Source organism: Cellulomonas fulva (genome assembly GCF_018531375.1).
GTDB classification, from domain to species: Bacteria; Actinomycetota; Actinomycetes; order Actinomycetales; family Cellulomonadaceae; genus Cellulomonas; species Cellulomonas fulva.
In genome coordinates this window covers 519,045-634,387 of sequence record NZ_JAHBOH010000002.1, presented here as the reverse complement: position 1 = coordinate 634,387, position 115,343 = coordinate 519,045, and the positions used below count along the sequence as shown (strand labels likewise).

96 protein-coding genes (2 of these 96 cut by a window edge) are annotated in these 115,343 nt (G+C 75.2%); 27 read left to right on the top strand and 69 right to left on the bottom strand.

The features are described 5' to 3' along the window. The 4 genes from KIN34_RS16350 to hisD all read right to left on the bottom strand — a co-directional run. A protein-coding gene (locus KIN34_RS16350; RefSeq protein WP_307858300.1) for an NAD-dependent epimerase/dehydratase family protein crosses the window boundary here: on the bottom strand, nucleotides 1–793 show its 5' portion. The gene continues 227 nt to the left of window position 1, outside the view; the window shows 793 of its 1,020 coding nt (coding positions 1–793); the start codon lies at nucleotides 791–793; the stop codon falls past the left edge of the window. Next, nucleotides 790–3,483 carry an alpha/beta fold hydrolase gene (locus tag KIN34_RS16345; RefSeq protein ID WP_307858299.1) on the bottom strand — a complete coding sequence of 898 codons (2,694 nt, stop codon included), beginning with the start codon at nucleotides 3,481–3,483 and terminating at the stop codon, nucleotides 790–792. The genes KIN34_RS16350 and KIN34_RS16345 overlap by 4 nt, the downstream gene beginning before the upstream one ends. Next, entirely contained in the window at nucleotides 3,480–4,463 is a 984-nt protein-coding gene (locus KIN34_RS16340; RefSeq protein WP_237690069.1) for a 3-oxoacyl-ACP synthase III, read from the bottom strand. Before KIN34_RS16340 ends, KIN34_RS16345 begins: the two co-directional genes overlap by 4 nt. 203 nt (nucleotides 4,464–4,666) lie before the next feature. Continuing rightward, entirely contained in the window at nucleotides 4,667–5,989 is a 1,323-nt protein-coding gene (gene hisD, locus KIN34_RS16335) for a histidinol dehydrogenase (protein WP_214353028.1), read from the bottom strand. Between the two features lie 166 nt (nucleotides 5,990–6,155). On the opposite strand from hisD, the gene KIN34_RS16330 reads away from it, so the two are divergent. Further along, nucleotides 6,156–6,401 carry an RNA-binding S4 domain-containing protein gene (locus KIN34_RS16330; protein WP_214353027.1) on the top strand — a complete coding sequence of 82 codons (246 nt, stop codon included), beginning with the start codon at nucleotides 6,156–6,158 and terminating at the stop codon, nucleotides 6,399–6,401. Between the two features lie 14 nt (nucleotides 6,402–6,415). Here the strand turns inward: KIN34_RS16330 and KIN34_RS16325 are convergent, their stop codons facing one another. The 22 genes from KIN34_RS16325 to mraZ form a co-directional block, all read right to left on the bottom strand. Further along, entirely contained in the window at nucleotides 6,416–6,916 is a 501-nt protein-coding gene (locus KIN34_RS16325) for an SRPBCC family protein (RefSeq protein ID WP_214353026.1), read from the bottom strand. Then, the gene (locus tag KIN34_RS16320) at nucleotides 6,913–7,275 is read right to left on the bottom strand and encodes an ArsR/SmtB family transcription factor (RefSeq protein ID WP_307858298.1); all 363 of its coding nucleotides are present in this window, start codon (nucleotides 7,273–7,275) and stop codon (nucleotides 6,913–6,915) included. Before KIN34_RS16320 ends, KIN34_RS16325 begins: the two co-directional genes overlap by 4 nt. Before the next feature lie 46 nt (nucleotides 7,276–7,321). Beyond that, nucleotides 7,322–10,885 carry a DNA polymerase III subunit alpha gene (gene dnaE, locus KIN34_RS16315; protein WP_214353025.1) on the bottom strand — a complete coding sequence of 1,188 codons (3,564 nt, stop codon included), beginning with the start codon at nucleotides 10,883–10,885 and terminating at the stop codon, nucleotides 7,322–7,324. Between the two features lie 51 nt (nucleotides 10,886–10,936). Then, complete coding sequence (locus KIN34_RS16310; RefSeq protein ID WP_214353024.1) at nucleotides 10,937–11,872, bottom strand: RluA family pseudouridine synthase; 936 nt, start codon at nucleotides 11,870–11,872, stop codon at nucleotides 10,937–10,939. Next, nucleotides 11,865–12,677 carry a signal peptidase II gene (locus tag KIN34_RS16305; protein ID WP_307858297.1) on the bottom strand — a complete coding sequence of 271 codons (813 nt, stop codon included), beginning with the start codon at nucleotides 12,675–12,677 and terminating at the stop codon, nucleotides 11,865–11,867. The genes KIN34_RS16310 and KIN34_RS16305 overlap by 8 nt, the downstream gene beginning before the upstream one ends. A 20-nt stretch (nucleotides 12,678–12,697) precedes the next feature. Next, nucleotides 12,698–13,159, bottom strand: coding sequence for a TraR/DksA family transcriptional regulator (locus KIN34_RS16300; RefSeq protein WP_214353023.1), 462 nt, complete (start codon nucleotides 13,157–13,159; stop codon nucleotides 12,698–12,700). Nucleotides 13,160–13,343: 184 nt separating this feature from the next. Continuing rightward, nucleotides 13,344–14,033, bottom strand: coding sequence for a DivIVA domain-containing protein (locus KIN34_RS16295; protein WP_214353022.1), 690 nt, complete (start codon nucleotides 14,031–14,033; stop codon nucleotides 13,344–13,346). A 131-nt stretch (nucleotides 14,034–14,164) separates the two neighbouring features. Then, complete coding sequence (locus KIN34_RS16290) at nucleotides 14,165–14,461, bottom strand: YggT family protein (protein WP_214353021.1); 297 nt, start codon at nucleotides 14,459–14,461, stop codon at nucleotides 14,165–14,167. Between the two features lie 3 nt (nucleotides 14,462–14,464). Continuing rightward, on the bottom strand, nucleotides 14,465–14,941 hold the full coding sequence (locus KIN34_RS16285; protein ID WP_214353019.1) for a cell division protein SepF: 477 nt from the start codon (nucleotides 14,939–14,941) through the stop codon (nucleotides 14,465–14,467). A 155-nt stretch (nucleotides 14,942–15,096) separates the two neighbouring features. Continuing rightward, nucleotides 15,097–15,903 carry a peptidoglycan editing factor PgeF gene (pgeF, locus tag KIN34_RS16280; RefSeq protein WP_214353017.1) on the bottom strand — a complete coding sequence of 269 codons (807 nt, stop codon included), beginning with the start codon at nucleotides 15,901–15,903 and terminating at the stop codon, nucleotides 15,097–15,099. Then, nucleotides 15,900–17,222, bottom strand: a complete 1,323-nt coding sequence (ftsZ, locus tag KIN34_RS16275) for a cell division protein FtsZ (RefSeq protein WP_214353015.1) — start codon at nucleotides 17,220–17,222, stop codon at nucleotides 15,900–15,902. Before ftsZ ends, pgeF begins: the two co-directional genes overlap by 4 nt. 288 nt (nucleotides 17,223–17,510) lie before the next feature. Next, nucleotides 17,511–18,359 (bottom strand): cell division protein FtsQ/DivIB, encoded by an 849-nt coding sequence (locus KIN34_RS16270; protein WP_214353014.1) that lies wholly within the window; start codon nucleotides 18,357–18,359, stop codon nucleotides 17,511–17,513. A 188-nt stretch (nucleotides 18,360–18,547) separates the two neighbouring features. Next, the gene (gene murC / locus KIN34_RS17455) at nucleotides 18,548–21,214 is read right to left on the bottom strand and encodes a UDP-N-acetylmuramate--L-alanine ligase (RefSeq protein WP_307858296.1); all 2,667 of its coding nucleotides are present in this window, start codon (nucleotides 21,212–21,214) and stop codon (nucleotides 18,548–18,550) included. After that, nucleotides 21,207–22,514: a putative lipid II flippase FtsW gene (gene ftsW / locus KIN34_RS16260; protein ID WP_214353013.1), complete on the bottom strand. Its 1,308-nt coding sequence runs from the start codon at nucleotides 22,512–22,514 to the stop codon at nucleotides 21,207–21,209. The genes murC and ftsW overlap by 8 nt, the downstream gene beginning before the upstream one ends. 22 nt (nucleotides 22,515–22,536) lie before the next feature. Then, nucleotides 22,537–24,018 carry a UDP-N-acetylmuramoyl-L-alanine--D-glutamate ligase gene (gene murD / locus KIN34_RS16255; protein ID WP_307858295.1) on the bottom strand — a complete coding sequence of 494 codons (1,482 nt, stop codon included), beginning with the start codon at nucleotides 24,016–24,018 and terminating at the stop codon, nucleotides 22,537–22,539. Beyond that, nucleotides 24,019–25,107, bottom strand: coding sequence for a phospho-N-acetylmuramoyl-pentapeptide-transferase (mraY, locus tag KIN34_RS16250; protein WP_214353012.1), 1,089 nt, complete (start codon nucleotides 25,105–25,107; stop codon nucleotides 24,019–24,021). After that, entirely contained in the window at nucleotides 25,104–26,585 is a 1,482-nt protein-coding gene (locus tag KIN34_RS16245) for a UDP-N-acetylmuramoyl-tripeptide--D-alanyl-D-alanine ligase (protein ID WP_214353011.1), read from the bottom strand. Before KIN34_RS16245 ends, mraY begins: the two co-directional genes overlap by 4 nt. Beyond that, the gene (locus tag KIN34_RS16240) at nucleotides 26,582–28,249 is read right to left on the bottom strand and encodes a UDP-N-acetylmuramoyl-L-alanyl-D-glutamate--2,6-diaminopimelate ligase (protein WP_214353010.1); all 1,668 of its coding nucleotides are present in this window, start codon (nucleotides 28,247–28,249) and stop codon (nucleotides 26,582–26,584) included. Before KIN34_RS16240 ends, KIN34_RS16245 begins: the two co-directional genes overlap by 4 nt. Nucleotides 28,250–28,389: 140 nt before the next feature. Then, nucleotides 28,390–30,264 (bottom strand): peptidoglycan D,D-transpeptidase FtsI family protein, encoded by a 1,875-nt coding sequence (locus tag KIN34_RS16235; RefSeq protein WP_307858294.1) that lies wholly within the window; start codon nucleotides 30,262–30,264, stop codon nucleotides 28,390–28,392. A gap of 65 nt (nucleotides 30,265–30,329) precedes the next feature. Beyond that, entirely contained in the window at nucleotides 30,330–30,602 is a 273-nt protein-coding gene (gene ftsL, locus KIN34_RS16955; protein ID WP_237689900.1) for a cell division protein FtsL, read from the bottom strand. 152 nt (nucleotides 30,603–30,754) lie between these two features. Further along, nucleotides 30,755–31,789, bottom strand: coding sequence for a 16S rRNA (cytosine(1402)-N(4))-methyltransferase RsmH (gene rsmH, locus KIN34_RS16225; protein WP_214353006.1), 1,035 nt, complete (start codon nucleotides 31,787–31,789; stop codon nucleotides 30,755–30,757). Nucleotides 31,790–32,084: 295 nt separating this feature from the next. Further along, entirely contained in the window at nucleotides 32,085–32,543 is a 459-nt protein-coding gene (mraZ, locus tag KIN34_RS16220; protein WP_214353166.1) for a division/cell wall cluster transcriptional repressor MraZ, read from the bottom strand. Nucleotides 32,544–33,100: 557 nt separating this feature from the next. On the opposite strand from mraZ, the gene KIN34_RS16215 reads away from it, so the two are divergent. Genes KIN34_RS16215 through KIN34_RS16205 form a run of 3 tightly spaced genes read left to right on the top strand, consistent with a single transcriptional unit; the run spans nucleotide 33,101 to nucleotide 37,691 of the window. Continuing rightward, nucleotides 33,101–34,102 carry an AAA family ATPase gene (locus tag KIN34_RS16215; protein WP_214353004.1) on the top strand — a complete coding sequence of 334 codons (1,002 nt, stop codon included), beginning with the start codon at nucleotides 33,101–33,103 and terminating at the stop codon, nucleotides 34,100–34,102. Next, entirely contained in the window at nucleotides 34,102–35,352 is a 1,251-nt protein-coding gene (locus KIN34_RS16210; protein WP_214353002.1) for a DUF58 domain-containing protein, read from the top strand. The genes KIN34_RS16215 and KIN34_RS16210 overlap by 1 nt, the downstream gene beginning before the upstream one ends. Then, on the top strand, nucleotides 35,349–37,691 hold the full coding sequence (locus KIN34_RS16205; RefSeq protein ID WP_214353000.1) for a transglutaminase TgpA family protein: 2,343 nt from the start codon (nucleotides 35,349–35,351) through the stop codon (nucleotides 37,689–37,691). The genes KIN34_RS16210 and KIN34_RS16205 overlap by 4 nt, the downstream gene beginning before the upstream one ends. 170 nt (nucleotides 37,692–37,861) lie before the next feature. On the opposite strand, the gene KIN34_RS16200 is transcribed toward KIN34_RS16205, so the two are convergent. From KIN34_RS16200 to KIN34_RS16190, 3 genes are read right to left on the bottom strand one after another with little or no spacing between them, the layout of a single operon-like run. Continuing rightward, nucleotides 37,862–38,266: an SCO2097 family morphological protein gene (locus tag KIN34_RS16200; protein WP_214352998.1), complete on the bottom strand. Its 405-nt coding sequence runs from the start codon at nucleotides 38,264–38,266 to the stop codon at nucleotides 37,862–37,864. A 38-nt stretch (nucleotides 38,267–38,304) separates the two neighbouring features. Beyond that, the gene (dinB, locus tag KIN34_RS16195) at nucleotides 38,305–39,633 is read right to left on the bottom strand and encodes a DNA polymerase IV (RefSeq protein WP_214352996.1); all 1,329 of its coding nucleotides are present in this window, start codon (nucleotides 39,631–39,633) and stop codon (nucleotides 38,305–38,307) included. Continuing rightward, nucleotides 39,630–40,082 carry an SAV_6107 family HEPN domain-containing protein gene (locus KIN34_RS16190; RefSeq protein WP_214352994.1) on the bottom strand — a complete coding sequence of 151 codons (453 nt, stop codon included), beginning with the start codon at nucleotides 40,080–40,082 and terminating at the stop codon, nucleotides 39,630–39,632. Before KIN34_RS16190 ends, dinB begins: the two co-directional genes overlap by 4 nt. Before the next feature lie 159 nt (nucleotides 40,083–40,241). Between KIN34_RS16190 and KIN34_RS16185 the strand changes: the two genes are divergently transcribed. After that, nucleotides 40,242–41,189, top strand: a complete 948-nt coding sequence (locus tag KIN34_RS16185; RefSeq protein ID WP_214352993.1) for a spermidine synthase — start codon at nucleotides 40,242–40,244, stop codon at nucleotides 41,187–41,189. 54 nt (nucleotides 41,190–41,243) lie between these two features. Here the strand turns inward: KIN34_RS16185 and KIN34_RS16180 are convergent, their stop codons facing one another. From KIN34_RS16180 to KIN34_RS16160, 5 genes are all read right to left on the bottom strand, one after another. Then, nucleotides 41,244–41,447, bottom strand: coding sequence for a cold-shock protein (locus tag KIN34_RS16180; RefSeq protein WP_214352992.1), 204 nt, complete (start codon nucleotides 41,445–41,447; stop codon nucleotides 41,244–41,246). A 291-nt stretch (nucleotides 41,448–41,738) separates the two neighbouring features. Further along, nucleotides 41,739–42,671, bottom strand: a complete 933-nt coding sequence (locus tag KIN34_RS16175; protein ID WP_214352991.1) for a proteasome assembly chaperone family protein — start codon at nucleotides 42,669–42,671, stop codon at nucleotides 41,739–41,741. Between the two features lie 96 nt (nucleotides 42,672–42,767). Next, on the bottom strand, nucleotides 42,768–43,208 hold the full coding sequence (locus tag KIN34_RS16170; protein WP_214352990.1) for a response regulator: 441 nt from the start codon (nucleotides 43,206–43,208) through the stop codon (nucleotides 42,768–42,770). Beyond that, nucleotides 43,205–44,902 (bottom strand): sensor histidine kinase, encoded by a 1,698-nt coding sequence (locus KIN34_RS16165; RefSeq protein ID WP_214352989.1) that lies wholly within the window; start codon nucleotides 44,900–44,902, stop codon nucleotides 43,205–43,207. Before KIN34_RS16165 ends, KIN34_RS16170 begins: the two co-directional genes overlap by 4 nt. Continuing rightward, complete coding sequence (locus KIN34_RS16160; protein WP_307858293.1) at nucleotides 44,899–46,131, bottom strand: PP2C family protein-serine/threonine phosphatase; 1,233 nt, start codon at nucleotides 46,129–46,131, stop codon at nucleotides 44,899–44,901. The genes KIN34_RS16165 and KIN34_RS16160 overlap by 4 nt, the downstream gene beginning before the upstream one ends. Before the next feature lie 273 nt (nucleotides 46,132–46,404). Between KIN34_RS16160 and KIN34_RS16155 the strand changes: the two genes are divergently transcribed. Both KIN34_RS16155 and serA read left to right on the top strand, forming a co-directional pair. Further along, on the top strand, nucleotides 46,405–48,633 hold the full coding sequence (locus KIN34_RS16155) for a HelD family protein (protein WP_307858292.1): 2,229 nt from the start codon (nucleotides 46,405–46,407) through the stop codon (nucleotides 48,631–48,633). Nucleotides 48,634–48,715: 82 nt separating this feature from the next. Next, on the top strand, nucleotides 48,716–49,915 hold the full coding sequence (serA, locus tag KIN34_RS16150; protein WP_214352985.1) for a phosphoglycerate dehydrogenase: 1,200 nt from the start codon (nucleotides 48,716–48,718) through the stop codon (nucleotides 49,913–49,915). Between the two features lie 124 nt (nucleotides 49,916–50,039). On the opposite strand, the gene KIN34_RS16145 is transcribed toward serA, so the two are convergent. The 4 genes from KIN34_RS16145 to KIN34_RS16130 form a co-directional block, all read right to left on the bottom strand. Then, entirely contained in the window at nucleotides 50,040–50,231 is a 192-nt protein-coding gene (locus KIN34_RS16145) for a DUF5302 domain-containing protein (RefSeq protein ID WP_214352983.1), read from the bottom strand. A gap of 114 nt (nucleotides 50,232–50,345) precedes the next feature. After that, entirely contained in the window at nucleotides 50,346–52,433 is a 2,088-nt protein-coding gene (locus KIN34_RS16140; protein WP_214352981.1) for a S9 family peptidase, read from the bottom strand. A gap of 33 nt (nucleotides 52,434–52,466) precedes the next feature. After that, nucleotides 52,467–52,976, bottom strand: a complete 510-nt coding sequence (gene nrdR, locus KIN34_RS16135; RefSeq protein WP_214352979.1) for a transcriptional regulator NrdR — start codon at nucleotides 52,974–52,976, stop codon at nucleotides 52,467–52,469. A 336-nt stretch (nucleotides 52,977–53,312) separates the two neighbouring features. Continuing rightward, the gene (locus KIN34_RS16130; RefSeq protein ID WP_214352977.1) at nucleotides 53,313–53,723 is read right to left on the bottom strand and encodes a LysM peptidoglycan-binding domain-containing protein; all 411 of its coding nucleotides are present in this window, start codon (nucleotides 53,721–53,723) and stop codon (nucleotides 53,313–53,315) included. Between the two features lie 440 nt (nucleotides 53,724–54,163). Between KIN34_RS16130 and lexA the strand changes: the two genes are divergently transcribed. Beyond that, nucleotides 54,164–54,892 carry a transcriptional repressor LexA gene (gene lexA / locus KIN34_RS16125; RefSeq protein ID WP_214353163.1) on the top strand — a complete coding sequence of 243 codons (729 nt, stop codon included), beginning with the start codon at nucleotides 54,164–54,166 and terminating at the stop codon, nucleotides 54,890–54,892. A 230-nt stretch (nucleotides 54,893–55,122) separates the two neighbouring features. On the opposite strand, the gene KIN34_RS16120 is transcribed toward lexA, so the two are convergent. The 3 genes from KIN34_RS16120 to hflX form a co-directional block, all read right to left on the bottom strand. Beyond that, a complete protein-coding gene (locus tag KIN34_RS16120) occupies nucleotides 55,123–56,097 on the bottom strand; it encodes an L-lactate dehydrogenase (protein WP_214353162.1) in 975 nt (324 codons plus the stop codon). 91 nt (nucleotides 56,098–56,188) lie between these two features. Continuing rightward, a complete protein-coding gene (locus tag KIN34_RS16115) occupies nucleotides 56,189–58,345 on the bottom strand; it encodes an ATP-dependent DNA helicase (RefSeq protein WP_214352975.1) in 2,157 nt (718 codons plus the stop codon). Between the two features lie 35 nt (nucleotides 58,346–58,380). Next, complete coding sequence (gene hflX, locus KIN34_RS16110) at nucleotides 58,381–59,904, bottom strand: GTPase HflX (RefSeq protein ID WP_214352973.1); 1,524 nt, start codon at nucleotides 59,902–59,904, stop codon at nucleotides 58,381–58,383. A gap of 131 nt (nucleotides 59,905–60,035) precedes the next feature. Between hflX and KIN34_RS16105 the strand changes: the two genes are divergently transcribed. Further along, nucleotides 60,036–60,671: a class I SAM-dependent methyltransferase gene (locus KIN34_RS16105; protein ID WP_214352972.1), complete on the top strand. Its 636-nt coding sequence runs from the start codon at nucleotides 60,036–60,038 to the stop codon at nucleotides 60,669–60,671. 104 nt (nucleotides 60,672–60,775) lie between these two features. After that, a complete protein-coding gene (locus KIN34_RS16100; protein ID WP_307858291.1) occupies nucleotides 60,776–62,293 on the top strand; it encodes an MFS transporter in 1,518 nt (505 codons plus the stop codon). Here the strand turns inward: KIN34_RS16100 and KIN34_RS16095 are convergent. The 7 genes from KIN34_RS16095 to KIN34_RS16065 all read right to left on the bottom strand — a co-directional run bounded on the left by KIN34_RS16095 (nucleotide 62,257) and on the right by KIN34_RS16065 (nucleotide 70,077). Further along, nucleotides 62,257–62,601, bottom strand: coding sequence for a thioredoxin family protein (locus KIN34_RS16095; RefSeq protein ID WP_214352971.1), 345 nt, complete (start codon nucleotides 62,599–62,601; stop codon nucleotides 62,257–62,259). The two genes, KIN34_RS16100 and KIN34_RS16095, sit on opposite strands and share 37 nt — an antisense overlap. 11 nt (nucleotides 62,602–62,612) lie before the next feature. Further along, on the bottom strand, nucleotides 62,613–63,602 hold the full coding sequence (gene dapF, locus KIN34_RS16090; RefSeq protein WP_214352970.1) for a diaminopimelate epimerase: 990 nt from the start codon (nucleotides 63,600–63,602) through the stop codon (nucleotides 62,613–62,615). Then, nucleotides 63,599–64,576, bottom strand: coding sequence for a tRNA (adenosine(37)-N6)-dimethylallyltransferase MiaA (gene miaA, locus KIN34_RS16085; protein ID WP_214352969.1), 978 nt, complete (start codon nucleotides 64,574–64,576; stop codon nucleotides 63,599–63,601). The genes dapF and miaA overlap by 4 nt, the downstream gene beginning before the upstream one ends. Beyond that, nucleotides 64,573–65,436 (bottom strand): class III extradiol ring-cleavage dioxygenase family protein, encoded by an 864-nt coding sequence (locus KIN34_RS16080; RefSeq protein ID WP_214352968.1) that lies wholly within the window; start codon nucleotides 65,434–65,436, stop codon nucleotides 64,573–64,575. Before KIN34_RS16080 ends, miaA begins: the two co-directional genes overlap by 4 nt. 95 nt (nucleotides 65,437–65,531) lie before the next feature. Further along, nucleotides 65,532–67,490 carry a hypothetical protein gene (locus tag KIN34_RS16075; RefSeq protein ID WP_214352967.1) on the bottom strand — a complete coding sequence of 653 codons (1,959 nt, stop codon included), beginning with the start codon at nucleotides 67,488–67,490 and terminating at the stop codon, nucleotides 65,532–65,534. After that, complete coding sequence (locus tag KIN34_RS16070) at nucleotides 67,487–69,574, bottom strand: HSP90 family protein (RefSeq protein WP_214352965.1); 2,088 nt, start codon at nucleotides 69,572–69,574, stop codon at nucleotides 67,487–67,489. Before KIN34_RS16070 ends, KIN34_RS16075 begins: the two co-directional genes overlap by 4 nt. Then, nucleotides 69,571–70,077: a YbjN domain-containing protein gene (locus KIN34_RS16065; protein ID WP_214352963.1), complete on the bottom strand. Its 507-nt coding sequence runs from the start codon at nucleotides 70,075–70,077 to the stop codon at nucleotides 69,571–69,573. The genes KIN34_RS16070 and KIN34_RS16065 overlap by 4 nt, the downstream gene beginning before the upstream one ends. A 192-nt stretch (nucleotides 70,078–70,269) precedes the next feature. Here KIN34_RS16065 and KIN34_RS16060 point away from each other — a divergent pair, with 192 nt between their 5' ends. Together KIN34_RS16060 and KIN34_RS16055 are read left to right on the top strand one after the other, a co-directional pair. Beyond that, nucleotides 70,270–70,869 carry a type III secretion system chaperone family protein gene (locus tag KIN34_RS16060; protein WP_214352961.1) on the top strand — a complete coding sequence of 200 codons (600 nt, stop codon included), beginning with the start codon at nucleotides 70,270–70,272 and terminating at the stop codon, nucleotides 70,867–70,869. Continuing rightward, the gene (locus KIN34_RS16055; protein WP_214352959.1) at nucleotides 70,866–71,393 is read left to right on the top strand and encodes a type III secretion system chaperone family protein; all 528 of its coding nucleotides are present in this window, start codon (nucleotides 70,866–70,868) and stop codon (nucleotides 71,391–71,393) included. The genes KIN34_RS16060 and KIN34_RS16055 overlap by 4 nt, the downstream gene beginning before the upstream one ends. A 34-nt stretch (nucleotides 71,394–71,427) precedes the next feature. Here KIN34_RS16055 and KIN34_RS16050 read toward each other — a convergent pair whose 3' ends face one another. Beyond that, nucleotides 71,428–74,208, bottom strand: a complete 2,781-nt coding sequence (locus tag KIN34_RS16050; protein ID WP_214352957.1) for an alpha/beta hydrolase — start codon at nucleotides 74,206–74,208, stop codon at nucleotides 71,428–71,430. Nucleotides 74,209–74,350: 142 nt separating this feature from the next. Beyond that, a complete protein-coding gene (gene miaB / locus KIN34_RS16045; protein WP_214352955.1) occupies nucleotides 74,351–75,982 on the bottom strand; it encodes a tRNA (N6-isopentenyl adenosine(37)-C2)-methylthiotransferase MiaB in 1,632 nt (543 codons plus the stop codon). Between the two features lie 123 nt (nucleotides 75,983–76,105). Between miaB and KIN34_RS16040 the strand changes: the two genes are divergently transcribed. The 4 genes from KIN34_RS16040 to KIN34_RS16025 all read left to right on the top strand — a co-directional run bounded on the left by KIN34_RS16040 (nucleotide 76,106) and on the right by KIN34_RS16025 (nucleotide 79,456). Continuing rightward, on the top strand, nucleotides 76,106–76,888 hold the full coding sequence (locus tag KIN34_RS16040; RefSeq protein ID WP_214352953.1) for an amino acid ABC transporter ATP-binding protein: 783 nt from the start codon (nucleotides 76,106–76,108) through the stop codon (nucleotides 76,886–76,888). An 80-nt stretch (nucleotides 76,889–76,968) separates the two neighbouring features. Continuing rightward, nucleotides 76,969–77,820 carry a glutamate ABC transporter substrate-binding protein gene (locus tag KIN34_RS16035; protein ID WP_214352951.1) on the top strand — a complete coding sequence of 284 codons (852 nt, stop codon included), beginning with the start codon at nucleotides 76,969–76,971 and terminating at the stop codon, nucleotides 77,818–77,820. A 98-nt stretch (nucleotides 77,821–77,918) separates the two neighbouring features. Then, nucleotides 77,919–78,593, top strand: coding sequence for an amino acid ABC transporter permease (locus KIN34_RS16030; RefSeq protein ID WP_214352949.1), 675 nt, complete (start codon nucleotides 77,919–77,921; stop codon nucleotides 78,591–78,593). Then, nucleotides 78,590–79,456, top strand: a complete 867-nt coding sequence (locus KIN34_RS16025) for an amino acid ABC transporter permease (RefSeq protein ID WP_214352947.1) — start codon at nucleotides 78,590–78,592, stop codon at nucleotides 79,454–79,456. The genes KIN34_RS16030 and KIN34_RS16025 overlap by 4 nt, the downstream gene beginning before the upstream one ends. A gap of 37 nt (nucleotides 79,457–79,493) precedes the next feature. On the opposite strand, the gene rny is transcribed toward KIN34_RS16025, so the two are convergent. The 6 genes from rny to KIN34_RS15995 all read right to left on the bottom strand — a co-directional run bounded on the left by rny (nucleotide 79,494) and on the right by KIN34_RS15995 (nucleotide 86,466). Further along, nucleotides 79,494–81,026, bottom strand: coding sequence for a ribonuclease Y (rny, locus tag KIN34_RS16020; protein ID WP_214352946.1), 1,533 nt, complete (start codon nucleotides 81,024–81,026; stop codon nucleotides 79,494–79,496). A gap of 191 nt (nucleotides 81,027–81,217) precedes the next feature. After that, nucleotides 81,218–81,814 (bottom strand): regulatory protein RecX, encoded by a 597-nt coding sequence (locus KIN34_RS16015; protein ID WP_214352945.1) that lies wholly within the window; start codon nucleotides 81,812–81,814, stop codon nucleotides 81,218–81,220. Between the two features lie 5 nt (nucleotides 81,815–81,819). Further along, complete coding sequence (gene recA / locus KIN34_RS16010; RefSeq protein ID WP_214352944.1) at nucleotides 81,820–82,860, bottom strand: recombinase RecA; 1,041 nt, start codon at nucleotides 82,858–82,860, stop codon at nucleotides 81,820–81,822. A 254-nt stretch (nucleotides 82,861–83,114) separates the two neighbouring features. Beyond that, nucleotides 83,115–83,939 carry an MBL fold metallo-hydrolase gene (locus tag KIN34_RS16005; protein ID WP_214352943.1) on the bottom strand — a complete coding sequence of 275 codons (825 nt, stop codon included), beginning with the start codon at nucleotides 83,937–83,939 and terminating at the stop codon, nucleotides 83,115–83,117. After that, nucleotides 83,936–86,236, bottom strand: coding sequence for an alkaline phosphatase family protein (locus KIN34_RS16000; RefSeq protein ID WP_214352942.1), 2,301 nt, complete (start codon nucleotides 86,234–86,236; stop codon nucleotides 83,936–83,938). The genes KIN34_RS16005 and KIN34_RS16000 overlap by 4 nt, the downstream gene beginning before the upstream one ends. Then, nucleotides 86,233–86,466: a DUF3046 domain-containing protein gene (locus KIN34_RS15995; protein ID WP_214352941.1), complete on the bottom strand. Its 234-nt coding sequence runs from the start codon at nucleotides 86,464–86,466 to the stop codon at nucleotides 86,233–86,235. Before KIN34_RS15995 ends, KIN34_RS16000 begins: the two co-directional genes overlap by 4 nt. 86 nt (nucleotides 86,467–86,552) lie before the next feature. Between KIN34_RS15995 and KIN34_RS15990 the strand changes: the two genes are divergently transcribed. Continuing rightward, the gene (locus tag KIN34_RS15990) at nucleotides 86,553–91,652 is read left to right on the top strand and encodes an Lhr family ATP-dependent helicase (RefSeq protein ID WP_214352939.1); all 5,100 of its coding nucleotides are present in this window, start codon (nucleotides 86,553–86,555) and stop codon (nucleotides 91,650–91,652) included. Between the two features lie 75 nt (nucleotides 91,653–91,727). Beyond that, nucleotides 91,728–92,483 carry an Fpg/Nei family DNA glycosylase gene (locus KIN34_RS15985; RefSeq protein ID WP_214352937.1) on the top strand — a complete coding sequence of 252 codons (756 nt, stop codon included), beginning with the start codon at nucleotides 91,728–91,730 and terminating at the stop codon, nucleotides 92,481–92,483. Nucleotides 92,484–92,528: 45 nt separating this feature from the next. Here the strand turns inward: KIN34_RS15985 and KIN34_RS15980 are convergent, their stop codons facing one another. From KIN34_RS15980 to pgsA, 3 genes are all read right to left on the bottom strand, one after another. Beyond that, complete coding sequence (locus tag KIN34_RS15980; protein ID WP_214352935.1) at nucleotides 92,529–92,870, bottom strand: helix-turn-helix domain-containing protein; 342 nt, start codon at nucleotides 92,868–92,870, stop codon at nucleotides 92,529–92,531. A 226-nt stretch (nucleotides 92,871–93,096) separates the two neighbouring features. Then, the gene (locus KIN34_RS15975) at nucleotides 93,097–93,600 is read right to left on the bottom strand and encodes a CinA family protein (RefSeq protein WP_214352934.1); all 504 of its coding nucleotides are present in this window, start codon (nucleotides 93,598–93,600) and stop codon (nucleotides 93,097–93,099) included. A gap of 14 nt (nucleotides 93,601–93,614) precedes the next feature. Then, a complete protein-coding gene (gene pgsA, locus KIN34_RS15970) occupies nucleotides 93,615–94,205 on the bottom strand; it encodes a CDP-diacylglycerol--glycerol-3-phosphate 3-phosphatidyltransferase (RefSeq protein WP_214352933.1) in 591 nt (196 codons plus the stop codon). Between the two features lie 157 nt (nucleotides 94,206–94,362). Here pgsA and KIN34_RS15965 point away from each other — a divergent pair, with 157 nt between their 5' ends. Next, nucleotides 94,363–95,685 (top strand): CapA family protein, encoded by a 1,323-nt coding sequence (locus KIN34_RS15965; protein ID WP_214352932.1) that lies wholly within the window; start codon nucleotides 94,363–94,365, stop codon nucleotides 95,683–95,685. A gap of 24 nt (nucleotides 95,686–95,709) precedes the next feature. Here the strand turns inward: KIN34_RS15965 and KIN34_RS15960 are convergent, their stop codons facing one another. Further along, a complete protein-coding gene (locus KIN34_RS15960) occupies nucleotides 95,710–98,088 on the bottom strand; it encodes an EAL domain-containing protein (RefSeq protein WP_307858290.1) in 2,379 nt (792 codons plus the stop codon). Beyond that, nucleotides 98,085–100,835, bottom strand: coding sequence for an FtsK/SpoIIIE family DNA translocase (locus KIN34_RS15955; RefSeq protein ID WP_372449564.1), 2,751 nt, complete (start codon nucleotides 100,833–100,835; stop codon nucleotides 98,085–98,087). The genes KIN34_RS15960 and KIN34_RS15955 overlap by 4 nt, the downstream gene beginning before the upstream one ends. A gap of 129 nt (nucleotides 100,836–100,964) precedes the next feature. Between KIN34_RS15955 and KIN34_RS15950 the strand changes: the two genes are divergently transcribed. Together KIN34_RS15950 and KIN34_RS17450 are read left to right on the top strand one after the other, a co-directional pair. Then, a complete protein-coding gene (locus KIN34_RS15950; protein ID WP_214352931.1) occupies nucleotides 100,965–102,206 on the top strand; it encodes a DNA glycosylase AlkZ-like family protein in 1,242 nt (413 codons plus the stop codon). Then, on the top strand, nucleotides 102,203–103,051 hold the full coding sequence (locus tag KIN34_RS17450) for a 4'-phosphopantetheinyl transferase family protein (RefSeq protein ID WP_214352930.1): 849 nt from the start codon (nucleotides 102,203–102,205) through the stop codon (nucleotides 103,049–103,051). Before KIN34_RS15950 ends, KIN34_RS17450 begins: the two co-directional genes overlap by 4 nt. Here KIN34_RS17450 and KIN34_RS15940 read toward each other — a convergent pair. The 5 genes from KIN34_RS15940 to KIN34_RS15920 all read right to left on the bottom strand — a co-directional run bounded on the left by KIN34_RS15940 (nucleotide 103,018) and on the right by KIN34_RS15920 (nucleotide 107,379). Then, complete coding sequence (locus KIN34_RS15940; RefSeq protein WP_214353191.1) at nucleotides 103,018–103,206, bottom strand: hypothetical protein; 189 nt, start codon at nucleotides 103,204–103,206, stop codon at nucleotides 103,018–103,020. The genes KIN34_RS17450 and KIN34_RS15940 overlap by 34 nt on opposite strands. Before the next feature lie 88 nt (nucleotides 103,207–103,294). Further along, the gene (locus tag KIN34_RS15935) at nucleotides 103,295–104,980 is read right to left on the bottom strand and encodes a ribonuclease J (protein ID WP_214352929.1); all 1,686 of its coding nucleotides are present in this window, start codon (nucleotides 104,978–104,980) and stop codon (nucleotides 103,295–103,297) included. A gap of 52 nt (nucleotides 104,981–105,032) precedes the next feature. Further along, nucleotides 105,033–105,950 (bottom strand): 4-hydroxy-tetrahydrodipicolinate synthase, encoded by a 918-nt coding sequence (gene dapA / locus KIN34_RS15930; protein WP_214352927.1) that lies wholly within the window; start codon nucleotides 105,948–105,950, stop codon nucleotides 105,033–105,035. Between the two features lie 47 nt (nucleotides 105,951–105,997). After that, the gene (locus tag KIN34_RS15925; protein WP_214352925.1) at nucleotides 105,998–106,549 is read right to left on the bottom strand and encodes a dihydrofolate reductase; all 552 of its coding nucleotides are present in this window, start codon (nucleotides 106,547–106,549) and stop codon (nucleotides 105,998–106,000) included. Next, a complete protein-coding gene (locus tag KIN34_RS15920) occupies nucleotides 106,546–107,379 on the bottom strand; it encodes a thymidylate synthase (protein ID WP_214352923.1) in 834 nt (277 codons plus the stop codon). The genes KIN34_RS15925 and KIN34_RS15920 overlap by 4 nt, the downstream gene beginning before the upstream one ends. Before the next feature lie 411 nt (nucleotides 107,380–107,790). Here KIN34_RS15920 and KIN34_RS15915 point away from each other — a divergent pair, with 411 nt between their 5' ends. The 5 genes from KIN34_RS15915 (at nucleotide 107,791) to KIN34_RS15895 (ending at nucleotide 111,593) form a co-directional block, all read left to right on the top strand. Further along, on the top strand, nucleotides 107,791–108,534 hold the full coding sequence (locus KIN34_RS15915) for an AzlC family ABC transporter permease (RefSeq protein ID WP_214353156.1): 744 nt from the start codon (nucleotides 107,791–107,793) through the stop codon (nucleotides 108,532–108,534). Next, on the top strand, nucleotides 108,531–108,851 hold the full coding sequence (locus KIN34_RS15910) for an AzlD domain-containing protein (protein WP_214352920.1): 321 nt from the start codon (nucleotides 108,531–108,533) through the stop codon (nucleotides 108,849–108,851). Before KIN34_RS15915 ends, KIN34_RS15910 begins: the two co-directional genes overlap by 4 nt. A gap of 137 nt (nucleotides 108,852–108,988) precedes the next feature. Further along, nucleotides 108,989–109,621, top strand: a complete 633-nt coding sequence (locus KIN34_RS15905; RefSeq protein ID WP_214352918.1) for a TIGR00645 family protein — start codon at nucleotides 108,989–108,991, stop codon at nucleotides 109,619–109,621. After that, nucleotides 109,621–110,175, top strand: a complete 555-nt coding sequence (locus KIN34_RS15900; protein WP_214352916.1) for a GNAT family N-acetyltransferase — start codon at nucleotides 109,621–109,623, stop codon at nucleotides 110,173–110,175. The genes KIN34_RS15905 and KIN34_RS15900 overlap by 1 nt, the downstream gene beginning before the upstream one ends. Nucleotides 110,176–110,228: 53 nt before the next feature. Next, on the top strand, nucleotides 110,229–111,593 hold the full coding sequence (locus KIN34_RS15895) for an APC family permease (protein ID WP_214352914.1): 1,365 nt from the start codon (nucleotides 110,229–110,231) through the stop codon (nucleotides 111,591–111,593). Between the two features lie 7 nt (nucleotides 111,594–111,600). On the opposite strand, the gene KIN34_RS15890 is transcribed toward KIN34_RS15895, so the two are convergent. Genes KIN34_RS15890 through KIN34_RS15880 form a run of 3 tightly spaced genes read right to left on the bottom strand, consistent with a single transcriptional unit; the run spans nucleotide 111,601 to nucleotide 113,753 of the window. Beyond that, nucleotides 111,601–112,062, bottom strand: coding sequence for a hypothetical protein (locus KIN34_RS15890; RefSeq protein ID WP_214352912.1), 462 nt, complete (start codon nucleotides 112,060–112,062; stop codon nucleotides 111,601–111,603). Between the two features lie 5 nt (nucleotides 112,063–112,067). Further along, nucleotides 112,068–112,823: a 4-hydroxy-tetrahydrodipicolinate reductase gene (gene dapB, locus KIN34_RS15885; RefSeq protein ID WP_214352910.1), complete on the bottom strand. Its 756-nt coding sequence runs from the start codon at nucleotides 112,821–112,823 to the stop codon at nucleotides 112,068–112,070. Between the two features lie 60 nt (nucleotides 112,824–112,883). Beyond that, a complete protein-coding gene (locus KIN34_RS15880; protein ID WP_214352909.1) occupies nucleotides 112,884–113,753 on the bottom strand; it encodes a hypothetical protein in 870 nt (289 codons plus the stop codon). Between the two features lie 226 nt (nucleotides 113,754–113,979). Here KIN34_RS15880 and KIN34_RS15875 point away from each other — a divergent pair, with 226 nt between their 5' ends. Beyond that, on the top strand, nucleotides 113,980–115,343 hold the start of the coding sequence (locus KIN34_RS15875) for a S8 family serine peptidase (protein WP_214352908.1). 1,786 nt of this gene lie beyond the right edge of the window; only the first 1,364 of its 3,150 coding nucleotides appear in the window; its start codon is at nucleotides 113,980–113,982; its stop codon lies off the right edge, out of view.

Below are 115,343 nucleotides of genomic sequence, written 5' to 3'. Positions count from 1 at the left end.
CGTGGCGGCGGGGCACCGGGACGCCGCTCGCCGCGCAGATGGCGGCGATCAGCTCGCCCACGGGACGCGGCTCGCCGTTGGTGACGACGTAGGCCTGCCCGTACGACGCCTCGGGCGCGACGAGCGCGGCGACCAGGGCGTCGACCGCGTTGTCCACGTACGTCGTGTCGATCAGCGGCGCACCCGTGCCGAGCACGGGCAGCCGGCCGGCGCGAGCACGCTCGACGACGCGTCCGACGAGCTGGGTGTCCCCCGGTCCCCACACCACGTGCGGCCGCACCGCGACCACGCGGAAGCCCGGCTGGTCGGCCGCGAGCGCGAGCCGCTCGGCCGCCGCCTTGGTCCGCGCGTAGGGGCCGCGCGCGGACCCGGGCTCGGCAGGCCCGGCACCGGCGCCCACGAGCGAGTCCCCCGTGTGCGCCACCGAGGGAGAGGAGACGAGCACCGTCCGGGTGACGCCCGCGGTCCGGGCCGCGTCGAGCACCGTGCGGGTGCCGTCGACGTTCACCGCGACGTACTCCGCCTCCGGTCCGACGATGTCCACCTTCGCCGCGAGGTGCACCAGCGCGGCGACGCCGTCCACCGCGCGGGCGACCGTCTCGGGATCGGTCACCGAGCCGCGCACGTCGAGCGCGCCCTCCACGCCGGACGCGCGGCGCTGCAGGGTGCGCACCGTCCAGCCGTCGTCGACGAGGCGCTGCGCGACCGCCCGTCCCAGCATGCCGCTCGCCCCCGTGACGAGCACCGTCCCCCCGCTCGTCCGCGCCGCCGCGTGCGCGCCCCCGGCGTTCACCGGCGCCCGCGCTTGCCGGCCAGCACGTCCGTGGCCCAGGCCGCGAGCTCCGTGCGGTCGATCTTGGAGTTGTGGCGCAGGTCCGTGGGCAGGCTCGGCACGACGAGCACGGCGGCGACCCGCAGGCCGCGCGGCTCCAGCGCGCCCCGGACCCGGGCCGCCAGGTCCGGCTCGGCGAGCACCGCCGTGGCGCCGCCGCCGTCAGGCTCGACCACGACGACGAGCTGCTGCGTGCCGCGCGGTCCCACGCCGACGACCGCCGAGCGCGCGACCCCCGCGAGGGCGTCGACGGCGCGCTCCGGGGCCACGGGCGTCACGACGCCGGAGTCCGTGACGACGACGTGCGCGAGCCGACCCTCGACCCACAGCCGGCCCTGGTCGTCGAGCCGCCCCACGTCGCCCGTGCGGTGCCAGCCCGCGTCCCGCGCGGAGTCCGCCTGCGTGAACCAGAGCCGGTCGTACCGCGCCTTGAGGTGCGGGCCGGCGACCAAGACCTCGCCGAGCACGCCGGGCGTCACGTCGGGCGACCCGCTCGCGACGCCCTCGTCGTCCAGCGCGCTGACCGCGACGCGCGCCCCCGCGACCGGCCGGCCGACGCACACGCCGGGTCCGTCCCCCGCCGCGAGGATCTGCGTGAGCTCGATGTCGGTCACGGGCAGCATCTCGGTCATGCCGTAGGGCGTGCGCAGGCTCGCGGCCGGCATGAGCTCCCGCACCGCCAGGAGCAGCTCCGCGGGCACGGGTGCCCCCGCGGACAGCAGCGTGCCGACGCGGGCGAGCGCGGCGCGGTCCTCGTCGGACGCCTCGTGCTGCGTGCCCAGGACGCCGACGAGCGCCGCGGGCGAGGCGAACACGACGACGCCGGCGGGGTCGGCGTCCGGACGGCTCGCCGGACCGCCGGCGGGCTGCAGGGAGCGCACCGCCGCCGCGAGCGCGGTCGCCGTGAGCGTCCGTGGCGCGGTGACGTCCATGTCCGGGCTCACGCTCGTGGCGCCCAGGGCCGGTCCCAGCAGCGCGAACGGCGCGAACGCGGCGACGAACGGGCGCGACGGGGAGATCGCGTAGGTCGCCGCGACCGCGTCGCGCATGCCCGCCAGCCCGCGGTGGGTGTACACGACGCCCTTGGCGGGCCCGGTCGAGCCGGACGTGAACAGCACGGCGGCCTCGTCATCGGGTGCGGGCCACGGCAGGTCGACGTCGCCGTCCTCGGGGCCGTCGGCGCGCGGTCCGGCAGCCGCGGCGCCGAGCTCGGCCAGCTCGGCCAGCGTCGCGCGCACGCCGAGCGCCCGCGCCACCCGGCGGTGGACGGGACCGGCGGCGACGAGGGTCGGCGCCCAGCGCAGCGTCCGTGCGGCGACCAGGGCGCGCTCGACCCCGATCACGGCCACGGGCTCCGCCGCCGTCACGGCCCGCGAGAGCGCCCGCAGCCCGAGGCCCGCGTCGGCGACCACGACGACGGCACCGATCCGCAGGCACGCGTAGAGCACCGCGGTGAGGTCCGCCCCGGGCGGGACGAGCACCGCCACGCGGTCGCCGCGGCCGATCCCGATCGCCACCAGCCCGCGGGCGACCTGCTCGGTGCGTCGGGCGAGCGCGCGCCACGACACGGTGCGCGCGCCGGCGGCCCGCAGCTCGACGAGCGCGGGACCGTCGTCGGCGGCGCGCTCGACCAGCGTCGCGCCGAGGAGGCGCACGGTCTCGTCGTCCCCCGCCCGGACGGGCGCGGGCGCGTCCCCGGACGGCGCGTCCTCGGACGGTGCGTCCTCCCCGGTCGCCACCCGGGTGTCGAGCCACCGCAGCACGCCGTCCGCGACGTCCTCGTCCTCCGCGACCAGGTGCCCCGCGGCGGGGTACCGGTGCACGTCGGCGTGGGGCAGGCGGTCGCGCAGGTCCCGCAGGAAGCGGTCGGAGAACACGGGGTCCCGCGCGCCCCACGCGAGGAGCGCAGGCACGTCGAGCTCGCGGACGCCCGCCGCGATGCGGTCCAGCTCCGGCCTGCTGGGGTGCTCGGCGGTCGCCGGGATGTCCGCGACGAAGTCGCCCACGGCCTCGCGGCGCGCGGCGCCGCGGTACGGCGCGCGGAACGCGTCGCGGACGGGGCCCGGCAGGCGCGGGTGCGCGAGCGCGAGCGTGGTGTCGAGGAAGGCCGTCGTCGTGACCGTGGCCGCTCGCCGCACGCCGGGCACCATCGCGGGCCGCAGCGCCGCGGGCGCCCGCTCGTCGAGCGGCTGGTGGACCGCCGTGTTGAGCAGCACCACGCCGGCGAGGAGGTCGGGGTGGTCGACGGCCCAGCCCAGGCTGATGGACCCGCCCCAGTCGTGCCCCGCGGTCACCACCGGGCCGGTGAGGCCGAGCGCGTCGGTGAGCTCGCCCAGCTCCCGCACCCGGTCGGCCAGCAGGTGCACCCGACCGGTGCGCTCGGAGAAGCCCATGCCGAGCTGGTCGACGGCCACGACGCGCCAGGGCCGCGGTGCCCGCGCACCCGCCGCGACGAACGAGCGCCACAGGTAGGACCACGTCGGGTTGCCGTGGACGCACAGCAGCGTGCCCACGGGCTCCGCGGTGAGCGTGGAGGCGTTGTCGAGCAGGTGCCAGGTGCCCGAGGCGGTCGTCACGAGGCGCGACCACGCAGGGTCGAGGCCCGGCAGCCCGCTCGGCGCGAGCGTGGCCACCGTGTCCGGGGCGTTCACCAGACGATCTCCGTCATCGCCGTGTTCAGCCCGGAGCCCACGCCCATGCAGACCACCCGGTCCCCGACGCTCAGGGAGTCGGCCTCCGCGGCCAGTGTCATCGGCAGCGAGGCCGGGCCGACGTTGCCCCAGTGCGGGAACGTCGTCGGCACGCGCCGCCGGTCGAGTCCCAGCGCGTCGACGATCGACGTGGTGTGCACGCTCGAGACCTGGTGCGTGATGAACCGGTCCGCCGCGCTCCAGCCCCAGCGCGGCTCGGCCTCGTTCCACGCCTCGACGACGAGGTCCAGCCCGCCGTCGAGCAGCCCCTGCGGGTCCGTGGACATGCCGTCCGGCCCGCCGACGCAGAGCGTGTGGTGCTGCGTCGCGGCGCGGGAGACCCCGCCGAGCACGCGGTGCGCGCCCGGGTGCAGGCTCGCGGGGCCCAGCACCGCGGCCGCCGCACCGGCGCCGAGCGTCAGGGTCGCGAACTCGCGCAGGAAGTCCTCGCGCGTCGAGTCGCCCTGGGAGATCCGCCGGATGGTGGCCTCCTGCGTCGGACGGGGGTCCTCGCCGTCGACGATCACGGCGTAGCGGATCTGCCCGGCGTCGATGAGCTGCGCCGCGAGCGTGAGCCCGTTGACGAAGCCCAGGCAGGCGTTGGTGATGTCGAAGTTCAGCGCGCTCGTCGGCAGCGCGAGCCCGTCGTGGATCCGGGAGGCGACCGAGGGCTCGAGGTGCGTGCGGGTCACGGAGGTGTTGATGAGCAGCCCGACCTCGCCGGGGTTCACCCCGGACTCCGCCAGCGCCTTGGCGGCGGCCTGCGTCGCGGCGTCGTCGAACGCGGTCCCCTCGTCCCACCACCGGCGCTCGGTGACCCCCGCGACCCGCCGGAGCAGGCCCTTCGGCAGCCGCAGCCGCCTCAGGGTGGCGGCGAGCTGCTCGTCGAACCGCTGCGACGGCACCACGACGGGCGCCTCCACGGCCGTCACCGCCAGCAGGGCGACGTCGCGGTGCTCGAACGTCGCGTTCCCGGTGCTCTCCCCGGTCGCACTGCCGGTCGCTGTGCTGGTCGGGCTGCCGGTCGCTGCGCTGCTCACTGCCTGCTCACTGTCTGCGGCCTCTTCCTTCGCGCTCCACGCGCGCGGCTCGTCGTGCCCTACTGTGCTCCCCCGACGATGACGCAGGCCACCGCCCGGCGCCATCAGAAGCGTGCGCGCACGGCGTCGCCGTGCGCCGGGAGACCCTCCGCGTCCGCGAGCGCGACGATCCGGCCCGCCACCGTCGCGAGGGCGTCGGCGTCGTACTCGATCACCTGCACCGCCCGCAGGAACGAGTGCACGCCCAGGCCGCTCGTGAAGTGCGCGCAGCCGCCCGTCGGCAGCACGTGGTTCGAGCCGGCCATGTAGTCGCCCAGCGAGACGGGCGAGTACGGGCCGACGAAGACCGCGCCGGCGCTCGTCACCCGCTCGGCGACCCGCGCCGCGTCGGCGGTCTGGATCTCGAGGTGCTCGGCGCCGTAGGCGTTGACGACCTCGAGGCCCGCCTCGACGTCGTCGACGAGCACGATCGCCGACTGCGTCCCGCCCAGCGACGTCGTCACGCGGGTGCGGTGGAACGTCGTGTCGACGAGGTCGACGAGCTTGGACTCGACCGCGCCCGCGAGCTCGACGCTCGGCGTCACCAGCACCGACGCCGCGAGCGGGTCGTGCTCCGCCTGGCTGATCAGGTCCGCCGCGACGTGCACGGGGTTCGCGCCGCCGTCCGCGAGGATCGCGATCTCGGTCGGGCCGGCCTCCGCGTCGATCCCGACGACGCCGCGCACCAGTCGCTTGGCGGCGGCGACGTAGACGTTGCCCGGACCGGTCACGACGTCCACGGGCTCGCACAGCGTCGCCCCGTCCTCGTCGGTCTCGCCCGCCGCGCCGTACGCGAACATCCCGACGGCCTGCGCGCCGCCCACGGCGTACACCTCGTCGACCCCGAGGAGCGCGCACGTCGCCATGACGACCGCGTCGGGCAGGCCGTCGCGGTCCTTCTGGGGCGGGCTCGCGACGGCGAGCGCACCCACGCCGGCCTCCTGCGCGGCCACGACGTTCATCACGACCGACGACGGGTAGACCGCGAGCCCACCGGGGACGTACAGGCCGACCCGGCGGACCGGGATCCAGCGCTGGCGCACCTGCGCTCCGGGAGCCACCTCGACCGTGAAGTCGGCGGGCCGCTGCGCGGCGTGCACCCGGCGGACGCGCGCGATCGTCTCCTCGAGCGCCGCGCGGACGTCCGGGTCGAGGTCCGCCACCGCCCGGCTCAGGGTCTCGCCCGGCACCCGCAGTGCCGCCGGCCGCACACCGTCGAACCGCTCGGCCAGGTCCCGCAGGGCCGCCGCACCGCGCGCACGCACGTCCTCGATGATCGGGGCGACCGTCGCGCCCGCGTGCTCCACGTCGACCTCCGCGCGCGGCAGCTCCTCGAGGAGCTCACGGCGGGACAGCGTGCGACCACGCAGGTCGATGCGGGAGATCATGGGCCGAGTCTAGGTCGCCCGCGCTCGACCGCCCGCGGGCGTTCCCGCCATGCGGGCAGCGTCCGGGCAGCTCCCAGGCAGGTCGCAGCAGTTCCGCGGGGGGAACCCGGGCACGGCGGCCGGGCCCGCGGCGGTGCCGGCAGTCCGGGCGCGGCAGACTGTGCGCATGCCGTCGCCCCAGAACCCGCCTCCCGCACCCGAGGTCCCCATCCGCGACGAGGTCATCCGGCTGGGCCAGTTCCTCAAGCTCGCCGGCCTCGCCGAGTCCGGCGCGGACGCGCGCGCTCTCGTCGAGGACGGCGCCGTCACGGTCAACGACGAGCCGGAGACGCGCCGGGGCCGTCAGCTCGTGCGCGGCGACCGGGTGTCGGTCTCGCTCCCGGGGGGCGTCGAGTCGGCCGTCGTGGCCTGACGTCCCGGCCTGGGTCACGGCAGCGGGTATGCGTCCTGCACCGCGGCGTACAGCACGTCCCAGGGCCGGATCGCGCGGCCCGCCACATGGTCGTCGAGCTGGTCCAGGCACGCGTGCCAGCCGCCGCCGTACCCGCGCGCGGCCTCGTCCGCGAGGCCGGTGTGCACCAGCTCCAGCACGCTGAGCGCGCCGTCGGGCCGGACCCGCACCTCCACGCGCGTCTCGCGCTCACTCGGGAACACCCACGTGACGACGAGCCGGTGCGGTGGCTCGCACTCGAGGACCTCGCCCCGCGCGTTCTGGTCGGAGTCCGCGACGTCGTCGCCCATCCGCAGCTCGTACCGCCCGCCCACGCGCAGGTCGCCGTACAGCGGACCCAGCCAGCGGCGCACGCGCTCCGGCTCGGTCACGGCCGCCCAGAGGTCCTCCGCGGTCGTCGGGTAGCTGCGGCGGAACACGACGCGCACGCCGTCGGCGTCGCGCGTCAGCAGCCCGTGCAGGTCGGTGCCGGTCATGTCGTCTCCCTCGTCGTGCGGGCGTCGTCCGTGACGTCCCGTCGTCCCCGCGCCACCTCGGTGCCCAGTGCGTCCAGCGCCTGGCCCCACCGCGCCCGGACGTCGTGCACCCAGCCGTCGACGGCGTCGAGCGCACCCGGGACCACGGTGTAGAGCCGGACCGGGCCGCGCGCCTCGCTGGCCACCAGCCCCGCCTCGCGCAGGATCCGCAGGTGGCGGGAGGTGGCCGGCTGACTGATGCCGAACTCGTCGCCGACCGCGCGCGCGAGCTCGCCCGCGGGCCGTCCCCCGGCGGCCACCAGCTCGACGAGCCGGCGCCGGACGGGATCGCCGAGAGCGTCCATCACGTGGGAGGTCACCGCCACCACGTTTCCACCCGTCGTTATATAACGCAAGTGTGAAATGTCAGCCGGCCAGGCAGCTCGGTCCCAGGAGGGCCTTGAGGTCGCCGAACAGCGACGGGTTGCGGGTCACGCGGAGGGCGTCGTCGAGCCGCATCACCGTCGCGCGGCCGGGCTGGACCAGGCGCAGGTGCACCTCCGTGGTGCCCGGGTGGGTGGAGAGCACCTCCTTCAGCCGCTCGACGACGGGTGTCGTGCACCGCGCCACGGGCAGCGTGACGACCACGGGTGAGTCCGCCGTGACGTTCACGTCCGGCAGGGTCACCTCCATGGCCTGCAGCTGCATCGTCTCGTCACGACGACGCACCCGGCCCTTCACCACGACGACCGCGTCCTCGGCGAGGACGGTCGAGTACGCGACGTACGTCTCGCCGAAGAACAGGATCTCGACCGAGCCCTCCATGTCCTCGAGCGTCACGGACGCCCAGGCGTTGCCCTGCTTCGACATCTTGCGCTGCAGGCCGGTCACCAGGCCGGCCACGACCACCGTCGAGCCGTCGGGGCGCTGCTCGTCGGCGTTCAGCGTGGCGATCGACACGTCCGCCGCCGCCGAGAGCACGTGCTCGAGCCCGGAGAGCGGGTGGTCGGAGACGTACAGGCCGAGCATCTCCCGCTCGAACGCGAGCCGCTGCTTCTTGTCCCAGTCCGGCAGGTCGGGGATCGTGATCGCGAAGCCCGGGTCGTCGTCGCCGCCGAACACGTCGGCGAACAGGTCGAACTGCCCCTCGGCCTCCTTGCGCTTGACGCCGATCACGGCGTCCACCGCCTGCTCGTGCACCAGGAGCAGCGCCTTGCGCGGGTGGCCGAGCGAGTCGAACGCACCCGCCTTGATGAGCGACTCGATCGTGCGCTTGTTGCACACGACCGCGGGGACCTTGTCCAGGAAGTCCGTGAACGAGGTGAAGTCGCCCTTCTCCTCCCGCGTCCGCACGATCGCGTCGACGACGTTCGCGCCCACGTTGCGCACGGCCGTGAGGCCGAACCGGATGTCGACGCCCACCGCCGTGAAGTTCGCCGACGACGAGTTCACGTCCGGCGGGAGCACCGTGATGCCCATGCGCCGGCACTCGCCGAGGTACAGCGCGGACTTGTCCTTGTCGTCGCGCACGCTCGTGAGCAGCGCGGCCATGTACTCGCCCGGGTAGTGCGCCTTGAGGTACGCGGTCCAGTACGAGACCAGGCCGTACGCGGCCGTGTGCGCCTTGTTGAACGCGTAGTCGGCGAACGACTCGAGCACGTTCCACAGCGCGAGCTGCGCGTCCTTCGAGAAGCCGCGCTCGGTCATGCCGCCGAAGAAGTCCGCCTGCTGCTTGTCGAGCTCGGACTTCTTCTTCTTGCCCATCGCACGGCGCAGCACGTCGGCCTGGCCCAGCGTGAAGCCCGCCACCTTCTGCGCGGTGGCCATGACCTGCTCCTGGTACACGATCAGGCCGTACGTCGTGTCCAGGATGTCCGCGAGCGGCTCGGCCAGCTCCGGGTGGATCGGCGTGATCTCCTGCTGGCCGTTCTTGCGCAGCGCGTAGTTGGTGTGCGAGTTCACGCCCATCGGTCCGGGCCGGTACAGCGCGAGCACGGCGGAGATGTCCTCGAAGTTGTCCGGCTTCATGAGCCGCAGCAGGGAGCGCATCGGTCCGCCGTCGAGCTGGAACACGCCGAGCGTGTCACCGCGGGACAGCAGCTGGTAGCTCGCCACGTCGTCGAGCTCGAGGTCCTCCAGGACCAGCGGGTCCTTGCCGTTCATGACGATGTTCTCGAGCGCGTCGTCGAGGATCGTCAGGTTCCGCAGCCCCAGGAAGTCCATCTTGATCAGGCCGAGGCCCTCGGACGTCGGGTAGTCGAACTGCGTGATGACCGCGCCGTCCTGCGGCCGGCGCATGATCGGGATGATGTCGATCAGCGGCTCGCTCGACATGATGACGCCCGCCGCGTGCACGCCCCACTGCCGCTTCAGGCCCTCGATGCCCTTGGCCAGCTCGACGACGCGCTGGGCGTCCGGGTCCGCCGCGTGGACCTGACGGAACTCCTCCGCCTCGTGGTAGCGCTTGTCCTGCGGGTCGAAGATGCCCGTCAGGGAGATGTCCTTGCCCATGATCGCGGGCGGCATCGCCTTGGTGAGCTTCTCCCCCATCGCGAACGGGAAGCCCAGCAGGCGCGAGGAGTCCTTCAGCGCCTGCTTGGCCTTGATGGTGCCGTAGGTGACGATCTGCGCGACGCGGTCCTCGCCGTACTTCTCGGTCACGTACCGGATCACCTCGCCGCGACGACGCTCGTCGAAGTCGACGTCGAAGTCGGGCATCGAGACACGGTCCGGGTTGAGGAACCGCTCGAAGATCAGGCCGTGCCGCAGCGGGTCGAGGTCCGTGATGCGCATCGCGTACGCCGCCATGGAGCCCGCGCCGGAGCCACGGCCCGGGCCCACCCGGATGCCGTTGTCCTTGGCCCAGTTGATGAAGTCGGCGACCACCAGGAAGTAGCCCGGGAAGCCCATCTGCGTGATGACGCCGGTCTCGTAGTCCGCCTGCCGCCGCACGTCGTCCGGGATCCCGGCCGGGTAGCGCTCGCGCAGCCCCTTCTCGACCTCCTTGACGAACCAGCTCGTCTCGTCCTCGCCGGGCGGGCACGGGTAGTTCGGCATGTAGTTGGCGTGGGTGTTGAACGACACCTCGCACTGCTCGGCGATCCGCAGCGTGTTGTCGCACGCCTCCGGCAGCTCGGCCCAGATCCGGCGCATCTCCTGCGCCGACTTCACGTAGTAGCCCGAGCCCTCGAACGCGAACCGGTTGCCGCCCTGCTCGTAGGTGGGCTCGGTGAGCGCCGACCCGGAGTTGATCGCGAGCAGCGCCTCCTGCGACGACGCGTCCTCCTGGGTCACGTAGTGCAGGTCGTTGGTCGCGACGACGGGGGCGCCGATGGTCTCCGCGAGGCGCAGGAGGTCCTTGAGCACCCGGGTCTCGATGTCCAGCCCGTGGTCCATGAGCTCGACGTAGTAGTAGTCCTTGCCGAACAGGTCCTGCAGCTCGCCGGCGACGCGCACCGCCTCGTCCCACTGGCCCAGCCGCAACCGCGTCTGCACCTCGCCCGAGGGGCAGCCGGTGGTCGCGATCAGGCCCTTGCCGTACGTCTCGAGGAGGTCGCGGTCCATGCGCGGCCACTTGCCCATCTGGCCCTCGAGCGAGGCGAGCGAGCTCGCCCGGAAGAGGTTCATCAGACCCTCGTTGTTCCGCGCCAGCAGCGTCATGTGCGTGTAGGAGCCGCGGGCCGAGACGTCGTCGGACTCCTGGCCCTGCTGGCCGAACCGCACACGGGTCTGGTCGAACCGGCTGGTGCCCGGCGTGACGTACGCCTCGACGCCGATGATGGGCTTGATCCCGGCCGCCGTGGCCTTGGACCAGAAGTCGAACGCGCCGAACAGGTAGCCGTGGTCCGTCGTCGCGATCGCCGTCTGACCCTGCCGCTGCACCTCGGCGAACAGGTCCGGCAGCCGTGCCGCACCGTCCAGCATCGAGTACTCGGTGTGCACGTGGAGGTGGACGAACGACGAGTCCTGCACTGCTGCTCCGGCTGTCACGGGGCGAGTCTAGGTCGCGCCGGGGACATCCCCCGCGACCCCGGCGACGCGTCAGCGGTAGCCGGCGGACACGACGTCGAGCGCGTGCTGCAGGTCCTGCGGGTACGCGCTCGTCACCTCGAGCCACTGCCCCGTGCCGGGGTGCTCGAAGCCCAGGCGCACGGCGTGCAGCCACTGCCGCGTCAACCCGACGCGCTTGGCGAGCGCGGGGTCCGCGCCGTACGTGAGGTCCCCCACGCAGGGGTGCCGCAGCGCGGAGAAGTGCACGCGGATCTGGTGGGTGCGCCCGGTCTCGAGGTGCACCTCGACCAGCGACGCCGCCGGGAACGCCTCGAGCAGCTCGTAGTGCGTGACCGACGGCTTGCCGTCGGCGACCACGGCGAACTTCCAGTCCGACGAGGGGTGGCGGCCGATCGGTGCGTCGATCGTGCCCGTCGTCGGCTCCGGGTGCCCCTGCACCAGCGCGTGGTAGACCTTGTCGACCGTCCGCTCCTTGAAGGCGCGCTTGAGCACCGTGTAGGCGTGCTCGCTCTTGGCGACGACCATGAGGCCGCTGGTGCCGACGTCGAGCCGGTGCACCACGCCCTGGCGCTCCGCCGAGCCCGACGTCGAGATCCGGTAGCCCGCGGCGGCGAGCGCACCCACCACGGTGGGGCCCGTCCAGCCCGGCGACGGGTGGGCAGCCACCCCGACGGGCTTGTCCACCACGACCACGTCGTCGTCGTCGTGCACGATGCCCATGCCGGGCACCGGCTCCGGCACGACCTCGGTGGCGGCCGGACGCGCGTCTGGGATCTCCACCTCGAGCCACGCGCCGCCGACGAGCCGGTCCGACTTGCCGACCACACGTCCGTCCACGCTCACGCCGCCCGCCTCGGCGATCTCGGCCGCGCGCGTCCGCGACAGCCCGAGCAGCCGCGAGAGCCCGGCGTCCACGCGGTCTCCCGCGAGTCCGTCCGGCACCGGCAGGCTGCGCCGCTCAGGCACCGGCCGGCCCGTCCGCGCGCCGGGCGGGCACCGCGGTGCCGTCGGCGTCGTCGTCCGCGGTCTCATCGGCGGTCTCGTCCGCAGGGTCGTCGCCGACACCCTCGTCGTGCGCCTCGTCGTGCGTCTCGCGGGTGCCGTCGACGCCCACGCCGCGGGCGACGGCGATCACGATCAGCCCCGCTGCGACGACGATCGCGATGTCCGCGACGTTCCCGACGAACCAGTCGGCGTAGGCGATGAAGTCGATGACGTGACCGCGGGCGAACCCGGGCTCGCGGAACAGCCGGTCCATGAGGTTGCCAAGGGCGCCGCCGAGCAGCAGCCCGAGCGCGAGCGCCCAGAGCGTCGAGCCGAGGCGGCGGGCGATGCGCACCACGACGACCACGACGCCGATGGCCACCAACGTCAGGACCCAGGTCATGCCGGTCGCGATGGACAGCGCGGCGCCCGGGTTGAACACGAGCTGCAGCCCCAGCCAGTCGCCCAGGACCTCCTGCCGGGTCGCGTCGAGGGACCGCAGCGCCCACGCCTTGCTCAGCTGGTCCGCGACCAGCACCACGAGGGTGACCGCGACGAGCAGCAGGACCAGCCCCCGCCGCCGCGGGGCGCGCGTGGCGACGTTCGAGTCCTCGACGTCCGGCTGGCCGTCAGCGGCGACGTCGAGCGGTGCCGTGCCGGCCGCGACGTCCGTGGGCCTGTGCGTGCCCAGGGCCCCGCCCGCGGGCTCGTCCGACGGCGCGCCGGAGGACTCGTTCGGCGGCTCGGTCAGGGCAGGCTCGTCGGACCTGTCGGGCGTGGTGGGCACCGCAGGAGTCTACGGGTGCGTCAGCGACGCTCCTCGCGCTGCTTGCACTCGACGCACAGCGTCGCGCGCGGGAACGCCTGGAGACGCGCCTTGCCGATCGCCTGGCCACACGCCTCGCAGGCCGCGAACGTGCCGGCGCTGATGCGGGCGAGCGCGTGCTGCGTCTGACCGAGCATGTCGCGCGTGTTGTTGACCAGCGTGAGCTCCTGCTCACGCTCGAGCGCGGACGAGCCGGAGTCCGCCTGGTCGTCCCCGGCGCCGTCGCCGGAGTTGCGCAGGAGGTCGGAGAGCTCCGCGTCCGCGCTGGCGAGCTCGCCCGTGAGGCGGTCGATGTCGGCGACGAGCTCGTCGGCCACGGCGCGCACCTCGCGCCCCGTCCAGGGCTCCTCACCGTCGCGGACCGGGAAGAGCTTCGCGAGGCGCGCGAGCTCCTTCGAGTCCGGAGTCACTGCGATCGTCGTGCTGAGCGAGTCGTTGGCCACGGCCGAGCCCCCTGTCTGTGAGGTGACGAGAATGTAGACGGGTGTCCGCCCGTGCACAACACGACACGCCGGACGCTGCCGGCGTGTCGTGGTGCTGACCTGCCCGGACGTCGCCGCGGTACCCCGCCGTGGCGATGCCCGGTGAGGAGGACGGCCGACCCGCGGCCGCCCTCCCGACGGACTGCTAGATGGTGTGGCCGTCGCCGACCGGCTGCGCCTGCGCGGACCGCGGCGGCAGCGCGCTGCCGCGGTTGTCCAGGTCGCCCAGGAGGTTCTCGAGGTAGCTCTTGAGGCGCGTGCGGTAGTCCCGCTCGAACACGCGGAGCTCGTCGATCTTGCGCTCGAGGAGCGAGCGCTCCTGCTCGAGCTGGCCCAGCGTGCGCTGCGACGTCTCCTCGGCCTCGCGGACGATGCGGGTCGCCTGGCCCTTGGCCTCCGAGACGAGGCGCTCCGACTCCTCCTGGCCGCTGCGGACGTAGTCGTCGTGCAGCTTCTGCGCCAGCTGGAGCATGCCCGTGGCCGACTCCGGCTCGTTGGTGCGGCCCGAGGTCACCGGCGCGCTCACCTGCGGCGCGGGCGCGGGCGCCGCGACGACGGGGGCCGGCGCGGGAGCGGGCTCGGGCGTGGGCTCCGGCTTGGGCGCGGGAGCCGGCGCGGCGACGGACTGCTGCGCGCCGGCACGGCTCAGCTCGGCGATACGACGCTCGGCGGCGGCCAGCTTGGTCTTGAGGTCCTCGTTCTCGCCCTGGAGGTCACGCAGGGTGTTGACGACCTCGTCCAGGAAGTCGTCGACCTCGTCCTGGTCGTAGCCCTCACGGAACTTGGTCGCCTGGAACTTCTTGTTCAGGACGTCATCTGCAGTGAGCAGTGCCATCGTCGTCACCTCTGTCGGTAGAGCGGGGTAGGTCGAGCTGGCGGAACCGGTGGTGCGAGGCAGTCACCCGACCACCTCGACTCACCGTAGCGGACAACGAGCCCGCGACGCGGCTCCGAGGAGGGCGGCGCCTACAGACGGGCCGCGATGCTGGGCAGCACCGACAGCAGCACGCTGCACAGCAGGAACAGCACCAGGAACGCGAGGTCGAGCCGGATGCTGCCGATCGTGAGCGGCGGCAGGATCCGGCGCAGCGCCTTGAGCGGCGGGTCGGTCACCGAGTAGGTGCTCTCCGCCACCACGAGGGCGATCCCCCGCGGGCGCCACTCACGCGCGAAGAACATGACCCAGTCGAGGACCAGGCGCACGAGCAGGAACAGGAAGAAGACGAAGACGACGAACGTCGCCAGCTGCAGCAGGACGCGCACGCGTCAGCTCTGGTTGTAGAACCCGGCGCGGCTGGGCGCACCCAGCGGGGGCTCTCCCGAGACCTCGACGTGGGCCGGCGACAGCAGGAAGACCTTGTTGGTCACCCGCTCGATGGCGCCGTGCAGGCCGAAGATCAGGCCGGCCGAGAAGTCGACCAGCCGCTTGGCGTCCGCGTCGTCCATGTCCGTCAGGTTCATGATCACCGGCGTGCCCTCGCGGAACGCCTCACCGATCTTGCGCGCGTCGTTGTACGAGCGCGGGTGGATCGTCGTGATGCGGCGCAGGTCCTGCGCGGCGGGCTGCTCGACGGCGCTCACGCGGGTCGGCCGGAAGGGCGTCACCTGGGCCTCGTGCTGCTCCTCGGCATCCATCGGCATGTCGACCCCCTCGTCGTCCAGGTACTCCCCGTGCTCCGGGTGCGTGGCGTGGTCGTCGGCCAGGCCGAGGTACAGCATCGTCTTGCGCAGCGCTCCGGCCATGGCCCCCGCTCCTCCCCCGGACGTCGTCCGGACCTTGCTCGTCTGACCTGCTCGTCTGACCTGCTCGTCGGACCCGCTCCTGCGTGCCGGTCGGCGTGCGCCTCGCGGTCCGAAGGTCCGTCCGCTGGTCACGCTAGCAACGCGCGCGGGACGCCTCAGGTCGCGACACGCCGCGCGAGGGGACGGATCACACCTGCCGCGCGTCCCGTCCGACCGTCGCGCCGGAACGAGAACAGGTCGGCGTCCGCCCACGTGTCCCGCCGCGACCGCAGCACCTCGCCCACGCCGCAGCGCAGCAGCACCGCCTCGGCCCCGCGCGGCAGGTCGAGCGCCGGCGTGCCCGCGCGCGTCGTGGCGCGCGCCTCCGGGACCAGCACCGCGACCTCGTCGCGCATCGCCTCCGGGACCTCGTACGACGAGCCCGCGATGGCCGGCCCGACGGCGGCCCGGACCCGCTCGGGGCGGGCGCCCAGGGCGACCATCGCCTCGACCACGGACGGCAGGACGCCGTCCACGAGGCCGCGTCGGCCCGCGTGCGCCGCGCCCACGACGCCGGCGTCGTCGTCCGCCAGCAGGACCGGGACGCAGTCGGCCACGAGCACGGCGAGCGCGACGCCCGGGTCCGCCGTGACGAGCGCGTCGCCCGCGCCGACGGCACGCAGCGCGTCGGCCGGGACCGCGGACGGCGTCGCGACGACGAGCGTCGTCGCTCCGTGCACCTGGTCCGCGAACGCGACCGGGCACCCGGCCCACGCCGCGAGGCGCGCCCGGTTCTCGCGGACCGCGGCCTCGTCGTCGCCGACGTGGGCACCCAGGTCGAGCGCGTCGTACGGCGGCCGGCTGACACCGCCCCGCCGGTCGGTGAAGCCGGCCCGCACGCCCGGCCCCAGGTCGACCTCGTCGAGCGTGAGCCCGCCGGGGCGCCGGTCGGTCGACCGGCGCGCCGACGGGCCGTCGCTCACTTGAGGAAGTCGGGGACGTCGAGGTCGTCGCGCTCGCGCCGCGGCTCGTCCTCCGAGAAGATCCGCGGCACCTCGAGCGACGTGGTCGACGGTGCGGGCTCGGCCTCCGTGGAGAGGAACGCCGGCACCTCCTGGGGCGACGAGGTCGGGAGCGGCTGACCACCGGGGACGGCGACCGGGCGGTCGGCCGCCGCGAAGGCGGGCACCTCCTGCGGGGCGTCCGTGCGCGGCGCGGGGACGGACGGCACCTGACGCACCTGACCCGGGCCGTGGCCGGTCGTGTGCGCGCCCTGCGCCGCCTGGCCGGCCCCCTGACCGCCCTGCTGACCGCTGACCTGGCCGAGCGCCCGGGCGTCACGACGCACCTGCGGCGACCCGCCGTCGAACCCGGCCGCGATCACGGTCACCCGGACCTCGTCGCCCAGCGCGTCGTCGATGACCGCACCGAAGATGATGTTGGCCTCCGGGTGCGCGGCCTCCTGCACCAGACGCGCGGCCTCGTTGATCTCGAACAGGCCGAGGTCGGAACCACCCTGGATGGACAGCAGCACGCCGTGCGCGCCGTCGATGCTGGCCTCGAGCAGCGGCGAGCTGATCGCCATCTCCGCGGCCTGCACCGCGCGGTCGTCGCCGCGCGCGTAGCCGATGCCCATGAGCGCGGACCCGGCACCCTGCATGACCGACTTCACGTCCGCGAAGTCGAGGTTGATGAGCCCCGGCGTCGTGATCAGGTCCGTGATGCCCTGGACACCGGAGAGCAGCACCTGGTCCGCGGAGTGGAAGGCGTCGAGCACCGAGACCGAGCGGTCGGAGATCTGCAGCAGGCGGTCGTTCGGGATGACGATGAGCGTGTCGACCTCGGCCCGCAGGGCGTCGATGCCGGCGTCCGCCTGGACCGAGCGGCGCCGGCCCTCGAAGGTGAACGGACGGGTCACGACACCGATCGTGAGCGCACCGAGCGACCGCGCGATCCGGGCCACGACCGGCGCACCGCCCGTGCCGGTGCCGCCGCCCTCGCCCGCCGTGACGAAGACCATGTCCGCGCCGCGCAGGACGTCCTCGATCTCCTCGGCATGGTCCTCGGCCGCCTTCTTGCCGACCTCGGGGTCCGCGCCCGCGCCGAGGCCGCGCGTGAGCTCGCGGCCGACGTCGAGCTTGACGTCGGCGTCGGACATGAGCAGGGCCTGGGCGTCGGTGTTGACGGCGATGAACTCGACACCCTTGAGGCCGACCTCGATCATGCGGTTCACGGCGTTGACGCCGCCACCGCCGATGCCGACGACCTTGATGACCGCCAGATAGTTCTGCGGAGCTGCCACGGTGGGTGCCTCTCGTTCAGTGCGGCTGGTGCTGCTGTGGTGGGCTGCCTGCATTCGCGACACGCGGCGTGCGGAGCAACCTTCACCCTCTACTTGAGGGTTATAGTTATGTCAGATGTCCTGTCACGGCGTGACGCTAGGTCGCGCCCCGGCGCCGATCAACGACCGCGCGCGCGTGTCGCGTCACGGGTTCGGCCGGCCGTCTCCCGCGTGCGTCGAACCACCCGGCGCGGCCCTCGGCGACCGGGCTCACGCACCCGCACCGCTCACTGGCCACTCACTGGCCGCTCACTGGGTGATCGGCATGCGCGGCGCGGAGACGTCGATCACGTCCGCCTTCTTGCCCGCGTTCGTGGCCAGCAGCGTCGTCAGCACCGCGACCTTGAGTGGCGTCTCCGCCGCGCTCCCCCAGTCGACCCGCGCGGCACCGCGCAGTTGCATCGAGACCGTGTCCTGGGTCCGCGCGGAGACCGAGCCGACGTCCGCCAGCAGCTCGGCTGGGAGCTGCTCGATGACCGAGAGCACCGCCCGGAGCGTGCGCTTGTCGCCGACCGGGACGTCCACCACCGGCAGCGCGGCCGGCGCCTTGCCGACGTGCCCCACCTGGACGCCGTCCTGGTCCAGCAGCGAGTACCCGGCGCGCCCCTGCGCGGGCACGGCCGCGACGGGCTCGCGCGAGACGAGCGTCACCGTCAGGCCGTGCGGCCAGCTCCGCGTCACGGTCGCCTCACGCACGCCGGGCACGTCGAGCACGTCGGCCTGCAGGCCGCCCGTGTCGAGCCGTGGCAGCGGCGTGCCGCCGAGCTCGTCGACGACCGCGCGCACCTGGTCGACCGCGACCACCGTGCCCGCCCCGCGCACCTCGACGGTGGCGGCGTGCAGCGCGAGGACGGGCGAGAAGAACAGCAGGTACACCAGCCCGATCGCCACGGCCGCCGCGACCGCGAGCGAGACGACCTGGCGGCGGGCGATCGAGCGGCGCAGGCGCGCACGCTCGGCGAACCGGGCGGCGGACGTCGGCGAGACGACGGGCGGCGTACGGATCGCGACCCCGACGGCAGCCGTCGGCGCGGTGCCCGGGCCGACGACCTGGCGCGGCGGCGGCGGGACGTCCGTGCGCTGCGAGGGCGTCGGCACGTCGGCGCGCGGGGCCGAGGACGCCGTCCGCGGCGGCGCCGGAGGTGGCGAGGCGACCGCGGGCGACCGGGTGCCCGACGCGCCCGATCCGTTCGGCCGGCGCGGCGCGGACGCACCGGCGGGCACCGAGCGGGGTGACGGGCCGGATGCCGACCGGGTGCCCGGCGGGCGGGGCGGGCGCGTCGGGCTCACGGCCGGCCGCCGAGCGCCGCGAGCACCACGTCGGCCAGCAGCGTGACGTCGCCCGCGCCGACCGTCAGCAGCAGGTCACCGGGGCGCGCGGCGGCGGCGACCGCGAGCGCCGCCTCGTGCCGGTCGGCCACGTACGTCGCGCGTCCGCTCGTCGGGACCTGCTCGACCACGGTCGCGCCGGAGACGGTCGGGTCGGGGTCCTCGCGCGCGGCGTAGACGTCGGTCACGACGACGACGTCGGCCAGGTCCAGCGCGGCGCCGAACTCGGCGGCGAAGGTCCGCGTGCGCGAGTACAGGTGCGGCTGGAAGAGCACGAGGACGCGCCCCTCGCCCGCCACCGAGCGGGCGGCCCGGAGCAGCGCCGTGACCTCGGTCGGGTGGTGCGCGTAGTCGTCGACCACGCGCACGCCGCCCGCGGTGCCCCGGTCCTCGAAGCGCCGGCCCGTCCCCCGGAACTGCGCCAGCCCCGCGGCGGCGGCGGTCCCGGCCACACCGAGCGCGGCACAGGCGGCCCAGGCCCCGGCGGCGTTCAGGGCCACGTGCTCGCCCGGCATCGACAGCGTGATGGTCGCGGCGGCGTCGCCGGACCCGACCTCGAAGGTCCAGCCCGCGGCGGTCCGGGCCAGCTCGCCGACGCGGACGTCGGCGTCCTCGGCGCGGCCGTAGGTGACCACCGCGACGCCGCGGTCGGCGAGGTCGGTCCGCACACGCGCGACCAGCGCTCGGGCGCCCTCGTCGTCGGCGCACGCCACGAGCGTCCCGCCGTCGCGCACCCGCTCGGCGAACGCGACGAACGCCCCCTCGAAGGCCTCGCGCGACCCGTAGTGGTCCAGGTGGTCCGGCTCCACGTTCGTGACGAGGGCGACCAGCGGGCGGTAGGCGAGGAACGAGCCGTCGGACTCGTCGGCCTCCGCGACGAACGCGGCGCCGGAGCCGTCGCGTGCGCCACCGAGCGCACCGTCGGCCGTCAGGACGGTCCCGCCGATGGCGAACGACGGGTCCGCGCCCGCGGCGGCCAGCGCCGTCGCAACCATCGCGGACGTGGTCGTCTTCCCGTGCGCGCCAGCGACCGCGACCGCGTCCCGGTCCGCCATGAGCGCGGCGAGCGCCTCGCTGCGGTGCAGCACGCGGGTGCCGGCCGCGCGCGCGGCGCTCAGCTCCGGGTTGCTCTCCCGCACGGCGGAGGAGACGACGAGCGTGTCGACGCCGGTGACCAGCGCGGCGTCGTGGCCGACGGTCACGGCGACGCCCGCGGCGCGCAGGGCCGGCAGCGCGGGCCCGTCGGCCGCGTCGGAGCCGGACACGCGCAGCCCGCGCGCCGCCAGCAGCAGCGCGATCGCGGACATGCCGGCCCCGCCCACCCCGACGAGGTGCACGCGGCCCAGGTCGGCCACCACGAGCTGGTCCCCGGCCGTGGCGACCGACGTGCCGACCGACGCGCCGACCGATGCGCCGACGGACCGTGCCGCCGCGGCCGGTGCCGCCGCGTCAGCACGCGTCGGTCCGCCGGCCGGGCGCAGCGCGTCGACCAGGTCCGCGACCCGGCCGGAGGCGTCGGGGAACCCCGCACCCGCGGCCGCCGCGCCCATCCGCGCCCGCTCGTCGGCCGCGCGGCTGCCGACCAGCAGCGGCACGACGTGCCGGACCACCCACGCGGGGTCCAGCGCGGCGTCGTCGACCAGCAGCGCCCCGCCGGCGGCGACCACGCCCGCGGCGTTGCGCCGCTGCTCGCCGTTGCCCACCGGGAGCGGCACGTAGACGGCCGGCAGGCCGAGCGCGGCCACCTCGCACACCGTGCCTGCACCGGCCCGGCCCACGACCAGGTCGGCGCACGCGAGCGCGAGGTGCATGTCGTCGAGGTACTCGCGCACGTGGTACCGCTCGATGACCTGCTCGGGCAGACCCAGCTCTCCGAGCACGGCGTGCACGGGCGCGGACTTGTCCCGGCCCGTGAGGTGCAGCACCTGGACGCCGGCGCCCAGCAGCTCGCCCGCCGCCCCCGCGACGGCGGCGTTCACGCTCGCGGCGCCCAGCGACCCGCCCGTCACCACGAGCGTCGGCAGGTCCGGGTCGAGCCCGAGCTCCGCGGCAGCGGCGCGCCGCGCGGCCGCGGCGTCCACCGCGCGCGCCGCGACCAGGTCCGCCACCGGGCGACGCAGGGGCAGGCCGGTCACCCGCGCCCCGCGCAGCTCCGTGCCGGGGAAGGTCACGGCCACCGCCTGCGCCCACCGCGCCCCCAGCCGGTTCGCCAGCCCGGGCCGGGCGTTCTGCTCGTGCACGACGATCGGCACGCCGCGCCGCCGCGCGGCCAGGTACGCGGGCGTGGCGACGTAGCCACCGAATCCCACCACGACCTGCGCGCCGGACTCGTCGATCGCGCGTCCCGCCGCGGCCACGGCGGCACGGAGCCGGCCCGGGAGCCGCAGCAGGTCGAGCGAGGGTCGTCGCGGCAGCGGCACGCGCGGGACGATCGCGAGCGGGTAGCCGTGGGCCGGGACGAGCCGGGCCTCGAGCCCCTCGGCCGTGCCCAGCACCGTGACCTGCGCCGCGGGGTGGCGGCGCACGATCTCGTCGGCGACCGCGAGCAGCGGGTTGACGTGCCCTGCCGTCCCGCCGCCGGCCAGCAGGACCGACACCTCCGCCGGTGTCGAGCCGTCAGCCACGCGTGCTCCCTCGGGTCGATGGGGTCCTCGACGAGCCGCGGGCCGACGAGGGCCGCGCGACCCGGCTCACGCCGACGACGGCGAGCGAGCGGCGCACCACGCCGGGCCGGGCCGCGAGCGCCTCGGCGGCGCCCGGCTCGTCGCGGGCGAACGCGATCACCACGCCCAGCGCCGCGAGCGTCATGATGAGCGCGGAGCCGCCCGCGGACACGAGCGGCAGCGGCACGCCGATGACGGGCGCGAGGCCGATGACGACCGCGATGTTGACCAGCGCCTGGCCCGCGATCCAGGCCAGGATCCCGCCGGTCGCGATCTTGACGAACGGGTCCGGGTGCCGCCGGATCACCCGGATCATCGCGAAGGCGAGCAGGCCGAACAGGCCCAGGACGACGAGCGTCCCGACGAGCCCGAGCTCCTCGCCCAGGATCGCGAAGATGAAGTCGTTGTGGGCCGCCGGCAGGTAGGACCACTTCTCGCGGCTCTGCCCTAGGCCGAGGCCGCCGATCCCGCCGCTGGCCAGGCCCCAGCTGCCGTGGAGCGTCTGGTAGCAGGCCGCGGACGTGGAGCACTCGTCGCCGCCGAGCCAGGAGGTGATGCGCCCGATGCGGTTGGGGCTGAGCACCACCAGGACGGCGACCGCCCCGGCCGCCAGCATCCCCGCGACCGCGAACATGCGCAGCGGCACCCCGGCGACGAACATCGCCCCCGCGACGAGCACGAACAGCACCATCGCCGTGCCGAGGTCGTGCCCGAGCAGCACCGCCCCGATTGCGAGCCCGGCGACCGGCACGGCGGGGACGAACACGTGCTTCCACTGCTCGAGGTAGGGCTGCTTGCGGGCGAGCACCACGGCGAGCCACAGGGCGAGGGCGAGCTTGATCGTCTCCGACGGCTGGGCGGTGATGCCGCCCGGCAGGCAGACCCAGTTGGTGTTGCCGCCCGCGCCGCAGCCGAGGCCGACGAAGATGAGCGACTGGAAGACGACCGCGGCGCCGAGGACCGGCCAGGCGATCGCCTTGAAGAACCGCACCGGCAGGCGCGCCAGCCCGATCGCCACGGGGACGCCGATGAGGGCGAACTTCGCCTGGTCGAGGAAGACCGCGTACGCGTTCCCGCTCTCGTCGAGCGACTCCACGCTCGAGCTGGAGAGCACCATGACCAGCCCGACGACGAGCAGCAGCGCGGTGGCGCCGACCAGCACGTAGTAGCTCGTCACCACGCTGTTCCACTGGCCCAGCACCGACCGGCGCCCGTGCCGGTCCTCGGCCGCTCCCCCCGCCGCGGGGTCCAGCGCCGTCATCGTCGGACCTCCCGGCCGGCCGTCACGCGGGACCGCCCGGATCGCCTCCCGCGCGAGCACCCGGGAGCCGGCCCACGGCGGCGACGAACGCGTCGCCGCGCGCCGCGTAGGACGCGAACTGGTCCATCGAGGCGCACGCCGGCGCCAGCAGGACGGTCACGGGGCCCGGGCGCGCGCCGGCGTCGAGCGCGAGCGCGCGCGCGGCAGCGACAGCCGAGGTCATCACGTCCTCAGTCTCACCGGGCTCGATCTCGACGACGGGGACATCCGGGGCGTGTCGGGCGAGCGCGTCGCGCAGCGGCTCGCGGTCCGCGCCGATGAGGACGACGCCGCGCAGGCGGTCCCGCCGGCCCACGACGAGCTCGTCGAACCGCGCGCCCTTCGCGAGCCCGCCCGCGACCCACACCACCGAGCCCGGCTCGAACGACCCGAGCGACGCGGCCGCGGCGTGCGCGTTGGTGGCCTTGGAGTCGTCGACGTACGCGACGCCGTCGACGCGCGCGACCGTCTCGATGCGGTGCCGACCGGGTCCGTACGCCCGCAGGCCGTCGCGCACGTGCGCCGGGTCGACGCCGTGCGCGAGCGCGAGCGCGGCGGCCGCGAGCGCGTCCGCGACGACGTGCCGCGGCACGGTCCCGTCCGGCCCGGCGAGCGCGGAGAGGTCCTCGAGCGTGCCGAGCTCAGCGGCGTGGGTGTGCCGCAGCCGCGAGAAGCCGCGGTCGACGAGCACGTCCTCGACCAGCCCGACCTGCCCGACCCCGGGCGTGCCGGTGGTGAAGCCCACCGCGACGGCGCCGTCGACCACGTCCGCGTCGCGCACCATCTGCTCGGTGCGCGGGTCCGCGACGTTGTACACGCAGGCGCGCTGGGCGCGCTCGTAGATGCGGGCCTTGGCCGCGGCGTACGCGTCGAGCGAGCCGTGCCAGTCGAGGTGGTCGGGTGCGACGTTGAGCACGGCGGCCGCCTGCGCCGACATCGAGTGCGTGAGGTGCAGCTGGAAGCTCGAGAGCTCGACCGCCAGCACCTCGAGCGTGGGGTCGGTGGCCGCCAGCACGATCGGCGTCCCCACGTTGCCCACCGCGGCCGTCACGCGCCCGGCGGCGGTGAGCACCGACTCGAGCATGCCGACCGTGGTGGTCTTGCCGTTGGTCCCGGTCAGCGCGAGCCAGGGCGCGGGCTCGCCCGCCGGCCCCGCGACGCGCACGCGCCACGCCAGCTCGACCTCGCTCCACAGCGGCAGCCACCGCTCCGCGGCGGCGGCGAGCAGCGGGTGGTGCGGCGCGAGCCCGGGCGACGCGACGACGAGGTCCGCCCGCGCGAGGCCGTCGGCAGCGAGGTACTCGGCCGAGTGCACGCCCTCGTCGGAGGCGTCGTCGACGGGCACGACCCGCGCGCCGCGCGCGGCGAGCACCTCGAGCGCCGCGCGCCCGGACACGCCCATCCCGGCGACGACGACGCGCGCTCCGTCCAGGTCGAGCGGCCTCGTCGGATCCGTCCCGGCCACCTAGCCGGCCACCCACTCGGCGTAGAAGACGCCCACCCCCAGCGCGACGAACAGCCCCGCGATGATCCAGAACCGGATCACGATCGTCACCTCGCCCCAGCGGTTGTCGCCGAGCTCGAAGTGGTGGTGCAGCGGCGCCATCCGGAACACGCGTCTGCGGGTCAGCTTGAAGAAGCCGATCTGGATGACGTCGGACAGCACCTCGAGCACGAACAGGCCGCCGATGATGGCCGCGAGGATCTCGGTCCGGGTCAGGATGGAGAGCCCCGCGAGCGCGCCACCGAGCGCGAGCGAGCCCGTGTCGCCCATGAAGATCTTGGCGGGGCTGGCGTTCCACCACAGGAAGCCGAAGCACGCGCCGGTGATCGCCGCGGCGACCACGGCCAGCGCGAGCGGGTCGCGCGTCTCGTAGCAGCGCGGACCCGCCGAGGACAGGATCTGGCAGGACTGGTTGAACTGCCACACGCACACGACGACGTACGCGCCGAAGACGATGAGCGAGACGCCGGTCGCGAGCCCGTCCAGGCCGTCGGTCAGGTTCACCGCGTTCGACCACGCGGTGATGAGGAAGTTGGCCCAGATCACGAACAGGATCAGGCCGACCGTCGCGCCCGCGAACGCGAGGTCCAGGTTGGTGTCGCGGATGAAGGAGATGTTCGTGGAGGCCGGCGTCCGGAACTGCGCGTTCGGGAACTGCAGCGCCGCCACCGCGAACACCACGCCGACCAGGCCCTGCCCCACGATCTTCCAGCGCGCCTTGAGGCCCAGGCTGCGTTGCCGGCTGATCTTGATGAAGTCGTCGAGGAAGCCGACGAGCCCCAGGCCGGTCATGAGGAACAGCACCAGCACCGCGGAGACCGACGGCGTGGTGCCCGTGAGCAGGAGCGCCGCCGCCCAGCCGAGGAGCGTGGCGGCGAGGATCACGACGCCGCCCATGGTCGGCGTGCCGCGCTTGGTGAAGTGCGCGGTCGGGCCGTCCTGGCGGACGAACTGGCCGTACTGCTTGCGGACCAGGTAGCGGATGAACAGCGGCGTGCCCAGCAGCGCGACGAGCATCGCCACGCCGCCGGAGATCAGGACGGCCTTCACGGAGCGGTCACCCCGCCGTCGGCGGCCGGCGCCCCGGGGGCGTCGGTCAGCAGGTCGCCCAGCCGCCACAGGCCGGAGCCGTACGACGACTTCACGAGCACGACGTCGCCCGCGCGCAGCTCCTCGGCGAGGAAGGCGGCCGCCGCGTCGACGTCGTCCGCGAGCACGACCTCGTCGCCCCAGCTGCCCTCGTGGTTCGCGCCGTCGCGGATCGCGCGCGCGCCCTCGCCGACCACGACGGTGAGGCCGACGTTCAGCCGCACGACGAGCCGGCCGATCGCGTCGTGCGCCTCGCGCGAGCCCTCGCCGAGCTCGAGCATCTCGCCCAGCACGGCGATCGAGCGGCGGTCGCGGCCCGCGAGGACCGCGAGGGCCTTGAGCGCGGCGCGCATCGAGTCGGGGTTGGCGTTGTAGGAGTCGTCGACCACCGTGACGCCGTCGGGACGGTCGACGACGTGCATCCGGTGCGGCGACAGCGCGTCCGCGCCCGTCAGGCCGGTCGCGACCTCGTCGAGCGTGAGGCCCACCGCGAGCGCCGCCGCGGCGGCCGCGAGCGCGTTGTGCACGTGGTGCTCGCCGACGAGCCGCAGCTCCACCCGGGCGGAGGCCTCGTCGGCCGTGCCCTCGCCGACCAGCAGCGTGAACCGGGCACGACCGGCCCGGTCGAGCTCGACGTCGGTCGCGCGCACGCCGGCGCCGCGCGCCGCGCCGAACGTGACCACGTCACCCGGGGCGAGCGCGGCCATCGCGATCACGCGCTGGTCGTCGGCGTTGAGCACCGCGACGCCGTCGGGCAGCAGGCCCTGGACGATCTCGGACTTCGCGGTCGCCACCGCGTCGATGCCGCCGCCGAACCCGCCGAGGTGCGCCTGGCCGACGACGAGCACCACCGCCACGTCCGGCGGCGCGATGCGGGTGAGGTAGGTGAGGTGACCCGGGCCGGACGCGCCCATCTCGAGCACGAGGAACCGCGTGGACTCGTCCGCGCGCAGCACCGTGAGCGGCAGGCCGATCTCGTTGTTGAAGGACCGCACGGGGGCGATCGTCGGGCCGACCGCGCCGCAGAGCTGCGCGAGCAGGTCCTTCGTCGTGGTCTTGCCGACCGAGCCCGTCACGCCGACGACGCGCAGGCCGCTGCCCCCGGGCGCGACCGCGGCGAGCCGCAGCCGGGCCAGCACCTCGCGGGCGAGCTCGCCGAGGGCGACCTCGACGTCCGGCACGACGACGCACGGCAGCGCCGCACCGTCCGGTCCGACGAGCGGGCGCGCGGCGAGCACCGCGGCCGCACCGGCCGCGACGGCGGTCGCGGCGAAGTCGTGCCCGTCGACGTGCTCGCCCGGGAGCGCGACGAACAGCCCGCCGGGCTCGACGTCGCGCGAGTCGGTCACCACGGCGCCCGCGACGAGCGCGTGCGCGGCGACGCCGTGCAGCGCCCCGCCCGTGGCCTCCGCGATCTCGGTGGCGGACAGCGCGATCACTCGTCGCCCCCGTCACCCGGGCGCGACGCCCGCCCCGCGCCGTCGGGCGTCGGGTCGGGCAGTCGGCCGGGGAGCCTGTCGGGCGCTGCGTCGGCGGGCGCTGCGTCGGCGAGCCCCTCGGCCTGCGCGGCCAGCAGCACGTCACGGTCGTTGTACCGGTGGAACACTCCGGCGATCTCCTGAGTCGGTTCGTGGCCCTTGCCCGTCACGATGACGGTGTCCCCCTCGCCCGCCAGGGCGACGCCGTGCCGCACCGCCTGGGCGCGCGGCTCGACCTCGTGGACGTCGGTCAGGCCGGGCCGGACCTCCCGCACGCCGTCCAGGATGGCGGCGCGGATGCTGCTCGGCTCCTCCGAGCGCGGGTTCTCGTCGGTGACGACGACCACGTCGGCCAGCCGCGCGGCGATCTGCCCCATGATCGGGCGCTTGCCGCGGTCGCGGTCCCCGTCCGAGCCGAGCACGATCACGAGCCGGCCGGGCGTGATGGGCCGCACGGCCCCGAGCGCCAGGACCAGCGCGTCGGGCGTGTGGGCGTAGTCGACGATCCCCAGCGGCCGGCCGGGGGCACGCTCGATCACGCGCTCCATCCGGCCGGGGATCGCGTGGGCGGTGCCGACCGCGGCGATCGCGACGTCCAGCGCCACCCCGGCCGCGTGGGCCAGCACGATCGCCAGCGCCGCGTTGGAGACGTTGACGAGCCCGGGCAGGGGGCTCGAGGCGACGTGCTCGCGTCCGTCGGGACCGCGCAGCGTGAAGGAGGAGCCGACCCCGTCCAGGCCCACGTCCGCCGTGACGACCGCCCAGTCGGCGTCCGCCGCGGCCGGGTCGTCGACGTGCGTGGCGACCGACTCCACCGGGATCTGGGCCTGCGCGGCGAGCCGGCGGCCCCACTCGTCGTCGACCACCACGACCCCGCGACGCGCCTGGCCCGGAGCGAACAGGCGCGCCTTGTCCCGGAAGTAGCCCTCCATGTCCCCGTGGAAGTCGAGGTGGTCGCGCTGCAGGTTGGTGAAGCCGACGACGTCGAACACGGTGCCCGCGACGCGGTGCAGCGCCAGCGCGTGCGAGGAGACCTCCATCGCGACGGCCGTCGCGCCGCGCTCCAGCGCCAGCGCCAGCACGTTCTGGAGCACCGGTGCCTCCACGGTGGTCCGCGGGGACTCGATCGCGTCCGCGCCGATCCGGAGCTCGACCGTGCCGAGCACCGCGGTGGTCGCGTGCGCGGCCCGCAGCGCGGCGTCGACGAAGTACGTGGTGGTGGTCTTGCCGTTGGTGCCGGTCACGCCCACCGTGCGCAGGCGCCGTGCCGGGTGGTCCAGCACGTGCGCGGCGAGGAGGCCGGCGACCGCCCGGGGCTCGTCCGTGAGCAGCACCGGCACGCGCCCGGCCAGGTCGCCCAGGACGTCGCGGCCCGCCGCGTCGGTCACCACGGCCACGGCGCCGGCCTCGACGGCCGCCCGCGCGTGCGCCGCCCCGTGCGTGCGCGCACCGGGGACGGCGACGAACAGCTCGCCCGGCAGCACGTCGTCGGAGGCGACGCTGACGCCCTGCACCACGGTGCTCGCGGGGTCGACGCCCACGCTGACCAGGGAGAACACGTCGACCAGGTCGCTGAGCCGACAGTCGGCGGGACGCGCGGGTCGCATCCGGGCCGTCGAGGTCATGGGGAGGAATCTACCGCCCAGGGCACCCCGCGCCCGTCCGTGCGGCGCGCCGTCAGCGCCGTCGGGGCCCGGTGCGACGATCGTCACAGCCGCACCTCCGCCGACCCGCGCGGTGCCCGACTCGTCCAGCGACCTCCGGTTCACCACTCGGTCGGGAAGAGCGTCGGCTTGGTGCCCGAGGGAGCGACGCCGAGCTCGCTGAGCGTGTAGGCGGCCACCTCCTTGAACACGGGCGCGGCCACGGTGCCGCCGTAGATCGAGGTCTTCGGCTCGTGCAGGAACACGCTGACCGCGATCTGCGGGTCGTCCGCGGGCACGACGCCGATGAACGACGCCGTGATGCCCTGCTTGCCGTGGAGCCAGTTCTGCGCGGTGCCCGTCTTGCCGGCCACGCGGTAGCCGGGGATCGACGCGTTGGCGCCCGTGCCGTCGTCGACCACGCTCTCCATCATCGACAGGACGGTGTCCGCGGTCTCCTGCGAGACGATGCGCGTGCGCGGGGCGGGGTCCGCCTCGGTGTACTCGCCGTCGGGGTCCGTCCAGCCCGCGATGACGTGCGGCTCGACGCGCACGCCGTCGTTCGCGATCGTCGCGAACACCTGCGTGGCCTGCAGCGCGGTCACCGCGACGCCCTGGCCGAACAGGACGTTCCACTTGGTGCGGCCGTCCCAGTCCTCCCAGTCGTGCAGGATGCCGCGCGACTCCCCCGGCAGCTCGACCCCGGTGGTCGAGCCGAAGCCGAACCGGGTGAGCCACTGGTAGCGCTTCTCCTCCGAGAGGCCTGCGCCCACCTGCACCGTGCCGGTGTTGGAGGACTCGGCGAGCACGCCCGTCGTGGTCAGGTGCAGCGTGCCGTGCTCGTGGGAGTCGTGGATCTGCTGGCCGTTGTCGGTCGTGAACACGTACGGCACCGTCCACCGGTCCGTCGGCCCGACGAGCCCCTCCTCGATGACCGCGGCCATCGTGATGACCTTGCCCGTGGAGCCCGGCTCGAAGACGTTCGACACCGACGCGGCCAGCGAGCCCTCCTCGGCGTCGCCCGGGTTGTTCGGGTCGGTCGAGCCCGAGTCGGCGAGCGCGAGGATCTCGCCCGTGCGCACGTTCGTCACCACGACGGTGCCGCCGTCGGACTTGGTTGCGGCGACCTGGGCGTCGAGCAGGCTCTGGGCCTTCCACTGGATGTCGGCGTCGAGCGTCAGCCGCACCGAGTCACCCGTGCGCGCGGGTGTGCCCTCCGAGAGCCCGCCCGGGACGGCCTGGCCCTTGGCCCCGCGCTCGTAGGTCTCGACGCCCGGCGTGCCCTTGAGCTGGTCGTCCAGCGACGCCTCGAGTCCCGCGAGCCCCTGGCCGTTCGAGTTCGTGTACCCGATGACGTTGCCCGCGAGGTTGCCGTTCGGGTAGGTGCGGGCCGCGGCCTTGTCGACGTTGATCCCGGGCAGCCGGAGCGCGAAGATCTCGCGCGCGACCTCGGGCAGCACGCCCTTGAGGAGGTAGACGAACTGCCGCTCGCCGACCAGGCGCCCGCCGAGCTCGGCGACGTCCTCGTCCAGCAGAGGGGCGAGCCGCTTCGCGACGCCCAGCGCACCGTCCGGGTCCGCCTCCGTGCCGTCGCCCCGGTAGGAGCCGACGAGCAGCTGGTTCACCGAGACGTCGTAGCGCTCGACCGACGTGGCCAGCGCGACGCCGTCCCGGTCGGTGATCTGACCGCGGGTCCCGATGAGGCTGTAGCTCGTCAGGCGCTTCTCGCGCGCCTCCTGCGCGACCGACGGACCGCGCACGACCTGCACGTACACGAGCCGGCCGGCGAACAGCGCGAGCACCACGACCAGGGCGACCGTGAGGAAGAGCATGCGCCGGCGCTCCCCCGCGCGCGCCGTGCGCGGACCGCGCCACCCGCCCCGGGGCGGACCGGCCGGCGAGGTCGGCCCGCCCCGGGAGGGGCGGTGCTTCGGGTCGCTGGGCGCACCCTCGACGACGCGCGGCTCGCGCGCGGGTCGCGGGGTCGTCGTGGTCACGGACCCACTGTGCCCCGGCGACCCGTGTCTGCCCGGACGGACGCGCGGCGGGTCGACGAGATCCGTCATCGACCGTCGGAGGCGGCGGGCGCGCCCTGCACCTTGCCGTCGGACAGGCGGATCCAGCCGGTGCCCTCCGAGGGCACCATGCCGAGCTCGCCCGCGGACCTCGCGAGCTCCGCCGGCGACGACTTCTGGTCCAGCTGCGCGACCAGGTCCTTCGCGTCCTGGTCGAGGCGGCCGAGCTCGTTCGACAGGTCGTACCGCTCGTACGCGTTCGACGCCATCTGCGTGTTGAGCAGCAGCGCGGACAGCAGCGCACCAGCGAGCACCGCCATGCAGACGAGGACGAACGGGACCCGGGTGCGCGCGTGCGCGGGGGCCCGGACCACCCGCAGCCGCGACGGGGACGGTGACGGTGACGGCGCCGTCGCGCGGGACGGACGGCCGGGTGCGGGCAGTGCGGCGTGAGCCCGTGCAGCGATGGCGCTCATGCGGCCCTCCGGGTGGTGCGCAGGTGGTCAGGGGTGGGACGCAGCCGCTCGGCGGCGCGCAGGCGGACGGACTGGGAACGGGGGTTGCGGGCGAGCTCGGCGGCGTCGGCCTCCTCGGCCCCGCGGGTCACCAGCCGCAGGTACGGCTGGTGGGTCTCCGGGACGACCGGCAGGTCGGGCGGGGCGCTGACGCTCGCGCCCTGCGCGAACGCCTGCTTGACCATGCGGTCCTCGAGCGACTGGTAGGCCTCGACGACGATGCGGCCGCCGACGGCCAGGGCCTCGATCGCCTCCGGGAGCGCGTTCTCCAGCGCCTCGAGCTCCCGGTTGACCTCGATCCGCAGCGCCTGGAACGTGCGCTTGGCGGGGTGCCCTCCGGTCTGGCGCGCCGCCGCGGGGATGCTGCGGCGGACCAGGTCGACGAGCTCCCCCGTGCGGCTGAGCGGGCTCGTCGCCCGCTCCCGGACGATCGCGCGGGCGATCCGCGGGGCGAACCGCTCCTCGCCGTAGGTCCGGAGCACGCGCGCGAGCTCGCGCTCGTCGTACGTCGCGAGGACGTCCGCCGCCGTGGGACCGGACGTCGTGTCCATGCGCATGTCGAGCGGCGCGTCCTTGGCGTAGGAGAACCCGCGCTCGACCTCGTCGAGCTGCAGGCTCGAGACGCCCAGGTCCATGAGCACGCCCTGCGCCGCCGGGACGCCGAGCTCGGCCAGCACGTCGCGGATCTCGTCGTACACGGCGTGCACGCCCGTGAACCGGTCGCCGAACGGCGCCAGCCGCTCGCCCGCCAGCTCCAGCGCCTGCGTGTCGCGGTCGAGGCCGATGACGCGGACCGCCGGGAAGCGGCGCAGGACGGCCTCGGTGTGGCCGCCCATGCCGAGCGTGCAGTCCACCATCACGGCGCCGTCGGCGGACAGCGCGGGGGCGAGGAGCTCGAGGCAACGGTCGAGCAGCACCGGCACGTGCCGGTCGGCCGCGCCGGGTGCCGCCGGTGCCCCCTCGGGGACCTGCGACGCGTCGCGCTCCGTCATCCTGCTCACCCCCTTCCCGCCGTGCTCTCCGCCGCGCCGTCGTGCTCCTGAGCGGTCCTGCCGTGCTGTCCTGCCGTGCTGTCCTGCCGTGCCGTCCTGCTGAGCGGTTCTGCTGTGCTGTCCTGCTGAGCTGCCGTGCTGAGCTGCCGGCTGCGTCTCCTGCTGTGCTTCCTCGTGGCTGGTGGTCGGGCAGCCCCTCCGCCGTCCGACCAGATCCCCCACCGGCCCTCTGCCGCGGGGAAGTGCGGCAGAGCGGTCGGGAGGAGGTCTCGTCGGGCGGGAGCCGAGCGGCGCGTCACCAGCGGCCCTGCGGGAAGACCTCCTCCGTCGCGTCGGCGTAGCCGGACTCCTGCTCGGCCAGGTAGGTCTCCCAGGCGGCCAGGTCCCAGATCTCGACGCGCGTGCCGGCGCCGATCACGGCGACGTCGCGGTCGAGCCCGGCGTACTGCCGCAGCACGGGCGGGATCGAGATCCGCCCCTGCTTGTCCGGCAGCTCGTCGCTGGCACCCGAGAGGAAGACGCGCAGGTAGTCACGCGCCTGCTTGCTGGTGACGGGCGCCTGGCGGAGCTGGTCGTGGTAGCGACGGAACTCCTCCAGCGGCAGCAGGAAGAGGCAGCGCTCCTGGCCGCGCGTCATGACCAGGCCCTGGGCGAGCTGGGGGCGGAACTTGGCCGGGAGGATGAGCCGGCCCTTGTCGTCCAGGCGCGGGGTGTAGGTGCCGAGGAAGGGCAGGCCGGAGCCGAGGACGCCCATGGACTCATGCGACACCGCCCCTCCCTCCCGCTGCTCGGACCCGTGGCCGGCGGCGTCACCGCTGCACCTCTGCGCTGCGCGGTTCCGCGGCCGGCCCGTGGTTGGCCGTGGCGGGCGGCTCGTCGGACCTCGCAGCCCGCTCCCCGCCTCACCACGTGCCTCCACGGTACTCCACTTCCCTCCACCGAGCCCGGTGAGAATGCTGGTTTTCACCCGATCGGCACGCGTCTTCGCAGGTCAGCGCCCGTGGGGAGAAGTGGAGGAGATCGCGTTCCGCGCGGCGCAGCCGGGCCCCGCCTGCCGCAGGGGCTGGCGGCGGTCCTCCCGGTGCGACCGGGGCGGATCCGCATGATCACGCGGCACGCGGGCGTCAGCGCTCGGCGCGGGCCGCTCCCGGGGCCCGGGCGGCGCGCCGTGGTGGAGCGAAGTGGAGGACCTCGGGGCCGGCCGGGGCGGACGGGTGATCTCTCGCCGCCCAGCGCCCCGTCCGCCGCGAGCGCGCCCCGGACGTGCAGGACGGGCCGTAGGCTCGTCCCAGACCGCCGAAGGAGTCGCTCATGCAGCAGGCCGTACCCACGCGTGACGAGATCGAGCAGCTCGTCGCCGTGACCGACCGGATGCGTGCCGGGATCGAGCACGTCGTCACCGGCCGGACCGAGCTCGTCCGCACCACGCTCGCCGTCCTGCTCGCGGAGGGGCACCTGCTCCTCGAGGACGTCCCCGGCGTCGGGAAGACGACGCTGGCGAAGGCGCTCGCGCGCACCATCGACTGCAGCGTCGGGCGCGTCCAGTTCACCCCGGACCTGCTCCCGAGCGACCTGACGGGCGTCAACATCTACCGCGCCCAGACCAACGAGTTCGAGTTCCGGCCCGGCCCGGTCTTCGCGCACGTGGTGATCGGCGACGAGATCAACCGCGCCTCCCCCAAGACGCAGTCCGCGCTGCTCGAGTGCATGCAGGAGGCGCAGGCCACGATCGACGGCCGCACCTACCGCCTGCCCCGCCCCTTCCTCGTCGTCGCGACGCAGAACCCCGTCGAGATGGAGGGCACCTACCCGCTGCCCGAGGCCCAGCGCGACCGCTTCATGGCTCGCCTGACGGTGGGCTACCCGAGCGTCGAGTCCGAGCTCGACATGCTGGACCTGCAGGAGACCGCCGACCCGCTCGCCGAGCTGCGCGCGGTGACCGACGCCGCGCAGGTGGGGGCCATGATCGACGTCACCCGGCGCCTCTTCGCCTCGCCCGCGGTCAAGCGGTACGTCGTCGACCTGGTCGGCGCCACGCGCGCCGAGAGCGGCCTGCGGCTGGGCGCGTCGCCGCGCGCCGCGATCCAGCTCCTGCGCGCGGCGAAGGGTCTCGCCGCGCTCGACGGCCGTGACCACGTGCTGCCGGACGACGTCCAGAAGCTCGCGCCGGCCGTCCTGGCGCACCGGCTCCTGCCGAGCACCGAGTCCCGGCTCTCGGGCCGGTCGACCGAGTCGATCGTCGCGGACCTGGTCGCCGCGGTGCCCGTCCCGGCCACGGCCGGTGCGGTCCGCGAGCGGCGAGCCTTCGGCTGATGCGCCTACGACCGACGCTGCGCGGCTGGGCCCTGGCGGCGGTCGGCCTGGCGATCGTCCTCCTCGCCGTCGCGATGGGCTCGGTCGACCTGGCACGCCTCGGCGCGGTCGGGCTGCTTGTCGTCGGCGCCAGCGCCGGCGTGGTCGCCTGGATCGACACCGGTCACCACCGCCGGCCGCTGGCCGTGCACCGCGCGGTCGTCCCCAACCCCGTGCACGCGGGCGAGCGCGTCGCCGTGGAGGTCCGCATCACGTCGGCCGACCCCGCCACGCGCGCGCGGCTGGCCGGCCTCCGGTTCGCCGAGCAGGCCGCCACCGAGCTCTCGGCCGGCCGGCCGCTGCGGGCGCGGGTCCAGCGCTCCCCCGGGCTCGTCGTCGTGTCCTACGGCGTCCAGACGGCGCGACGAGGGCGCTGGCCGCTCGGACCGCTCGTCGTGACCCGCAACGACCTGTTCGGCACCGTCGCCAGCACGTCGACGCTCGGCGAGCAGGCCGAGGTCACGGTGTGGCCCGCCGTCACCGCGCTGCCGGCGCCGAGCGACGTCCTGGTCGGCGAGCCCGACCGCGTCGCGATCGGTGCGCGCTCGCCGTCCACCGACGACTCGTCGCTGCGCGACTACCGCGAGGGCGACGACCTGCGCCGCGTGCACTGGCGCAGCAGCGCGCGGCGCGGCGAGCTCGTCGTGCGGTCCGACGAGCGCGCCGGGATGCGGCCGGTCTCGGTGCTGCTGGACCTGCCGACCCGGCCCGCGCACGTCGAGTGGTCGATCTCGCTCGCGGCCTCGGTCGCCCTCGCGATGCTGGACGCGGGACACCCCGTCCGGCTCCTCGACGGCACCCGCGCCCACACCGGCGTGACCGGCGTGCCGTTCCTCCACACGCGGCACGACGGCGCGCGCGCCGCCCTCCTCGACCAGACGGTCGACCTCGAGGCCACGCGGGTCTCGTCGGAGGCGCAGTCGCGGCTCGTCGCCAGCGCGCACCTCCTCGAGAGCACGGAGGCCGGCGGCGAGATCGTGCTGGGAGTGCTCGGCCCGCTCGGCGCCGGCGCACGCGCCGCCCTCGCGCACGTCGCGGACACCGCCCAGGGCTGGGCGATGGTGCGGACCGACCCGCAGCACGCCGCGGACCAGCGCGACGCGGAGCACACCGTCGACGCGCTGCGCCGCGCGGGCTGGCGCGCGTGCCTGGTCACGCCCGGCGAGCCCGCGATCACGTGCTGGATGCGACTGCTCGGGAGCGCCCGGTGAACGTCCTGCACACCGTCCCGCCCCGCGGCTGGCGCGCGGTCGCCGCGACGGGCCTGTGCTGGTTCGCCACCGTGACGTCGCTGCACGCGCTCACCAACCTGGTGGGGGCGACCCCGTGGCGGAGCCCGATCGTGCTCCTGCTGCTCGTCGTCGCCGCCGTGGTCGTCGTCGTGCGGGCCGTGACGCGGTCGGTGCGGCTGCCCAGCGTCGTCGGGCTCGTCGTGGCGGGCGTCGCGGTCCTGCTCCGCTACGGCGGGCCGCCCGGACGGCTCCAGCTGGTCCCCGACACCGCGTCCTGGGACCGCACCGTCGCGCTCTGGGGCGAGGGCCTGCGGCTGGTCGACGAGTCCACCGTCCCCGTGGACGTCACCCGGCCGCTCGAGCTGATGATCGCCGTCGGCGCGATCGCGGTGCTGCTCGCCGCCGACCTGCTGGCGGTCGCGCTCGGCATGGCGGCCTGGTCCGGCCTCGCGTTCGCCGCGATGTGGACGCCGACGATCGCGCTCGGCTTCCCGGCGCGCGGGTCCGCGCTGTTCTGGACCGGCCTGGCCTACCTGCTGCTGCTCGCGCTGAGCGTCGTCCCCCAGCCGGCGCGCGACGACGGGGCGCGCCGGGTCGGGCTCGCCTCCGGAGCGGCGGTCGGCATCCTCGCCGTCGCGCTGCTCGCCGGTCCGCCGCTCGCCGCGCTCCCTGGCTGGTCGTCGTGGGGCCTGCCGAACCTGGGCTCGGGCGCCGCGGGCCCGGTCGACCTCTCGTCGGACCTCGACGTGCGGCAGAGCCTCGGGACGCGGTCCAGCCAGGTCGCGCTGCGCTACACGGTCCGGCCGCCGGGCTCCGACGAGGCCGGCGCGGACGGGTCCGCCGCGCCGAGCCCGTCGGCCGCGTCGACGGCGCCCCCCGTCAACGCGAACTCGATCGGGCCCCTGCGCGCGTTCACCCTCATGTCCTTCGACGGCCGCTCCTGGCACGCGGACGAGCCGACCGACGACGGCCTCCCGGTCGACGACGGTCTCCTGGCCGCCGACCCCGCCCTGCGCGGGACCGCCCCCGACCCCCGGCGCGGGACGCTCGCCCAGGTGGACATGGAGGTCGGCGTCCTCGAGGACCGTCAGCTGCCGATCTCGACGTTCCCGCGCACGCTGCAGCTCGACGGGCCCTGGCGCTGGGACGTCGACCGCGACACCGTGGACGGCGCCGACCCCACGACCGAGGGGATGCGCTGGCGGAGCATCGTCGAGATCCCCGACCTGACCGGCGACGACCTCGAGGGCGTCGGCATCGGCGAGGTCGGCGACCCCCGGGCGACCGAGGTGCCCCCCACCGCCCACGCGGCGGACATCGCGGCGCTCGCACGCGAGGTCACCCAGGACGCGACGACGCCGTACGAGCAGGCCATGGCGCTCCAGACCTACCTGCGCTCCGCCGTGAACTTCACCTACGACACCCGGATCGACCCCGCGCAGTCGCCCGACGCCGTCTGGGACTTCCTGCAGTCCCGCAAGGGCTACTGCGTGCAGTTCGCGACCGCCATGACCGTGATGGCGCGCTCGCTGGGGATCCCCGCGCGCGTCGGGGTCGGCTTCCTGCCGGGGACCGCCGACGACGGCTCCTACGTGATCACCGGCCAGCAGTCCCACGCCTGGCCGGAGCTGGCGTTCGACGGCTACGGCTGGGTCCGCTTCGAGCCCACCCCCGCCGTCCAGACCGGCGCGCCGCCGATCTGGAGCGATCCGTACGCCGACACCATCGGCTCCGGCCCCACCGAGCCGGCGATCCCCACCGCGGCTCCGGGTCCCGTGAGCACCGCGACCGTCGCCCCGGGCGTGTCCGCCCCGGTCGACACCGAGAGCGACGTCCCGTGGGTCCCCGCTGCGGCCACCGTGCTCCTGGTGCTCGCCGCCGGGACGGGCGGCGTCCTGCTGCTGACGCGCCGGCGCTCCCGCGTGCTGGCCGAGCTCACGCCCGAGCAGGCCTGGAGCCGGCTGCGACGCGCGCTGGCGCGCTACGGGGTCCGGTGGGGCGCGTCCACGACCCCGCGCGCCGCGGTCCGGTCCGTCACGGCGCAGGTCGACGCCTGGTCGGTCGGCGCGCCGGCCGGCGACGGCGCGGGGCTCACCGAGTCGGCCACGCTCGCGCTGTCCCGGCTGGCTCTCGCGGTCGAGCAGGCCCGGTACGCACCGCACGCGGTGACGCCGGAACCCGGCCAGCTCGCGGGCTGGGTCGACGAGGTGACCGGCGGCGTGCGCGCCGCCCGCGGGAGCCGTGGCCGCCGCAGCTGGGGCCGTCGGAGCGACGGCCGTCGGAGCGATGGCCGCCGGAGCCCGGTCACCACGTCGTGACCGTCAGGACGACCTGACTGTCCGGACGACCTGGCCGTCCGGACGCCCTCGCTCGCCAGGAAGTCCTGACGTCTGATGCCGGCGCCGGCCCGAGTGATGCCAGTGCGGCCTCGACCGGTGCAGGCTCGACCGGTGCGGGCTCGACCGGTGCGGGCTGACCTCGGGAAGGCTTACAGACCGCCCTGGCCGCGGCGCTTGTCCCAGCGCTCCTCCATGCGGGCCATGAAGCCCTGCTTGGCGGCCTTGGGCGCGTGGCCGGAGCGGGGCTTGCGCACGGCACCCTCGTCCGTGACCACGCCCTGCGGTCCGGAGCCGGAGCGCCGCGGGTTGGCGAAGGCGTAGGCGACCGCAGCGAACATCACCACGAAGCCGACGACGCCCAGCACGGGCGCGCTGTAGGCCGCGCCGAAGACGAGCAGCAGGAGGCCGACGACCGCACCTGCGCCAGCGATGAGGTACCGGCCGAACGACCGGCGCCCGCGCTGGGTGAGCGTGTTCGCGAGCCGAGGGTCGTCGGAGGCCAGCTGGCGCTCCATCTGCTCGAGGACGCGCTGCTCGTACTCGGAGAGAGGCATCCCGACCCCCGATGGTCCGTGAGAAGTGCTGAACGGGATCAGGATAGATCCGCAACCTGGAAGGTGGTAGTCGAGCGGTCGGACACGGGCGCCGCGAGCGTCGTCGCGGGCGTGATCGCCGCGCCACCGAAGCGCTCGCGCACCTGGTCCATCGCGAGCTCCGCGTTCCTGCGCTCCTCGCGATCGGGCGACCGGCGCGCCGGCTCGGCGACTCCCGCGGCACCGCTGCCTGCGGCGACGTCCGCGAACAGGTCGTCGAAGGTCGGCTGCCGCACGGAGTCCGCGACCGACGACAGCCCCTCGACCCGGACGCCCACCAGCCGCACGGGAAGACCGCGCAGGTCGACGCCTGCGAGCAGGTCCCGTGACGTGAGGTAGATCTCGCGCCCGACGTCCGTCGGCGCCGTCAGCGACCGCGACCTGGTGAGGGTGCGGAAGTCCGACGTGCGGACCTTCACGCTGACGGTGCGCCCCACGAGCCCGCGCTGGCGCAGCCGCCGCGCGCACCGGTCCGCGAGCTCGAGCGCCTTCGCCTGCACGACGCCCAGGTCGTGCTCGTCCGCACCGAAGGTCTCCTCGGCACCGACGGACTTCTCCGCCCGCCCCGGCTGGACCGGGCGCGGGTCACGCCCCCACGCCAGGTCGTACAGGTGCGCGCCCGCCACCTTGCCCACGGCACGCTGGACGGTGCCGACGTCGCTGTCCGCGAGCTCGGCGACCGTCCTGATGCCCCAGCGGGCGAGCGAGGCCTCGGTCCGTTCGCCGACGCCCCACAGGGCGCCCACCGGCAGGGCGCGCAGGAAGTCGACCGTCGCCGCGCGCGGGATCAGCAGGACACCGTCCGGCTTCGCGTGCCCGGACGCCAGCTTGGCGACGAACTTGGTGGCGCCGATGCCGACGGAGCACGTGATGCCGTACCGGGACAGCACCTGCGCCCGGATGTGCGCCGCGATCGTCGTCGGTGGGCCGAGCCGGCGCCGGGCGCCCTGGACGTCGAGGAACGCCTCGTCGATGCTGACCTGCTCCACGAGCGCGGTGACGTCCGAGAGCACCTCCATCACGCCGACCGAGACCTCGTGGTACGCCTTGTGGTCGGGCGGCACCACGATCGCCTGCGGGCACGCCCGCAGCGCGGCCGCCATCGGCATCGCCGAGTGCACGCCGAACGCCCGCGCCTCGTACGTCGCGGCCAGGACCACGCCGCGCGCGGCACCCCCGACGATCACCGCCCGGCCCCGCAGCTGCGGCCGACGGGCGAGCTCGACGGAGGCGAAGAACGCGTCCATGTCGACGTGCAGGATCGAGCACCCGTCCTCGGTCCCGCCCCAGTCACGCCGGACGTGCTCCGCGCGCGGACCGCGACTCACGACGCACGCACCGCGAGCATGCGCGGAGCGGCGGACCGCGCCACGAAGGGCACCGGCTCCTCCGCAGCGACCAGCGCGTGCGCCGCGTCCACGAGGTCCTCCGCCAGGCACAGCGTGCGCTCGGCGCGCTCCTCGGTCACCCGGTCGAACCTGCCGGCGTCGACCGCGGAGCGCAGGGCGGCGCCGTCGGCGAAGAACGCGGCGAGGTCCGCGAGCTCCGGGGCCACCGCGTCCACCATGCCCCAGACCGTACGGGGCGCCCCACGACCGCCCGGGGCGCCGCGCCGCGCGACCACGGCGGCGGCGGCACGCAGCCCGGCGAGGTGCGCGTGGCTGAACCGCTCCCACGGCTCCGCCGAGTACTGGGCGGCCAGGAGCTCGGCGTCCGCGCGCGCCAGCAGCTCCTGCGGACGTCCTCCGCCACGCGCCGCCGTTCGCTGTGCACCCATCCCGACCACCTCCGTTCCCAGTATCGAACGCATGTTCGAACTCGTCAAGTGTCCGAGAAGCCTCCCGGACCACTGCTCTCGCGCGCTGGTCTTCCGCGGACGTCCGCCACGAGCTCTGCCACGTCCGCGGAAGAAACCGCCGGTGCGTAGAGTCGTGGGATGTCCGCGGCCCGACGACGTGAAGGCTCCCACCGACCACCGACACCCGGCTCCGCACGCGCGGCTGCCTCGCACCGCGGCGGGCCGGCGGCACTGCGAGCGGGCTGGCCCGACGGGCCGGTCGAGGTCCCGACGGGCACCGTCGAGGTCCGACCCGACCCCGACCACGCCTCCGGCGCCACGCTCCTGGTCAACGGCGTGCCGAGCTCGTACGTGGACCTCGAGGACTCCGGGGTCCTCGCGTTCGAGTACATGCAGCAGATGGCGCTCGTGATCGACGTCGTCCGCCCCGGGACGCCGCTCGACGTGGTGCACCTGGGCGCCGGCGGCTGCGCGCTCGCGCGCGCGCTCGACGCGACGCGCCCCGGCTCGAGGCAGCTCGCGGTGGAGCTCGACGCGCGGCTGCCCGAGCTCGCGCGCACCTGGTTCGGCCTCCCCCGGGCACCCGCCCTGCGGATCCGGGCGGGAGACGCGCGCGAGCAGCTCGAACGGCTCGCGGACGCGAGCGCGGACGTCGTCGTGCGCGACGTGTTCGCCGGCGACCGCACGCCTGCGCACCTGACGACCCTCGAGGTCGCGCAGCAGGCCGCCCGCGTCGTCCGGGCCGGGGGCGTGTACCTGGTGAACTGCGCGGACCGGCCGCCGCTCACGCTCGCGCGCAGCGAGATCGCGACGCTCCGCGAGGCGTTCGCGGACGTCGCCGTGATCGCCGAGCCCGCGCTCCTGCGCGGACGGGGCTACGGCAACGTCGTCGTGGCGGCCGCGCACGACGAGGACCTGCTCGGGGTCGCCGGGCTCGCGCGCGCCGTGCGCACGCTCCCGGCACCGGCGCGGCTGCTGCGCGGCGACGAGCTGCGCGCCTTTGTCGCAGGTGCGCCGGTGCTGCGGGACCCGCCGCCCGCGCCGGACGGCGGAGCTGCGGCGGACGCGCCGAGGGCCGCCCCGTGACCGGGACGGCCCTCGGACCACCGTCCGCGGCACGACGCCCCGGACGAGGAGAGATCAGAGCGGGCGGACGCTCTCGGCCTGCGGACCCTTCGCGCCCTGCGTGATCTCGAACTCGACGCGCTGACCCTCGTCGAGCGAGCGGTAGCCCTGCGAGTCGATCGCCGAGTAGTGGACGAAGACGTCGGCGCCGCCGCCGTCCTGGGCGATGAACCCGTAGCCCTTCTCAGCGTTGAACCACTTGACAGCACCCTGTGCCATGACTTGCTTCCTGTCATCCAACCGGTGACGGCCGCGGACCTGTTCACCACGGCCGTGCCGCAATGCCTCACGTCCTGCACCGGTGGACCGGCCTCGGGGCCGGCGGGACCTCGCACCGCAGCCCGGGGGCCGTGGTGGAGTGGTTCCGGTCAAGCGATCACGCCACTGCAACGAGCACGATCCTTGCACCAGGGATGTGGCCTGCGCCACGCCTCCGGGCTCCCCGTTCGCCGCGTTTTGACAACGATTGGGTAAAGGTCGACCGCAGGGGTCCGCCGGTCGGGTGACGGCTCAGGCCCCGTCGTCGCCCTGCTGCGCGAGGAAGCGCTCGAACTCGGCGCCCAGCTCGTCGGCGGTGGGCAGGTCGGCGCTCTGGGCCAGGAGGCTCGTGCGGCCGATGCTGCGGCTGAACGCGTCGTACTGCTCCTCGAGCGCGTGCACGAGCGTGCGCACCTCGTCGGACTCCGCGACCTGCCGCTCGATCTCCAGCGTCGCGTCGGTCGCGGCCTGCTCGAGCCCGTCCGTGCGCAGCTCGAGGCCCGTGGCGCGCTCGACGGCGCGCAGGCCGGCGATCGTCGCCTGCGGGTACGCGGACTGCGCGAGGTAGTGCGGCACGTGCACCGCGAAGCCGACCGCGTCGTGCCCCGCCTCCCCCAGCCGCAGCTCGAGCAGGGCGCCCGCGCTCGCCGGGACCTGGACCTTGCCGAACCAGGCGGGGTGCTCGGCCACCAGCTCCGGGCGCGTCGCGTGCGCCGTCACCGAGACGGGGCGGGTGTGCGGCAGCCCCATCGGGATCCCGTGCAGGCCGACGGTCAGCGGCACGTCGAACCGCTCGACGATCTGCCGCACCGCCGCCACGTACCGCTCCCACTGCACGTCCGGCTCGCTGCCGTGCAGCAGCAGGAACGGCACGCCGTCGGCGTCGCGCACCATGTCGACCACCAGCTCGGGCGCCTCGTACGACGTCCAGGTGGTGGCCTCGAACGTCATCGCCGGGCGCCGTGAGCGGTAGTCGACCAGCTGGTCGGCGTCGAACGTCGCCAGCCGCGTGGTCGTGAGCTCCTCGGCCAGGTGCTCCACCGCGAGCTGGCCGGTGCTGCCGGCGTCGACGAAGCCGCGCACCGCGTGCACGAGCACGGGGCCCGATCCCTGCGCCGCGGCGCGCGCGTCGACCTCGGCCGCCACGACCGGGTCCAGCTCGTAGATGTCCTTGGGGTCCAGCATGCTCGCGCGTGCTCCCTCGTCCGTCGTCGTCGTCCCCACCGGGAGGCCCGGTGCTCTGCCGGCTAGAACGTCCGCACGCCCCCGCGGATTCCCGGGTCAGCGCTGAGGCAGGCGCACGACCTCGACGAAGAACTCGTCGATCTGCCGGACCACGGTGATGAACGCGTCGAAGTCGACCGGCTTGGTGACGTACGCGTTGGCGTGCAGCGCGTAGCTGCGCACCACGTCCTCCTCGGCCTCCGACGTCGTGAGCACGACGACGGGGATCATCCGCAGCCGCTCGTCGGCCTTGAGCGCCTCGAGGACCTCGCGCCCGTCCATCCGCGGCAGGTTCAGGTCGAGCAGGACCAGGTCCGGCGTGCTCGCGTCCGCGTGCTCGCCCTCCTTGCGCAGGTACTGCAGCGCGCTCACCCCGTCGGCGACGACCGTGAGCGTGTTCCGCACCTTGTTGTGCTCGAACGCCTCGCGCGTCATCAGGACGTCGCCCGGGTCGTCCTCGACCAGCAGGACGTCGATGGTCTTGCGCGAACCCGTCATGCGTGTGCTCCGTCCCTCGCGCCCGCGGCGCTCGTGGGCCCGCCGGAGGCGGCGGGCTCGATGGTCGTGCTGGTGGTGCCGTCGGTGAGCGTAGCCGCAGCCGCGTCCTCGACGGGGTCGGGCAGCGTCCAGCAGATCCGGGTCCCCACGCCGTCGGTCGGCTGCTCGATCCAGATCCGGCCGCGGTGGAACTCGACGATCTTCTTGCACAGCGCCAGGCCGATGCCCGTGCCCTCGTAGAGGTCCTTGGCGTGCAGCCGCTGGAAGATCACGAACACGCGCTCGGCGTACTGCTCGTCGATGCCGATCCCGTCGTCCTCGCAGGCCAGCTCCCACGCCCCGGGCACGCGGCGCGCCGAGAGGTGGACGCGCGCGGGACGCTCCGGGTCGCGGAACTTCACGGCGTTCCCGACGAGGTTCTGGAACAGCTGGACGAGCAGGGGCTCCTCGCCGACGACCGTGGGCAGCTCGCCGTGCGTGACCGTGGCGCCCGCGTCCGCGATCGCCTCCTCGAGCTGCGACGTGGCGACGTCGAGCGCGGCGCCGAGGTCGACGTCGGTGAGCTCGCGGCCGACCCGGCCCACGCGGGAGAACCCGAGCAGGTCCTGGATCAGCCGCTGCATCCGCTTCGCGCCGTCCACGGCGAACGCGATGTACTGGTCCGCGCGCTCGTCGAGCTGGCCGCCGTACCGCTTCTGCAGGAGCTGCGTGAAGCTCGCGACCTTGCGCAGCGGCTCCTGCAGGTCGTGCGACGCGACGTAGGCGAACTGCTCGAGGTCGCGGTTGGACCGGCGCAGCTCCTCGGCCTGCTCGCCGAGTCGCGCGTGCGCGTCCTCGACCTCGCGACGGGCCGCCTCCACCGCGTGCACCTGCTCGACGAGCGTCGTGCGCATCCGCTCGACGTCGTGGGCGAGCGAGCGCACCTCGTCGGGTCCCTGCGCGAGGACCGGGTGCGCGAGGTCGCCCGACGCGACGCCGCGGACGTCCGCGCCGACCTGCTCGAGCGGCTCGACGACCCAACGACGCAGCGCGACCCACACCAGCACGCCGACCGTGACCATGACGACCGCCAGGACGCCGACGACGGTCGAGGCGGCGCGCGTCCACCGGGTGAGCTCGTGCGCCACGTCGTCACGCAGGACGCGCAACGCGTCGACGAACTCCGTGACCGCCGCGCGCAGCTCGTCGAACCGCTGCTTGCCCTCCTCGATCTGCGCCGGGTCGACCGAGTCGATGCCGTCCGCCTCGATCTGGGCGACCAGGGGCGCGGCGTACTCCTCGTACCACTCGCGCGCGAGAGCGTCGGCGCGCTCCGCCGTCGCGTCCACCGTCGGGTCCTGACGCACCTGCGCGACGTCCTGCGCGATGTCTTCGAACTCCGGTCCCTGCGCCACGGCCCGCTCGTACGGCTCGAGCGCGGCGGGGTCCCCGGTCAGCGCGTACCCGCGCAGGCTCGTCTCGGCGTCGACCAGCGTGACGTAGCCGGCGTCGGCCCGGGTGATGGCCTCGAACAGGTCCTGCGTGACGATGTCCTGGCGCTGCACCTGCTGCGCGTAGGCGACGCCCGCGAGCGCGACGAGCACGACGAGGAACGCCCCGGCGCCCACGAGGAGCTGGCGCAGCCGGTGGCGCAGCGACGTCCTCGAGCCCGCCCGCGGACGTCCGCCCTCGCGGCTGGCTGCCGCCGCGCTCACCCGCGCCACCCGACGACGACGACCGCCGCGTCGTCGACCAGGTCGCCGCCGTGCAGCGCGCGCACCCGGTCGATCACGCGTCCGACGAGGTCGGGCGCCTGCGCCGACCCGTCGTGGCCCGTCGGGCTCGAGCCCTCGGCGGTCAGCGCCTCGTCGACGACCGCGACCAGGCCGGGCTTGCCCAGCCGCTCGGTGCTCCCGGCGATGGTCGCCTCCATCAGTCCGTCGGTGTGCAGCAGCAGCCGCCAGGGCGCGTCGAGCTCCAGGTGCAGCGGCCGCCAGCCGCCGTCCACCGGGATGCCGAGCGCGCGGCCGCGGGCGGCGGAGGAGACGAGCGTGGTCGGCGGCCCGAGCAGGAACGGCACGGGGTGACCCGCCAGGTAGAGGTCGGCGTGCCGCCGGTCCGGCGCGACGGCGAGCATCGCGGCGGTCGTGAAGACCTCCGGACGGGCCCGCTCGGCCTCGAGCACGCGCTCGACGAGCCCGAGGATCTGGTCGGTCGGGATGCCGGCCAGCACGAGCGTGCGCCAGGCCGTGCGCAGCGTCGCGCCGAGCGCGGCCTCGTCGGGCCCGTGCCCGCACACGTCACCGACCAGCACCAGGACGCTGCCGTCGGGACGCTGCACCGCGTCGTAGAAGTCGCCACCGAGCACGCCGTCACGGCCCGCGCGGTAGCCGACCATGAGCTCGAGCGAGCGGTCCGCGACCGCGGGGCGCGGCAGGAGCGCCTGCTCGAGCCGCGTGGTCTCCTGCTCGCGGACGTTGCTGCGGTACAGCTGGCGGTCGGTCTCCTCGAGGCGCTTGCGCTGGATCGCGTAGCGCACGGACCGCGCCAGCCGCTCGCCGTCCACGTCGACCTTGAGCAGGTAGTCCTGGGCGCCCGCCGCGACCGCGGCGAGCCCGGCGTCGGCCTCGGACATGCCGGTGAGCACGACGACGGCGGGTGCGCCCGCGGCCAGCAGCCGGTCGAGCGCCGGGAGCCCGACGGCGTCCGGCAGGCCGAGGTCCAGCAGGACGCAGTCCACGTCGAGCAGGCCGACGGCCTCGTCGAGCGTGCGGGCGCGGACCAGGTCGGCGTCCAGCCCGGCGTCGGCCAGGTGCTCGGACACGAGCAGCCAGTCACCCTCGTCGTCCTCGACGACGAGCAGGCGCAGCGCCCCGGTCGCGGCGGGGTAGCCCGCGGGGCGCCTGGGGTCGACCTCGATCACGGCGATCCTCTCCTCGGGCACCCGAAGCGTACGGCCCCGCGCGGCCCTCCCGCAGGCAGACGCCCCGTCGCCCGGCACGACGGGGTCGCACCGGCGCGCCGCGACACGCCGCGTGCGTCGGCTCGTCGTGCAGGTGGAAGAATGGACGGCCGCTCGCGCTCGTCGTACCCGACCTGGCGTGAGCCGACGACCTGGTCCGACCGACCTGGCCCGACGACCAGCCCGACGACCAGACCGACGACCAGCCCGACGACCAGCCCGACGATTGCCCCACGACCGAGGAGGACGCGCGACGTGACGGCCGGCACGGACGACGAGATCGCACGCGAGCAGGCCCAGGTCGACGTCGTGTACGGCCGCCTCGACGACCTGCGCGGCCAGACCCGCGCGCGCCTCGCCGAGGTGCGGCGCCAGGGCCCGTCCGGCTCGCCCCAGAACCGCAGCGAGCGCGACGCGTTCGCGACCCTCTACGAGGACCGCCTCGCACAGCTCGAGGCCGTCGAGGAGCGCCTGGTCTTCGGCCGGCTCGACCTCGAAGACGACTCGCGGCGCTACGTCGGTCGCATCGGTCTGACCGACCCGGAGCAGACCCCGCTGCTCACCGACTGGCGGGCACCGGCGGCGCAGGCGTTCTACCGGGCGACGGCCGCGCACCCGGACGGCGTGCGCCGGCGCCGGCACGTGGTCACCCGCGGCCGCACCGTGACCGGTGTGGAGGACGAGGTGCTCGACCTCGAGCTCCTCGACGGCGACGGCGCCGAGCTGTCGGGGCTCTCGGGCGAGGGCGCGCTGCTCGCCGGCCTGCGCGCCGGCCGGACCGGCCGGATGGGCGACATCGTCGCGACCATCCAGGCCGAGCAGGACCGGATCATCCGCTCCGAGCTGGGGGGCGCGCTCGTCGTGCAGGGCGGGCCGGGCACGGGAAAGACCGCCGTGGCGCTGCACCGCGCCGCGTACCTGCTCTACGCGCACCGCCGCCTGCTCGAGCGCTCGGGCGTGCTGCTCGTCGGCCCGTCCCGCACCTTCCTGCGGTACATCGACCAGGTCCTGCCGTCCCTCGGCGAGACCGGCGTGGTCACGACGACGGTCGCGGACCTGGTCCCGGGCGTCGTCGCGGACGGGACCGAGCCCGACGAGGTCGCCGAGATCAAGGGTCGCGCGATCATGGCGCGCGTCGTGGAGCGCGCCGTGCGCGCACGGCAGCGGGTGCCCGCCGAGCCGGTCGAGGTGCGCATCGACGGCCGCAGGGTCGTGGTCCGGCCCGACGACGTCGCCCAGGCGATCGCCCGCGCGCGGCGCCTGCACCGCCCGCACAACCTCGCGCGGGTCGCGTTCGTCCGCGACATGCTCTCGCGCCTCGCGAACCAGTACGTGTCGCAGCTCGCGTTCGAGGTGCCGGCCGACGAGCGCGGCGAGATCGTCGAGGAGCTGCGCTCGACGCGGGAGGTGCGCATCGCGCTCAACCTCGCGTGGATGCCGATGAGCCCGCAGAAGCTCGTCGGCGACCTGTACTCACGACCGTGGCGCCTGGCCCAGGCGGCGCCCGAGCTGTCGGAGCGCGACCGCGCGCTGCTCGCGCGGCCCGCCGACGCGCCGTGGACGCCCGCGGACGTGCCGCTGCTCGACGAGGCCGCGGAGCTGCTCGGCGAGGACGACCAGGCGGACCGCGCGCAGGCCCGGGCCGCGGCCGACGCGCGGGCCCGCGAGGTGGCGTACGCGCGGCAGGTCCTCGAGCAGACCGGGGGCGGGGCGTTCGTCTCCGCGGAGCTGCTCGCCGACCGGTTCGCCGGCGGCGGTCCGGCCCTCACGACCGCCGAGCGCGCCGCCGCCGACCGACGGTGGACGTACGGGCACGTCGTGGTCGACGAGGCGCAGGAGCTCTCCGCCATGGCCTGGCGCATCCTGCTGCGACGCGTGCCGACGCGCTCGCTGACGATCGTGGGCGACGTCGCGCAGACCACGTCCCCCGCCGGTGCGCGCAGCTGGGCGCGGATGCTCGACCCCGTGCTCCGCGGCTCCTGGCGGCAGGCCGACCTGACCGTGAACTACCGCACGCCCGCCGCGGTCGCGGACGTGGCGGGCCGGGTCGCCGATGCGGCGGGCCTGCCTCGGTCGCCGCTCACGTCCGCGCGTGAGGTGCCGGACGCGCTCGTCGTGCGGCAGGTCCCCGGCGACGAGCTCGAGCGGCGCGCGGCGGCCGTCGCGGCCGACGCGCTCGAGGAGGTGCGCGACGCCTCCGGTGGCGGCCGCGTGGCTCTCCTGGCGGTGGCGGAGCGGCAGGAGTCGGTCCGCGCGGCCGCGGCGGACGCGGGTCTGCTCGCGCCCGACGGCGCGCCCGACCTCGACGCGCCCGTCGTCGTGCTGACGCCCCTGGCGGCCAAGGGCCTGGAGTTCGACGTCGTCGTGCTGGTCGAGCCCGCCGAGGTCCTGGCCCGCTCGGCCGGCGACCTGTACGTGGCGATGACCCGCCCCACGCGCACGCTCCACGTGCTGCACGCGGCACCGCTCCCGAGCGGCTGCTGAGCACACCTCACCGACCACCGGGACGGTGTCCGCAGGACGGACGCCCGCGCGCCCAGCACCCGGACAGGCGCACCATGTGCCCGTGCCCAAGGCCCTCTTGCTCGAGAACCTCCACCCGCAGGCCCGCGCGATCCTCGAGGCCGCGGGCTTCGATGTCACCACCCGCACCGGCGCGCTCGACGAGTCCGAGCTCGTCGAGTCCCTGGACGGTGTGCAGCTGCTCGGGATCCGGTCGAAGACCCAGGTCACGGCCGACGTCCTGGCTCAGGCGAAGGACCTCGTCGCGGTCGGCGCCTTCTGCATCGGCACCAACCAGATCGACCTGCGCGCCGCGGCCGACCTGGGCGTCGCCACGTTCAACGCGCCGTTCTCCAACACGCGCTCGGTCGTCGAGATCGCGATCGCGGACATCATCGCGCTCACGCGCCGGCTGACCGTGTTCGACAAGGAGATGCACTCCGGGGTCTGGAACAAGTCAGCCACCGGCGCGCACGAGGTGCGGGGTCGCACGCTCGGCATCATCGGCTACGGCAACATCGGCACCCAGCTGTCGGTGCTCGCCGAGAACCTCGGCATGTCCGTCGTCTTCTACGACGCGGCGGAGAAGCTCGCGCTCGGCAACGCGCGGCGGGCCGCCTCGCTCGACGAGCTGCTGAGCACGGCCGACATCGTCACGCTGCACGTGGACGGCCGTCCCGGCAACGCCGGGTTCTTCGGCGCACCGCAGATCGCCCGGATGAAGCCGGGTGCCATCCTGCTCAACCTGTCCCGCGGGTTCGTCGTCGACCCCGCCGCCGTCCGGGACGCGATCGTCTCCGGGCAGCTCTCGGGCGCCGCGATCGACGTGTTCCCGGTCGAGCCCAAGCGCAAGGGCGACCCGTTCGAGTCCGAGCTGCTCGGCCTCCCGAACGTGATCCTCACCCCGCACACCGGCGGCTCGACCGAGGAGGCCCAGGAGGCGATCGGGCAGTTCGTGGCCAACAAGGTGCGCGACTACCTGGCGACCGGCTCGACGACCCTCTCGGTCAACCTCCCGAACGTCGCCCTCGACCAGCCGCCGGGCGTGCACCGGCTCGCCTACCTCCACCGCAACGTCCCCGGCGTCCTCGCCAAGGTCAACGCGACCCTGGCCGAGCACGGCGTGAACATCGAGGGCCAGCTCCTCGCGACGCGCGGCGAGCTCGGCTACGTGGTCACCGACGCGGGCTCCACGGTGAGCGACGACGTGCTCGACGCCCTGCGCGCCCAGCCCGAGGCCGTGCGCCTGCGCCTGCTGTCCTGACCGCCTGCTGTCCTGACCGACTGCCGTCCTGACAGTTCGTCGTACCTGACGGACCCCGAGAACGGCACGAGGCCCGCCACCGCTGCTGCGGTGGCGGGCCTCGTCGTCGGTGTGCTGCCGCGCGTCAGGCCGAGCCGGACTTGCGCTGGAAGCGCCGCTGGACCGGTCCCGCCGTCTCGGAGCCGTGCACGGCTCCGGTGTTGGTCGAGCCGTCCGCGACCTTGTGGCCCGAGGCCTTCTTGCGCTCGAGCGCCTCGCGGAACTTGGCCTTCTGGTCCTCGCTCACGGCGGTCGTGTGGTCCTGGTCGTCCGTCATCGGCCGTCCCTCCTCCCGGTCTGGCGTGCGCCGTCGCCCTGCGTGCGGCGCGCGCGTCGTCTCACCCTGTCCGACGAGACGCGCGCGCGCCAGCCGATTGCGCCGGCGCGTCGGTCACACGTGCCGAACGGCACCCTGGGCGTCCGTGCCCGTCGTCGCGTCGCCGGTCGTCGCGTCGCCGGTCGTCGCGTCCCCGGTGGTGGCGTCGCCGGTCGTCGCCGGCAGGTGGGTGCGCCACCAGCGCAGCACGTGCTCGAACCGCGCGAGGCGGTGCGACGGCCGGCCGGACCGCGACAGCTCGTGGCCCTCGCCGGGGAAGAGCAGCAGCTCGGACGGGACGCCCCGGCGCTTGAGCTCGACGAACCAGCGCTGGCCCTGCTCCACGGGGCAGCGCCAGTCCTCCTCCGAGTGGATGACGAGCGTCGGCGTGCGCACCGCACCGACGTGCGCCATGGGCGACTGGGCCGCGACCACCTCCGGCTCGACCGCGGCGTCGCCCAGGTACTCGAGACCGAAGAACCACCCGATGTCGCTCGAGCCCACGAAGCTCACCGGGTCCAGGAAGCCGCGCTCGACGACGGCCGCCGTGAACCGCTCCGTGCGGGTCGTCAGCCACGCGGTCAGGTAGCCGCCGTACGAGCCACCCATCACGCCCGTGCGCGCGGCGTCCAACCGGTCGTCCGCCAGCGCCTGGTCCAGGAGCGCGAGCACGTCGTCGGTGTCGACCGTGCCGAACGCCCGCCGGATCGCACGGCCGTGCGCGCGGCCGCGGCCCGACGAGCCGCGCGGGTTGCCGTGCACCACGGCGTACCCCGCGGCCGCCAGCACCTGCACCTCGTCGAACAGCGCGTGCGTGTACTGCGCGAACGGGCCGCCGTGGATCATCAGGATCGTCGGGTACGGTCCGGGCGCGTGCCGCTCGGGGTCGGGCGTGGTGAGCCAGCCCTCGACCCGGTAGCCGTCCGGTGCCTGCGCCACGAGCGGCCGGGGTGTGCGCAGGCGGCCCGTCGCGCGCAGGTCCGCCGAGAGGTCGGTCAGCACGCGCGGCTCGTCCCCGACCTCGACGAGGTCCCCCGCGCTGTCCGGCGTCGCGCGGGCGACGACCACGCGGCCGCCGCCGACGCCCGCCCCGAGCACGACGACCTCGCCGTCCAGGACCGTGCGCGCGGTCCCGTCACCGTCCACGTGCGCGAGCACGACCGCGCCCGCCCGCTGCTCGGCGACCAGCACGCCGCCCTGGTGCTCCACGAGCACGCCCTCGAGGTCGACCTCGTCGGCATCCGTGAGCCGGCGAGGTGTCCCGGCCGGCGCCGGGCCGTCGAGGTCGAGCACGAAGAGCCCGGTGAGGCTGGCGACGAAGTCCCGGCCCGTCGGTCCCGCGTCGCTCGCCAGGAGCCACACGCGACGCCCGTCGGCCGACGGGAGCGCCACGTCCACCGCGAGGGTGGATCCGGCGTCGGCGTCCGTCAGCGGCACCGGCAGCACGGGCTCGGCGGGCGCGGGCGCGCCCGTCGCCGGCACGGCGACGCGCAGTGCGTCCCGCCGCAGGTCGTCCTCGCGCTCGGCGTGCCGGGCCGCGACGACCGCGACCGCGTCGCCCGACGGAAACCACCGCGGCGACGCGACGTCCAGCCCGGGCGGCGTCAGCGGTGTCCCTGCCTCCGGCGCGGCGGGCTCGGCGCCCGGTGCCGCGGGCAGGTCGACGACGAAAAGCCGCAGGTGCCGGTCCCGCGAGAAGCCGAGGCCGTCCTCGCGGTAGCGGAAGGTGGTGACGAGCCGCGGCGCCTCGGCGCGGGCGTCCTCCCCCGGGACGTACCGGCCTTCGTCGGCCACCCGTGCCAGGTACGCGATCCGCGTGCCGTCCGGGGAGAACCGCGGCTCGCTCGCCCCGGCGGGCTCGGCCGTGACCGCGAACGGCTCGCCGCCCGCTGCCTCGACGAGGTGCACCTGGGGCCGGCCTCCCGACGCGCGCCGCACGAACGCGACCCAGCGGCCGTCGGGCGAGACGTCCGGGGCGCTGTCCGCGTGCCCCCGGGTGAGCACGCGCGGCGCGCCGCCGTCGAGCGGGACCCACCACAGGCCACCGCGGTAGTCGTCGTCCGGGGCGTCCGGACGCGACACGGCGACGACCGCCGCCGTCCCGTCCGGGAGGACCGCGGGCGCGCCCGGGGCGCGCCAGAGGAAGATGTCGTCAGGGTTCACCCGTCGACCGTATCCCGCGCTCCGGCCGCTGGCTCAGACCTCGGTCGCCGTGGGCTCGTCGTCCGCCGCCGCGCGGCCCTCGCCCTCCGCGCGCTCGTCCCGCTCAGCGCGGAGCACGGTGATCGCCGCCTCGAAGTCCTCGAGCGAGTCGAACGCCTGGTAGACGCTCGCGAACCGCAGGTACGCGACCTCGTCGAGCTCGCGCAGCGGCCCCAGGATCGCGAGCCCGATCTCGTAGGCGTCGATCTCGGCCGAGCCCGAGGAGCGCAGCGTCTCCTCGACCTTCTGCGCCAGCAGCGCGAGGTCGTCCTCGCTCACGGGTCGGCCCTGGCACGCCTTGCGCACGCCGCCGGCGATCTTGTCGCGGCTGAACGGCTCGGTCGCGCCGGAGCGCTTCACCACCGACAGGCTCGTGGTCTCGACCGTCGTGAACCGTCGGTTGCACGCGGGGCACTGCCGACGGCGTCGGATCGAGGAGCCGTCGTCGGACGTGCGCGAGTCGACCACCCGCGAGTCCGGATGGCGGCAGAACGGGCAGTGCACCGGGGACCTCCGTGTCGTCGGCGCGGCGGATGCGCCCAGGTGACGCTAGGCCACGGCCCATCGCGCCGCAAGCGACGCCTCCGGCAGTCGCGCGAGGGGCGGCCGCCGTGTCCGGCGACCGCCCCTCCGGGACGCCCGTCCCGGGACGCGGGCCGACTCGCCTCGGCGCCGCGGTGCTGCGGGTGCGTGCGGGACGAGGTCCCGCACCGCGCGCGGCAAAAAGCCGCTCAGCGCCTCCCGCGCCTCACCGTTCGAGCCCCCCAGCTCCCGAGTGAGGTAAGGCTAACCTAGGGGGCTTGCTCGCGCGGCGCAAGTGCCGGTCACCGACCTCGTGCGTCAGCCGCGCGGGACCACGAGCTCCTGGCCCGCCATCACCTGCGAGCCCGAGAGCCCGTTGACGCGCACGAGCTCGCGAACCTGCTCGGCCACCGACTCGCCGGCCGCCCGCGAGGACTCGGCGATCCCCCACAGCGTCTCGCCGGACTGCACCACGTACCGGTCGACGTTCGGCGCGGCGTCGTCAGCCGCACTCGCCCGGGCCCCCGCGAAGAACGCGGCGGCGACCGCGACGAGTGCCAGCACGACGAGCAGGGCTCGGCCGCGGGCCGTGAGCCGGAGCTCGCCGCCGGCCGGCACCTGCGCACGCGCCTGCGCCCCGCGCGTCTGCGCCTGGCGCGCCCGCTCCGGCCGAGAGCCGTGCGCCGCCGTGCCTCGTCCGATCGCCGGGCCGATCACCATCGCGCTCATCTCGCCGATCCCTTCCTCGTCGCATCCGCGTCGCCCGCCGTTCCGGCGGGGCTTCGAACGCCTGTCCGTCATACGTCTGTTCGACGTACGTCTGTACGATGTCTACCAGAGGCCTCCGACACGCGTCCACAGATCTCGAACAGATGTTTGAGTTCCGTGCTCGGCCTGCGTAGGCTCGCTGACGAGGAACAGCGCACCACCGACCACTGACACGCACGCCGCGAGCACCTGGCACGTCACGGCTCGTTCAGCGGTCGTCGCAGGTCAGCGGCCGGGACGCGGCCGGAGCGGCCGGGCTTGGCCCGGCCCCGCCGGTCCAGCACACCGCGCGGGCCGGCAGGGACGGTGGCAGCGGTGGCGAGGACGGCACGGGCAGGCAACGGGCAGCGGACGGACAGGACGGGGTGGGGGACGACGTGGCAGACGACACGCAGGCGACGATCGACGAGGCGCGGGACGCGGGAGCGACCGTGCACGAGCTCGAGACGCCGGCCGGCGCGGACGGCCTGACGGCCCGTCAGCGGCTGGTGCTCCAGACCATCCGGACGTCGGTCGAGTCGCGCGGCTACCCCCCGAGCATGCGGGAGATCGGCGAGGCCGTCGGGCTCACGAGCCCGTCCAGCGTCAAGCACCAGCTGACCGCGCTCGAGCGCAAGGGCTACCTCCGCCGCGACCCGAAGCGCCCGCGCGCCATCGAGGTCGTGCAGGCGGACGACGCGCGCACGGTCGGCACGTGGGACGGCGTGCCGTCGGAGGTCGACCTCGGCGAGGGCGCGGGGCGGGAGCAGCTGCAGGCGCCGTCCTACGTCCCCGTGGTCGGTCGCATCGCCGCGGGCGGCCCGATCCTCGCGGACCAGGTGGTCGAGGACGTGTTCCCGTTGCCCCGGCAGCTGGTCGGCGACGGCGAGCTGTTCCTGCTGAAGGTGAGCGGCGACTCGATGATCGAGGCGGCGATCTGCGACGGCGACTGGGTCGTCGTCCGACGCCAGCCCGTGGCGGAGAACGGGGAGATCGTCGCCGCCATGCTCGACGGCGAGGCCACGGTGAAGACGCTGCGGCGCGCCGACGGGCACGTGTGGCTCCTGCCGCACAACGCCGCCTACGCGCCGATCCCCGGTGACGACGCGACCGTGCTCGGCCGCGTCGTCAGCGTCCTGCGGAGCCTCTGAGCCGTGCCCGGTCGGCGCCCCGACCCGCCGCCCGGCCTCGGCGCGCGCCTGCGTCGGGCGCTGGGCCCGGCAGTGCCGCCGCCTGCGGACGACGCGGCGGGGCCGGTGACGTCACCGCCCAGCCGGCCGTCTCGCGACGCGCCGACGTCCGAGGTGCGTCCGGGAGCCTCGTCCGCGGACGTCGAGGACGCGGACGACGACGAGGCCGCGCCGCCACGCCGGAGCGGCGGTCAGTAGCCGAACTGCCGGGCGACGTCACGCACGGCGGCCGCGGAGGCGCGCAGGCCCGAGAGCTCGTCCACCGACATCGGCACGGGCAGCCGGTCGAGCACGCCCGCGGCGCCCACGATCGACGGGACCGAGAGGCAGACGTCGTCGATGCCGTAGTAGCCGTCGAGGAGCGAGGACACCGGCAGGACCCGCCGCTCGTCCTTCAGCACGGCCTCGATGATCCGCGAGCCCGCCAGCGCCACCGCGTAGTTCGTCGCGCCCTTCCCCTCGATGATCCGGTACGCCGACTCGACGACCTCGCGCGCGATCTCGTCGCGCACGGTGGCGGTCAGAGGGCCGGTGCCACCGCGGCCCTCCCAGTCGAGCAGCGGGATCGCGCCGATCGACGCGGAGCTCCACAGCGGCAGCTCGGAGTCGCCGTGCTCCCCGGCGATGTAGGCGTGCACGTTCTGGACCGCGACGCCCGTGTGCTGCGCGAGCAGGTAGCGCAGGCGCGAGCTGTCCAGCACGGTCCCGGAACCGAACAGCTGGGACGGCGGCAGCCCGGAGATCTTCAGCGCGGCGTAGGTCACGACGTCGACGGGGTTGGTGACCATGACGAACACGGCGTCCGGGGCCACCTCCACGACCGACGGCAGCACCTTGCGCACCAGGCCGATCGTCGCCTCGGCGAGGTCGATCCGCGTCTGGCCGGGCTTCTGCTTGGCGCCCGCGGTGAACATCACGACGTCGGCACCGGCGCAGACCGCGATGTCGTCGGAGCCCACCACCTCGGCCATCGACATGAACTGGATCCCGTGACCCAGGTCGAGCGCCTCGGCCTCCACCTTGGCCGTGTTGATGTCGTAGAGCGCCACGGTCCGCGCGGCGCCGCGCATCAGCGCCGCGTACGCCATGGTCGACCCCACGGCCCCGGCGCCGACGATCGCGAGCTTGGACCTGCGCCGCAGGTGCGGGCGGGCCGTCAGAGCCATGTCGTCGTCGTCCCGGGGCGTCAGCCCGGTCGTCGGGTCGGTCATCAGGCCTCCACGGTCGGGCTGCAGCGTGCCTGGTCAGGCTAGCGGTTCAGGCGTCGCGCAACCGCGTGAGCGCGGCGAGCGCGACGTCGCGGTCGGTGGTGCGCCAGAACGGTGGCATCGAGCGCGCCAGGTACTCGCCGTACCGAGCCGTCGCCAGGCGCGGGTCGAGCACCGCGACGACGCCGCGGTCCTGGGGCCCACGGACCAGTCGCCCCGCGCCCTGCGCGAGCAGCAGCGCGGCATGGGTCGCGGAGACCGCCATGAAACCGTTGCCGCCCGCACGTGCGACGACGTCGGAGCGCGCGGACCGCACGGGGTCGTCGGGGCGCGGGAACGGGATCCGGTCGATGAGGACCAGCCGGCACGAGCGCCCCGGCACGTCGACGCCCTGCCACAGCGCGAGCGTCCCGAACAGGCACGTCGCGTCGTCGGCCGCGAACTGCGCGACGAGCGTCGGGAGCTGGTCGTCGCCCTGGAGCAGGACCGGCACGTCGAGCCGCTCGCGCATCGCCTCCGCGGCCGCCGCGGCGGCCCGGCGCGACGAGAACAGGCCGAGCGTCGCTCCCCCGCTGGCCCGCACGAGCGCCTCGATCTCGTCGAGCTGGGCGTCGGTGGCGGGCTCGCGCCCGGGCGGCGGCAGCCGACGGGCGACGTAGCAGATGCCCTGCCGCGGGTAGTCGAACGGGCTGCCGACGTCGAGCCCGCGCCAGCGCAGCGGCCCCTCCGGCGTCTCCGGGGCGGGATCCGCGCCCGGCACCGTCGTCGGTCCGACCGGCTCGGCGTCGGGCCGAAGCTCGAGGCCCACCGAGCGCGCGGTCGGCTCGAACGAGCCGCCGAGAGCGAGGGTCGCCGAGGTGAGGACCGCCGTGCGGTTCGCGAGCAGCTGGGTCCGGACCAGACCGTTGACGGCCAGCGGCGCGGCGTGCAGGCGCGTGGTCACCGCCCCCGACCGGTCCTCGCCGCGCGCGCACCACAGCACGCTGCGGGCCAGGTCCCCCGGGTCCCCCGTCATCCGCTCGGCCGTCTCGAACAGCGTCAGCACCGCGGACTGCGCGACCTTGCGGCCGCCGTCCGCGGGTGCCGTGACGCCCGCCTCGGGGCGCAGGAGGGTCAGCAGCGTGCGGGCCGCGTCCCGCACCGCCGCCACCGCGTCGTGGACCGCGGGCGGGAGCCCGTCACGGAACCGGCCCTCGGGCAGGGGAACGATCGCGGCGGCCAGCGCCTCCCCGGCCGCTTCGAGGTCCGACGAGGGGACGCCGCCGTGCCGCCGCGCGGCGCGTGAGGCGTGCTGCACCACGGGGAGCGAGAGCTCCGCGGTGGCCTGCGCGGTGACCCGGTCGACCAGCTCGTGCGCCTCGTCGACGACGAGGACCTGGTGCTCGGGCAGGACGTGCGGCGAGCCGGAGGCGGCGATGCCGAGCATCGCGTGGTTGGTGACGACGACGTCCGCCTCGCGCGCCTGCGCCCGCGCCCGCTCCGGGAAGCACTCCTCGATGAGCGGGCAGGCGGAGCCCAGGCACTCGAGCGACGTCACCGAGACCTGACGCCAGGCGCGGTCGGTCACACCCGGCACGAGGTCGTCCCGATCACCCGTCTCGGTCTCGTCGGACCACTCCCGCAGCCGGACCACCTGCGCGCCCAGCGCCTCGCGGCCCTCCGGACCCGACGCGCTCCCGCTCGTCGCCGGGTGCTCGGCGGCGCCCGCCCGCTCGGGGAGGTCGAACAACGATCCCTGGTCGTCCTCGGGGTAGCCGCCCGCGACCTTGTGCAGGCACAGGTAGTTGTGCCAGCCCTTGAGCAGCGCGACCTGAGGCTTGCGCGGCAGGCGCGGTGCGAGCGCGTCGGCGACGAGGGGCAGGTCACGCGTCAGCACCTGGCGCTGCAGCGCGAGCGTCGCGGTGGACACGATCACGCGCTCGTCGGCGTGGACCGCGTGTCGGACGGCCGGCACCAGGTAGCCGAGCGACTTCCCGGTGCCCGTGCCCGCCTGGACGAGCAGGTGCTCGCCGCTGTCGAGCGACCGGGCGACCGCGCGCGCCATGGTGTGCTGACCATCGCGCCGGCCACCACCGAGGACCCCGACCGCGACGTCGAGGAGGGCGTCGACGTCGGCGTCCCGCGCGTCCTCACGCGCGGCCGTCGCCCGCTCGCCGCCCGTCCCGGACCGCCGCTCGTCGGTGGTGGACGAGGGCTGCGCGGGCATCGGCACAGCCTAGTGCGCGCCCCGGACCCCGCGGCTCACGCCGTGCGGGCGGCCGCGGCCTCGAGCTCGGCCGCGAGGGACTCGTCGACGCGGGCGCGCAGGTGCGTGCCCTGCTCGACGTGCTCCTCCGCCTGGATGTCCCCGTGCTCGTGGACGCGGCTCACCAGGTCGCCGCGGTGGTACGGCACGACGACGTCGACCGCCACGCCCGGACGCGGCAGCTGGTCCGCGACGAGCTCCTGGAGCTCGACGATGCCCTCGCCGCTGTGCGCCGAGACGACGATCGAGTGCAGCTCGCGCGAGCGCAGCCGCGCGATCGCCTCCGGCTCCGCCAGGTCCGCCTTGTTCAGCACGATGATCTCGGGCACGTCCATGGCGCCCGGGATGTCCGCGAACACGTGCCGCACGGCCGCGATCTGGCCCTCGGGATCGGGGTGCGAGGCGTCGACGACGTGCAGGATCAGGTCCGCGTCGGCCACCTCCTCGAGGGTGGAACGGAACGCCTCGACGAGCTGGTGCGGCAGGGCGCGCACGAACCCGACCGTGTCCGCGAGCGTGTACAGGCGCCCGTCGCTCGTCTCGGCGCGCCGGACCGTCGGGTCCAGCGTCGCGAACAGCGCGTTCTCGACGAGCACGCCCGCGTTCGTGAGCCGGTTGAGCAGCGAGGACTTGCCCGCGTTCGTGTACCCCGCGATGGCGACCGAGGGGATGGCGTTGCGCTTGCGCGACGCGCGCTTGGTCAGCCGGGCCGGCTGCATCGCCGCGATCTCCCGCCGCAGCTTGGCCATCCGGTTGCGGATCCGACGCCGGTCGAGCTCGATCTTGGTCTCACCGGGTCCGCGCGAGCCCATCCCGGCGCCGGCACCGCCGACCTGCCCACCCGCCTGCCGCGACATGGACTCGCCCCACCCGCGCAGGCGCGGGAGCAGGTACTCGAGCTGCGCGAGCTCGACCTGCGCCTTGCCCTCCCGGGACTTGGCGTGCTGCGCGAAGATGTCGAGGATCAGGGCCGTGCGGTCGACGACCTTGACGCGGACGATGTCCTCCAGCGCGCGCCGCTGCGACGGCGCGAGCTCACCGTCGACGACGACGGTGTCCGCGCCCACGGCGGCGACCACGGACGCGAGCTCGGCGGCCTTGCCCGAGCCGAGGTAGGTGCTGGGGTCCGGCTTGGCCCGGCGCTGCAGCACGCCCTCGAGCACCTGCGAGCCGGCGGTCTCCGCCAGCGCGGCGAGCTCCCGGAGGGACACCTCGGCGCCCTGGACGGTCCCCGTCCCCCACACCCCGACGAGCACGACCCGCTCGAGCCGCAGCGCCCGGTACTCGACCTCGGTGACGTCCTCGAGCTCGGTGGACAGGCCGGCGACGCGGCGCAGCGACGTGCGCTCCTCCAGGTCCAGCTGGTCGCCGTCGTAGGCCGAGTGGACGGTGGCGCCCGACTGCAGCGCGGTCCCCGCCCTCGCGAGCACCCGTGCCACCACGTCGTCGGCCAGCTGCTGCGGCGAGCGGGGCTCGTCCGGCGTGCTGCTCGGGGTGGTGGTGCGGTGCGTGTCGCTCACGCGGTTCCTCTCGTCGTGCGTCGCCCGGGGTCTGGGTTCCTCCGGGGTCGCTGTTCCTCCAGGGTCGCACGCGCGTGCGAGCGGGTCGAGGTGTTTCGCTGCGGGCCGACGGGCGTCGGTAAGGTCGGCGCGTGACCGAGGGCGACCATTACTTCACCGCGCGGCCCGCGTCGCCCGACGAGCGCCGCTCGATCGTCGTGCACCTGGCCGACCGCGAGCTGCACGTCGAGACGGCCGGGGGCGTCTTCTCCCCGGACCACGTCGACCACGCGACGCGGGTGCTGCTCGACGAGGTGCCGACGCCGCCCACCACCGGGGACCTGCTCGACCTCGGGTGCGGCTGGGGCCCGCTCACGCTCGAGCTCGCGCTGCGCTCCCCCGGCGCCCGGGTCTGGGCCGTGGACGTGAACGAGCGCGCGCTCGACCTCGTGCGCCGCAACGCGGACGCGGCCGGGGCGACCGCGGTGCGCGCGGTGCTCCCGGACGAGGTCCCGGACGACGTGCGGTTCGCCGCGATCTGGTCGAACCCGCCGATCCGCGTCGGCAAGGCCGCGCTGCACGACCTGCTGCTCCAGTGGCTGCCGCGGCTCGCGCCCGGTGGTGCGGCGCACCTCGTCGTCGGCAAGAACCTGGGCGCCGACTCGCTGCACCGCTGGCTCGCCGCCGAGCTCCCGGACGTGCTCGGGCCCCACGCGGTCGTCGAGCGGGTCGCCAGCGCGCGCGGCTTCCGCGTCCTGCGCGTGACGGCGGCCGACGAGACCGCGTGACGCCGGTCGACGAGAGCTCGTGACGCCGGGCCCCGACCGCCGCCGGCCCCGAGCAGTCCGACCTGGCTGCGTGGGCCGTCGGTGGGTGGGGCTACCGTGCTCGGGTGCCCGACGCCCTGGTGACCGACGAGTCGCGTGCGGCCTGGCGCCGCCTGCGGCCGACGACGTGGGCGATGTGCGCCCTGGTGTTCCTCGCGGCGTTCGAGAGCCTCGCGGTGACCACGATCATGCCGGCGGTCTCGCTCGAGCTCCACGGGGCCGCGCTGTACGCCGTGGCGTTCGCGGCGCCGCTCGCATCCGGCGTGGTCGGCATGGTCGCGGCGGGTGCGTGGGCCGACCGGGCCGGGCCGGCGCGACCCCTGGTCGCCGCAGCGTCCGCGTTCGTCGCCGGGCTCGTCGTCGCCGGGACGGCGCCTACCATGGCCGTGCTCGCCGGCGGCCGGCTGCTGCAGGGCCTCGGCGGCGGCGCGCTGACGGTCGTGGCGTACGTCGTCGTCGCTCGGCTGTACCCCGGTGACCTGCACCCGCGGGTGTTCGCCGGGTTCTCGGCGGCCTGGGTCGTCCCGTCCCTGGTCGGACCGCCCGTCGCGGGCCTCGTCGCCGAGCAGGCGGACTGGCGCTGGGTCTTCCTCGGCGTCGCGCTGCTGGTCCCGCCGATCGCTCTCGTCGTGCTCGCGCGCGTGCGCGGCGTCGGGGCACCGGACCCGGTCGCACCCGAGGCGCCCGAACCCGACCGTGCGTCGCCCCGGACGACGTCCGGCGCGTCGTCCGGCGAGACAGCCGGGGCGGCCGGGGTCGCGACCGGGGGCCGGCGCGTCGCGTGGGCGACGCTCGCCGCGCTCGCCGTCCTCGTGCTCGGCATCAGCCCGGAGCTCGGCGGGGCGGCCACCGGCACGCTCGCCGTCGTGGGCGTCGTGGGTGCGCTCGCGGCGGCGCGGCCGCTGCTGCCGCGCGGGACGCTCCGGGCCGTGCGCGGGCTGCCCGCCGTGGTCGCGGACCGCGGGCTGCTGGCCGCCGGCTTCTTCGGCGCCGAGGTGTACCTGCCCTACCTGCTGACCCGGCGCTACGACGTCCCGCCCACCTTCGCCGGGATCAGCCTGACCGCGGCGGCGATCACCTGGGCGACCGCGTCCTGGGTGCAAGGGCGGCTCGGCTCGCGGCTCCCGCACGCGCGGGCGATCCGGATCGGCACCGCGGCCGTCACGGTCGCCATCGCCTCCGCCGCGGTGGGCGCGGCGCTGCGCGCACCTGTCGGAGTCCTCGTGTCTGCGTGGGCGCTCGCGGGCGCGGGTATGGGGCTGACCTACGCGCGCCAGACCGTCCTTGTCCTGCGGCTGTCACCGCCGGGCGCGGAGGGGACCAACAGCTCCGCCATCTCGGTCGCGGACTCGATCGGCGCGTCTCTCGCGCTGTCGGTAACGGGCGTGCTCTTCACGTCCGTCGCCCACCGCGGCGGTCCGGTCCCCTATGCCACGTGCCTCGCGCTCGCCGCGGTCATGGCGCTGGGTTCCGCGCTCGTCGCCCTCCGTGTGCAACCCCACGCCGAGCGGCGTCGACCGGGCCGCGCGCAGGCCCCGCCCAGCGCTCAGGCGCCCAGGGACGCCAGCGCGGCGCGGACCTGAGCCAGCGACGGCACCCCCGTCGCCCGCGCGCGCACCGTGCCCGAGGCGTCGAGCACCAGGACGGTGGGCGTCGACGTGACGACGAACCGCTCACCGAGCCCCGTGTGCTGCGCGACGTCGAGGTCGACGAGTCGCACATCGTCGGTCGTGGCCACCGCGCGCTCGAGCAGCAGACGCACCGCTCGGCACGGCTGGCAGAACCGGCTGGAGAACTCGACGAGCGTCGCGCGCTCGCCGAGCGGCACGCCCAGATCGGCGGCCGTCAGCCGCTCCGTCTCCCCGTCCCTCGCCCGCGGAACCGTGGCCACCGCGCGCGCCGTCACCGGTCGAGCAGCGCGGCGAGGTCGACGTCCATCTCGCCCACGAGCACCGCCGGTCCCGCGAGCTCGGCGCGGCCGTCCGGCAGGGAGCGCACGCGGACCGTGCCGCCCGGGACGTCCACCAGCCAGTCGTCCGGCGCGCCGGCGCCCGCCCACGTCCGCACGGCCATGGCGGCCGCGACGGCTCCCGTACCGCAGGAGCGGGTCTCGCCGACGCCGCGCTCGTGGACGCGCATCCGGATGCGCGCGGTCGTGCGCCCGTCGACGTCGGACTCGCCCAGCGGCACGACGAGCTCGATGTTGCTGCCCTGCGGCGGGACGGGGTGCACCTGTGGCGCGCGCGTCAGGTCGACGGCCTCGAGCTCCGCCTCGTCCCGCAGCGCGAGCACCGTGTGCGGGTTGCCCACGTCGATCCCGAGCGCCGGCCGGGCCACGGCGAGCCCGGCGACCGCGACCTCCGCGTCGAACCCCGCGGCGACGGCGTCCGCTCCCCCGGGCACGTGCCAGCGCCCGATGTCGAACGCGAACCACGCCGTGTCGTCGACCCCGGCCGGCACGGCGACGCGGCGCACCCGCATGACCCCCGAGCGCGTCCCGACCGCGAGCTCCTCACCGTCGGGCCACAGGCCGAGCCGGTCCAGGTACAGCGCGAACACGCGCACGCCGTTGCCGCACATCTCCGCGATCGACCCGTCGGCGTTGCGGTAGTCCATGAACCAGCGCGCGTCCGGTGCGGAGGCGAGCAGCGGCGCGCCCTCGGGGACGTGCTGCGTTGCGACGAGCCGGATCACGCCGTCGGCGCCCACGCCGGCACGGCGGTCCGCGAGCGCCCGCACGAGCGTGGCGCCGAGCTCGAGCACGCCGTCGCGGTCGTCGACCAGGACGAAGTCGTTCTGCGTGCCGTGCCCCTTGGTGACGTGCAGCGTCGGGCTCGCGGCGGGCGCGGCGTGCGAGCTCTCGGTGGGCGAGGTCCCGGCGGTCACGGTCATGAGCCCAGACTACGGCGGGGCGCGGGGTCGTCCGTCGCCGGGCCGAGCTCGCCACGGTCGGCCCGGGCGACGAGCGCCAGCGCCCGCGCGACGAGGTCGGGGTCCTGGGCGTCCAGCCAGTGCACGCGCGGGTCCCGACCGAACCAGCCCATCTGCTTGCGCGCGAGCCGCCGCGTCCCGGCGCTCGTCGCCGCGCGCGCCTCGTCGGGCGTCAGCTCGCCGCGCAGCAACCCGACGGCCTCGGCGTAGCCCACCGCGCGGGCCGCGGTCCGTCCCCAACCGTGCGCGACGAGGCGCTCGACCTCCTCGACCAGCCCCGCGTCGTACATGCGGTCGGTGCGGGCGGCGATGCGCTCGTCGAGCAGCGCGCGGTCGCAGTCGAGCCCGATCTGCACCGCCGGCACCTCGTACACGTGCTGCGGGAGGGCCGACGAGTAGGGCCGGCCGGTCAGGGCGATCACCTCGAGGGCGCGCACGATCCGACGGGCGTTGCGCGGGCCTATGGCCGCCGCGGCCTCAGGGTCGAGGCGCGCGAGCTCGTCGTGCAGGGCCCGCGAGCCCTCCGCCTCGACGCGATCCTCGAGGCCCGCCCGCACCTGCGCGTCGGTGCCGGGGAACTCCATGTGGTCCAGCAGCGCGCGCACGTAGAGGCCGGACCCGCCGGCCGCGACCACACGCCGTCCGCGCGCGTGGCAGTCGTCGATCGCCGCGCGGGCCCACCGCTGGTAGTCCGCGACCGACGCCTCCTGCGCCGGGTCCAGGACGTCGAGCAGGTGGTGGGGCACCCCGCGGCGCTCGTCCGGCGCGAGCTTGGCGGTGCCGATGTCCATCCCGCGGTACAGCTGCAGCGCGTCGGCGTTGACCACCTCGCCGCCCAGCGCCAGCGCGAGCTCGAGCGCCAGGTCGGACTTGCCGGTCGCCGTCGGCCCGACGACGGTCACGACGAGGGGGCCGGCGGGCGGGGACACGGTCATGCGCTCACCCGCCACGTCCCGACGACGTGCTGGGCGCCGAGGAGCACGGGAGCCGTGACGTCGGCCGTCACCGCGGAGCGCGCGTCGGGGGCGGCACCGGACGTCACCGGCCCGGCCGCGACGGCACCCGCCAGGACGTGCCACGGCGCCCAGCCGGACACCGCGAGGCGGGTCGCGTCGCGCGCCGTGAGGGTCTCGGCGAGCACCGCGAGCGCGGCGGGGTCGGGCTGCTCGAAGGCTCCGACCATCGCGTGGTCGGCGGCTGCGGCGTCCGGGTCCTCCGCGAGCGGCGCGTCCGGTCCGTGCCGCGCGGATCCGGAGCCGACGACGACGAGCACCACCTCCTCGTCACCCGCGACCAGGTCCCGCCCGAGCTCGGTCCAGGTGCCGGCCGTGTCGTCGGTGTCCCGCGGCGCCCGTGGCACCTCGACGACGCGCACGGCGCAGGTACGGCCGGCGGCGACGAGCAGGTGGAGCGCCACCGCGCTCGCGACCGAGGGTGGCCGCTCGACCAGCCGAGCGCCCCGTCGCTCCGGACCGGTGCGGGGCGCCGCGAGCTCGACGACCGGCACGGTGATGAGCAACGCGTCGGGTACCCCCGCCGCCGCCAGGCTCGCCGTGACGGAGCCGGCGAGCTCGACGGGCTCGTGCCGGTCGGCCGGCGCCCGGCGCTCGTCGGCCGGCACCCGGCGCTCGTCGGCGGGAGCGACCACGACGACCTCGGCGCCGGGCGCGGAGTCCAGCGCGCCACGCAGCGCGTCCAGCACCGCGGCCCGGAGGTCCACCGCGACGTCCGCGCGGCCCGCCACCCCGGGGACGAGCAGCGCGGTGTCCGGGACCAGGACGGCGGCGACGAGCATAGGCAGGACCGTACTGCCCGCACCTCTGCCGCCCGTACCCGACCGTCCCCGGCGCGGCCGCCCTGCGACCTGGCTGCCCGCCTGTGGTCGACCCGTCAGGCGAGGCTGCGCGCCAGCTCGTCCGCACGGCCGTCCTGGCCCCGCGCCCGCAGCAGGGTGATGAGGTCGCCCGCGGCGCCCGCGCGGCGCTGCCGGTCCCGCGCCAGCTCGAAGCCCTCGACCGCGGACTCCAGGCACCACAGCGCCCGGTCCTCCTGCGCGAGGTCGCGGTGCAGCCGTCCCGCCAGCCAGAACGCGTCCGACGCCGAGGCGATCATGCCGACGCCGGCGAACGCCTCCGCGCCCTGCACCGCGAGACCGGCGGCCTCCTCGGCGCGTCCCAGCGTGGCGAGCGTGCGCGCGCGGATGTCGGTCAGCCGCGCGCGCTCGGCCCGCAGCGCGGTGGCCGCCTCGTCGGGTGCGTCCCCGCCGGCCGCGGCTTCCGGTTCGGCACCGAGCGCGGCATCGAGGCGGGCGAGCTCGTCGAGCAGCGCCTCGGCGCGGCCGTGCTCGGCCGCGACCGGCGCCCACGCCCGGACCACGGCCGCCACGACGAGCGGCTCGGCGCCGCCCGCGCGCAGCAGCGCGACCGCCTGCTCGTAGGCCCAGCCCGCGCTCACCTCGTCGTGCAGCTCCTGCGCACAGCGCGCGGCCTCCGCGTACGCCATGCCCGCGGCGGTCAGGAGCCCGCCGTCCTGCGCCGCGACGGCGAGGCGCTGGTACTCCTCGCCCGCGACGGCGAGGTCACCGCGGCGGAACGCGTCCTCGGCGCTCGCCGAGAGCGCTCGCAGCCGGTCGTCGAGCGACGTCGACGTGCCGTCGGCGGCCGGGCCGGCGTCCCGTGTCCCGGCAGGCTCATGTCCGGACCCGTGCCCGTCGGCGGCCGGGGCGACGCTCTCGCGCCGCCCGCCGAGCGCGAGCACCGTGAGGTCGACCGGCTCCGTGACCACGTCGAGCACCAGCGCCTCCGCCAGCGCGCGGGCGGAGCCGTCGGTGCCGTCGCGCTCGTCGAACTGGCTCGTCAGGGCACGTGCCTGGGCCAGGACCCAGTCGTCGAGCTCGGCGACCGTGCCGGCCGGCACGCCCTCGATCGCGACCGGTCGCTCGGGCTCGTGCGTGCGCCACCAGGCGGTGACGCCCGCGGCCTGGCGCAGGAAGACGAGGCGCAGCCACGGGGTCGGTGCCGCGACCAGCAGCGCCCCCTCCGCCACGAGCCGCGCGAGCGCGCGCTCGCGGTGCCCGGCACGCAGCAGGAACACGACGTGGCGGCCGCGCGCGCCCACCATGCCGCCCTCCGCCTGGTCCAGGGAGGCGAGCGCGCGCCGGTAGGTGCGTGCGGCGTCGTCGTAGCGACCGGCGTCCAGGTAGGCGAGCTGCAGGAGCGAGAGCATGTCCGCGGGCTCGGTCGCGCACCGCGGGTCCTGCGGGAGCGTCGCCTCGAGCAGCCGGATGCCCTCGTCGGTGCGGCCCGCGTCGAAGAGGTACGACGCCCGGTCGCCGGGCTCGCACGCCTCGCACTGCGAGAAGTCGTCGCGCGGCGTCGTGACCCAGGACTCGTAGGCGGCGGCGGCGTCCGGCGTGCCGCGGCTCCACTCCCACAGGAACCGCTCGTGACGGACCGCGTTCATCCCGTTGCCGGCGAGCGCGTACCGGCGCTCCATGTCCGCGAGCGTGCGCTCGATCTGCTCGCGCGAGACCGAGGGGTACTCCATGAGGTCGGAGACCATCCACTTGAACGACCAGTGCAGCAGGTGCCAGTCGCCGTCGTCGAGGTGCTCGGGGTGCTCGTCGGCCCAGCGCAGCCAGCGGGTGAACGGCACGAACGCCTTCTGCACCTCCTGGCCCCACACGAGCGACTCGACGAGGCCCGCGTAGCCGTACGCGCGCGCCGCCTCCGGACCCTCCGCCTCGAGCCGCGCGACGAGCTGCTCGAACGCGGCCGTCCGCGCGAGCCCGTACGGCAGGTCACGCAGCCGGCTGATCTCGCGGTTCGCCGCCTCGACGGTCGTGGTCACCGGTGTCCTTCCGTGGGGTCGTGCGTGGGCTTCGGGGCGCGGTCAGTCGTGGGGTCAGTCGTGGGGTCAGTCGTGGGGTCAGTCGTGGGGTCAGTCGTGGGGTCCGGGGTGGGGTCCGGGGTGGGGTCCGGGGCGGGGTCCGCGCTGGGTCCCCGGCCGGTCTCGGACGTGACGGCGGGCAGACCCGCCTCGAGCAGCACCGAGAGCGACCCGTTCATCAGCTCGGCGTCGCGGGCGCGCAACGGCTCGCCCGCCAGGAGCGTCGCGGAGACGTACAACGAGCGCACGCCCGCGTCCCGGACCTCGCCCGGCGGCGCGTCCACGAGGCGCCCGACGACGGGGTTCGCGCAGTTGAGCACGAGCCGACGAGGCTGCGCGTCCTCGGCGAAGCCCGCGAGCACCTCGCCCCACAGGTCGTCCCCCTCGGCGACCGTGCGGGCGAGCGTGCGCCGGTGCTCGCCGTCGCGGTCCTGCAGGAGCAGCGCGGGCAGGCTCGTCGGCTCGAACTCGCGCAGCTGCACCTCGCACTCGAGCGGCTCGAGGACCGCGTTCGTCGACGCGACGAACGACGCGAGCTCGATCTCGCGGACCGGCGGCAGCGTCGACAGCACCTGGGCGACGTCCTGCGCGCCGAGCGGGCGCACGCCCCAGGTCGGGTGCCGGCGCGCCAGCCGCGCGAGGATGTCCGCGTCGTACACGTACCCCGCGTTCACGACGACGAGGCCCTGCGCCCGTGCCACGGCGGCGATGCGGCGGTACTCCTCGACGGTGGAGGCGTAGACCACGCCGCCCGTCTCCTCGCGCACCTCGGTCAGCGTGCGCACCCCGTCCGTCGTCTCGTACGGCAGCGCGTCGGCCGCGAGGTCGAGCAGGTCGTCGTCCGTCGTCGCGAGCGCACGCAGCGCGAGGTGGTGCGCGTCGACGAAGCGGCGGGTGAGCGCCGAGCGCGCGCGCAACGTGTCGAGCGTCCACGCCCGCACCGCGGCACCCAGGGCGTCGCGCGTGGCGAGGAGCACCTCGTCCTCGTAGAGCGCCTCCCGCGAGGCCGTCGGGCGGAGCGCGGTCGCGTCGAGCACGCATCGCGCGAAGAACGCCCAGTCGGGCAGCACCTGCGGCACGCGCGTGCCCAGGAGCATGCGCTTGAGGTACACGCGGTGCACCGCCGACGACGCCGGGGCGCTCTGCGGGAGGACGAACGCGACCCCGCTCACGCCCGCGACCGGGACGTCGAGGTCGATGTGCGCGAGCGGCACGAAGCCGAACGTGCGCTCGCAGTAGCCCGCGAGACGCGTGGCCCGGTCCTCCGCGTCCTCGTCGGGCCGCGCGGCGCGCCACGGGAGCTCGGTCGCGCTCGTCCGGCGCCAGACGCGCTGCCGCTCGTCGTGCGCCCGCTCGCTGTTGGCCTGCTCGCTGTTGGCCTGCTCGCCGTGCGCTGGCTCGTCGGGCTGCCCGGGAGCGTGCAGCGGCACCTCGACCGCGACGTCGACGGGCAGCAGCCCGCCGAACTCCTCGGCGAGCGTCACCACCGTCGCCGGCTCGAGCCAGTGCTCGGCGTCACGGCGCGGCTGCAGCCGCACGGTCGAGCCCGGCTCGACCGACGCGTCGGGCAGCACGTCCAGCGTGTAGCTGCCGTCGTCGAAGCCGCGCCAGCGCACCGCCGGTGCCGTCGGGTCCACCGCGGAGCGCGAGACGAGCTCGATGCTCTCCGCGACCATGAACGCGGACAGCAGCCCGATGCCGAACTGCCCCAGGAACTCGTCGCGGCCGACGCCCAGGTCGAGGTCGCGCTTCGACGACCGACCGATCGTCGCGAGGAGGTCGCGGGCCTCCTGCGGGGTGAGCCCGACGCCCGAGTCGGTGACCTCGAGCCCCCCGCCGGGCAGCGGCCGCAGCCGCACCCGCGCGGGTGCCCCGGCATCGACCGCCCGGCGCGCGGTGATGGCGTCGACCCCGTTCTGCAGGAGCTCCCGCAGGTACACCCGCGGACCGGAGTAGAGGTGCCGGGCGAGCAGGTCGACGACACCGCGCAGGTCGACCTGGAACGCGTGGGCGCCCGGCTCACCTCCCGCGGCGGACCCGCTCACTCCGGGGCGCGCGCGGCCTGCGCCCGGACGCGGTGCTCCTCGACCGCCTCGGGGAACCGCTCGTCGAGCAGGCCGAAGAACGAGAGCGCGGTCGACACGCCGCACGCGAGGTGCTGGTCGATCTGCTCGTCGGCCACGCCCTTCTCGTAGTCCACCGAGTGCTCCGCGTAGACACCGAGCTCGCCGTCCTCGACGCGCACGTACGTCTTGGGGAAGACCTTGTCGGTGTTCCACTGGTTGGCGAGCTCGAGGACCGCCGTGTAGTGCGAGGCGGACAGGGGACGGGACCAGCGGCCGCGCACCTGGAGGTACTCCTGCTCCTGGCCGATCCGCAGGAAGTAGAAGACGTGGTCGTCCCAGATGCCGCCGATGTCGCCGTCGTCGTCGATGCCGTAGTTGTAGCCACGCGCGTCGAGCACCGCGGTGATCCGGTCGTGGCTCAGCGGGGCGAGCGCGGCCCCCGGCTGGTCCGGCAGCGCGTCAGGCTTGTTGAAGAACCCCATCGGGACCGTCCTCCTCGTCGGTTGGCGGGCGCGACGGTCGGCCCCGTCCGGGCGGGCCGCATGCGCCGCCGTCGACCCTAACGCCCGGGGGCCGGGCGCGAGGGGCAACCCGTGCCGAACCCGGACATGTCCCACGGGGTGGGACGCCGGACGTTCCCGGCGTCGCGGCGGGCGCGCGGGTAGTGTCGGCCCATGGCCGCGCAGCACGAACCGCACCGCCCGTGGTGGCGCCGCGTGCGGGCGCGCCGGCACGACGAGACGGCGACGAGCGTCGGCCCGGAGCCGACCGACTCGGAGCTGCACGCGAGCGTGGCCCGCCTGCTCGCCCGCGAGCTCGGCGTCGCGGAGCCCGCGCCGGACAACCCCACGCCGGTGAGCCCGGCACGCATCGCGGCGTGGATGAGCGAGAACCAGTTCAGCTACTTCGTCGACAACGACGGCGACCTCGGCGGGTTGTGGCGCGGTCGGCTGTTCTACTTCTTCCTGTTCGGGGAGCGTGCCGAGATCCTGCAGGTACGGGGGCAGTGGCACCGCGAGATCTCGATCGAGCGCCTCGAGGAGGTGCTCGACCTGTGCAACGAGTGGAACGCCGACCGCATCTGGCCCAAGGCCTACGTCCGGGTCCGGGACAACGGGCGCGTGCACGTCGTCTCCGAGGTCGCGACCGACCTGGAGCACGGCGCGACCGACGCGCAGCTCTCCCAGCTGCTGTTCTGCGGGCTGTCGACCGGGAGCATGTTCTTCGACGCCCTCGAGGAGAAGTACCCCGACCCCGCCGGGAGCGCGCCGTGAGCGGGCAGAACCGCCAGAGCTGGCTCCAGCGCGTGCTCGGCGGTCTCCCGAAGCCGACCAAGCGCCCGCCGGCCGACACCCAGGAGCCCACACCCGTCACGCGCGACCGCGTCGGGGACTACCTGCTGACCAAGGGCTACCGGTTCGTGGTCGACGAGGACGGCGACCTCACGGGCACCTGGGACGGCAGCCGGTTCTGGTTCCTGCTGCTCGGTGACCACGCGGAGATCGTCCAGATCCGCGGGCGCTGGCACCGCCAGCTCCCGCTCGAGCAGCGCGCGGCCGTCGGTCTGGCGCTCAACGACTGGAACCGCGAGCGCATCTGGCCCAAGGCCTACGTGCGCGAGGAGGAGGGCATGCTCGCGCTGTACAGCGAGGTGTCCGCCGACTTCGAGCCGGGCGCCACGGACGCCCAGCTCGAGCAGATCCTCGCGTGCGGCCTGGGCACGGGCGTCCAGCTCTTCGCGGCTCTCGAGGCCACCCTGCCGTCAGGCGGCCCGGCACCGGAGGTGCCCGACAACTGACGGGGCCGCGCGGCGCGCGCGGCCCCGCCCGCGCTCAGGAACCGGGTCTCGTGACCGTACCGGCGAGAGTGAGCGACCGCGGCCCGAACTGCTTGGTGCTCGCCACGAGCTCGACCGTCCGGCTGCCGGTGAACGTGATGCCCTGCCGGATCGGGACCTCGACCAGGACCGAGGTCGCGTACGCGGGGACCGCCACCAGCAGCCTCAACCCGGACTCGCTCAGCGGCGTGCTCGCGGGCAGGACCGCGGGGAGGTTGGCCGCCGCCCACCCGGGCAGGAGGTCACCGACCGTCAGCTCGGCACCGTCGGGGACGACCGCCCTGATGGGCACGTACACCTCCTGCGTCGTCGGCCCGCTGAGCCGCAGGCGCCACGTCAGGCTCTCCCCGGGCCCCGCGGACGCCGCCGCGGCCTCGACCGAGAACGTCGGCCGCGGTACGCCCGAGCGCACCTGGACGTCGCCGATGTAGTCGTCGACGCTCACGTTGCGCACGGCACGGACGGCCACGACGTAGGCAGGGACGCCGCTGGCGTCATCGGCGTACGCGTCGTCGCCGGCGTAGGAGACCGGCACCTCCAGCGCTCGCTGGCCCGGACGGAGCGTCACCCGGTGGAGCTGCGCCCGCCCGCTGGAGTCCGCCGCCATGAGCTCGACGATCGCCGGGGCGCGCACCGTGCCGGTCACGGGCACGCGGACCGTCACGGTCTCGTCACCCGAGCCGGTCGCGTCGATCGTCGTCGTCGCCGGGACCGCGATGCGCGGCAACGAGCGGACCGTCGCGGTCGAGCTCGCGAGGCCGCGTGCAGCCGCGCTCGCGTCGAGCAGGAGCAGCGTCCCGGTCGACGAGGTCGAGCGCAGGGAGATCGAGGTGAGCGCCGCTCGGTCGACGCCGGCGGGGATGGGCACCCGGACGTTCTGCGCCCACTCGTGGCCGGACTCGTGCGTCGGGAGCGGCACGGCCTGACGCACCGGCCGCGCGGCGACCGCTCGGCCCCGTCGGTCGCGGAACACGACCTCGACGCTCGGCGTCGTCGACTGCGGCGGTGCGACCAGCCGGAGGTCGAGATGGCTGCGGTACCGCAGGTCGGTGGTCACCGGCAGCGTCGCCGTCGCGCCCTTGGCCGTCCAGCTCAGCCGCACGAGCTCGCCGGCCGGGCCCGCCCAGGACCAGGACTGCGGGGTCCAGTGCGGCGAGCCGAGGTCGCGGCCGCATCGTGCGAGCTCCGAGCCCGGCGTGCGTGCGCCGACGCACGGGGTCACCGTCATGCCGCCACGTCCCGTGAGCGTCCCCCGCTCCCCGGGGACGACGAGCGTGCTGCGGCGGCCGCCCACCGCGTGCGAGAGCACGACCGCCGTGCCGGCGGACGGCGCGCGGACCGCCGTGCCGTCGAGCAGCGGCAGCGCCGACGTGTCCGAGGTGAGGTAGGTGCGGGCCGCAGCAGCGACGTACGTCGCCCCCACCGCCCGCTGCTGCGCCGCGGAGAGCCGCTGCGGCGCCTCGTCACCGCAGACCGCGTCCGACGCGTTCCACCAGTCGTCCCACGCAGGCGCCGCGGCGCTGCCGGGCGTCCACTCCGAGTTGAAGTAGTTGTGGTTCGCGCCCATGACCAGGACCGCCGACCGCGTCGCGCGGTCGCCCGCCGCAACGCGCGCACCCTGGTCGACGACCATCTGCCCCTGCAGGTCGGAGACGTCGCCGTCGCAGTACGGCAGGAGGACCGTCGTCGGGACGCCCACCGCGACCTGCTGGCCGAAGTCCGTCGGGGCCACGAGCACCTGACCCGCGATGGTGAACCGGTCCCCCGCCTGCGTCTGGAGCGCGGCCCGCTGGACGCCCTCGCCGCCCCGCGAGTGCCCGACCGTCATCACGCGGCGCATCGCCAGGTGGCCGGTGAGCGCCGTGCGCTGGGCAGGGCCGTCGCCCCGTCCGGCGTCCCAGTCGGCGAGGACGTCGAGATGCCGACGCACCAGGGCGGCCCGCGCGTCGGCTCCCGCGTCGAGCAGCGCGTCGTCCTGCCCGTTCACGCCGTTCGCCGAGATCGAGACGGTCACGTAGCCCTGGCTCGCGAGCAGCTGCTGGGCCTGCGCGTACCCGCGGTGGCTCGGGATGGCGCTCCACCCCGACGGGCACGGCCAGTCGATCGAGAGACCGTCGCTGCCCTTCTGATAGCAGGTGGTGTGCCGGCCGTGCAGGAAGAGCACCACGGGCCGGTCGCCCACCAAGCGCGTCGGCGCGACGACCTTGCCCAGCATCTCGACCTTCGCCGGCAGCCCAGCGAGCGCGACCGACGGCAGCCGGTACTCCCAGCTCGTGGTCGAGTACGTCCCACGGGTGCCCGGATCCCTCGGGAGGACGTCCTCGACCGGCGGGACCGAGGTGCGCGCGCTCGGTGCCGCGGCCGGGCTGTCCGGGCCGGCCAGCACCCGGGTGCCGAGCGTGACGGTGACGTCCTGTGCCTGCACGTCGGACCGGCCGGGCACCCGCAGCACGTACGCCGGCCCCACCGGTACCGGGACGCCCAGGAGCTCGTCGCCCGCGCGGAACTCGACCCGCGCGTCCCCGAACCCGACGGGTCGCGACGGGATCCACGACACGGTGCTCCCCGTCCGGTCCCGCGCGACGCGCACGTCGCCCGGGTCGACCGCACCCGGCCCGGCCGCGCCCCCCGTGCTGGACACGCTCACGCCCGACGCCGCGCGCGTCCCGCCCGGCTCCGGCTCCGCGCCTGCCGCCGGGCCGAGCCCCGCCGCGAGCAGCGCCCCGATCGTCACGGCGCCGCCGAGCAGCGCCCTCCCCCTGGTCCTGAACCGCATCGACGAGCTCCCCTGCTGGCGGGCGGCACACCGTGCCGAACGGCCCACCGCGGGCCGCAGCGCGACAGTAGCGGCGCGGGCCGACACGCAGGATCCGCCTCAGGGATGACGCCCGCGGGCACCGGGGGCGCTCCGCGGTGGGTCAGCGCGTGCCCAGGGTGGGCATGCCGAGGCTGACCGGACCGGCGGGTCCGGCCGGGGAGCCGCACGCGCCCGCCCCGCTGTGCGCGTGCCCGTCGGACGCGGTCCGGGACTCCCACGCGTCACCCGCGCGCGTGCGCCGGACCACGAACGCCCCACCCGCGAGCGCCGAGTCCGCGACGAGGTGGTGCGGCGCGCCGTGCGTCACCTGCACCGTGACCAGGTCACCGGGCCGCGGCGCGGCAGCCGGCGCCAGGCCGTCCGGCAGCGCGAGGTGCACGAGCCGGTTGTCGGCGGCCCGGCCGGACAGCCGACGGGTCGCGTCGTCCTTGCGGCCGCCGCCCTCGGACACCAGCACTTCGACCGTGCGACCCACCTGCGCGCGGTTCTCCTCGGCGCAGATCCGCTCCTGCAGCGCGACCAGGCGCTCGTAGCGCTCCTGGACCACCGCCTTGGGCAGCTGGTCCGGCAGGTCGGCCGCCGGCGTCCCCGGCCGCTGCGAGTACTGGAACGTGAAGGCCGACGAGAAGCGCGCGGCCTCGACGACGCGGAGCGTGTCCTCGAAGTCGTCGTCGGTCTCCCCCGGGAAGCCGACGATGATGTCCGTGGTGATCGCCGCGTCCGGGATGTGCGCGCGCACCCGGTCGAGGATGCCGAGGAACCGCTCCGACCGGTAGGAGCGTCGCATCGCGCGCAGCACGCGGTCCGACCCGGACTGCAGCGGCATGTGCAGCGAGGGCATGACCGCGGGGGTCTCGGCCATCGCCGCGATGACGTCGTCGGTGAACGCCGCCGGGTGCGGCGAGGTGAACCGGACGCGCTCGAGGCCCTCGACCGCGCCGACGGCGCGCAGGAGCTTGGCGAAGGCGCCTCGGTCACCGAAGCCGACGCCGTAGGAGTTCACGTTCTGGCCCAGCAGCGTGACCTCGATGGCACCGGTCGCGACGAGCGCCTCGACCTCCGCGAGGATCTCGCCCGGCCGCCGGTCCCGCTCCTTGCCGCGCAGGTGCGGGACGATGCAGAACGTGCAGGTGTTGTTGCAGCCCACGCTGATGGACACCCAGCCCGCGTAGACCGACTCGCGGCGGGTCGGCAGCGTGGAGGGGAAGACCTGCAGGGACTCCTCGATCTCGACCTGCGCGGACGCGTTGTGCCGCGCGCGCTCCAGCAGCGCGGGGAGCACGTCGAGGTTGTGGGTGCCGAACACGACGTCCACCCACGGAGCCCGCTCGACGATCCCGGCGCGGTCCTTCTGCGCCAGGCAGCCGCCCACGGCGATCTGCATGCCACCCGGGCGCTGCCGCTTGGTACCCGCGAGCCGGCCGAGGTTGCCGTACAGCTTGTCCGCGGCGTTCTCCCGGACGGCGCACGTGTTGATCACGACGACGTCCGCGTCCTCCGCGGCGGCCTGCTCGGGGCCGGCGGCGACGTACCCCGCCTGCTCGAGCATGCCCGCCATGTGCTCGGAGTCGTGCACGTTCATCTGGCAGCCGAGCGTCTTGACGACGTACGTGCGGGGCGCGTCGCCCGCGTCGCCCGCGAGGGCGCCCGCACCGGCGTCGGGACGCGCGAGGGCCGACGAGGCCGTCGGCGTGCTCGTCGTCCCGGTGGCGTGGTCGAGGGTCGTGGACATCGCCGTCCAGGGTACGGCGTCCGGGGTCGCACCCCGCGACGAGGGTGGCCGGCGCCGCCCCCGCACCCCGGCTCACCAGGCCCGCTGCTCGCGCAACGGGACATTTCCCCCTAGGTTCGTGCAATGGCGGACGTCGAGACGGCACCCGAACCGACGCGCTCCCCGACGGGCGCGCCACTCGTCGAGCTGCGTGGCGTCGACAAGCACTTCGGCGAGCTCCACGTGCTCAAGAGCATCGACCTGACCGTCGCGCGCGGTGAGGTCGTGGTGATCATCGGGCCGTCCGGGAGCGGCAAGTCCACCTTGTGCCGCACGATCAACCGGCTCGAGACGATCGACTCCGGCACGATCACGATCGACGGTCGTCAGCTGCCCGAGGAAGGGCGCGAGCTGGCTCGCCTGCGCGCCGAGGTGGGGATGGTCTTCCAGTCCTTCAACCTCTTCGCCCACAAGACCGTGCTCGAGAACGTCACGCTCGGCCCGATCAAGGCGAAGGGCGAGAAGAAGGCGACCGCGAAGGCGCGGGCGCTCGAGCTCCTCGACCGCGTCGGGGTGGCCAACCAGGCGGAGAAGCTGCCGGCGCAGCTGTCCGGCGGGCAGCAGCAGCGCGTCGCGATCGCCCGGGCGCTCGCCATGGGCCCCAAGGTGATGCTGTTCGACGAGCCGACCTCCGCCCTGGACCCCGAGATGATCAACGAGGTCCTCGACGTGATGGTCGGGCTGGCGCGCGACGGCATGACGATGCTCGTCGTCACCCACGAGATGGGGTTCGCCCGCCGGGCGGCCCACCGCGTCGTGTTCATGGACGCCGGCGAGATCGTCGAGGAGGCGGACCCCGAGGCGTTCTTCACCGCTCCGACGAGCGCGCGGGCGCGCGACTTCCTGTCCAAGATCCTGACCCACTAGGCCCACGGCGTTCCCGTCCCCGTACCCGACACCCGAACTCCCGCACGACACCTGAGACACCCGACACGAAGGGACCGAAGATGCGTACTCGACTCATGGCGGCCGCGATGGTGGCGGCCGGAGCACTCACGCTCGCCGCCTGCTCGTCCGACGACGACCCGGGCGACGGCGGCACCGGTGACGGCGGCGGTGGTGGTGGCGACACCATCCGGATCGGCATCAAGTTCGACCAGCCGGGCCTCGGCTTCAAGGACGGCGACACCTACACGGGCTTCGACGTGGACGTCGCCAAGTACGTCGCGGGCGAGCTCGGGTACACCGAGGACCAGATCGAGTTCGTCGAGTCCCCGTCCGCCCAGCGCGAGACCATGCTGCAGAACGGCCAGGTCGACCTGATCTTCGCGACCTACTCGATCACCGACGAGCGCAAGGAGGTCGTCTCCTTCGCCGGGCCGTACTTCGTCGCCGGTCAGGACCTGCTGGTCGCCGCGGACGACACCACGATCACGGGCCCCGAGGACCTCGAGGGCAAGAACCTGTGCTCGGTGACCGGGTCGACGTCGGCGCAGCGCATCAAGGACGAGTACGCCGCGGGGACCAACCTGCTCGAGCAGCCCGGGTACAGCGAGTGCGTGACCGCCCTGACCGCCGGCACCGTGGACGCCGTCACGACCGACGACATCATCCTGGCCGGCCTTGCGTCGATCCCGGCCAACGAGGGCAAGGTCAAGGTCGTCGGCAACCCGTTCTCCGAGGAGAACTACGGGGTCGGCATGCCGAAGGACTCCGACCGGTGCCAGGCGGTGACCGACGCGATCACCAAGATGCTGGGCGACGGCGCTTGGCAGAAGGCGCTCGACGACAACGTCGGCGCCTCCGGCTACGTGCCGAACGCCGACCTCAACCCGCCGGAGCCGGCCGCCTGCGAGTGACCTGAGGGGGCCGCAGCCTCGCCGCGTGGTCCGGCCGGCACGAGCCCGCCGGACCACGCGGCACCCGCACGCAGCACCCGCGACAGACAGGAGGGTCGGTGGACGACTTCGGGTCGTTGTTCGACGAGTTCGACGTGCTCGGCGCGTTCTGGGTCAACATCCAGCTGACGTTCTGGGCCGCCATCTTCGCGATGGTGCTCGGCACGCTGCTCGCGGTGATGCGCATCTCCCCCGTGCCCAGCCTCCGGTGGGCGGGCACCACGTACGTGACGCTCCTGCGGAACACCCCGCTCACGGTGATCATCGTGTTCTGCGTGCTCGGCCTGTGGGGTCAGCTGGGGATCACGCTGTCGTCGGACTTCCAGCGCAACTTCTTCTGGCTCTCGGTCCTCGGGCTCACCGTCTACCACGCGGCGTTCGTGTGCGAGGCGCTGCGCTCCGGGGTCAACACCGTGCCGGTGGGCCAGGCCGAGGCCGCGCGCGCGATCGGGCTCGACTTCGGTGCGTCCGCGCGCCTGGTCATCCTCCCGCAGGCGTTCCGCGGCGCGGTGGCCCCGCTCGGCAACGTGCTCATCGCGCTGACCAAGAACTCGACCGTCGCCGCCGCCGGGTCGGTGGCCGAGACCTCGGGGCTCATGCGCGAGATGATCGAGTTCCGGCCGGACGTGATCGTCGCGATCTTCCTCATCTTCGCGATCGGGTTCGTGATCCTCGTCGTGCCGATGGGCCTGGCGACGACGAGCCTGTCCCGGCGCTGGTCGGTGGCCCGATGAGCGGCTCCGTGCTCTTCGACGCACCCGGACCTCGCGCCCGACGGCGGATGGTCTGGGTCAACCTGGTCGCGACGATCGTCGTCGCCGGCATCGGGGCCTACGCGCTCGTCCTGCTGAACGAGAAGGGCCAGCTCGACGCCGCGCTGTGGAAGCCGCTGTTCACCGCGAACGCCTGGCAGAACTTCTTCCTGCCGGGCCTGAAGCAGACGCTGGTCGCAGCGGGGCTCTCCATCGTGACCGCCGGGATCTTCGGGTTCGTGTTCGGGCTCGGCAGGCTCTCTGCCTCGCGGACCGTGCGGTGGCTGGCCGGGGGCGTCGTCGAGTTCTTCCGCGCCGTGCCCGTGCTGATCATGATGGTGTTCTTCTACATGGCGCTCCCCCGGCTGGACCTCATCAGCCCGCCCGACGTGCCGCTCGTCTCCGTGGTCCTCGGACTCACGCTCTACAACGGCGCCGTGTTCGCCGAGCTCGTCCGCTCCGGCGTGCACAACCTGCCGAGGGGCCAGCGCGAGGCCGCGCTCGCGATCGGGCTCCGTCGCCCGCAGTCGCTGCGCCTGGTCGAGGTGCCGCAGGCCCTCATCGCGATGCTGCCCGCGATCGCGAGCCAGCTCGTCGTGATCCTCAAGGACACCGCTCTCGGGGCGATCGTCACCTACCCCGAGTTGCTGTCGGCGGCGCGTCGCTTCGGTTCCGGGAACGGCAACATCCTGCAGTCCCTGGTCATCGCGGCGCTGGTCTTCATCCTGATCAACTGGCTCCTCACCCGCGTGGCCGAGGCGCTCGCCGGCCGGGTGGGCCGCCGCACCGCGGGCCGTGCGCGGGTCGAGGCTCCGAGCATGGCCGTCGAGACGGCGACGAGCTGACGACGGGGCGCCTCGCCCGGGACGCGAGGCGGTCGAGTCAGCCGGCAGTCGCGCTCGCCCGGATCTCGCGGACGACGGTCACCTTGATCTCGCCCGGGTAGGTCAGGTCGGCCTCGATGTGCCGGGCGATCGCGACGGCGAGCTGCGGCAGCGCGTAGTCGTCGACCTCCGACGGCTCGACGACCACGCGCACCTCACGCCCGGCCGACATGGCGAGCGCCCGTCGCACGCCCTGGTGGGCCGTGACCAGGCTCTCGAGCTTGTCCATGCGCTCGATGTACTGGTCCAGCTCCTGGCGTCGAGCGCCCGGCCGCGCCGCGGAGATCGCGTCGGCGACCTGCACCAGCACCGCCTCGACCGTCTCGCACCGCACCTCGTCGTGGTGCGCCGCGATCGCGTTCACCACGTCCTCGCTCTCCCCGTGCCGGCGGGCGAGGTCCGCGCCGATCATCGCGTGCGTGCCGGCGATCTCGTGCGTGAGCGCCTTGCCGATGTCGTGCAGGAACGCCCCGCGCCGGGCGGTCGCGACGTCGGCGCCGAGCTCCGCCGCCACGACGCTCGCCAGGTCGGCGCACTCGACCAGGTGCTCGAGCACGTTCTGGCCGTAGGAGGTGCGCAGCCGCAGCCGTCCGAGCGTGCGCACGAGCGTCGGGTGCAGGCCCGTGACGCCCGCCCGCTCGGCGGCGTCGTGCCCCGCCGCCACGGCCCGCTCGTCGGCGCCGGCGAGCGCCTCGGCGTACGCCGCCTCGATCCGCTGCGGGTGGATCCGGCCGTCCGCCATGAGCGCCTCGAGCGCGATCTGCGCGACCTCGCGGCGCTCGGCGTCGAAGCAGGACAGCACGACCGAGTCCGGCTGCTCGTCGACCAGCACGTTCACCCCGGTCAAGGCCTCGAAGTGGCGGATGTTGCGCCCCTCCTTGCCGATGATCCGGCCCTTCATCTCGTCCGACGGCAGCGCCAGGACCGTGAGCGCCGACTGGGCGCTCGTCGGCACCGCGGTCCGCTGGACCGCGGTCGCCACGATCCGGCGGGCACGCGCCTCCGCCGTACGCCGCGCCTGCGACTCCGCGCGCCGCACCGCGGAGGCCGCGTCGTTCTGCGCCTGGTCGGTGATCCGGCGCGTGAGCTCGGCCCGCGCGTCGTCCGCCGTGAGGCCGCTCGCCGCCTCGAGCTCCGTGCGGGCCTGTGTCTCGGCGCGCTCGACGGTCTCCCGCGCCTCCTGCGTCGCGCGGGCGAGCTGCTCGGCCGCGGAACGCTCCGCCGCGGCCAGCGTCCGCTCGGCCGCCCGGTCGGTCTCCGCCGCGGTGCGCTCGTGCTCGCGGGCACGCTTGGCGAGGTCCGTCGCGTGCGCCTGCTCGGCCGCCGCGGCCTGCTCGCGCTCGCGCGCCCGCTGCTCGCGCCGTTCGGCCTCGGCGAGCATCGCCCGGGCCTCGTCCTTGATCTCGGCGACGTCGCGCGCCGCCTGCTCGCGCTGGACCGCGGCCTCGCGGCGTGCGAGCAGCACCAGGAGGAGGGCGACGAGGCAGGCCCCGAGCAGCGCGACGACCGTTGCGACCCCGCTGCCGTCCACGCGCTCCTCCGATCGTCGGGCCGACCGACGGCGCTCGCCGTCCACCGGCCCTGAGCGCCCACCGGCGCCCGACACCGCCTCCTGGCCCGCGCACGCCGCGCCCGGGCGCGCCCATTGTCGCGCACCTCGCGCTCGGACCGGGCCAGGCCACCACCAGCGCGCCGCTGCACGTCGGCCTACTGCACGTCGGCCTACTGCTCGACGTCCTCCGCACCGAGACCGTCGTCCTCGGGGTCGACCCCTTCGAGAGCGAGCTCCTCGCGGACCAGCCGCGCCACCAGTCCTGGTGGGTACCCCTTGCGCCCGAGCGCACCCTGCGTGCGACGCATCCGGGTCGCGGTGTCGAGGCCTCCGGTCGTGCGCAGCTTGCGGCGGACCAGAGCCCGCGCCGCCGACTCCTCGTCGTCCGTGTCGATCTGCTCCAGCGCCGGGGCCGCGTCCTCCTCGAGCACGCCCTTGCGCCGCAGCTCCATCGCGATCGCCCGGCGGGACAACCCCCGTTCGGCGTGCCGGGTCCGCACGACCATGCGCGCGTACTCGGCGTCGTCGATGAGACCCACCTCGGTGAACCGGTCCAGCACCCGGTCCGCGACCTCCTCCGGGACGTCGCGACGAGCCATCGCCTCGGCGAGCTGGGCTCGGCTGCGCGGCGCCGCCGTCAGCTGGCGCAGCGCGATCGCACGCGCCACGGACTCGGGGTCCGGCTCCGCGTCGACCGCAGCCGAGCCCGTCGCCGGCGGCTCGTCGACGTGCGACGAGCCGCGGCGACGACGCGGTGCTCCGGCCACGGACGTCAGAAGTCGACCGCCGCGGCAGGCTCAGCCGGGGCGTCGACCCGCGCCCCGATGCCGAGCTTCTCCTTGATCTTCTTGTCGAGCTCCTCCGCCAGGTCCGGGTTGTCCCGCAGGAACTTGCGCGCGTTCTCCTTGCCCTGGCCGAGCTGGTCCCCCTCGTAGGTGAACCAGGCGCCGGACTTGCGCACGAAGCCGTGCTCCACACCCATGTCGATCAGCGAGCCCTCACGCGAGATCCCGACGCCGTACAGGATGTCGAACTCCGCCTGCTTGAACGGCGGCGACATCTTGTTCTTCACGACCTTGACGCGCGTGCGGTTGCCGACCGCCTCGGTGCCCTCCTTGAGGGTCTCGATGCGGCGGATGTCCATGCGCACCGACGCGTAGAACTTCAGCGCCTTGCCACCGGTCGTCGTCTCCGGCGAGCCGAAGAACACGCCGATCTTCTCGCGGAGCTGGTTGATGAAGATGGCCGTGGTGCCGGAGGAGTTGAGCGCACCGGTGATCTTGCGCAGCGCCTGCGACATCAGACGGGCCTGGAGACCGACGTGGCTGTCTCCCATCTCGCCCTCGATCTCGGCCTTGGGCACGAGCGCGGCGACCGAGTCGATGACGATGATGTCGATCGCGCCCGAGCGGATCAGCATGTCCATGATCTCGAGCGCCTGCTCACCCGTGTCCGGCTGGGAGACGAGCAGCGCATCGGTGTCCACGCCCAGCTTCTTGGCGTACTCGGGGTCGAGCGCGTGCTCGGCGTCGATGAACGCCGCGATGCCGCCGGCGCGCTGCGCGTTCGCCACCGCGTGCAGCGCGACGGTCGTCTTTCCCGAGGACTCGGGGCCGTAGATCTCGACGACGCGGCCGCGCGGGAGCCCGCCGATGCCGAGCGCGACGTCCAGCGCGATCGAGCCGGTGGGGATCACCTCGACGGGCGCACGGCCGTCGTCGCCGAGGCGCATGATCGACCCCTTGCCGAACTGGCGGTCGATCTGGGACAGGGCGGCCTCGAGGGCCTTCTCGCGATCCTGCGGAGCGGGCATGGTGTCCACCTTCGTGTCGAGCAGCGTCCGTCGCGCTGCGCCTGCGGGGGCTGGTCTTCTCGTCGTGGGTGACGCTATGCCCGACCACCGACACACCGACCGTGACGCCTGCCGTCTGTGGAGGACCCGCTCGGGAGCGGGGTCCGGAGACCGGCCGGCGCGACGTTCGTCGTCACCCAGGAACACCATAGGCGAACAGACGTTCGATCGGCACCGACACGCCGCGTGCGCTCCGACCGACGGACGGAGCGGGCTCAGTCCCGCGGACCGACCGGGAGCGTCACGGCACCGCCCGGCGCCAGGACGTGCACGCCGCAGGCCACGTCCTCGCGCTGCACCGCCGCCGCGAACGCCGGCCCCGCCGCGTTCATCCAGCCCGGCGGCAGGTGCCGCGAGACGGGAGCGTGCAGCGTGCCCCAGTGCACCGGCACGGCCCAGCGCGCGCCCACGGTCGCGACGACGCGTGCGGCCTGGACCGGGTCCATGTGGCCGCCGGACAGCCGCGGCCCCCAGCCGCCCACGGGGAGGAGGGCCAGGTCGACGGGGCCGCCGGCCACCTCCGTGAGGTGCGCCATGCCCGCGTACGGCGCCGTGTCGCCCGCGAACCACACCCGCAGGTCGCCCGCCACGAGCACGAACCCCACCGCCGCGTTGGGCCGGTGCGGCATCGGCCGGTCGCCGTGCACCGCGGCGACCGGCACCACCCGCACGTCCGTGCCCGGCACGGTCCAGCCCGTGCCCTCGGCGACGCCCACGCCCGCCACGCCGTGCGCCCGCAGCCAGTGGGCGTTCGCCGGGGCGCTCACGACGGGGACGCCCGCGAGCAGCTCGAGCGAGCCGAGCTCGGCGTGGTCGTGGTGCAGGTGCGAGACGAGCGCGACGTCCGCACCCGTCCAGTCCTCGCGGCGCGGCGCCGCGCCGCGCCGGCGCAGGAGCCCCGCGTGGCGGCGCAGCAGCGGGTCCGTCAGGACGCGCACCGACCGGGCGCGGCCCGCCTCGTCGCGCGCCGGCAGGTCCAGCACGACGCTCGCGTGGCCGAGCCACCGCACCGTCAGCCCTGCGGACCGCTCCGTCGTCACGGCCCCGTCCGCACCGACGGCTCCTCACCGGCCGGGGCCACCGGACCGGTCCCGTCCGCGTCCCGCCGGACGGCGACGGGCACCCCGTCGCGCAGCCCGGCCGCCGTGGCCCAGCGCACGAGCTGGGCGTGCACCGACTCCGCCCCCACCAGCAGCGCGTCGTCGCCGACCGGTGCCCGCAGGTCGTCGTCCACCGGCCAGTCGACCGGGTGCAGCAGCAGCGCGGCGTTCTGCGCGCCGCCGATGCCACCGTGCGACCCGACCTGGTCCTCGAAGGCATGCACGTGCCCGGCGGGGGTGACGGCGGAGACCAGCAGCAGGTCCCCCGTGTGGGGCAGGCGCGCGGCACGCGCGAGGTCGGCCCGTGCCCGCGGTCCGAACGCCGCGAGGGGGTCCTCGCCCTCGTCGTGCACCGAACCGCCCGGCCCTGCCGCCGGCTCCGACGACGGTCCGTTCGCCGGCTCCAGCGCGACGAAGCCCCGCGGCCCGAACGCGACCAGGCCTCGCGAGCGCGTGTCGACCACCACGGCACCGATCGCGGGGCGGGCGGCGAGGCCCGCGACCAGGCCGGGCCAGCGCTCCTCGAGCTCCTCCAGCGCCAGCCGGTGGTCGCAGCGCGGGAACCAGACCAGGCCGAGGTTGCCCGACGCGACCGACACCACCTCGGGCGGCTCCTCCCCCGGCCCGTCCCCGCTCGCGCGAGGCGCGCGGCCCGAGCCCGGCGCCGCGTCCGGCCCGAGCGCACGGCTCCCACCGGTCCCGACGACGCTCGTCACGAGCGCATTCAGCGGGCCCCAGTCCTCGCCCGTGCCGCTCTCGACACCCTTCGCGTGCGGCTCGTCCATGAGGTCACGGACCGTGTCGAGCAGGCTGCGGCCCTCCACCTGCTCGAAGGTCGCACCGAGCGCCTGGCCGTGGTCGGACAGCACCACCACGCGGTAGTCGCGGGGCGCCACGGCGACCGCCTGCTCGAGCGTGCGCAGGACGCGGTCGAGCCCTTCGAGGGCCCGGAGCGACTCCGGTCGCGACGGTCCCGCGTGGTGCGCGATCTCGTCGTAGTCGACGAGGTCGACGTAGACCGTCGGGTCGCCACGGACGACCGCCTCGGCCACCAGCGAGGTGCACAGGTCCCGCATGAGCACGTTCGTGACGCCGCGCAGGAGGACGTACCAGCCGGCACGCGAGATGCGCGGCCGCACGTCGCGCACGCGCTGGCGGTGCGCCTGGTAGAGCTCCTTGACCATCTCCCCGAGCGTCAGCGAGACCGCCCGCGCGAGGACGAACGGGCTCGCGAAGAAGCGGACGAAGTCGGGCCCCGGGCCGAGCCCGCCCGTGCCGTCCGCGCCCCGCGAGCGCGTGCGGCTCATCACGACGTACGCCTGGGCAGCGTCACCCGTGAACATCGTGGAGACCGCCGTCCCGCCGCCGGCGAGCAGGCCGGCACCCGAGGTGAGCCGCTCCTCCACGAGCGCCGCGTCGGCCGGGTGGTTCGTCACGACGAGCCGGCCGAGCCCGCGGTCCCACCAGCGGAACGCGGGGATCTGCGTCGAGTCGCCGTGCAGGAGCCCGGCCTGGCTCGCGGGGGTGGTCGAGGGCACCCGCGCCCACCACGTCTCGAGCCGGTGGGTGCCGCCGTCGATCCAGCGTTGCATCGTCGGGGCGAGCCCCGCCTCGACCGCCTCGCGCAGCACCCCCGCCCCGACGCCGTCGAGCTGCACGACGAGCAGGCCCGCGGGCCGTCGGTCGAGATCGGGGTGAGTGGTCGGCTGAGTGGTCGGGTCGGTGGTGGGGGCGGCTGCGGGCGCGCCGAGCACCGCCGCACGACGGCGTGCCTTGCGCCGCGCACGCCGCAGCACGTCCGCCACGACGTAGTCGGAGTCGTTGGCCCCGATGAGCCAGCGACCGAGCGCCATGACGATCGCGGCGATGACGACGACCGCGAGCACCGACCAGGCGTCGTCCACCGCGACGCCCGGCACGACGGCGAGCGAGACCCACGCGATGACGAGCTGCACCAGCAGGCCGAGCGCGAGCGCCCCCATGGCACCGACCACGCGCGCCAGGGCGCGCAGCGGCGCGCGGACCGCGAGGTCGCCCAGGAAGACCAGGACCGCGGCGACCAGGACACCCGCGAAGCCGTCGGTCCGCACGCCCGGCACGACGGCGACCGCGACACCCAGCCCGACCGCCGTCGTGACCAGGCCGAGCGCGGCGTCCCCGACGTCGCCGAGGGTGGGACGCCACGCCGCGGCCCGCGCGCGCAACGGTCCCGGCACGGAGGGCGCGGACCCGGTCATCGGCGCGGCGGGGCGGGACGGCGCAGGTCACTCCCCCAGCGCCGGCTCTCCGGCAGCTCCAGCTCGTCGCACAGCGCGTGCCAGACCGCCCGCGGCTCCTCGCCGTCCTCGAGCGCGGCGGCGGCGGTGCGGTTGTCGAGCGACCCCAGCGCGAGCGTCGCGACGAGCTCGCGCCCGGCCGCGCTGCCGAGCACCTCGTCGACCAGTTCCCAGAACTCGCTGTACCTCACGCGCACAGCCTCGCACGCACCACCGTCACGAGCGCTCGCCGGGTCGCGACCCGGCGCGTGTGGGCGGTGGCTGACACCATGGCGCCGTGGTGCTCTCCCAGTTCTCCGAGCCGACCCGGGCATGGTTCACCGGCGCGTTCGCGGCGCCGACCGCGGCGCAGTCCGGCGCGTGGGAGGCAATCGCGGGCGGCCACCACGCGCTCGTCGTCGCGCCCACCGGCTCCGGCAAGACGCTCGCGGCCTTCCTGTGGGCGATCGACCGGCTCCTGACGCAGGAGGTGCCCGCGGACCCGGTGGAGCGCTGCCGGGTGCTCTACGTCTCCCCGCTCAAGGCACTGGCGACCGACGTCGAGCGCAACCTGCGCTCGCCGCTCGTCGGTGTCCGCCAGGCGGCGGCGCGGCTGGGCCGTCCGCTGCCGGAGGTGAGCGTCGGGATCCGGACGGGCGACACGCCGCCGGCGGAGCGCCGCGCGTTCGCGACGAGGCCGCCGGACGTGCTGATCACGACGCCGGAGTCGCTGTACCTCGTGCTCACGTCGGGAGCGCGTGCTGGGCTCGCCGGCGTCCGGACGGTCGTCCTCGACGAGATCCACGCGGTGGCCGGCACCAAGCGCGGTGCGCACCTGGCGGTGTCGCTCGAGCGGCTCGACGCGCTGCTGGAGGCAGGCCCGGGACCGGCGCAGCGCATCGGGCTCTCGGCGACGGTGCGACCCGTCGACGCCGTCGCGTCCTTCCTCGGGGGGGCGCGCAGCCCGCAGGACGGGGGTCGCGAGGTCGTCGTCGTGCAGCCGCCGTCCACCAAGCGGATCGAGGTCGACGTCGTCCTGCCGGTCCCGGACCTGACGGACCTGGCGGGCGCCGCCCGGCGCGCCGCCGCGGCCCGCGCCGGGGCGGGAGCCACGGTGGACGGCAGCGCGGACGACAGCGCGGACGGCAGCGCGGACGACGGCCCGGACGACGGCACGACCGCCGGCTCCCCGGACCTGGACGACGAGCTCGACCTCTCGGGCGCCGCGGGCGGGCCGCAACGCCGCGCGTCGGTCTGGCCCCACGTCGAGGAGCGGGTGGTCGACCTGGTCGCCGAGCACCGCTCGACGCTCGTGTTCACGAACTCGCGACGCGGCGCCGAGCGCCTCACGTCGCGGATGAACGAGGTGTGGGCGGAGCGCAACGGCGTGGACGTCCCTGACCCCGGCTCGCTGCAGCCGGCGGCCGTCCCGGCGCAGTCCGGCACGGGCGTCGGCATCGACACGCGCGACGCGACGCAGGTCCTCGCGCGCGCGCACCACGGCTCGATGAGCCGCGCGGAGCGCACCCGGACGGAGTCCGAGCTCAAGGCGGGCGTCCTGCCCGCGGTGGTGGCCACGAGCTCGCTCGAGCTCGGCATCGACATGGGTGCGGTCGACCTCGTCGTGCAGGTCGGCTCGCCGCCCTCGGTCGCCAGCGGGCTGCAGCGGGTGGGGCGCGCGGGGCACCAGGTCGGTGCCGTGTCCCACGGGATCGTGTTCCCGACGTTCCGGGGCGAGCTGGTCGCGGCGGCCGTGACGGCGCAGCGCATGCGCTCGGGTGAGCTCGAGGCGATGCACGTGCCGAGCAACCCGCTGGACGTGCTCGCGCAGCAGGTGGTCGCCATGGTCGCGGTCGACGACTGGACGGTCGACGACCTCGCCCGCGTCGTCCGCCGCGCGGCGCCGTTCGCGACCCTGGGCGACGCGACGCTGCACGCCGTGCTCGACATGCTGGCGGGCCGCTACCCCAGCGAGGAGTTCGCCGAGCTGCGGCCCCGCGTGGTCTGGGACCGCGCGGGCGACGTCCTGTCCGGCCGGCCCGGCGCGCTGCGCCTGGCCGTCACCAGCGGCGGGACCATCCCCGACCGCGGCCTGTTCGGCGTGTTCCTCGCCACGGACCGCACCGACGGTGTCCCGGTCGACACCGACGCGGCGCGGCCCCGGGGCGGCAAGCGCGTGGGCGAGCTCGACGAGGAGATGGTCTACGAGTCCCGCGCGGGCGACACCTTCACGCTCGGCTCGAGCACGTGGCGCATCGAGGAGATCACGGCGGACCGCGTCCTCGTCTCGCCCGCCCCCGGCGTCCCGGGCCGGCTGCCGTTCTGGAAGGGCGACTCCCCCGGCCGGCCGGCCGAGCTGGGCCGCGCCATGGGGGCGTGGGTGCGCGGGCTGGTGCCGCTCGACGACGAGGCCGCGCGGGCCACCCTGCGCGAGGCCGGGCTCGACGAGTGGGCGGGCGACAACCTGCTGACGTACGTGCGCGAGCAGCACGAGGCGACCGGGGTCGTGCCCTCGGACACCACGATCGTGGTCGAGCGGTTCCGCGACGAGCTCGGGGACTGGCGGATCGTGCTGCACTCGCCGTACGGCGCGCGGGTGCACGCGCCCTGGGCCGTCGTGCTGGGTGCCCGGCTGCGGGAGCGGTACGGGGTCGACGCGGCGGTGATGCACTCCGACGACGGCATCGTGCTGCGGCTGCCGGACATGCTGGACGCCGAGCTGGACTCGCTGTGGTCCCTGGACGAGCGCGGCGGTCCGGCCGGCGGTCGGGCGGACGCGGGACGACGAGCGGCGTCGGCCGGGCGGTCCGCGGACGCCGGCCCCGCGCTCGACCTGACGGACCTGCTGCTCGACCCCGACGACGTCGTGGGCCAGGTCCGCGCCGAGCTCGGCTCCTCGGCCCTGTTCGGCGCGCGGTTCCGGGAGGCCGCGGCGCGCGCGCTCCTGCTGCCGCGGCGTCGACCGGACCGTCGTCAGCCCCTGTGGCAGCAGCGCCAGCGGTCGGCCCAGCTGCTGACGGTCGCCGCGCAGCACCCGGACTTCCCGATCCTGCTCGAGGCCGTGCGCGAGTGCCTGCAGGACGACTTCGACACCGCGGCGCTCGCCGACCTCATGCGGGACGTCGCAGGCGGACGAGTCGCGGTGGTCGAGGTGACCACGCCGAGCCCGTCCCCGTTCGCCCAGTCGCTCCTGTTCGGCTACACGGCGCAGTTCCTGTACGAGGGGGACGCACCGCTCGCGGAGCGCCGGGCGGCTGCGCTCACGCTCGACCCGACGCTGCTCGCCGAGCTGCTCGGCCAGTCGGGCGAGTCCCAGCTCGCCGACCTGCTCGACCCGCAGGCGGTGCTCGACACCGAGGCGGAGCTCAGCGGCCAGGCGCCGCAGCGGCAGGCCACGTCGCTCGAGCAGCTCGCGGACGTCGTGCGCCGCCACGGCCCGCTGCCCGCCGCCGAGCTCGCGACGCGCGTGCGCGCGGAGGTCCGGGACCGCGTGCCCGCCTGGCTCGACGAGCTGGCCTCCGCCCGCCGCGTGATCGCCGTGCGCGTCGCCGGCGTGCCGGAGCACCGCACCGAGCAGTGGGCGGCCGTGGAGGACGCGGGCCGGCTGCGCGACGCGCTGGGCGTCGCGCTGCCGGTGGGCGTCCCCGAGGTGTTCACCGAGCTGGTGCCCGACCCCGTCGGTGACCTGGTGCGGCGGCACGCCCGCACCCACGGGCCGTTCACGGCGCACGCGCTGGCCTCCCGGTTCGGCTGGGGCGTCGCCGTCGCGCACCACGCGCTCGCGCGCCTCGAGCAGGCCGGGACGCTGGTGCACGGCCGGCTGCGCCCCGACGAGCTCGGCGGCACGGGCGACGAGTACTGCGACGCCGAGGTGCTGCGCACGCTGCGACGGCGCTCGCTCGCGGCCCTGCGCTCGCAGGTCGAGCCGGTCGACCCGCAGGCCCTGGGCGTCTTCCTGCCGCGCTGGCACGGGATCGCCCCGGTGGGCGCCGGCCGGGGGTCCGGCGACGGGCTGCGCGGCGTGGACGGCCTCGCGCGCGCGGTCGAGCAGCTCGCGGGCTTCGTCGTGCCGGCCTCGGCGCTCGAGACGCACGTGCTGCCGGCGCGGGTGAGCGACTACCGGCCGGAGATGCTCGACGAGCTGCTCGCCTCGGGCGAGGTGCTCTGGGCCGGGCACGCGCCGCTGCCCGGGCACGACGGCCTGGTGTCGCTGCACCCGGCGGCGGTCGCCGACCTCACGCTGCCCACGATCGCGGCAGCCGGCCCGGACGACCCGACCGGCACCCCGCTGCACCGGGCTCTCCTCGAGGCGCTCGACGGCGGCGGAGCGTGGTTCGTCGGTGCCCTGGCCGAGCGGGTGCGCGCGGTGCTGACCGCCGACGGCTCGCTCGACCTGCCGGTCGCGGCGAGCGAGCAGGACGTCACGGCGGCGCTGTGGGACCTGGTGTGGTCCACCCGGGTCACCAACGACGTGCTCACCCCGCTGCGCGCGCTCCTCGGCTCCGGGAGCACCGCGCACCGCAGCCGCCCCGCCGCCCCGCGCGGACGTCCGCTGCGTCCCCGCCTGGGGCTGCGCGGCGCGGCGGCCCTGGGCGCCCGGCCGCCGCGGACGGGCGCGGCGACCGGGACGGCGTCCGGGCGGTGGTCGCTGCTGCCCGGCCGCGAGCAGGACCCGACCCTCCGGGCGCACGCGCTCGCGGCGCAGCTCCTCGACCGCCACGGCGTGCTGACGCGCGCCGTCGCGCCGCTCGAGGGCGTGGGCGCCCGGTTCGCCGACGTCTACCGCGTGCTCGGCACGCTCGAGCAAGGCGGGCAGGTCCGGCGCGGGTACTTCGTGGAGCGGCTCGGGGGGTCGCAGTTCGCGCTCCCCGGCGCGGTCGACCAGCTCCGGGCGGACGCCGAGACCGTGCGGTCGGCGCGCGAGCGTGCGGTCGAGCGCGACGAGGCTGCGTCGGTCGAGGCCGGGCCGGAGCCGTCCCAGCGCGGCGGCGGGCACCACGTGGTGGTGCTCGCCGCCACCGACCCGGCGAACCCGTACGGCGGGTCGGTCGCGTGGCCCGCACCTCCCGCGTCGACGGGCATCGACCCCGGCGCCGCCCGGCACCGGCCCGGCCGCAAGGCGGGCGCCCTGGTGGTGCTGGTCGACGGCGCGCTGGCGCTCTACGTCGAGCGCGGGGGCCGCTCGGTGCTGTCCTTCGTCGACGACGAGCACGCGCTCGCCGCCGCCGCGCGCGGTCTGACGGCCGTCGGGCGCCGGACGGGGCGCCTGACCGTGACGCGCATCGACGGCGCCGGCGTCCTCGCGGACGGGGCCGCCCACAGCCGCGTGGGGCGGGCGCTCGTCGACGCCGGCTTCGCGACGACACCGCGGGGCCTGCGCACGAGCGGCACGCCGTGAGGCCGGCGACGAGCGCCCGGCTCCCGCGCGGGCGTCACGCGCGGCCCACCCACCGGCGCGGTTCGGGGGGTCGCCGTGCCCGAGGGTGACGTCGTGCGCCGGACCGCGATCCGGCTCGACCAGGCGCTGGCGGGCCGGCCGCTGGTCCGGTCCGAGCTCCGCTGGCCCACGGCCGCCGGCGTCGACCTGGTCGGCCGCTCGGTCCTGGGCACCGGCAGCTACGGCAAGCACCTGCTCACGCGCTTCGACGACGGCCGGACGCTGCACACGCACCTGCGCATGGACGGCCAGTGGCGGGTCGCCCGCACGGGCTCACCGGAGGCGCGGGCTGGTTCGCCGTCCGTCCGGGCCGTGCTCGCGACCGAGCGCTGGACCGCGTGGGGGCACCTGCTCGGGATGCTCGACGTGCTGCCGACCCGCGACGAGCGCCGGCTCCTGGGCCACCTGGGTCCCGACGTGCTCGCGGACGAGCTCGATCTCGACGAGATCGCGCGCCGGTGGGCCGCGCAGGGCTCGACCCCCGTCGCGGAGGTCCTGCTCGACCAGCGCGTCGCCGCCGGGCTGGGGACGATCTACTGCGCCGAGTCGCTCTTCGTCGAGCGGCTCTGGCCGTGGACGCCCGCCGACGCCGTCCCGGAGCCGATGCGGCTGTACGTCATCGCCCGCCACCAGCTGCAGCGGTCCGTGGCGACCGGCGCCGCTCCGGGACGCGTGCACGGCCGACGTGGCCAGCCGTGCCCGCGGTGCGGCGCGCCGATCGCCGAGGGGCAGGCGCGACAGCCGCCCATGCAACGACCCGTCTTCTACTGCCCCCGGTGCCAGCGCGCCTGAGCCCGCCCGGCGCCGGGGCGCGGCAGCGGGCGTCTCAGCGGGCGGTCAGCCGACGGGGGTGAGCTCCGAGCGGGTCCGGGTCCACCGGCCCTCGTGGGAGCCGTCCATCGACACCGCGAGGTCCGCGGGGACGGTGTCCGGGATGAGCAGGCCCTCGGCGACCGCGACGCGGTCGCTGACCTCGCGCAGCACCAGGGACATCGGGACGTCGAGCGCCTCGCAGATGCTGTGCAGCAGCTCCGACGACGCCTCCTTCTGTCCCCGCTCCACCTCGCTGAGGTAGCCCAGGGAGACGCGCGCAGCCGACGAGACCTCACGAAGGGTCCGGCCCTGGCGCTGTCGCGCATCCCGCAGCACGTCGCCGATCTCGCGACGGAGTACGACCATCGGGGCTCCCCCTCTCGCCTCGTCCGTCCGTCCCGAGGTGCTGGTGACCCGAGTGCCCTCGATCCGGAGTGCCGATTCGGTCGGCACCTTGCCACCGTACCGCGCGGCACCGACACGCGCGGTCGCGCGGCGGGCGGGCGGGCGTGTGTTCATCACGTCCCCTCCAACGACGTCGCACGTCCCGGTGTTCCCTCGACCTTCCAGCGCGCCGCGCCGGACCGGAGTTTCACCCCACCGGACCGGCCAGCGCGTCGCGCGCGAGCGCGAGCACGGCGCGGACCGCCTCCTCGCGGACCTGCGCGCGGGTGCCGTCGACGACGAGCGAGGCGACCCGCACCCCGGCCGGGCTCACGACCGCCACGTGCACCGTGCCGGGCGCTCGCCCGTCCTGCGGCTCGGGCCCGGCGACCCCGGTCGTCGCGAGCCCGACGTCGGCACCGAGCCGATCCCGGACGCCCTGCGCCATCTGGCGGGCCACGTCCGGGTGCACGGCGCCCTCGCGGGCGAGCAGGTCGGCGTCGACGCCGAGCAGCGCCGCCTTGAGATCCGTCGCATAGGCCACGACGCCGCCGCGCAGCACCGCCGACGCACCGGGGACGTCCACGAGGCGGGCGGCCACCATGCCGCCGGTCAGCGACTCCGCGACGGCCAGCGTCAGCCCGCGGTCCCGGAGGACGCGCAGCAGCAGGGGCGCGTCGCCGGGCGGGTCCGCGTCGTGCTCGTCGGGCATCCGCCCACCGGTGGTCACGGCAGACCGGGCTCCACCGGCGCCGCGCGCCGGATGCGCAGCGCCGTGCGCACGTAGTCGACGCCGGTGACGACGGTGACCACGAGAGCTGCCGCCATGACGACGGCCGCGACCACCTCGACGGCGCCCGGCAGGTGGTCGAGCGGGAGCAGGTAGAGGCCGATCGCGAGGACCTGCAGCACGGTCTTGAGCTTCCCCCCGCGCGAGGCCGGCAGGACGACGTACCTCAGCAGGAAGAAGCGCATCACCGTGATCCCGAGCTCGCGCACCAGGACCACCGCGGTGACCCACCACGCGAGGTCGTCGAGCGCGGAGAGCAGGACCAGCGCGGTGCCGATCAGGAGCTTGTCCGCGATGGGGTCGAGGAGCTTGCCGAAGTCGGTGACCTGGCCCGTGCGGCGCGCGTACCAGCCGTCGACCCGGTCGGTGACCGCGGCGACGGCGAAGATGCCGAAGGCGAGCAGCCGGTAGCCGACCGTGTGGCCACCGTCCGCCAGGAGCGCCCACGCGAACACCGGCACCAGGAGCACGCGCACGACCGTCAGCGCGTTCGCCAGGTTCCACGTCGGCTGCGGTGCGGGGCTCACCGGGACAGACTATGCGGCGCCACCGCCGCCCCTCGGCCGCACCACGCGGCGGTACCTCCCCGATCGTCCGGACTGCCCCGATCCGCTCAGCGAGGAGCCGTCCCGCCGCCCGCTGCGGCGTACGTCGCACGGGCTGCGGGCCGTTACTGTCCCGTGTGTGACACGTCACGCCCGGGCCGGCCGCACCTCCCCCCTCGCGGTCGTGCTCGTCACCGCCGCACTCGTCCTCGCCTGCGTCGCGGGCGCTGCGGTCGCCCTGCGGCCGTGGTCGTCGGACGCCTCGGCAGGTCCGACGAGCACGGCGAGCGGCAGCCCGGCCGCGACGCCCGGTCCCTCCACGCCGACCCCGACCCCGTCGCCCACGGCGGACCCGGACGCGGACTTCACGGTCGTCGCCGCCGGCGACGTGCTCCCCCACACGCCGGTCATCGCGTCCGCGACCGACCGCGACGGGGACGTCGACTTCGGTCCGCTCCTCGCGCCGGTGGACCCGTGGGTCCAGGGCGCGGACCTCGCGCTGTGCCACCTCGAGGTCCCGATCGCGCCGCCGGGGTCCGAGCCGAGCGGGTACCCCGTCTTCGGGGCTCCCGTGGAGCTCGCCCAGGGCCTCGCCGACCAGGGGTGGGACGGCTGCTCGACCGCGTCCAACCACTCGGTGGACCGCGGGTTCGCCGGGGTGACCGCCACGCTGGACGCGCTCGACGACGTCGGGCTGGGGCACGTCGGCACCGCGCGCACGGAGCTCGAGGCGCAGCAGCCGCAGCTGTACACGCTCGACCGCGCGGGGCAGACGATCACCGTCGCCCACATCGCCGCGACCTACGGCACCAACGGCATGCCGGTCGACGCGGACAAGCCGTGGTCCGTGACGCGCATCGACGTGCCCGCGATGGTCGCCGAGGCCGAGCAGGCCCGCGAGGACGGCGCGGACGTCGTCATCGCGAGCGTGCACTGCTGCGTCGAGTACCAGACCGAGCCCACGGCCGAGCAGGAGGCGATCGCGCAGGAGCTGGCCGACTCGGGGCAGATCGACCTGTACATCGGGCACCACGCCCACGTCCCGCAGCCCGTGGCCCTGCTCGACGGCGGACCGGACGGCGCCGGGATGTGGGTCGCGTACGGGCTCGGCAACTTCCTGTCCAACCAGGACGGCGAGTGCTGCTCGCCCAAGACCGACTCGGGCGTGCTCCTCACCGCCCACATCAGCAGTCCCGGTGCGTTCGACGCCGAAGGCAGGGCCGCCGGCCCGCCGCGTGTCACGGGCGTCGAGTGGACGGGCCTCACGGTGGACCGTCGCGGGGGGCACCGCGTCCACGCGCTGCCCGACATCCCGGACGGCACCGACACCCTGAGCCCCACGCAGGTCGCCGAGCGGCTGCAGCGCGTCGCCGACGCGGTGGGCAGCCAGGCACCGGAGCGCGACGTGCCGACCGCGCCGACGGGGTCGGCACCGACGGTCGTCTCCCGCCGGACCGGCTGACCCGGCGCGCTGGCCGGCCCGCGCTCAGCGCGTCGTGTCGCCCGGGTGGACCGCCGGGGTGGCGACCCGCGCCGGTGCCGGACGGCCGTCAGGCACGGCACCGGCCGACGAGGCGTGGGTCGCGGCGCCCGTCGTCGGCGCGGGCTGCGCTCCGCCGTACAGCCAGCCCTGCCCGTACCGCCAGCCGTTGCGGTGCAGGTACTCCGCCTGCTCGGCGTGCTCGATGCCCTCGGCGATCGTCACCATGGCGAGCTCGCGCGCGAGGGCGCCGAGCGCCCGGACCACCTTGCCGGCGGTCGGGTCGTCGGGGATGCCCGACGTGAAGGACATGTCGAGCTTGACGCCCGCCACCGGCAGGTCGCGCAGGTAGGACAGCGGCGAGACGCCGGTGCCGAAGTCGTCGAGCAGGATGGGGACGCCGGCCGCCGAGAGCTGCGTGAGCTCGTGGCGGATGCGCGTGCCGGACGCGACGAGCGACGACTCGGTGAGCTCGACGACGATGCGGCCCGCCATGAGTCGGTGCCGCGAGATCTCCGCGAGCAGCGTCGTCGCGAACTCGCCGTCGCCGAGCTGGTCGGCGGACACGTTCACAGAGACCCACGTGGTGCGGTCCGGGGAGGACGCGACGAACTCCGCCACCTTCGTCGCGACGAACTGCCCGAGCGGGACCGCGAGGCCGGCCTCCTGGGCCAGCGAGAGGAACGCGGCCGGCAGCAGGAGCCCGCGGTACGGGTGCTGCCAGCGGATCAGGGCCTCGTACCCGACGACGCGGCCGTCGGCGAGGTCGACGATCGGCTGGTAGTGCACCACGAGCTCGCCAGAGGCCAGCGCCTCGGTGAGCTCGCGGAGCAGCTCGACGCTCGAGGACTTGGCCATCGACTGGTCGTAGACCTCGGTGCGGCCCCGGCCCGCCGACTTCGCCTTGTAGAGCGCCGCGTCGGCGGCCGCCAGCAGCGTCGGCGCGCCGCCCTGCACGGTCTCGGGGTCGGCGAGCGCGATCCCGATGCTCGCGGCGACGGGCAGACGGCGTCGCGCCACGCGCACCGGCTCCGCGAGCCCGGCGTGGATGGCGGCGGCGACCTCGAACACCGCCTTGGGCCCGTCGACGTCCTGCACGACGACGACGAACTCGTCACCGCCGAGCCGCGCCACGGTCCCGCGCCGTGCCGTCGCGGCCCGGAGCACGCCGGCGACGTGCACCAGGACCTCGTCTCCCGCCGCGTGCCCGTACCGGTCGTTGATCTCCTTGAACCCGTCCAGGTCGCACGCCAGCACCGCGACGCGGTCCACGACGCCCGGCTGCTCGACCACCGACTGCAGGACCTCCTGCAGCAGCGTGCGGTTCGCCAGCCCGGTCAGCGGGTCGTGCATCGCGCGGTGCGTGAGCATCTCGGCCTGCAGCCGGGACTCGGTGGAGTCGCGCACCTGCACCACGAAGTGGTCCGGCTCGCCGGACGGGCTGCGCACGAGCGCCGCGTCGAGCACCACCCAGACCAGGTGGTCGTCGGCCCGCTGGTAGCGCTTCTCGAGCGAGAACCGGTGCTGCCCGCCGCCCAGCAGCCGGTCGACCTCGAGCCGCTCGCTCGCCCGCGAGTCGGGCGTACTGAGCGCCTCCATCGGGTACCCGCGCAGCGCCTCGACCGTGGTGCCCAGGAGCTCCGCGAGCGCCGAGTTCGCCTCGACCACGTGCCAGTCGAGGTCGACGAGCGCCATGCCGATGGGCGCGTTCTCCATCGCGACGCGGAACTGCATCTCCGAGCGGGACAGCGCCGCCTCGACCTGGCGGCTGCCGGTGACGTCGACCAGCGTCGTCAGGACGGCCGGCGCGTCCCCGTCCGCCGCGGCGACGAGCTGGCTCGCGACCTGGACCATACGCGCCTGCGAGCCCTGCGTCCCGGGCAGGGCCACGCCGACGAGCTGGGAGTCGACCGTGTAGCCGGCGCGGCCCGTGCGGTACCCGAGCACGGCCGCGGGGTTCATCGACAGCCCCTGCTCGTTGACCAGGACGACCGCGAGGTCGGTCAGGTGCTTGCCGACCGTCGCGTCCTGCTCGACGCCGAGGATGGCCGCCGCACGGTCGGAGATGTCCAGCACCGTGCCGCTCAGGGAGACGACGAGCACGCCCTCCTTGGTGACGGCCTGCAGCGCGTCGTACCGGTGCCGCAGCTCACGGGACAGCGCGAGCAGGTCGTTCGCGCGCCGCACCTCGCGGCGCTGCCGGGCCAGCAGCACGAGCACCCAGACCAGCGCGGCGATGGCGACCACCGCGATCCCGAGCGAGACCAGGCCGACCGTCGAGTCCGCGGCCGAGAGCACGCCGTCGGCCTCGAGCCACGACCCGCCCCGCGACGCCGCCCACGACGAGGCCACCACCTCCCCCGTCCCGAGCGCGGCGGCGCTCACCGACGGCCGCCGGACCAGTCCTGGTCCTCGTCCTCGAGGTCGTCGTGGTAGTCGGTCGCGACGGGCGGCCCGTCCTCGACGACCGGGTCGCCGGGCTCGCCGCGCAGCATCGCGAGCGTGCCCGGCAGGTCGTCGGGCTGGACCAGCACCTCGCGCGCCTTGGAGCCCTCCGAGGGGCCGACGATCTCGCGCGACTCCAGCAGGTCCATGAGCCGCCCGGCCTTGGCGAAGCCGACGCGCAGCTTGCGCTGCAGCATCGACGTCGAGCCGAACTGCGTCGTCACCACGAGCTCGGCGGCCTGCAGCAGCAGGTCGAGGTCGTCACCGATGTCCTCGTCGACCTGCTTCTTGGGCGCGACGGCGGCGACGTCCTGCCGGTAGACGGGCTTCAGCTGCGTCTTCACGTGCGCGACCACCGCGTGGATCTCCGACTCGGCGACCCACGCACCCTGGGTGCGCATCGGCTTGGCCGCGCCCATGGGCAGGAACAGGGCGTCACCCTGGCCGATGAGCTTCTCGGCACCCGGCTGGTCGAGCACGACGCGCGAGTCGGTCAGCGAGGAGGTCGCGAACGCCAGGCGCGAGGGGACGTTGGCCTTGATGAGCCCGGTGACGACGTCCACGGACGGTCGCTGCGTCGCGAGGACGAGGTGGATGCCGGCCGCGCGCGCGAGCTGCGTGATCCGCTGGATCGACGCCTCGACGTCGCGGGGCGCGACCATCATGAGGTCCGCGAGCTCGTCGACGATGACGAGGAGGTAGGGGTACGTCGCGATCTTGCGCTCGGAGCCCGGTAGGGGCTTGACCTTGCCGGCGCGCACGGCCGCGTTGAAGTCGTCGATGTGCTTGAACCCGAACATCGCGAGGTCGTCGTACCGCGCCTCCATCTCCCGCACCACCCACTCGAGGGCCTCGGCGGCCTTCTTGGGGTTGGTGATGATCGGGGTGATGAGGTGCGGGATCCCCTCGTAGATCGTCAGCTCGACGCGCTTGGGGTCGACGAGCACCATGCGCACCTCGTCGGGCGTCGAGCGCATGAGGATCGAGACGATCATGGAGTTCACGAAGCTGGACTTGCCCGCGCCGGTCGCGCCGGCGACCAGCAGGTGGGGCATCTTGGCCAGGTTCGCGACGACGTACCCGCCCTCGACGTCCTTGCCCACGCCGATGACCATCGGGTGGTCGGTCCGCTTGGCGGCCGACGAGCGCAGCACGTCGCCGAGCGACACGGTCTCGCGGTCGGTGTTCGGGATCTCGATGCCGATCGCGGACTTGCCCGGGATCGGCGACAGGATCCGCACGTCGGCGGAGGCGACCGCGTACGCGATGTTCTTCGACAGCGCCGTCACGCGCTCGACCTTGGTGCCCTTGCCGAGCTCCACCTCGTAGCGCGTGACCGTCGGGCCGCGCGTGAAGCCGGTGACCTGCGCGTTGATCTCGAACTGCTCGAGCACGCCGGTGAGCGACTCGACCACGCGGTCGTTCGCGGCCGAGCGGACCTTGTGCGGCGCGCCCTTCGCGAGCGAGTCCTCGGACGGCAGCGTGTAGACCACGTCGCCCTCGAGCATCGGCTGCTCGCCCCGGGGCACACCCGCGGTGGGCGGCGCGGTCAGGTGGGTCGTCGGGCCGTCCGCCGAGCCCGCGCCCACGACGGCGGTCGGCTCCGTCGGCGGTGCGGGGTCCATGACGGCGGTCTCGTCGTCGGGGTCCGCGCCCCCGGCGCCGGGCACCACGATCGCGGCGCGCTCGAACGCCTCGTCGGCCTCGTAGGCGTCCAGAGCGGACTCGTCCGGCTCGGCCGGGGCCTCGGCGCGGCGCCGCGAGAGCAGCCCGCGGCGGCGGGGCCGGGCGGGACGGGCCTCGTCGGGCTCGTCCTCGTCGAACGCGGTGTGGCCCGCGTTGATCACCAGGGGGGCGTCGTCGTCCTCGTCGGGCTCGTCGTCGCCCTCGTCGTGGCGCCCGCCCGTGAGGCGGTGGTAGCCGCTGCGCAGCCGCGGGACCACCTGGTGCACCGGCGTCGCGGTGACGACGAGCACGCCGAAGAACGCCAGGAGCACCAGGAGGATGACGGCGACGGGGCCGGTCAGCAGCGTGGCGAGCGGCGTGCCGACCGCGTACCCGACGATGCCGCCCGCAGCGCGCAGCGCGGCGAAGTCGTCGGTGCCGGGCAGCCCCGCGGAGACCTGCACGATGCCGCACACCGCGAGGATCACGGCGCTCAGGCCGATGCCCATCCGGCCGTTGGCCTGGACGCGCTCGGGGTGGCGCATGAGGCGGACCGCGGTCGCCAGCAGCAGCACGGGGACGATGACGCCCACGACGCCGAACGTGCCCGCGACGACCGAGTGGATCGCGTCGCCCGCCGTCCCGGACAGCGCCCACCACTCGCGCGCGGCCACGACGACCGCGAGGCCGAGGAGCGTGAACGCGAGACCGTCGCGGCGGTGGGCCGGGTCGAGGTCGCGCGCGCCGTGGCCCACGCGACGCGCGGTGCCGCCGACGAGGTGCGCGCACCCCATCCACACCGCCTTGACCATCCGCACCGGGAGTGCGGAGCGCTGGGGTGCGGGCGGCGCGGCGGGCTTGCGCGCCGGCGGCCGCGTGGAGCCGCGGCCGGACCCGGACCGCGCCGAGCCGCCGCGTGCGGACCCCGCCGGCGTCGCCGTCCGGGACGCGGCCGAGGTGCTGGCGCGCGCGGTCGTCGAGGCGCCCGACCGGGCACCGGAGGAGGACGTACGCGTCGCCATGGTCCTCAAACTAGCCGCACCCGCCGACGGGACGGGCGCGTCCGGTCGCGTGTCGTGGTCCCGGTTGACGCCGACCCGCAGCGACGGACTGCCTGGGCCGATGTCGGACCGCGGTGGCACGGTGGTCCCATGGCGTCCTCCCGGGCCACGACGAGCCCTCCGACGAAGCGCGCGGCGCGCGCCCGCTCCGGGGCGCACCCCGACGCGGAACCGGTGGCGCGCCTCAGCCGCACCCAGGTGCTGCGGCACCGGGTCCGGGTCCAGGAGCTCGACCGGGCGCCCCGGGCCGACCGGGCGCCTGACGACGCGGCGATCCTCGACCTCGGCGTCCAGGACACCGGGCCGGACGGCGCGCTGTGGGCCCTGGCCACGCGCGGTGTGCCGGTCCGCGCCCACGAGTGGCCCCGGGCGCTCGCCCTGGCCTGGACGCTGCGCGGGGCCCCGCACGCGTACCGCCGCGCGGACCTCCGAGCGGTCGAGAAGGCCGTACGCCCCTACTCGGAGGGCGACGCGGCCCGGAGGGTGGTCAACGCGGCCCGGCCGCTCGCGGACGCGGGCATCCCGGTCACAGAGGCCCTCGGGCGCGTGGCTCGCACCATGCGCGACCAGGTCACCGAGCCCATCGTCAAGGGCGCGCTGTCCACCCGCATGACCGCGGCCCTGCCCGGGCCGTACTCGCGCTGGTGCGCCCCGTGCGACGCGACCCACCTGTACGAGCTCACGTTCCGGCTCGCGGCGCTCCACGGCGGTCTGGAGCTCGAGCCGGACACGTCCCCGCCCGTGCTGCGCCGGATCCCGCGGTGGCCCGCGGCGCAGGTCGGCGACCTGCGCCCCTCCCCCGACGACGGCGCCCTCGACCTGGTGCGCGGCACCCTGCACCTGCTCGGCCCGCTCACGGAGAAGCAGGTCGCGACGTTCCTCGACGCGCCGCTGCGGGACGTCCGGGAGCGCTGGCCGCAGGACGCCGTCCCGGTCGAGGTCGACGGGGCCGCCGCGTGGTGCCTCGAGGCCGACCTGCCCGCGCTCCGCAGCGGCGCCGAGCTGTCCGAGGGGCCGTCCGAGGGGCCGTCGGACGAGCCGTCCGACGAGCCGGTGCGGCTGCTCGGCCCCTACGACCTGTTCCTCCAGGGCCGGGACCGCGACGTGATCGTGCCCGACACCAGCCGGCACAAGGCGCTGTGGCCCACGCTCGGCCGGCCCGGGGCCGTGCTCGCCGGCATCGAGCTCGTCGGGACGTGGCGCCCCCGCGCACGTGGCGACCGGCTGCTGCTCGAGCTCGACGAGTGGGTCCCGTGGGACCGCCGCACGCGCGAGGGCGTCGAGCGCGAGCACGCGCGGCTGGCGGAGTTCCGCGGGGTCGAGCCCGCGTGAGCCGGCTCTCCCGCCCCGCCCGGCTCACCGAGCGCGGCGGCGGCGGCGCCGCGCTCGGAGCGGCGGGGGCCGCCGACGCGGACGGCCTGCGCGTCGCCGTCCGGCACGAGCCGGTGACAGGCCCGTCGTCGCCCGAGCGCGAGGGGCTGCTGGCCGCGCCGGAACGTGAGCGTCGCGACCGGCTGCTCCGGCCGGCCGACCGCGCCGCCTACACCGCCGCGCACGCCCTGGTGCGCGAGTGCGCCGCCGAGCTGCTCGGCGTCCCCGCCGCGGCGCTCGACCTGAAGCAGACGTGCTCGGCGTGCGGCGGCGCCGGGCACGGCCGGCCCGCGCTCGTCGGGCACCCGGAGGTGGGCGTCAGCCTGAGCCACACCGACGGCCACGTCGCCGCGATCGCCGCCGTGCAGGTCGCGACGGTGCCCGACGCGACCGTGCCCGACGCGCTGGTGCCGCTCGCCGCGCCCGGTCGCAGCGCCGCGCCCCCGTCCGCGCCGGCCGTCGGCATCGACGTCGAGCGCGTCCGGGAGGTCCCGGACGCCGTGCTCACCGCACGCGAGCGCGCCTGGGTCGCGGCCGCGCCGGACCCCCACGCCGCCGCCACGAGCCTCTGGGTGCGCAAGGAGGCGCTCGTCAAGGCCGGCGCACTGGAGCTGACGCAGCTCGGCGGGTGCGACGTGCTCGACACAGACGCGCTCGGCGACGACGGACCGGCGTCCGCCGCCCTCGGCCACGCGCTGCGCGGCTGGTCGGGTGACGGCGTCGTCGGGGCCTGGAGCGTGCCGGAGGTCGGGCCTCGACGACCCGGCGCCGGTCAGTCGAAGTCGAAGATCGAGTTCCGGTCGTAGAAGGTCAGCACGAAGCGGCACCGCGTGCACACCAGCAGCGTCTTGACGTGCGAGGTGATGCCCCACCGCCCGTCCGTCCGCTCCTCCTGCCGCTCGAACTGGTCGTTCGAGCACATCGGGCACACCGGTCGGTCCATCGGCACGTCCACGGTCACGCCTCCATTGGTTCGATCGGCCCGAGACTGCGCTCGGCGGGTGGCGGGTGCCGCCTTCGGCGACCCCCACCCCCCGCTGCGCTCCGCCTCAGGCCTCCACGACGACGGGGATGATCATCGGGCGACGACGCAGCCGTCCCGACACCCAGCGGCCCACGACGCGGCGCATGACCTGCTGGAGCTGGTGGGTGTCCGTCGCGCCCTGGGCGACGGACTCCTCGAGCGCGCGCGTCAGGTCCGGCAGGATCGCCTCGAAGACGTCGTCCTGCTCGGCGAAGCCGCGGGCGTGGATCTGCGGACCGGCGAGCACCTTGCCGTCGGAGGAGGAGACCACCGCGAAGATCGAGATGAACCCCTCGTCGCCCAGGATCCGGCGGTCCTTCAGCTCGGCCTCGGTGATGCCGCCGACGCTCGAGCCGTCGACGTACACGTACCCGCACGGCACGGCCCCGACCACGGACGCGCGGCCGTCGACCAGGTCCACCACCACGCCGTCCTCGGCCAGCACCACGCGGTCCGCCGGGACGCCGGTCTGCACCGCGAGCGCCGCGTTCGCGACGAGGTGGCGCACCTCCCCGTGCACGGGCATGACGTTGCGCGGGCGCAGGATGTTGTAGCAGTAAAGGAGCTCGCCGGCGGACGCGTGGCCCGAGACGTGCACCTTCGCGTTGCCGGAGTGCACGACGCGCGCGCCCAGCCGGGTCAGCCCGTTGATCACCCGGAACACCGCGTTCTCGTTCCCGGGGATCAGCGACGACGCGAGGATCACGGTGTCGCCGTGGCCCACGGAGACCTTGTGGTCGTTGTTGGCCATGCGGGACAGGGCGGCCATGGGCTCGCCCTGCGAGCCGGTGCACATGAGCACGATCTCGTCGTCGGGCAGACCGTCCACCTGCTTGAGGTCGATCAGGACGCCGTCCGGGACCTTGAGGTAGCCCAGGTCCGCCGCGATCGCCATGTTGCGGACCATGGACCGGCCGACGAGCGCCACGCGGCGCCCGTGCGCCGCCGCGGCGTCCAGCACCTGCTGCACGCGGTGCACATGCGAGGCGAACGACGCGACGATGATCCGCTTGGCGGAATCGGCGAACACCCCGTCGAGCACGGGCCCGATGCCGCGCTCCTGCGCGACGAAGCCGGGCACCTCGGCGTTGGTCGAGTCGACCATGAAGAGGTCGACGCCCTTCTCACCGAGCCGGGCGAACGCCCGCAGGTCGGTGATCCGGCCGTCGAGCGGGAGCTGGTCCATCTTGAAGTCGCCGGTGTGCAGGACGGTCCCGGCGGCGGTGGTCACCGCGACCGCGAGCGCGTCGGGGATCGAGTGGTTGACCGCGACGAACTCGCACCCGAACACCCCCAGCTGCTCGACCTGGCCCTCGCGAACGGCCAGGGTGACCGGCGTGATGCGGTGCTCCTTCAGCTTCGCCTCGACGAAGGCGAGCGTGAGCTGGGAGCCGATCAGCGGGATGTCGGAGCGCAGGCGCAGCAGGTACGGCACCGCGCCGATGTGGTCCTCGTGACCGTGCGTCAGGACGATCGCCTCGACGTCGTCGAGACGGTCCCGGATGTAGTCGAAGTCCGGCAGGATCAGGTCGACGCCGGGCTGGTGGTCCTCGGGGAACAGGACGCCGCAGTCGATGATCAGCAGCCGGCCGGCGTGCTCCAGGACGGCCATGTTGCGGCCGACCTCGCCGAGCCCGCCGAGGGCGACGACCCGCAGGCCTCCCTCGGGCAGCGGCGGCGGCGGGGTCAGCTCGGGGTGCGGGTGGCTCAAGGGGTCTCCCTCTCGGTGGGTGCTGCGCCGGCCCGACGAGGCGCTACCGCGCTCACGCCAGCGCGTTGTCGAGGAGCCCGGCCGCGCGCAGCACCGCGCGCACGGAGTCGACCTCCTCCTCGGACGTCTGGACGTACGGCAGCCGGACGGTGCGGCGTGGCAGCACGCCGAGCACCTCGAGCGCCGTCTTGGCGTACACGGCCTGGAACCCCGGGCCGTTGATCGCGTCGATGACGGGCAGCGCCGACCGGTACGCCCGGAGCGCGCCCGCGGTGTCCCCACGGTCCCAGGCGTCGACGAGGTCGCGCAGCCAGGGGCCGACGACGTGCGACGCGACGCCCACGATGCCGACGGCGCCCACGGCGAGCAGCTGCGGGAGAACGGCGTCGTCGCCGGCGTACCAGGCGATGCCCGTGCGCTGGAGGGCGCGGGCCGCGTTCACGGTGTCGCCCGTCGCGTCCTTCATCGCGACGACGCGCTCGTCGGCGGCCAGCACGTCGATGGTCGCGTCGCTGAGGCGCACGCCGGCGCGGCCGGGGACGTCGTACAGCATGCTCGGCAGGCCGGTCGCGTCGAGCACCGCGCGCACGTGCGCGACGACGCCCTCCTGCGAGGGCCGGGAGTAGTACGGGCTCACGACGAGGAGCCCGTGCGCGCCCGCCTCGGCGGCCTGCTCGGCCATCCGCACGGCGTGCAGCGTGTCGTTCGAGCCCGCCCCGGCGACGACGAACGCGCGGTCGCCCACGGCCTCGACGACGGCCGCGATGAGCTCCGCCTTCTCCGGGGCGTGCGTCGTGGGCGCCTCGCCGGTCGTCCCGTTGAGGACCAGACCGTCGTGCCCGTGGTCGACGAGGTGCCGCGCGAGCGCGACCGCGGCGTCGACGTCGAGCGCCCCGTCGGACGTGAAGGGCGTGACCATCGCGGAGAGCACGGACCCGAACGGACGCGTGCTGGACGTCACCTGCGGCATGGCGCCCACCGTACCGCCCTAGCCCCGCCCGGGGCCGCACGGTCCCGTCAGCCGGCCGTGCCTGCGCGGGGGACGTCGGTGCGGCGGTAGGACTGGAACCGGTAGCGCGGTCCGCGCGCGGACTGCCGCCACCCGCCGGCGGGGTCCGCGTCGACCAGCCGCCAGCGGTCCGGCGGCAGGTGCGGCGCGTACGTGTCCCCGGCGACGTCCAGGTCGATCACGGTGACCTCGGCGCGGTCGGCGACCTCGAGCGCCTGGGCGTACACCGCGCCACCGCCCATCACCCACACCTCGTCGCCGCCGGGCGCCGCCGCCGCGGCCGCGAGCGCGGTCGGGAGGTCGGGGACGACGAGCGCGCCCGCCAGCTCGAGGCCCGGCGTGCGGGACAGCACGACGTTCGTGCGGCCCGGCAACGGGCGGGACCGCTCCGGCAGCGACTCCCACGTCGCGCGGCCCATGACCACGGGGTGGCCGGACGTGAGCTGCTTGAACCGCGCCAGGTCCTCCGGCACGTGCCAGGGCATGGCGTTGTCCCGGCCGATCACCCCACGGGGCGTCTGGCCCCACACGAGCCCGACGACCGTGCGCCCGGTGGTCATACCGCGATGGGCGCGGCGATGGTCGGGTGGTGCTGGTACCCGACCACCTCGACGTCCTCGAACGTGTAGTCGAAGATGGACGCCGCCGGACGCAGCCGCAGCGTGGGCGCGGGGTACGGCTCGCGCGTGAGCTGCACGCGCACCTGGTCGACGTGGTTGTCGTAGACGTGGCAGTCCCCGCCGGTCCACACGAAGTCGCCGACCTCCAGCCCGGCCTGCTGCGCGAGCATGTGGGTCAGCAGCGCGTACGACGCGATGTTGAACGGCACGCCCAGGAACAGGTCGGCCGACCGCTGGTAGAGCTGGCACGACAGCCGGCCGTCCGCGACGTAGAGCTGGAACAGCGCGTGGCACGGCATGAGCGCCATGTCGTCGAGGTCCGCGACGTTCCAGGCCGAGACGACGTGCCGGCGCGAGTCGGGGTTGCTGCGCAGACCCTCGACCAGGCGGGCGATCTGGTCGACGTGCCCGCCGTCCGGGGTCGGCCACGAACGCCACTGCACGCCGTAGACGGGCCCGAGCTCGCCGTCCTCGTCGGCCCAGTCGTCCCAGATCTTGACCCCGTGCTCCTGCAGCCAGCGCACGTTGGAGTCGCCGCGCAGGAACCACAGCAGCTCGTAGACCACCGAGCGCAGGTGCACCCGCTTCGTCGTGACGAGCGGGAAGCCCGCGGCCAGGTCGAACCGCATCTGGTGGCCGAACAGCGAGCGCGTGCCGGTCCCGGTCCGGTCCGACTTGGGCGTCCCGGTCTCGAGGACGAGCCGCAGGAGGTCCTCGTACGGCGTCGGGATGCTCGGTCCAGCGGCGGCGGGCTCGACGGACGGCGTCATGCGCGCCACCGTACGTTTCCCGGGACCCCGCTGTCATGCTCCGCCCGCGTCGCGGGCAGGGGTGTCGCGGGCAGGGGTGTCGCGGGCAGGGGCGTCGCGGGCAGGGTCTCGCGGGCAGGGGTGTCACGGGCAGAGGTGTCGCGGGCGGGTGTCGGGACGGGTCGGCGCGACGACCGCCCGGTGGGGGTTCACCGCGCACGCCTGTGCGAGAGTGACGCCGTGGCGCGGGACGACGAGGGGCGGGAGCCCGCGGGCGCGCCCGGGCCGCTCCTCCCGGGCACCGACCACGCGCCGACGACTGGCACGACGGGCGATCCGGGCACGACGAGCGATCCGGGCACGACGAGCGATCCGGGCACGACGAGCACGACGGGCGATCCGGCTACGACCGGCACGACAGGGGCGGACGAGGTGCGGGCCGCGGTCCGGCAGGCGGTCTCGGTGTCGGTCGCGACGGGCCTGTACGGCATCTCGTTCGGGGCGCTGTCGGTGGCCGCCGGCCTCGACCTGGCGCAGACGATGGCGCTCTCGCTGCTCATGTTCTCCGGCGGCTCGCAGTTCGCGTTCATCGGCGTCGTGGGCGCGGGCGGGACCGCCGGTGCGGCGGTCGCGACCGCGGGGCTGCTCGGCGTCCGCAACGGCCTGTACGGCCCCCTGGTCGCCCCGCGGCTCGGTGTGCACGGGGCGCGCCGGCTGCTCGCGGCGCAGCTCACGATCGACGAGTCGACGGCAGTCGGCACCGCGCACCGCCCGGGTCCGGCGGCCCGCGCGGGGTTCTGGTGGACCGGCGTCGGCGTCTTCCTCCTGTGGAACCTGCTGACGCTCGCCGGCGCGCTGCTGGGCGACGCGCTCGGCGACCCGCGCCGCTACGGCCTCGACGCCGCGGCGGCGGCTGCCTTCCTCGCGCTGGTGTGGCCCCGCTTCGGCGGCCGCCATGCGGTGCTCGCGCGCGCGGTCGGCGCCGCGGCGGTGTTGGTGGCGCTCGCCACCACGCCGTTCGTCCCCGCCGGCGTCCCGGTCCTGCTGGCCGCGGCCGTCGCGATCCTGGTCGGCTTCCTCGCCCCGTCGGGCGACGAGCCGGCGTCCCCGCCCACGTCCCCGTCCACGCCGCCTGCGCCGGCACCCGACGGCCCGCACGAGGGAGCCGCGCCGTGAGCCCGACCGCCACCTGGGTCGCCGTGATCGTCGGTGCCGCCGTCGTCTACGGCATCAAGCTCGTCGGCCACCTGGTGCCCGAGCACTGGCTCGCGCAGCCGCGGGTCGCGCGCACCGCGGCGCTCGTGACGGTCGCGCTGCTGTCCGCCCTCGTCGCCGTCCAGGCGGTCGCGCAGGGGCAGGAGCTGGTCGCGGACGCACGCCTGCCCGCGCTGGCGGTCGCCGCGGTCGCGCTCGCGCTGCGGGCGCCGTTCGTCGTCGTGGTCGTCCTCGCCGCCGCGACCGCGGCAGGGCTCCGCGCGCTCGGCATGCCCTGACCGCCTTCCGCCCGCCCGAGGTCCGGGCACGTCTTCCGGGCACGTCTTCCGGGCACGTCTCGTCGTCGTCGCGCGTTGGTACCCTCGCCCGACGACGACGAGGCCGCTGCCTGCGGCCCCCGCCACCCGGAGGACTGATGGCCGAGGCCACCCCCACCACGCTGCGCCGATCCCCCGTCGGCACGCTCATCTTCATGTCGCGCTGGCTGCAGCTCCCGCTGTACCTGGGCCTGATCGTCGCGCAGGCGTTCTACGTCTGGCAGTTCATGACGTCGCTGTGGGACCTCGGCGTCGGTCTGTTCACGGGCCACACGACGAGCCACGGCGAGGAGGTGGCCTTCGACGAGGGCACGATGATCATCGCCGTGCTGGGCCTGGTGGACGTCGTGATGATCGCGAACCTGCTGATCATGGTGATCATCGGCGGCTACGAGACGTTCGTGTCCCGGATCCGCCTGGACGACCACCCGGACCAGCCCGAGTGGCTCTCGCACGTCAACGCCAACGTCCTCAAGACCAAGCTCGCGATGTCGATCATCGGCATCTCCTCCATCCACCTGCTCGCGAGCTTCATCGAGGCGGAGACGACGCTCGAGGAGCCGCACGGCGGCGAGGCGCTGCTGTGGCAGACGCTCATCCACCTCGCGTTCATCGTCTCGGCCATCGCCCTGGCGTGGATCGACCGCATGTCGGTCAAGCACCCGCCGAAGGTCCGCGCGGGCGCGCCCGACGGCGCGGCCGCCGAGCCCACCCCGGCCGTGACCGCCTGATGACGCTGTTCCGCGAGAGCGCCGACGTCTCGGTCCGCCCGGCCGTGCCCGGCGACGAGGCCGCGATCGCCGACGCCCAGGTCGCGGCGTGGCGCGGCGCGCACGGCGAGCTCCTGGGCGGCGCGCTCGACGTGCTCGACATCGACGCGATGACGCAGCAGTGGGCGGCGGCGATCACCGCGCCGCCGGCCGGGCACCGCGTGCTGGTCGCGTGCGCGGGCGCCACCGTCGTCGGCTTCGCGTCGGTCGCACCGGTCCCGTCGGCCGACCCGATGCAGCCGCCGGGCGGCGTGCTGCTGGCGCTCGAGGTGCTGCCGGACCACCAGCGGTCCGGCCACGGCTCGCGGCTGCTGGCGGCGTGCGTGGACCTGCTGCGCGAGGACGGCGCGGACCAGCTCCAGACGTGGGTCCTGGACGGCGACGCGGCACGCGCGCAGTTCCTCGCGGGCGCGGGTCTCGGGCCGGACGAGACGGTCCGCGAGCTCGCGTCCGGACCGCTGCCGGACGGCTCCGAGCGCACGGTCCGCGAGCACCGGTGGTGGGCCACGATCTAGGCGGGCGGCGGCCTCGTCGTGCGCACCCGGCGACCGGCCCTGACACTCGTCTGATGACGACGACGCCCACGGCCACCGACGAGACCACCCGGCTCGCCCGGAACGTCACGGGCCCCCTGCTCTTCCTGTTCATCCTCGGCGACGTCCTGGGTGCCGGCGTGTACGCCCTCGTGGGCGAGCTGTCGGCCGAGGCCGGCGGCATGATCTGGCTGCCGCTGCTGGTCGCCCTCGGCATGGCGCTGCTGACCGCCGCGTCCTACGCCGAGCTGGTGACCAAGTACCCCCGCGCGGGCGGCTCGGCGGTGTACGCGCAGAAGGCGTTCGGCCGTCCGCTGCTCTCCTTCCTGGTCGGCTTCAGCATGCTGGCCGCCGGCGTGACGTCGGCTGCCGGCCTCTCCCTCGCCTTCGGTGGCGACTACCTGGGGACGTTCCTGGACGTGCCCGCCGTCCCGACCGCCCTCGTGTTCCTCGCCCTCGTCGCGGCGCTCAACGCGCGCGGCATCAAGGAGTCGCTGCGCGCCAACGTCGTCATGACGGCCATCGAGCTGAGCGGGCTCGTGCTCGTCGTCGTCCTGGGCGCGGTCGTGCTCGGCCGCGGCGACGGCGACCTCACCCGGCTCTCCGAGCTGCCCGAGGGCACGGGCGTCGCCACCGCGACCCTGGGCGGCGCGCTGATCGCGTTCTACTCGTTCGTCGGGTTCGAGACGTCCGCCAACCTGGCGGAAGAGGTCCGGGACGTCCGGCGCGTCTACCCGCGCGCGCTGTTCGGTGCGCTGCTCACGGCCGGCGTGGTGTACCTGCTCGTGGGCGTCGTCGCGCCGGCCGTGGTCGCGCCCGCCCAGCTCCAGGAGTCCAGCGGGCCGCTGCTCGAGGTGGTCGAGGCCGCCGGTGGCGTGCCGCTCGAGCTGTTCGCCGCGGTCGCGCTCGTCGCGGTGGCGAACGGTGCGCTGCTGACCATGATCATGGCGAGCCGGCTCACCTACGGCATGGCGGAGGAAGGCCTCCTGCCGGCCGTCTTCGGGCGGCTGCTGCCGGGCCGTCGCACGCCGGTCGTCGCGATCGTCGCGACCACGCTCGTCGCGATGGTGCTCACCCTGACGGGCTCGCTCGTCGACCTCGCCTCGACCGTGGTCCTGCTGCTGCTCTTCGTGTTCCTCAGCACCAACGTGGCGGTGCTCGTCCTGCGCCGCGACGACGTCGGTCACGCGCACTTCCGCGCGTGGACCCCGCTGCCGGTCCTGGCGATCGCGACGTGCCTGGTGCTGCTCACGCAGCAGGAGGCGCGGCACTGGCTGCTGGCCGGCGCGCTCCTGGCGCTCGGCGTGCTGCTGTACGTCGCGGCGCGGTGGAGCACGCGGCGCGGCACGTCGGCCGCCGAGGCGCCGGAGCACCCGGGCGACGGGGACGAGCCTGCCTGAGCGCGGCTCAGCGCGCGCGGTGCAGGGCGCTCGCGCGGCGCAGCGACTCGCGGGCGCGGCGCCGGTCCCCCGCGGCGTCGTACGCGAAGGCCAGGTGGTACCACGAGCGCCAGTCGTCGGGATGCTGCTCGGCACGCTCGCGGTGCTCGTCGAACGCCGCACGCGCCGCGGACCGGTCGATCCGGCCGCCCGGCGAGCGCGGCAGGTCGTCGACGGGCAGGGCGTCCTGCGCCGCGAGCTCGTCGGCCATCCGCTGGACCGAGACGGCCAGGCGCCACTCCCGGGAGACCAACCACACGACGAGGACCGGCAGCACCCACAGCGCGAGCCCCAGCGCGACCGCGACCGGCTCGCCGGTGCGCACCAGCGCCGTCGCCCGGGTCGCCACCAGCCACACGTACAGCGCGAGCAGGCCGGTGACCGCGACCGCGCCGGCGATCGCGACGACGCGCGAGCGGGAGGAGGCCACGGTCGTCAGCCCAGGTCGAGCAGGTGCTCGAGCCCGACGGTGAGGCCGGGCCGGGCCGGCACCCTGCGCACCCCCAGCAGGACGCCGGGCATGAAGGAGACCCGGTCGAACGAGTCGTGCCGGATGGTCAGCTGCTCCCCCGCGTTCCCGAGCAGCACCTCCTCGTGCGCGACGAGCCCGCGCAACCGCACGGCGTGCACGCGCACGCCGTCGACGTCCGCGCCGCGTGCCCCGTCCAGCGACTGCGTGGTCGCGTCCGGCACCGCGTCGAGCCCGGCGGCCCGCCGCGCCGCGGCGATGCCCTGCGCGGTGTGCCGCGCGGTGCCCGAGGGCGCGTCGACCTTGTCCGGGTGGTGCAGCTCGACGACCTCGACCGACTCGAACCAGCGGGCCGCCTGCCGCGCGAAGTGCATCGTGAGGACCGCACCGAGCGCGAAGTTGGGGGCGACCAGGACCCCGACACCGGGCCGGTCCGCGAGGTGGTCGCGCACCCGGGCGAGCGCCTCGTCGTCCCACCCGGTGGTGCCGACGACGACGTGCACGCCCGCGTCGACGAGCGCGTGGACGTTCGCCTCGGTCACGGACGGGACCGTGAAGTCGACCGCGACGTGCGCCCCGGCCGCGGTCACCCGGGCCAGGTCGTCCCCGGCGTCCAGCGCCGCGACCAGCTCCAGGTCCGGCGCGTCCTGCACCGCCCGCACCACGGTCGCGCCCATACGTCCCGCCGCGCCCAGCACGGCCACCCGGATCAGCTCGCTCACGGGCAGCAACCCTAGCCGCGACCGGCGGCCCGGCCGCGCACGGGCCCGTGCCCGCGGACCTCAGACCCCGCTGGGCACCAGGGCCTCGACGCGCTCCTCCACCCGCCGCAGCTCCACCGGCGTGAGCCCGGTGAACCGCTCGACCTCGCGGGGCGGCTGCCCGGCCTGGGCGTACCACCGCAGCGCGGCGAGGGTGTCGGCGGGCGTCACCGGGCCGGGCCCGACGGCCTGGCGCACGAAGCCCGTGAAGCGCACCGCCGCGAGGTAGGCCTCGGGCGGGACCCCGAGGTACCGCACCGACCAGCGGTGCAGGTCGCTGACGGTGACGCCCTGCGCCCGGGCCAGGTCACCGGGGGCGACGAGGCCGCGCTCCGCGTCGACGTGCGCGACGACCTCGGCGAACGTCGTCCGGTCGCGGTCGGGACCGGTGTCCACGCCGCTCGGCTGTCCCGCCGCACCCGAGCGGGCGGCCGCCACCAGCGCCTCGACGACGAGCCGTGCGGCCCGTTCGTCGTCGCCCGCGCCCAGCGCCGTCCGGGCGTGCTCGGTCACCGCGTCCGGGAGGAGCTCGCGCACACCGTGCTCGTGGGCGACGAGCCGGGCGGCCGGCGCGCCGGCCCGCAGCGCGGACATCGCGAGCGGGTGCAGCTGGACGCCGAGGCGGACTGCCGGCCCCGGTTGGTCCCGCACGGCCACGTGGGTGGCGGGCCCACGCACGCCGTCGCCGTCGGTGCGCCGCGCGCCGGTGAGGGCGTCCACCACGGTGCCCGGCTCGCCCACGACGAGGTGGAGCAGCCCGCGGCCGTCCGGCAGGAGCAGCTCCCGCTCGCCGCCGGCGTCGCGCACGACCCAGGCGTGCTCCACGAGCGCCGGGACCGCGAGCTCGATCCGGTGGTAGCTGCGCTGAGGGAACGCCGCGTGGTTGCTCACGTGCCCATCATCGCGCGCCCGAGGCCCCGTGGGGACGGCCCGGGCGGGGCCGGTCAGCGGGTGAAATCACCCTTTTGAGTGATCTGCGTCACTCGTCCCGGTCCGTGGGGGCTTCCGGACCGCTCCTGTGAGTCGCCATGGACGAACTGCCCGGACGGGTCGCGGCCCTCCACCGCTGCCCGCCCCGACGGTCCGTCGAGCGAGAGCCAGCCCGAGGAGGTGCACGATGAACGTGCGCTACCAGCTCGAATGTCATCGGAGGAACGCGCGACGGACGGTCGTGGCCGTCGCGGCCGCGGCCGCGCTCGTCGTCAGCGGAGGCGTCGCGGCCCAGGCCGGCGCCGTCCGCGCCGACGCGGCGGCGTCACCCTCGGTCCGCACGGCGGACCCGCAGGACGGACCCGCCGCGGCGGAGTTCGACGGCTACGTCGGCTACCACGCGGGCGAGACGCCCGGTGCGGACGCCGCCGCGACCGACGAGCCCAAGACCACCGACCCCGGCCCCGTGCCGACGCCCGGCTACACCACGCCCGACGTGCCCGGTCAGCACGTGGCGGCGCCCCGGCGGCTCCCCGCGGTGGCCCCGCTGCCGAGCGCGCCCGACCCCGCCCAGGTGGCGAAGGTCCGCGACGCGATCACCGCGCACGGCACCGCGCGGGTCACGGTGACCGCCGCGGGCGCCCTGCGGACCGACCTCCGCTCGGCCACCGCGCTCGCCGCGCAGCACGAGCGCACCGACGAGGCGCAGGCCGCACTGTCCGCGACGCTCGCCGGCACCGGCTCCCGCCTCGAGGGCCTCGACCCGCTGCTCCCGGCCGGCGTCTGGACCGTCACCGAGGACGGGCTCGACGCGCTGCTCGACGACCCGGGCGTCGGCTCGGTCACGATCGACGGCTCGGCCCAGGCCGACCTGGCCACCAGCACCGGCGTCATCGACTCCGACCTGCTCAACACCGCGGGCGTGCTCGGCAACAACTTCGAGGGCGGCGCGGGTGGCTACCAGGTCGCGATCATCGACTCCGGCGTCGACAACCAGCACAACGCCTTCACCGGCCGGATCGTCTCGCAGGCCTGCTTCGTGACGGACTCGTCGTGCCCCGGTGGCACGAACTCCTCCACCGCGGCGGGCTCGGCCGACGAGTGCACCCACTCGAACGACTGCGACCACGGCACGCACGTCGCCGGCATCGCCGCCGGCGGCATGTTCACCGGTGGTCACGAGGGCGTCGCCCGCGGCGCCGGCGTGGTCGCGATCAAGGTCGCGCAGGACAACCCGTCGAGCGCGCGCTGGACCGCGCAGTTCTCGGCGATCAACAACGCGCTCGCGCGCGTCTTCGCGCTCAAGACCTCGACCAACCCCCGGATCGTCTCGGTGAACCTGAGCATCGGCACCAACGCGGTGTTCGCCCCCGGGGACGCGGCGTGCGCCGCCACCAACCCGAGCACCAACACCTGGTTCTCGCTGCTGCAGGGCCAGGGCGTCGCGGTGGTCGTCGCGGCGGGCAACAACGGGAGCTCGGCCGGGATGAGCTTCCCGGGCTGCCTCACCACGGGCTTCGCGATCGGTGCGACGACGGACGGCGACGTCCC

What these genes read in the sequence shown, in the direction of transcription:
- hisD (WP_214353028.1), bottom strand. Translation starts at nt 5,989, where the DNA reads ATGATCTCCCGCATCGACCTGCGTGGTCGCACGCTGTCCCGCCGTGAG.
- KIN34_RS16330 (WP_214353027.1), top strand. Translation starts at nt 6,156, where the DNA reads ATGCCGTCGCCCCAGAACCCGCCTCCCGCACCCGAGGTCCCCATCCGC.
- KIN34_RS16325 (WP_214353026.1), bottom strand. Translation starts at nt 6,916, where the DNA reads ATGACCGGCACCGACCTGCACGGGCTGCTGACGCGCGACGCCGACGGC.
- KIN34_RS16295 (WP_214353022.1), bottom strand. Translation starts at nt 14,033, where the DNA reads ATGGCACTGCTCACTGCAGATGACGTCCTGAACAAGAAGTTCCAGGCG.
- KIN34_RS16285 (WP_214353019.1), bottom strand. Translation starts at nt 14,941, where the DNA reads ATGGCCGGAGCGCTGCGCAAGACGATGCTGTACCTCGGCCTGGCCGAC.
- ftsW (WP_214353013.1), bottom strand. Translation starts at nt 22,514, where the DNA reads ATGACGGCGCTGGACCCCGCGGCGGGGGGAGCGGCCGAGGACCGGCAC.
- KIN34_RS16240 (WP_214353010.1), bottom strand. Translation starts at nt 28,249, where the DNA reads ATGACCTCGACGGCCCGGATGCGACCCGCGCGTCCCGCCGACTGTCGG.
- ftsL (WP_237689900.1), bottom strand. Translation starts at nt 30,602, where the DNA reads ATGGCGGTGCTCGCTGGTGCGCTGCTGTCCGCGCTGCTGCTCAACACG.
- rsmH (WP_214353006.1), bottom strand. Translation starts at nt 31,789, where the DNA reads ATGACGGAGCGCGACGCGTCGCAGGTCCCCGAGGGGGCACCGGCGGCA.
- mraZ (WP_214353166.1), bottom strand. Translation starts at nt 32,543, where the DNA reads ATGGGCGTCCTCGGCTCCGGCCTGCCCTTCCTCGGCACCTACACCCCG.
- KIN34_RS16215 (WP_214353004.1), top strand. Translation starts at nt 33,101, where the DNA reads ATGCAGCAGGCCGTACCCACGCGTGACGAGATCGAGCAGCTCGTCGCC.
- KIN34_RS16210 (WP_214353002.1), top strand. Translation starts at nt 34,102, where the DNA reads ATGCGCCTACGACCGACGCTGCGCGGCTGGGCCCTGGCGGCGGTCGGC.
- KIN34_RS16200 (WP_214352998.1), bottom strand. Translation starts at nt 38,266, where the DNA reads ATGCCTCTCTCCGAGTACGAGCAGCGCGTCCTCGAGCAGATGGAGCGC.
- KIN34_RS16190 (WP_214352994.1), bottom strand. Translation starts at nt 40,082, where the DNA reads ATGGGTGCACAGCGAACGGCGGCGCGTGGCGGAGGACGTCCGCAGGAG.
- KIN34_RS16185 (WP_214352993.1), top strand. Translation starts at nt 40,242, where the DNA reads ATGTCCGCGGCCCGACGACGTGAAGGCTCCCACCGACCACCGACACCC.
- KIN34_RS16180 (WP_214352992.1), bottom strand. Translation starts at nt 41,447, where the DNA reads ATGGCACAGGGTGCTGTCAAGTGGTTCAACGCTGAGAAGGGCTACGGG.
- KIN34_RS16175 (WP_214352991.1), bottom strand. Translation starts at nt 42,671, where the DNA reads ATGCTGGACCCCAAGGACATCTACGAGCTGGACCCGGTCGTGGCGGCC.
- KIN34_RS16170 (WP_214352990.1), bottom strand. Translation starts at nt 43,208, where the DNA reads ATGACGGGTTCGCGCAAGACCATCGACGTCCTGCTGGTCGAGGACGAC.
- KIN34_RS16145 (WP_214352983.1), bottom strand. Translation starts at nt 50,231, where the DNA reads ATGACGGACGACCAGGACCACACGACCGCCGTGAGCGAGGACCAGAAG.
- KIN34_RS16130 (WP_214352977.1), bottom strand. Translation starts at nt 53,723, where the DNA reads ATGAGCGCGATGGTGATCGGCCCGGCGATCGGACGAGGCACGGCGGCG.
- KIN34_RS16120 (WP_214353162.1), bottom strand. Translation starts at nt 56,097, where the DNA reads ATGGCTCTGACGGCCCGCCCGCACCTGCGGCGCAGGTCCAAGCTCGCG.
- KIN34_RS16115 (WP_214352975.1), bottom strand. Translation starts at nt 58,345, where the DNA reads ATGCCCGCGCAGCCCTCGTCCACCACCGACGAGCGGCGGTCCGGGACG.
- dapF (WP_214352970.1), bottom strand. Translation starts at nt 63,602, where the DNA reads ATGACCGTGACCGCCGGGACCTCGCCCACCGAGAGCTCGCACGCCGCG.
- miaA (WP_214352969.1), bottom strand. Translation starts at nt 64,576, where the DNA reads ATGACCGTGTCCCCGCCCGCCGGCCCCCTCGTCGTGACCGTCGTCGGG.
- KIN34_RS16080 (WP_214352968.1), bottom strand. Translation starts at nt 65,436, where the DNA reads ATGCTCGTCGCCGCCGTCCTGGTCCCGGACACCGCGCTGCTCGTCCCC.
- KIN34_RS16065 (WP_214352963.1), bottom strand. Translation starts at nt 70,077, where the DNA reads ATGGGGTTCTTCAACAAGCCTGACGCGCTGCCGGACCAGCCGGGGGCC.
- KIN34_RS16060 (WP_214352961.1), top strand. Translation starts at nt 70,270, where the DNA reads ATGGCCGCGCAGCACGAACCGCACCGCCCGTGGTGGCGCCGCGTGCGG.
- KIN34_RS16050 (WP_214352957.1), bottom strand. Translation starts at nt 74,208, where the DNA reads ATGCGGTTCAGGACCAGGGGGAGGGCGCTGCTCGGCGGCGCCGTGACG.
- miaB (WP_214352955.1), bottom strand. Translation starts at nt 75,982, where the DNA reads ATGTCCACGACCCTCGACCACGCCACCGGGACGACGAGCACGCCGACG.
- KIN34_RS16040 (WP_214352953.1), top strand. Translation starts at nt 76,106, where the DNA reads ATGGCGGACGTCGAGACGGCACCCGAACCGACGCGCTCCCCGACGGGC.
- KIN34_RS16035 (WP_214352951.1), top strand. Translation starts at nt 76,969, where the DNA reads ATGCGTACTCGACTCATGGCGGCCGCGATGGTGGCGGCCGGAGCACTC.
- KIN34_RS16025 (WP_214352947.1), top strand. Translation starts at nt 78,590, where the DNA reads ATGAGCGGCTCCGTGCTCTTCGACGCACCCGGACCTCGCGCCCGACGG.
- recA (WP_214352944.1), bottom strand. Translation starts at nt 82,860, where the DNA reads ATGCCCGCTCCGCAGGATCGCGAGAAGGCCCTCGAGGCCGCCCTGTCC.
- KIN34_RS16000 (WP_214352942.1), bottom strand. Translation starts at nt 86,236, where the DNA reads ATGACCGGGTCCGCGCCCTCCGTGCCGGGACCGTTGCGCGCGCGGGCC.
- KIN34_RS15980 (WP_214352935.1), bottom strand. Translation starts at nt 92,870, where the DNA reads ATGGTCGTACTCCGTCGCGAGATCGGCGACGTGCTGCGGGATGCGCGA.
- KIN34_RS15975 (WP_214352934.1), bottom strand. Translation starts at nt 93,600, where the DNA reads ATGCCCGACGAGCACGACGCGGACCCGCCCGGCGACGCGCCCCTGCTG.
- KIN34_RS15955 (WP_372449564.1), bottom strand. Translation starts at nt 100,835, where the DNA reads ATGGCGACGCGTACGTCCTCCTCCGGTGCCCGGTCGGGCGCCTCGACG.
- KIN34_RS15950 (WP_214352931.1), top strand. Translation starts at nt 100,965, where the DNA reads ATGGCGTCCTCCCGGGCCACGACGAGCCCTCCGACGAAGCGCGCGGCG.
- dapA (WP_214352927.1), bottom strand. Translation starts at nt 105,950, where the DNA reads ATGCCGCAGGTGACGTCCAGCACGCGTCCGTTCGGGTCCGTGCTCTCC.
- KIN34_RS15925 (WP_214352925.1), bottom strand. Translation starts at nt 106,549, where the DNA reads ATGACCACCGGGCGCACGGTCGTCGGGCTCGTGTGGGGCCAGACGCCC.
- KIN34_RS15920 (WP_214352923.1), bottom strand. Translation starts at nt 107,379, where the DNA reads ATGACGCCGTCCGTCGAGCCCGCCGCCGCTGGACCGAGCATCCCGACG.
- KIN34_RS15905 (WP_214352918.1), top strand. Translation starts at nt 108,989, where the DNA reads ATGGCCGAGGCCACCCCCACCACGCTGCGCCGATCCCCCGTCGGCACG.
- KIN34_RS15900 (WP_214352916.1), top strand. Translation starts at nt 109,621, where the DNA reads ATGACGCTGTTCCGCGAGAGCGCCGACGTCTCGGTCCGCCCGGCCGTG.
- KIN34_RS15895 (WP_214352914.1), top strand. Translation starts at nt 110,229, where the DNA reads ATGACGACGACGCCCACGGCCACCGACGAGACCACCCGGCTCGCCCGG.